At 62.9% G+C, this 113,188-nt stretch carries 101 protein-coding genes, 2 tRNA genes and 1 pseudogene (2 of these 104 running past the window's edge); 50 read left to right on the forward strand and 54 right to left on the reverse strand.

Annotated features, from left to right (window positions below):
• Both GWE18_RS20795 and GWE18_RS20800 read right to left on the reverse strand, forming a co-directional pair.
• Positions 1-53 carry the start of an FMN-binding glutamate synthase family protein gene (locus tag GWE18_RS20795; protein ID WP_275187571.1) on the reverse strand. It extends 1,579 nt beyond the left edge of the window, so only the first 53 of its 1,632 coding nucleotides appear in the window; it begins with the start codon at positions 51-53; the stop codon falls past the left edge of the window.
• 452 nt (positions 54-505) lie between these two features.
• The gene (locus GWE18_RS20800; RefSeq protein ID WP_275187572.1) at positions 506-1,279 is read right to left on the reverse strand and encodes a ferredoxin--NADP reductase; all 774 of its coding nucleotides are present in this window, start codon (positions 1,277-1,279) and stop codon (positions 506-508) included.
• A gap of 289 nt (positions 1,280-1,568) precedes the next feature.
• Here GWE18_RS20800 and GWE18_RS20805 point away from each other — a divergent pair, with 289 nt between their 5' ends.
• From GWE18_RS20805 to GWE18_RS20815, 3 genes are all read left to right on the forward strand, one after another.
• A complete protein-coding gene (locus GWE18_RS20805) occupies positions 1,569-2,567 on the forward strand; it encodes a hypothetical protein (RefSeq protein WP_275187573.1) in 999 nt (332 codons plus the stop codon).
• Positions 2,567-3,883 carry a cyanophycin synthetase gene (locus GWE18_RS20810; protein ID WP_275187574.1) on the forward strand — a complete coding sequence of 439 codons (1,317 nt, stop codon included), beginning with the start codon at positions 2,567-2,569 and terminating at the stop codon, positions 3,881-3,883. The genes GWE18_RS20805 and GWE18_RS20810 overlap by 1 nt, the downstream gene beginning before the upstream one ends.
• Before the next feature lie 92 nt (positions 3,884-3,975).
• Entirely contained in the window at positions 3,976-4,977 is a 1,002-nt protein-coding gene (locus tag GWE18_RS20815) for an NADP-dependent oxidoreductase (protein WP_275187575.1), read from the forward strand.
• A gap of 159 nt (positions 4,978-5,136) precedes the next feature.
• Here GWE18_RS20815 and GWE18_RS20820 read toward each other — a convergent pair whose 3' ends face one another.
• Positions 5,137-8,301, reverse strand: coding sequence for an efflux RND transporter permease subunit (locus tag GWE18_RS20820; protein WP_275187576.1), 3,165 nt, complete (start codon positions 8,299-8,301; stop codon positions 5,137-5,139).
• A 9-nt stretch (positions 8,302-8,310) separates the two neighbouring features.
• A complete protein-coding gene (locus GWE18_RS20825; RefSeq protein WP_275187577.1) occupies positions 8,311-9,417 on the reverse strand; it encodes an efflux RND transporter periplasmic adaptor subunit in 1,107 nt (368 codons plus the stop codon).
• Between GWE18_RS20825 and GWE18_RS20830 the strand changes: the two genes are divergently transcribed.
• Positions 9,410-9,583, forward strand: a complete 174-nt coding sequence (locus GWE18_RS20830; protein ID WP_275187578.1) for a hypothetical protein — start codon at positions 9,410-9,412, stop codon at positions 9,581-9,583. The genes GWE18_RS20825 and GWE18_RS20830 overlap by 8 nt on opposite strands.
• Positions 9,584-9,844: 261 nt before the next feature.
• Here the strand turns inward: GWE18_RS20830 and GWE18_RS20835 are convergent, their stop codons facing one another.
• The gene (locus tag GWE18_RS20835) at positions 9,845-10,051 is read right to left on the reverse strand and encodes a hypothetical protein (protein WP_275187690.1); all 207 of its coding nucleotides are present in this window, start codon (positions 10,049-10,051) and stop codon (positions 9,845-9,847) included.
• Positions 10,052-10,129: 78 nt separating this feature from the next.
• Between GWE18_RS20835 and GWE18_RS20840 the strand changes: the two genes are divergently transcribed.
• The 3 genes from GWE18_RS20840 (at position 10,130) to GWE18_RS20850 (ending at position 13,301) form a co-directional block, all read left to right on the forward strand.
• Complete coding sequence (locus tag GWE18_RS20840; RefSeq protein WP_275187579.1) at positions 10,130-10,339, forward strand: hypothetical protein; 210 nt, start codon at positions 10,130-10,132, stop codon at positions 10,337-10,339.
• A gap of 215 nt (positions 10,340-10,554) precedes the next feature.
• The gene (locus GWE18_RS20845; RefSeq protein WP_275187580.1) at positions 10,555-11,694 is read left to right on the forward strand and encodes an FAD-dependent monooxygenase; all 1,140 of its coding nucleotides are present in this window, start codon (positions 10,555-10,557) and stop codon (positions 11,692-11,694) included.
• Positions 11,691-13,301 carry a benzoate-CoA ligase family protein gene (locus tag GWE18_RS20850; RefSeq protein ID WP_275187581.1) on the forward strand — a complete coding sequence of 537 codons (1,611 nt, stop codon included), beginning with the start codon at positions 11,691-11,693 and terminating at the stop codon, positions 13,299-13,301. The genes GWE18_RS20845 and GWE18_RS20850 overlap by 4 nt, the downstream gene beginning before the upstream one ends.
• Positions 13,302-13,480: 179 nt before the next feature.
• Here GWE18_RS20850 and GWE18_RS20855 read toward each other — a convergent pair whose 3' ends face one another.
• A complete protein-coding gene (locus GWE18_RS20855; RefSeq protein ID WP_275187582.1) occupies positions 13,481-13,990 on the reverse strand; it encodes a MarR family transcriptional regulator in 510 nt (169 codons plus the stop codon).
• A complete protein-coding gene (gene maiA, locus GWE18_RS20860; protein WP_275187583.1) occupies positions 13,980-14,612 on the reverse strand; it encodes a maleylacetoacetate isomerase in 633 nt (210 codons plus the stop codon). The genes GWE18_RS20855 and maiA overlap by 11 nt, the downstream gene beginning before the upstream one ends.
• A gap of 111 nt (positions 14,613-14,723) precedes the next feature.
• Here maiA and gtdA point away from each other — a divergent pair, with 111 nt between their 5' ends.
• Positions 14,724-15,764, forward strand: a complete 1,041-nt coding sequence (gene gtdA, locus GWE18_RS20865; RefSeq protein ID WP_275187584.1) for a gentisate 1,2-dioxygenase — start codon at positions 14,724-14,726, stop codon at positions 15,762-15,764.
• 230 nt (positions 15,765-15,994) lie between these two features.
• On the opposite strand, the gene GWE18_RS20870 is transcribed toward gtdA, so the two are convergent.
• From GWE18_RS20870 to GWE18_RS20885, 4 genes are all read right to left on the reverse strand, one after another.
• A complete protein-coding gene (locus GWE18_RS20870; RefSeq protein ID WP_275187585.1) occupies positions 15,995-16,819 on the reverse strand; it encodes an ABC transporter permease in 825 nt (274 codons plus the stop codon).
• Entirely contained in the window at positions 16,812-17,585 is a 774-nt protein-coding gene (locus GWE18_RS20875) for an ABC transporter ATP-binding protein (RefSeq protein WP_275187586.1), read from the reverse strand. The genes GWE18_RS20870 and GWE18_RS20875 overlap by 8 nt, the downstream gene beginning before the upstream one ends.
• A 186-nt stretch (positions 17,586-17,771) precedes the next feature.
• On the reverse strand, positions 17,772-18,776 hold the full coding sequence (locus GWE18_RS20880) for an ABC transporter substrate-binding protein (RefSeq protein ID WP_275187587.1): 1,005 nt from the start codon (positions 18,774-18,776) through the stop codon (positions 17,772-17,774).
• Between the two features lie 184 nt (positions 18,777-18,960).
• Positions 18,961-20,325: an FAD-dependent oxidoreductase gene (locus GWE18_RS20885; RefSeq protein WP_275187590.1), complete on the reverse strand. Its 1,365-nt coding sequence runs from the start codon at positions 20,323-20,325 to the stop codon at positions 18,961-18,963.
• A gap of 108 nt (positions 20,326-20,433) precedes the next feature.
• On the opposite strand from GWE18_RS20885, the gene GWE18_RS20890 reads away from it, so the two are divergent.
• Positions 20,434-21,318, forward strand: a complete 885-nt coding sequence (locus tag GWE18_RS20890) for a LysR family transcriptional regulator (protein WP_275187591.1) — start codon at positions 20,434-20,436, stop codon at positions 21,316-21,318.
• Between the two features lie 12 nt (positions 21,319-21,330).
• Here GWE18_RS20890 and GWE18_RS20895 read toward each other — a convergent pair whose 3' ends face one another.
• From GWE18_RS20895 to GWE18_RS20910, 4 genes are all read right to left on the reverse strand, one after another.
• Entirely contained in the window at positions 21,331-22,161 is an 831-nt protein-coding gene (locus GWE18_RS20895) for an aspartate dehydrogenase (RefSeq protein WP_275187592.1), read from the reverse strand.
• 25 nt (positions 22,162-22,186) lie between these two features.
• A complete protein-coding gene (locus tag GWE18_RS20900) occupies positions 22,187-22,987 on the reverse strand; it encodes an enoyl-CoA hydratase-related protein (protein ID WP_275187593.1) in 801 nt (266 codons plus the stop codon).
• Between the two features lie 76 nt (positions 22,988-23,063).
• Entirely contained in the window at positions 23,064-24,176 is a 1,113-nt protein-coding gene (locus GWE18_RS20905) for a Spy/CpxP family protein refolding chaperone (protein ID WP_275187594.1), read from the reverse strand.
• Complete coding sequence (locus GWE18_RS20910; protein WP_275187595.1) at positions 24,173-24,355, reverse strand: hypothetical protein; 183 nt, start codon at positions 24,353-24,355, stop codon at positions 24,173-24,175. Before GWE18_RS20910 ends, GWE18_RS20905 begins: the two co-directional genes overlap by 4 nt.
• A gap of 292 nt (positions 24,356-24,647) precedes the next feature.
• Here GWE18_RS20910 and GWE18_RS20915 point away from each other — a divergent pair, with 292 nt between their 5' ends.
• The gene (locus GWE18_RS20915; protein ID WP_275187596.1) at positions 24,648-25,622 is read left to right on the forward strand and encodes a ketopantoate reductase family protein; all 975 of its coding nucleotides are present in this window, start codon (positions 24,648-24,650) and stop codon (positions 25,620-25,622) included.
• Positions 25,623-25,646: 24 nt separating this feature from the next.
• Here GWE18_RS20915 and bioB read toward each other — a convergent pair whose 3' ends face one another.
• The gene (gene bioB / locus GWE18_RS20920; protein ID WP_275187597.1) at positions 25,647-26,627 is read right to left on the reverse strand and encodes a biotin synthase BioB; all 981 of its coding nucleotides are present in this window, start codon (positions 26,625-26,627) and stop codon (positions 25,647-25,649) included.
• Positions 26,628-26,809: 182 nt separating this feature from the next.
• Between bioB and GWE18_RS20925 the strand changes: the two genes are divergently transcribed.
• Positions 26,810-27,592, forward strand: a complete 783-nt coding sequence (locus GWE18_RS20925) for an SDR family oxidoreductase (RefSeq protein WP_275187598.1) — start codon at positions 26,810-26,812, stop codon at positions 27,590-27,592.
• Positions 27,593-27,646: 54 nt separating this feature from the next.
• On the opposite strand, the gene GWE18_RS20930 is transcribed toward GWE18_RS20925, so the two are convergent.
• Positions 27,647-28,405, reverse strand: a complete 759-nt coding sequence (locus GWE18_RS20930; protein WP_275187599.1) for an aspartate/glutamate racemase family protein — start codon at positions 28,403-28,405, stop codon at positions 27,647-27,649.
• 173 nt (positions 28,406-28,578) lie between these two features.
• Entirely contained in the window at positions 28,579-29,262 is a 684-nt protein-coding gene (locus GWE18_RS20935) for an alpha/beta family hydrolase (protein ID WP_275187600.1), read from the reverse strand.
• Positions 29,263-29,500: 238 nt separating this feature from the next.
• Here GWE18_RS20935 and GWE18_RS20940 point away from each other — a divergent pair, with 238 nt between their 5' ends.
• Positions 29,501-31,348 (forward strand): di-heme-cytochrome C peroxidase, encoded by a 1,848-nt coding sequence (locus GWE18_RS20940; RefSeq protein ID WP_275187601.1) that lies wholly within the window; start codon positions 29,501-29,503, stop codon positions 31,346-31,348.
• A 74-nt stretch (positions 31,349-31,422) separates the two neighbouring features.
• On the opposite strand, the gene GWE18_RS20945 is transcribed toward GWE18_RS20940, so the two are convergent.
• Entirely contained in the window at positions 31,423-31,665 is a 243-nt protein-coding gene (locus GWE18_RS20945; RefSeq protein ID WP_275187602.1) for a hypothetical protein, read from the reverse strand.
• 233 nt (positions 31,666-31,898) lie between these two features.
• Between GWE18_RS20945 and GWE18_RS20950 the strand changes: the two genes are divergently transcribed.
• Positions 31,899-32,885: an alpha/beta hydrolase gene (locus GWE18_RS20950; RefSeq protein WP_275187603.1), complete on the forward strand. Its 987-nt coding sequence runs from the start codon at positions 31,899-31,901 to the stop codon at positions 32,883-32,885.
• Between the two features lie 7 nt (positions 32,886-32,892).
• Here GWE18_RS20950 and GWE18_RS20955 read toward each other — a convergent pair.
• Positions 32,893-32,956: transfer RNA gene (locus GWE18_RS20955), tRNA-OTHER, on the reverse strand.
• Positions 32,957-33,408: 452 nt separating this feature from the next.
• Between GWE18_RS20955 and GWE18_RS20960 the strand changes: the two genes are divergently transcribed.
• From GWE18_RS20960 to GWE18_RS20970, 3 genes are read left to right on the forward strand one after another with little or no spacing between them, the layout of a single operon-like run.
• A complete protein-coding gene (locus GWE18_RS20960; RefSeq protein ID WP_275187604.1) occupies positions 33,409-35,313 on the forward strand; it encodes an FUSC family protein in 1,905 nt (634 codons plus the stop codon).
• Positions 35,310-35,513 (forward strand): DUF1656 domain-containing protein, encoded by a 204-nt coding sequence (locus GWE18_RS20965; RefSeq protein ID WP_275187605.1) that lies wholly within the window; start codon positions 35,310-35,312, stop codon positions 35,511-35,513. The genes GWE18_RS20960 and GWE18_RS20965 overlap by 4 nt, the downstream gene beginning before the upstream one ends.
• A gap of 40 nt (positions 35,514-35,553) precedes the next feature.
• A complete protein-coding gene (locus tag GWE18_RS20970) occupies positions 35,554-36,807 on the forward strand; it encodes an HlyD family secretion protein (protein WP_275187606.1) in 1,254 nt (417 codons plus the stop codon).
• A 464-nt stretch (positions 36,808-37,271) separates the two neighbouring features.
• On the opposite strand, the gene GWE18_RS20975 is transcribed toward GWE18_RS20970, so the two are convergent.
• Both GWE18_RS20975 and GWE18_RS20980 read right to left on the reverse strand, forming a co-directional pair.
• Positions 37,272-40,013, reverse strand: coding sequence for an MMPL family transporter (locus tag GWE18_RS20975; RefSeq protein ID WP_275187607.1), 2,742 nt, complete (start codon positions 40,011-40,013; stop codon positions 37,272-37,274).
• 345 nt (positions 40,014-40,358) lie between these two features.
• A tRNA-Arg gene (locus tag GWE18_RS20980) sits at positions 40,359-40,435 on the reverse strand.
• A gap of 381 nt (positions 40,436-40,816) precedes the next feature.
• Between GWE18_RS20980 and GWE18_RS20985 the strand changes: the two genes are divergently transcribed.
• Complete coding sequence (locus GWE18_RS20985; RefSeq protein WP_275187608.1) at positions 40,817-41,329, forward strand: PRC-barrel domain-containing protein; 513 nt, start codon at positions 40,817-40,819, stop codon at positions 41,327-41,329.
• 99 nt (positions 41,330-41,428) lie between these two features.
• Here the strand turns inward: GWE18_RS20985 and GWE18_RS20990 are convergent, their stop codons facing one another.
• The 3 genes from GWE18_RS20990 to GWE18_RS21000 all read right to left on the reverse strand — a co-directional run bounded on the left by GWE18_RS20990 (position 41,429) and on the right by GWE18_RS21000 (position 43,676).
• A complete protein-coding gene (locus GWE18_RS20990; protein ID WP_275187609.1) occupies positions 41,429-42,388 on the reverse strand; it encodes a tripartite tricarboxylate transporter substrate binding protein in 960 nt (319 codons plus the stop codon).
• A gap of 56 nt (positions 42,389-42,444) precedes the next feature.
• Complete coding sequence (locus tag GWE18_RS20995) at positions 42,445-42,813, reverse strand: cupin domain-containing protein (RefSeq protein ID WP_275187611.1); 369 nt, start codon at positions 42,811-42,813, stop codon at positions 42,445-42,447.
• A 224-nt stretch (positions 42,814-43,037) separates the two neighbouring features.
• Positions 43,038-43,676, reverse strand: a complete 639-nt coding sequence (locus GWE18_RS21000; protein ID WP_275187612.1) for an RraA family protein — start codon at positions 43,674-43,676, stop codon at positions 43,038-43,040.
• A 371-nt stretch (positions 43,677-44,047) separates the two neighbouring features.
• Here GWE18_RS21000 and GWE18_RS21005 point away from each other — a divergent pair, with 371 nt between their 5' ends.
• Positions 44,048-45,004 (forward strand): helix-turn-helix domain-containing protein, encoded by a 957-nt coding sequence (locus GWE18_RS21005; protein WP_275187613.1) that lies wholly within the window; start codon positions 44,048-44,050, stop codon positions 45,002-45,004.
• Between the two features lie 265 nt (positions 45,005-45,269).
• Entirely contained in the window at positions 45,270-45,890 is a 621-nt protein-coding gene (locus GWE18_RS21010; protein WP_275187614.1) for a hypothetical protein, read from the forward strand.
• 190 nt (positions 45,891-46,080) lie between these two features.
• Here the strand turns inward: GWE18_RS21010 and GWE18_RS21015 are convergent, their stop codons facing one another.
• Both GWE18_RS21015 and GWE18_RS21020 read right to left on the reverse strand, forming a co-directional pair.
• Positions 46,081-46,287 carry a hypothetical protein gene (locus GWE18_RS21015; RefSeq protein ID WP_275187615.1) on the reverse strand — a complete coding sequence of 69 codons (207 nt, stop codon included), beginning with the start codon at positions 46,285-46,287 and terminating at the stop codon, positions 46,081-46,083.
• Between the two features lie 170 nt (positions 46,288-46,457).
• The gene (locus GWE18_RS21020) at positions 46,458-47,462 is read right to left on the reverse strand and encodes a 2-dehydropantoate 2-reductase (RefSeq protein ID WP_275187616.1); all 1,005 of its coding nucleotides are present in this window, start codon (positions 47,460-47,462) and stop codon (positions 46,458-46,460) included.
• A gap of 143 nt (positions 47,463-47,605) precedes the next feature.
• Here GWE18_RS21020 and GWE18_RS21025 point away from each other — a divergent pair, with 143 nt between their 5' ends.
• Together GWE18_RS21025 and GWE18_RS21030 are read left to right on the forward strand one after the other, a co-directional pair.
• A complete protein-coding gene (locus GWE18_RS21025) occupies positions 47,606-48,175 on the forward strand; it encodes a YidB family protein (protein ID WP_275187617.1) in 570 nt (189 codons plus the stop codon).
• Between the two features lie 67 nt (positions 48,176-48,242).
• Positions 48,243-48,521 (forward strand): GlsB/YeaQ/YmgE family stress response membrane protein, encoded by a 279-nt coding sequence (locus GWE18_RS21030; protein WP_057901440.1) that lies wholly within the window; start codon positions 48,243-48,245, stop codon positions 48,519-48,521.
• A 124-nt stretch (positions 48,522-48,645) separates the two neighbouring features.
• Here the strand turns inward: GWE18_RS21030 and GWE18_RS21035 are convergent, their stop codons facing one another.
• Entirely contained in the window at positions 48,646-49,428 is a 783-nt protein-coding gene (locus GWE18_RS21035; protein WP_275187618.1) for an SDR family NAD(P)-dependent oxidoreductase, read from the reverse strand.
• Between the two features lie 278 nt (positions 49,429-49,706).
• Between GWE18_RS21035 and GWE18_RS21040 the strand changes: the two genes are divergently transcribed.
• From GWE18_RS21040 to GWE18_RS21050, 3 genes are read left to right on the forward strand one after another with little or no spacing between them, the layout of a single operon-like run.
• Positions 49,707-50,777 carry an acyl-CoA dehydrogenase family protein gene (locus GWE18_RS21040; RefSeq protein WP_275187619.1) on the forward strand — a complete coding sequence of 357 codons (1,071 nt, stop codon included), beginning with the start codon at positions 49,707-49,709 and terminating at the stop codon, positions 50,775-50,777.
• A 42-nt stretch (positions 50,778-50,819) separates the two neighbouring features.
• The gene (locus tag GWE18_RS21045; protein ID WP_275187620.1) at positions 50,820-51,980 is read left to right on the forward strand and encodes an acyl-CoA dehydrogenase family protein; all 1,161 of its coding nucleotides are present in this window, start codon (positions 50,820-50,822) and stop codon (positions 51,978-51,980) included.
• A gap of 17 nt (positions 51,981-51,997) precedes the next feature.
• Positions 51,998-52,798 carry an enoyl-CoA hydratase/isomerase family protein gene (locus tag GWE18_RS21050; RefSeq protein WP_275187621.1) on the forward strand — a complete coding sequence of 267 codons (801 nt, stop codon included), beginning with the start codon at positions 51,998-52,000 and terminating at the stop codon, positions 52,796-52,798.
• Positions 52,799-52,991: 193 nt separating this feature from the next.
• Here the strand turns inward: GWE18_RS21050 and GWE18_RS21055 are convergent, their stop codons facing one another.
• From GWE18_RS21055 to GWE18_RS21070, 4 genes are all read right to left on the reverse strand, one after another.
• A complete protein-coding gene (locus tag GWE18_RS21055; protein WP_275187622.1) occupies positions 52,992-53,756 on the reverse strand; it encodes a hypothetical protein in 765 nt (254 codons plus the stop codon).
• 1 nt (position 53,757) lies between these two features.
• Positions 53,758-54,552, reverse strand: a complete 795-nt coding sequence (locus GWE18_RS21060) for an enoyl-CoA hydratase (RefSeq protein WP_275187623.1) — start codon at positions 54,550-54,552, stop codon at positions 53,758-53,760.
• Positions 54,553-54,694: 142 nt separating this feature from the next.
• Entirely contained in the window at positions 54,695-55,903 is a 1,209-nt protein-coding gene (locus tag GWE18_RS21065; protein ID WP_275187624.1) for an ABC transporter substrate-binding protein, read from the reverse strand.
• Between the two features lie 243 nt (positions 55,904-56,146).
• Positions 56,147-59,497, reverse strand: a complete 3,351-nt coding sequence (locus GWE18_RS21070; protein ID WP_275187625.1) for an adenylate/guanylate cyclase domain-containing protein — start codon at positions 59,495-59,497, stop codon at positions 56,147-56,149.
• A 360-nt stretch (positions 59,498-59,857) separates the two neighbouring features.
• Here GWE18_RS21070 and GWE18_RS21075 point away from each other — a divergent pair, with 360 nt between their 5' ends.
• The 3 genes from GWE18_RS21075 to GWE18_RS21085 all read left to right on the forward strand — a co-directional run bounded on the left by GWE18_RS21075 (position 59,858) and on the right by GWE18_RS21085 (position 62,693).
• The gene (locus tag GWE18_RS21075; protein WP_275187626.1) at positions 59,858-60,076 is read left to right on the forward strand and encodes a hypothetical protein; all 219 of its coding nucleotides are present in this window, start codon (positions 59,858-59,860) and stop codon (positions 60,074-60,076) included.
• Positions 60,077-60,391: 315 nt separating this feature from the next.
• Positions 60,392-61,108, forward strand: a complete 717-nt coding sequence (locus GWE18_RS21080; protein ID WP_275187684.1) for a thermonuclease family protein — start codon at positions 60,392-60,394, stop codon at positions 61,106-61,108.
• A 97-nt stretch (positions 61,109-61,205) separates the two neighbouring features.
• Entirely contained in the window at positions 61,206-62,693 is a 1,488-nt protein-coding gene (locus tag GWE18_RS21085) for a M48 family metalloprotease (RefSeq protein ID WP_275187685.1), read from the forward strand.
• Positions 62,694-62,926: 233 nt separating this feature from the next.
• On the opposite strand, the gene GWE18_RS21090 is transcribed toward GWE18_RS21085, so the two are convergent.
• The 6 genes from GWE18_RS21090 to GWE18_RS21115 form a co-directional block, all read right to left on the reverse strand.
• Positions 62,927-63,322 carry a hypothetical protein gene (locus tag GWE18_RS21090; protein WP_275187628.1) on the reverse strand — a complete coding sequence of 132 codons (396 nt, stop codon included), beginning with the start codon at positions 63,320-63,322 and terminating at the stop codon, positions 62,927-62,929.
• A 656-nt stretch (positions 63,323-63,978) separates the two neighbouring features.
• Positions 63,979-64,767, reverse strand: coding sequence for a CarD family transcriptional regulator (locus GWE18_RS21095; RefSeq protein WP_275187629.1), 789 nt, complete (start codon positions 64,765-64,767; stop codon positions 63,979-63,981).
• A gap of 414 nt (positions 64,768-65,181) precedes the next feature.
• The gene (fdxA, locus tag GWE18_RS21100) at positions 65,182-65,520 is read right to left on the reverse strand and encodes a ferredoxin FdxA (RefSeq protein ID WP_275187630.1); all 339 of its coding nucleotides are present in this window, start codon (positions 65,518-65,520) and stop codon (positions 65,182-65,184) included.
• Positions 65,521-65,656: 136 nt separating this feature from the next.
• The gene (locus tag GWE18_RS21105) at positions 65,657-65,926 is read right to left on the reverse strand and encodes an RNA-binding S4 domain-containing protein (protein WP_057855566.1); all 270 of its coding nucleotides are present in this window, start codon (positions 65,924-65,926) and stop codon (positions 65,657-65,659) included.
• A gap of 100 nt (positions 65,927-66,026) precedes the next feature.
• The gene (locus GWE18_RS21110) at positions 66,027-69,467 is read right to left on the reverse strand and encodes a helicase-related protein (RefSeq protein ID WP_275187631.1); all 3,441 of its coding nucleotides are present in this window, start codon (positions 69,465-69,467) and stop codon (positions 66,027-66,029) included.
• Between the two features lie 615 nt (positions 69,468-70,082).
• Positions 70,083-70,862, reverse strand: a complete 780-nt coding sequence (locus GWE18_RS21115; RefSeq protein WP_275187686.1) for a DUF3108 domain-containing protein — start codon at positions 70,860-70,862, stop codon at positions 70,083-70,085.
• A 463-nt stretch (positions 70,863-71,325) separates the two neighbouring features.
• Here GWE18_RS21115 and rpmB point away from each other — a divergent pair, with 463 nt between their 5' ends.
• From rpmB to GWE18_RS21150, 7 genes are all read left to right on the forward strand, one after another.
• The gene (gene rpmB / locus GWE18_RS21120; RefSeq protein ID WP_057855003.1) at positions 71,326-71,634 is read left to right on the forward strand and encodes a 50S ribosomal protein L28; all 309 of its coding nucleotides are present in this window, start codon (positions 71,326-71,328) and stop codon (positions 71,632-71,634) included.
• A 176-nt stretch (positions 71,635-71,810) separates the two neighbouring features.
• Positions 71,811-72,938 (forward strand): ABC-three component system protein, encoded by a 1,128-nt coding sequence (locus GWE18_RS21125; protein WP_275187632.1) that lies wholly within the window; start codon positions 71,811-71,813, stop codon positions 72,936-72,938.
• Positions 72,935-73,450, forward strand: coding sequence for an ABC-three component system middle component 2 (locus GWE18_RS21130; protein WP_275187633.1), 516 nt, complete (start codon positions 72,935-72,937; stop codon positions 73,448-73,450). Before GWE18_RS21125 ends, GWE18_RS21130 begins: the two co-directional genes overlap by 4 nt.
• A gap of 154 nt (positions 73,451-73,604) precedes the next feature.
• Positions 73,605-75,302: a hypothetical protein gene (locus GWE18_RS21135; protein WP_275187634.1), complete on the forward strand. Its 1,698-nt coding sequence runs from the start codon at positions 73,605-73,607 to the stop codon at positions 75,300-75,302.
• 110 nt (positions 75,303-75,412) lie between these two features.
• Positions 75,413-75,709, forward strand: coding sequence for a transcriptional regulator (locus GWE18_RS21140; RefSeq protein ID WP_342804278.1), 297 nt, complete (start codon positions 75,413-75,415; stop codon positions 75,707-75,709).
• A gap of 132 nt (positions 75,710-75,841) precedes the next feature.
• The gene (locus GWE18_RS21145) at positions 75,842-77,116 is read left to right on the forward strand and encodes a DUF2235 domain-containing protein (RefSeq protein ID WP_275187635.1); all 1,275 of its coding nucleotides are present in this window, start codon (positions 75,842-75,844) and stop codon (positions 77,114-77,116) included.
• Positions 77,117-77,587: 471 nt separating this feature from the next.
• Entirely contained in the window at positions 77,588-78,718 is a 1,131-nt protein-coding gene (locus GWE18_RS21150; RefSeq protein WP_275187636.1) for a DUF2336 domain-containing protein, read from the forward strand.
• 185 nt (positions 78,719-78,903) lie between these two features.
• Here the strand turns inward: GWE18_RS21150 and GWE18_RS21155 are convergent, their stop codons facing one another.
• The 4 genes from GWE18_RS21155 to cobS all read right to left on the reverse strand — a co-directional run bounded on the left by GWE18_RS21155 (position 78,904) and on the right by cobS (position 84,256).
• Positions 78,904-80,016: an NADH:flavin oxidoreductase/NADH oxidase gene (locus tag GWE18_RS21155; protein ID WP_275187637.1), complete on the reverse strand. Its 1,113-nt coding sequence runs from the start codon at positions 80,014-80,016 to the stop codon at positions 78,904-78,906.
• Positions 80,017-80,136: 120 nt separating this feature from the next.
• Positions 80,137-81,204 carry an esterase-like activity of phytase family protein gene (locus tag GWE18_RS21160; RefSeq protein WP_275187638.1) on the reverse strand — a complete coding sequence of 356 codons (1,068 nt, stop codon included), beginning with the start codon at positions 81,202-81,204 and terminating at the stop codon, positions 80,137-80,139.
• Between the two features lie 4 nt (positions 81,205-81,208).
• Positions 81,209-83,113, reverse strand: a complete 1,905-nt coding sequence (gene cobT, locus GWE18_RS21165) for a cobaltochelatase subunit CobT (protein ID WP_275187639.1) — start codon at positions 83,111-83,113, stop codon at positions 81,209-81,211.
• A 144-nt stretch (positions 83,114-83,257) separates the two neighbouring features.
• Entirely contained in the window at positions 83,258-84,256 is a 999-nt protein-coding gene (cobS, locus tag GWE18_RS21170) for a cobaltochelatase subunit CobS (protein WP_057854994.1), read from the reverse strand.
• A gap of 290 nt (positions 84,257-84,546) precedes the next feature.
• Between cobS and GWE18_RS21175 the strand changes: the two genes are divergently transcribed.
• On the forward strand, positions 84,547-85,206 hold the full coding sequence (locus GWE18_RS21175; protein ID WP_275187640.1) for a DedA family protein: 660 nt from the start codon (positions 84,547-84,549) through the stop codon (positions 85,204-85,206).
• On the opposite strand, the gene GWE18_RS21180 is transcribed toward GWE18_RS21175, so the two are convergent.
• Positions 85,164-86,381 carry a citrate synthase family protein gene (locus tag GWE18_RS21180; protein WP_275187641.1) on the reverse strand — a complete coding sequence of 406 codons (1,218 nt, stop codon included), beginning with the start codon at positions 86,379-86,381 and terminating at the stop codon, positions 85,164-85,166. The two genes, GWE18_RS21175 and GWE18_RS21180, sit on opposite strands and share 43 nt — an antisense overlap.
• A 74-nt stretch (positions 86,382-86,455) precedes the next feature.
• Between GWE18_RS21180 and GWE18_RS21185 the strand changes: the two genes are divergently transcribed.
• A complete protein-coding gene (locus GWE18_RS21185) occupies positions 86,456-87,547 on the forward strand; it encodes a citrate synthase/methylcitrate synthase (protein ID WP_275187642.1) in 1,092 nt (363 codons plus the stop codon).
• 185 nt (positions 87,548-87,732) lie between these two features.
• Here GWE18_RS21185 and GWE18_RS21190 read toward each other — a convergent pair whose 3' ends face one another.
• Positions 87,733-88,383, reverse strand: a complete 651-nt coding sequence (locus GWE18_RS21190; RefSeq protein WP_057854990.1) for a DnaJ domain-containing protein — start codon at positions 88,381-88,383, stop codon at positions 87,733-87,735.
• 109 nt (positions 88,384-88,492) lie between these two features.
• Here GWE18_RS21190 and GWE18_RS21195 point away from each other — a divergent pair, with 109 nt between their 5' ends.
• A complete protein-coding gene (locus GWE18_RS21195; RefSeq protein ID WP_275187643.1) occupies positions 88,493-88,771 on the forward strand; it encodes a BolA family protein in 279 nt (92 codons plus the stop codon).
• A 174-nt stretch (positions 88,772-88,945) separates the two neighbouring features.
• Positions 88,946-89,386: a hypothetical protein gene (locus tag GWE18_RS21200; protein WP_275187644.1), complete on the forward strand. Its 441-nt coding sequence runs from the start codon at positions 88,946-88,948 to the stop codon at positions 89,384-89,386.
• Between the two features lie 24 nt (positions 89,387-89,410).
• On the opposite strand, the gene GWE18_RS21205 is transcribed toward GWE18_RS21200, so the two are convergent.
• The 3 genes from GWE18_RS21205 to GWE18_RS21215 form a co-directional block, all read right to left on the reverse strand.
• A complete protein-coding gene (locus GWE18_RS21205; protein WP_275187645.1) occupies positions 89,411-90,757 on the reverse strand; it encodes a hemolysin family protein in 1,347 nt (448 codons plus the stop codon).
• A gap of 67 nt (positions 90,758-90,824) precedes the next feature.
• Entirely contained in the window at positions 90,825-91,967 is a 1,143-nt protein-coding gene (gene aroB / locus GWE18_RS21210) for a 3-dehydroquinate synthase (RefSeq protein WP_275187646.1), read from the reverse strand.
• Positions 91,964-92,596 (reverse strand): shikimate kinase, encoded by a 633-nt coding sequence (locus tag GWE18_RS21215; protein ID WP_275187647.1) that lies wholly within the window; start codon positions 92,594-92,596, stop codon positions 91,964-91,966. Before GWE18_RS21215 ends, aroB begins: the two co-directional genes overlap by 4 nt.
• A 144-nt stretch (positions 92,597-92,740) precedes the next feature.
• On the opposite strand from GWE18_RS21215, the gene GWE18_RS21220 reads away from it, so the two are divergent.
• The 4 genes from GWE18_RS21220 (at position 92,741) to GWE18_RS21235 (ending at position 97,018) form a co-directional block, all read left to right on the forward strand.
• Positions 92,741-92,887, forward strand: coding sequence for a histidine kinase (locus GWE18_RS21220; RefSeq protein WP_275187648.1), 147 nt, complete (start codon positions 92,741-92,743; stop codon positions 92,885-92,887).
• A gap of 64 nt (positions 92,888-92,951) precedes the next feature.
• Positions 92,952-93,914: a site-specific tyrosine recombinase XerD gene (gene xerD, locus GWE18_RS21225; protein ID WP_275187687.1), complete on the forward strand. Its 963-nt coding sequence runs from the start codon at positions 92,952-92,954 to the stop codon at positions 93,912-93,914.
• A 367-nt stretch (positions 93,915-94,281) separates the two neighbouring features.
• The gene (locus tag GWE18_RS21230) at positions 94,282-95,244 is read left to right on the forward strand and encodes an acetyl-CoA carboxylase carboxyltransferase subunit alpha (RefSeq protein WP_057854980.1); all 963 of its coding nucleotides are present in this window, start codon (positions 94,282-94,284) and stop codon (positions 95,242-95,244) included.
• 280 nt (positions 95,245-95,524) lie between these two features.
• Positions 95,525-97,018: a L,D-transpeptidase family protein gene (locus GWE18_RS21235; RefSeq protein ID WP_275187649.1), complete on the forward strand. Its 1,494-nt coding sequence runs from the start codon at positions 95,525-95,527 to the stop codon at positions 97,016-97,018.
• Between the two features lie 245 nt (positions 97,019-97,263).
• Here the strand turns inward: GWE18_RS21235 and GWE18_RS21240 are convergent, their stop codons facing one another.
• Both GWE18_RS21240 and secA read right to left on the reverse strand, forming a co-directional pair.
• Positions 97,264-99,675 (reverse strand): hypothetical protein, encoded by a 2,412-nt coding sequence (locus GWE18_RS21240; protein WP_275187650.1) that lies wholly within the window; start codon positions 99,673-99,675, stop codon positions 97,264-97,266.
• Between the two features lie 308 nt (positions 99,676-99,983).
• On the reverse strand, positions 99,984-102,821 hold the full coding sequence (gene secA, locus GWE18_RS21245; protein ID WP_275187651.1) for a preprotein translocase subunit SecA: 2,838 nt from the start codon (positions 102,819-102,821) through the stop codon (positions 99,984-99,986).
• Positions 102,822-103,167: 346 nt separating this feature from the next.
• Between secA and GWE18_RS21250 the strand changes: the two genes are divergently transcribed.
• The 3 genes from GWE18_RS21250 to GWE18_RS21260 all read left to right on the forward strand — a co-directional run bounded on the left by GWE18_RS21250 (position 103,168) and on the right by GWE18_RS21260 (position 105,891).
• Positions 103,168-104,061, forward strand: coding sequence for a peptidylprolyl isomerase (locus GWE18_RS21250; protein ID WP_275187652.1), 894 nt, complete (start codon positions 103,168-103,170; stop codon positions 104,059-104,061).
• A 162-nt stretch (positions 104,062-104,223) separates the two neighbouring features.
• Complete coding sequence (gene argJ, locus GWE18_RS21255) at positions 104,224-105,465, forward strand: bifunctional glutamate N-acetyltransferase/amino-acid acetyltransferase ArgJ (protein ID WP_275187653.1); 1,242 nt, start codon at positions 104,224-104,226, stop codon at positions 105,463-105,465.
• A gap of 15 nt (positions 105,466-105,480) precedes the next feature.
• Positions 105,481-105,891, forward strand: a complete 411-nt coding sequence (locus GWE18_RS21260; protein WP_275187654.1) for a (deoxy)nucleoside triphosphate pyrophosphohydrolase — start codon at positions 105,481-105,483, stop codon at positions 105,889-105,891.
• A gap of 322 nt (positions 105,892-106,213) precedes the next feature.
• Here GWE18_RS21260 and GWE18_RS21265 read toward each other — a convergent pair.
• Positions 106,214-106,376, reverse strand: a pseudogene (locus GWE18_RS21265) (IS5/IS1182 family transposase); the annotation flags it as partial.
• Between the two features lie 415 nt (positions 106,377-106,791).
• Between GWE18_RS21265 and GWE18_RS21270 the strand changes: the two are divergent.
• Complete coding sequence (locus tag GWE18_RS21270) at positions 106,792-107,232, forward strand: GNAT family N-acetyltransferase (RefSeq protein WP_275187655.1); 441 nt, start codon at positions 106,792-106,794, stop codon at positions 107,230-107,232.
• A 109-nt stretch (positions 107,233-107,341) separates the two neighbouring features.
• Here GWE18_RS21270 and GWE18_RS21275 read toward each other — a convergent pair whose 3' ends face one another.
• A complete protein-coding gene (locus tag GWE18_RS21275; RefSeq protein WP_342804279.1) occupies positions 107,342-107,752 on the reverse strand; it encodes a GFA family protein in 411 nt (136 codons plus the stop codon).
• Between the two features lie 315 nt (positions 107,753-108,067).
• Positions 108,068-108,913 carry a methyltransferase domain-containing protein gene (locus GWE18_RS21280; protein WP_275187656.1) on the reverse strand — a complete coding sequence of 282 codons (846 nt, stop codon included), beginning with the start codon at positions 108,911-108,913 and terminating at the stop codon, positions 108,068-108,070.
• Positions 108,914-108,991: 78 nt separating this feature from the next.
• Here GWE18_RS21280 and GWE18_RS21285 point away from each other — a divergent pair, with 78 nt between their 5' ends.
• From GWE18_RS21285 to GWE18_RS21300, 4 genes are read left to right on the forward strand one after another with little or no spacing between them, the layout of a single operon-like run.
• Positions 108,992-109,801 carry a ComF family protein gene (locus GWE18_RS21285; protein WP_275187657.1) on the forward strand — a complete coding sequence of 270 codons (810 nt, stop codon included), beginning with the start codon at positions 108,992-108,994 and terminating at the stop codon, positions 109,799-109,801.
• A 44-nt stretch (positions 109,802-109,845) separates the two neighbouring features.
• A complete protein-coding gene (gene grxC, locus GWE18_RS21290; RefSeq protein ID WP_275187658.1) occupies positions 109,846-110,118 on the forward strand; it encodes a glutaredoxin 3 in 273 nt (90 codons plus the stop codon).
• The gene (locus tag GWE18_RS21295) at positions 110,115-110,993 is read left to right on the forward strand and encodes a carbon-nitrogen hydrolase family protein (RefSeq protein ID WP_275187659.1); all 879 of its coding nucleotides are present in this window, start codon (positions 110,115-110,117) and stop codon (positions 110,991-110,993) included. The genes grxC and GWE18_RS21295 overlap by 4 nt, the downstream gene beginning before the upstream one ends.
• Positions 110,990-111,460, forward strand: coding sequence for a DUF1178 family protein (locus tag GWE18_RS21300; RefSeq protein WP_275187660.1), 471 nt, complete (start codon positions 110,990-110,992; stop codon positions 111,458-111,460). Before GWE18_RS21295 ends, GWE18_RS21300 begins: the two co-directional genes overlap by 4 nt.
• Before the next feature lie 115 nt (positions 111,461-111,575).
• Here GWE18_RS21300 and GWE18_RS21305 read toward each other — a convergent pair whose 3' ends face one another.
• The gene (locus tag GWE18_RS21305; RefSeq protein WP_275187661.1) at positions 111,576-112,475 is read right to left on the reverse strand and encodes a DMT family transporter; all 900 of its coding nucleotides are present in this window, start codon (positions 112,473-112,475) and stop codon (positions 111,576-111,578) included.
• Positions 112,476-112,714: 239 nt separating this feature from the next.
• Positions 112,715-113,188 carry the 3' portion of a bifunctional 2-polyprenyl-6-hydroxyphenol methylase/3-demethylubiquinol 3-O-methyltransferase UbiG gene (gene ubiG / locus GWE18_RS21310; protein WP_275187662.1) on the reverse strand. Its footprint extends 285 nt past the window's final position, so the window shows 474 of its 759 coding nt (coding positions 286-759); the start codon falls outside the window, past its right edge; the stop codon is at positions 112,715-112,717.

The following is a 113,188-nucleotide window of genomic DNA, read 5'->3' on the forward strand; positions in this document are numbered from 1 at the left end:
CAGACCGTTAGAATAATGTAGCGTGGCGAGAACGGAAGCAGCAGCGTATCCATGGAACCCCTCAGCCGGATTGTCGCGTCGCCGGCGCCAGCTTAGTCCAACCGCCGGAACGAACGCTACACGATATACGGAGCGGCATTCAGGCAAGTGACGGCGGCCTGGAAAAATAGTTGGCGGCTTCACCAGGCTAACATAAGCCTGTCGCCTTTTGCAGTGCAGCGTAGCGGTCCGGCGCCCGCCACTCAGTGGCTGTGCAACCGCATCTCGTGCGGAATCTTGCCCTGCAGCCCATGCTGGGCCAGCCACGTGGATATGATCGTCGGTTCGAGAGAAACCTTACGGTGAGCCCACCAGCGGGCATAGCGGCGGGAGAACGGGGCGGGCTACTGGGCGCAATCGGCCCAGCAGCCCGTAGCCCGGATGGAGCGAAGCGCAATCCGGGACAGATTCGTGGCGGATGAAGCGATCCCGGATTTCGCTTCGCTCCATCCGGGCTACAAGACTGTCAGCGCTCGACGAACGCCTTCTCGATCACGAAATGGCCGGGCGTGTTGTGGCTGCCTTCGAGGAAGCCGCCGGACTCGAACATCTGCTTCAGCTCTTCCAGCATCCCCGGGCTGCCGCACATCATGATGCGGTCGGTCTCGATGTTGAGCGGAGGCTGATGGATGTCGTTGAACAACTGCTCGGACGAGATCAGGTCGGTAATGCGGCCGCGGTTGCGGAACGGCTCGCGGGTCACCGTCGGGTAGTACAGCAGCTTCTCAGACAGCAGCGGCCCGAACAGTTCGTCCTCGCGCAGCTTGGCAACCAGCTCCTCGCCATAGGCGAGTTCGGAAACCTGACGGCAGCCATGCACGAGCACGATGGTCTCGAAGCGCTCATAGACATCGGGGTCCTTGATCAGGCTCGCGAACGGCGCGAGACCAGTGCCGGTCGACAGCAGCAGCAGGCGCTTGCCCGGAATCAGATTGTCGGTGATCAGCGTGCCGGTCGCCTTGCGGCCGACCAGGATCTCGTCGCCCTCGCGGATCTTCTGCAGCTTCGAGGTCAGCGGCCCGTCCGCGACCTTGATGGAGAAGAATTCGAGTTCTTCCTCGTGATTGGCGCTCGCCATGCTGTAGGCGCGCAGCAGGGGCCGGCCCTCGACCTCGAGGCCGATCATCGCAAACTGGCCGTTCTGGAAGCGAAAACCGGAATCACGGGTGGCTCGGAAGCTGAAAAGCGTATCGGTCCAGTGCCGGACAGCAAGAACCTTCTCTCTATAGAATGCGCTCATGGGTTTTCGTTTTTCCTGACGTCTCGATGTAGAACGTTTCGGTCTTCGGGCCTCGAAGTGCCAAAAATCAGCGAAATCATTGGCAATTTGGCGCTTCATTTGCGCACGGGACACACATAGTCAATATGACCCACAGCACAATTGAGAACTCGGAATGGCAGTCGGTCTATTTTACAAAAAGGTTCGATTGGCTTCGTTAACGCTTTCTCGCGCAATTAACTTGCTGAATTTGGCACCGATCTGGCAATAAATGACTACATCGAATTAAGAACGTTTCAAAAGAGATCGCATGCGAAGCCCCAGTGAGTTTCGAAAGGGAAAACCGGGCTTCTATCCGGACCAGGCGGTCTATGCCGAATTTGCCTGCGCCGAATTCGGGCTGGCATTTCGCGACCTCGACGGCGGCTCGGGATTGATATTCAGCGTCGCCTCGCGCGACAGGCTGCTTCATTTCGGCGCCGGCCGATGCTCCTGGTATCCGCAGAACAATGCGACGGCTTCGACGCTGGCGTCGGACAAGTTTTTTGCCAGCAGGATTCTCCGAGAGGCCGGTGTGCCGGCGCTCGGCGGCGAATATTTCTTCCTGCACGACCGCCACCGCGCGCATCGCCCGGCGGGCCATGAGCGCGTCGACGCCATCGACTGTTTCAGGAGATTGGGTGGAGCGGCCTTCATCAAGCCGCTCACGGGATCGCGCGGCGATTTCGCGGAGGCTGTTCACGGTGAAGCGGCGCTCGTCCGGTATCTCGATGACGTGATGAAGTACTATGACGCGGTCCTGATCCAGCCGATCGTCGATGCAACAGAGTATCGCATTTTCCTGCTCGACGACGACGCGCTCTATTGCGCGCGAAAGTATCCGCCATTCGTATCGGGCGACGGCGTGCACACCATGCGTGAATTGCTCACCGTCCACAATGATGCCCTGCGCGCACGCGGCCTCTCGCCTGCTTCGCTGCCGAACCAGGATCCGTCGCTCGATACTGTGCCGGCAAAGGGCGAACGCCGCGAGATCCCCGGACGCATGAATCTGAGCGCGGGCGGCACGATGGTGCTGGCGCCGGCGCCATCCGAAACGGCCGTCACCCTGGCGCGGCAGGCCGCCCGCGCGATTGGGCTTCGCGTCGCAGCCATCGACATGTTCGTCGATATCGGCGGCAATCCCGATGCTATCGAGATCATCGAGATCAATTCCAACCCGGCGATCCGGCTGCTGGAAGATTCCAGCCGCGGCGACCTGATCCTGAAGATCTGGCATCACACCTTCTCCGCCGTGGGACTGCTGTAGTGTTCGACCTGCCGAAATACGGCGACGGCGTCTGCCTCGCACGCATGGCCGAGCTGCTCGCGCATCTTTCCATCGATCGCGCGCGGCTGCAGCGCAACGCGGTGGTGGTAGCCGGCTCGAACGGCAAGGGCAGCACGGCGGCGATGTGCGCCGCTATCGGCCGCGCCTACGGCCTGCGCACCGGCCTGTTCACGTCGCCGCATCTCTTTCGCTTCAACGAACGGATTCAGGTCGACGGCATCGAGATCGGCGACGACGCACTCGTGCGCCTGAAGCGGCGGGTCGAAACCGCTGTCGCTACCGTCTCGAAGCGTGTGGACGAGAAGTTCGGCGCTTTCGAAGCACTGTTCGCGCTTGCCTGTTTGCACTTTCAGGAGAGTCAATGCGACTTCGCGGTGTTCGAGGCAGGTATCGGTGGCCGCTACGATCCTGTCCGTCTGGTGGGCGCGCGCGAGACCTGCGTCACCTCTGTTGACTACGAGCATGTCGAACTGCTCGGAAATTCGCTCGAATTGATCGCCTCCGACAAGAGCGACGCCTGCGTCGCCGGCGGCACGATCGTCTATGGCGAGAACTGCCGAGGCCTGCGGCCGCATCTCGTCGAACATAATCGCGGCGCGGGCCGCACCTCGCTGTTTGTCCGCGACGAGATCGGGATCGACAACGAGACTGTGGCGGCCTCAGATCAGCATTTTGATTTCCAGTTCGGATATCATGATTATTGCCGCCTTGAAGTGAACCTGCCCGGCGCATTTCAGTTCAACAATGCAGCCATTGCGGTCACCCTGTTTCTGCTCTGGCTGCAGCGCGAGCAGCCGCGCAAGGCTGCCGACCGGATCGAAGCCGCGATACGCGCCGGACTGCGCGAAGTGCGATGGCCCGGCCGCCTCGAAACCATCCAGCGGGACCCGCTCACCGTGATCGATGTCGGCCATACGCCTGATGGCATCCGGCAATCGCTTACAAGCCTCATGTCGATTCATGGCCGCGACGGCTGGATTCTCGTCACCGGTGCGTCGCGCGACAAAAGGGCCGACGAAATCGTCGGCGCGCTGGCGCCATCCTTTGACACGATCATTTGTACGGCAGCGCATCACAAGGGAGCCGACGCGCAAACCATCGCGGCCGCGGCGCGGCGCGGCAATCCCAAGGCGAACATTCATATCGCCGCGACGATCGCAGACGCGGTGCGGCTTTCGCAGGAGATGGCTCGGCACCAAAAGCGAAGCGTATATGTGGCCGGTGGATTATTCCTGGCGATCGAATACGCGACCGTCGTCAAGGACGGCCGCGCGGAGGATTTGGAGTTTTTCTGAACGTGGCGCACAATCCGCGCAGTCGAACGGCGCGTCTGCGGCCAGTACATTCGGAATAGGCCAAAATAAAACGACACCGAGGGGAGAACATCATGAGCGACACCGTCAATCGTCAGATCCTGCTGGTCGAAAAGCCGAGCGGCAAGCTCGGCCTTGAGCATTTCAACCTGGTCCAGGGTACCGTGCCCGCGCCGAAAGACGGCGAGGCGCTGGTGCGGACACGCTATATCTCGCTCGACGCCGCCAACCGGGCATGGATGCACGGCGCCACCTATCGCGCCGCAGTGGAGGCCAACACGGTGATGGCGGGCGGCAGCATCGCAGAGGTCGTCGCCTCGAAGGCTTCAAGTCTCGCGCCGGGCGATATCGTATTCGGCGACACCGGCTGGCAGGATTATGCCGCAGTATCAGCCAAGCATCTCACCAAGATGCCTGACATGGAGCCGATGACACATCTGCTCAGCGTCTACGGCATCGCGGGTCTCACCGCCTATTTTGGTCTGTTGCATGTCGGCAAGCCGAGGGAAGGCGAGACGGTAGTAGTCTCGGCGGCTGCCGGCTCCGTCGGATCGATCGTCGGACAGATCGCGAAGATCAAGGGCTGCAACGTCATCGGCATCGCCGGCGGCAAGGACAAGTGCCAGTGGCTGACTTCCGAACTCGGCTTCGACGCCGCGGTCGATTACAAGGACGGCGCGACCTTCAAGGCCCTGCGCGCCGCGGCGCCGAAGGGCATCGACGTCTATTTCGATAATGTCGGCGGCGACATTCTCGAGGCCTGCCTTTCGCTGATGAACAACCGCGGCCGCATCGCCTGCTGCGGCGCGATCTCGCAATATGACGGCGTGCCGTCCGCCCATGGCCCGCGCGGCGTGCCCGGCCTGATCGTAGTGAAGCGCCTCATCATGCAGGGCTTCATCGTAATGGATTACATGGACCAGAGCGGTCAGGCGCTCGCCGACCTGCAGTCCTGGGTCGCGTCAGGCAAATTGAAGGTGCAGGAAGACGTGATCGACGGGATCGAGAACACGCCGAAAGCGCTGATCGGCCTGCTCGCCGGCGAAAACCGCGGCAAGAGGATGGTGAGGGTGTAGACTCTCTATCAGCCGTCGTCCCGGCCAAGCGAAGCGCGAGCCGGGACCCATAGCCACCGCATCGAGTTTGGCGACGAGCTGGAGCTCCAGCTCGCCATAACCATGAAAACCTGTGGTTATGGGTCCCTGCGTTCGCAGGGACGACCGATAAATTGTTGCCTAATGCGCTGCGGGCGCTTGCGCCGCCTCCACCCCAGCCTTCTTCGCCTTCCGCTCCTTCAGCCAGTTCTCGAACCGCTGGATCACGACAAAGAACGTCGGCACGAACAGCACGGCGAGACACGTCGAGGCCAGCATGCCCGAAAACACGGTGATGCCGATTGACTTCCGCGCATTGGCGCCGGCGCCGGTAGCGAGCACAAGCGGTACGACGCCGAGGATGAAGGCAAACGACGTCATCAGGATCGGCCGAAAGCGGGCGCGCGCCGCGTTGACAGCGGATTCCAGCAGCGGCTTGCGGTCGCGCACGTGGAGTTCGAGCGCGACCTCCACGATCAGGATCGCATTCTTGGCCGACAGCGCGATCAAGAGGATGATGCCGATCTGGGTATAGAGGTTGTTCTCGATCCTCAATCCCGTCAGCACCGCCATCGGGCCGAGCAACGACAACGGCACCGCCAGAATGACCGAGATGGGCGCGTACCAGCTCTCATATTGCCCGGCCAGTACGAGATAGACCAGCAGCAAAGCAAGACCGAACGCCCAGTAGATTTGGCCGCCGACGACCTTCTCCTGGTACGACATCGCCGTCCATTCGAAGCCGGTGCCCTGCGGCAGTGTCTTGGCGGCGATCTCTTCCATCAGATTCATCGACTGGCCGGAGCTATAGCCCGTGGCCGGCAGACCGATGATGGTTGCCGACGGATAGAGATTGTAGAGACTGATCAGCGACGGGCCGACCGCAGGCGTGATCTTCGCCACCGCGCCGAGCGGGATCATGTCACCCTGGCTGTTGCGCACCGTCAGCCTCTCGATATCGCGCGGCGTCAGGCGGAACTGCGCATCTCCCTGCGCGTAGACCTGGAAGGTGCGGCCGAACTTGTTGAACTGGTTGACGAAGCTCGAACCCATGTAGGACGACAATGTCGAGAATATCTGATCGGTCGTGACATGCATGGTCTGGGCCTTGACCCTGTCAACCTCGACGTCGAACTGCGGCACCATTGAACGGAATGGCGAACTGACCCGCTGCAACGCGCTCTGCGTCGCCGCATTGGAGACCATGGCGCTGGTGATGGCCTGCAGCTTGCCGAAATCGGAATTGCCGTCCCGGAGCTGCACCTGCATCGCAAAGCCGGCAGCGTTGCCGATGCCCTGGATCGGCGGCGGCGGGACCACCAGGATCCGCGCTTCCTCGATCACGGACAGCTTCTCGTTTAGTCCTACGAACAGCGATCGCAGATCCTCGCCCTCACCGCGCGCGCTCCACTCCTTCAGGATCAGATAGGCCACGCCGGCATTGGCGAGGCTGGAAGAATTGTCGAGCGCCGAGATGCCGGCAATGGCGATCACCTGCTCGACGCCCGCCGCCTTGCCCGTTATTTCGCTGACCCGCGTCAGCACACGCTGGGTTCGATCCAGCGACGCGCCGTCGGGCAGTTGCACGGCCACCAGCAGATAGCCCTGATCCTCGATCGGGATAAAGCCGGTCGGCACCCGCGACAGGCCATAACCGCCGATCGCGATCAGGATCAGCGCGCAGATTACCGAAACGTTGCTATGCGCGACCAGCCGGCTGATCAGCCGGCCATACCAGGCTTCGATACGGTTATAGACCGCGTTGAAGCCGCGGTAGAAGAAGTTGCGCTGCTCCGGCGGCGCGGGCGGGCGCAGCCATAGCGCGCACTGCGTCGGCTTCAGCGTCGCCGCGTTGATGGCGCTGAGCAGCGCGGTGGCGGCGATGACCAGCGCGAACTGCGCATACATCCGCCCCGTCAATCCCGGCAGGAACGCCGACGGCAAGAACACCGACACCAGCACCAGCGTGATGCCGACGATCGGCGCAAACAGCGCGTCCATCGCGCTGATCGCGGCGTCATGGCCGGACATGCCTTTCTCGATGTTATGAGCGGCACCTTCGACCACGACGATCGCGTCATCCACGACGATGCCGATCGCGAGCACGATCGCAAACAGCGTCGAGATGTTGACGGTGAAGCCGAGCGCCGCCATCGCCGCAAACGCGCCGATGATCGTGACCGGCACCGTGGTCGCCGGCACCAGCATCGCACGCCAGTCCTGCAGGAAGATCAGGATCACGACGAGAACGAGCAGGCCGGCCTCGATCAGCGTCTTGTAGACCTCGTTGATCGATTCGGAGACGAACTTGGTGGTGTTGAACGGCGTGTCGTACTTGATGTCCTGCGGGAATCCCTTCGCCAGCTCCGCCATTTTTTTCTGAACCGCCTGCTCGACTTCGAGCGCGTTGGCGCCCGGCGACTGGAACACGCCGATGCCGGTGGCTGGCTTATTGTTGAGCGAGAACATCTGGCTGTAGGTCTGGGCGCCGAGCTCGACCCAGCCGACGTCGCGCACGCGCGTGACGTCGCCGCTGCTGCCGGTCTTGACGATCACGTTTTCGAACTCGGTGGTGTCATCGAGCCGCCCGCTGACGTTCAGCGTATACTGAAACGCTTGCCCCGCTGGCGCCGGCGGCGCTCCGATCTGGCCGGCGGTGACCTGCTGACTCTGCTGCTGGATTGCGGAGATGACATCCTGCGGCATCAGGTTGCGCGCCTGCAGCTTGTTCGGATCAAGCCAGACCCGCATCGAATATTGACCGGCGCCGAACACGGTGACATTGCCGACGCCGGGCAAACGCGACAGCTCGTCGCGGATGTTGATGGTGGCGTAGTTGCTCAGGAACAGACTGTCATAGGTCGCTTTCGGCGACGTCAGCGTCACGAACAAGAGGATCGCCGTCGACCTCTTCTGCACGGTGACGCCCTGGTTCTGCACCGATTGCGGCAACTGCGACAGCGCACTCGACACCCGGTTCTGCACCAGCACCTGCGCAAAGTTGAGGTCGGTGCCGATCTTGAACGTAACCGTCAGCGAATAGGAGCCGTCGGCGCCGCTATAGGACTGCATGTAAAGCATGTCCTCGACGCCGTTGACCTGCTGCTCGATCGGCAGCGCCACCGTGTCGATCACGGTTTTCGCGCTGGCGCCGGGATAGCGGGTGGTGACCTGCACCGTCGGCGGCACGACGTCGGGATATTGCGCGACGGCGAGCCGGAACAGGCAGACGCCGCCGATCAGGATCATCAGGATAGCGATGACGTTGGAAAGGACGGGCCGCTCGATGAAGAATTTTGAAATCATGGCCGGCTCCTACTTGGCCGCTGCCGGCTGCGCTTCGACTTTCTTCAGTTGCGGATCGACCTTCTGGCCGGGAATCGCGCGCAACAGCCCGGCGGTAATGACGCGGTCGTCGGCCTTCAGGCCTTCTTCAATGACGCGCAGCTCGCCTTCCAGCGGCCCGACGCGCACCTTGCGCTGTTCGACGATGTTTTCGCCGTTCACGATCAGCACGTAGCGTCCAGACTGATCGCTGCCGAGGGCGACATCAGGCACGAACAGCGCGTTCTGCACCTGATCCAGGGGTACGCGGACCCGGACAAAGAATCCGGGCAACAGGGCACGGTCCGAATTGGGCAGCACGCCGCGCACGGGAAGCGTACCGGTCGACTGGTTGAGCGTTGTGACGGCATAGTCGAGTCTGCCCTTGTGCGGAAAGCCGGTCTCGGTCTGCAGCCCGACCTCGACCGGTAACTGCCTGAGATCGTCCGCCGTCATCCCGCGCCGGCGGGCTTCCTCGCGGATCCGCAGCACGTCTTGTTCATTGACGTTGAAATTCACATAGATGGGATCGAGCGCCACGATGGTGGCGAGTTGCGTCGGCGACGACGCGCCGACGAGTTCGCCGACGGAGACGAGATGCGCGCTGACGACGCCGTCGAACGGCGCGACCACATTGGTGTAACCATAATTGACCGCCGCGATCTTGGTGTTGACCTGCGCCTGCAGCAGGCTCGCCTGCGCGTTGTCGCGCGCCGCCGTGGAATTATCCAGCGTGGCCTGGGAAACGGCCTGCCGCTGCACCAGCTCTTGCTGGCGCTTGAAGTCCGCCTCGGTCTGTCTCACCGATGCCTGCGCGCCGCTTTCCGCAGCCTGCGCTTGTTCGAGCTTGAGCTTGTAAGTGTCAGGCTCGATCGTGAACAGGGATGTGCCCTCCTTCACGAAGGCGCCGTCCTTGTAGTTGATCGATTGCAGAAAGCCCTGCACGCGCGCAACCAGATCGACATTCTTGATCGCGGCGGTATTGCCGGTCGTTTCCAGATAGCGCGTGAAAGGCCGCTGCACCGGCGGCGCGACTTCGACCTTCGGCGGCGGCGGCGGGACAAAAGTATTTTGTTCGCAGGCACTTAAGATGCCCATCGCCGCAATCGCGAAAGCTGACCGGCAGGCGATCGCGCCCCCTTGTCCGGCGATGCCGAATGATCTCAAGCGTGCAGGCGAACGCGAAGCCTTCATTTTCAGTGCCCCAATAGGTTTTGTTCTGGAAAAGGCTTTATTCAAAAACTGGCTTTCCGCCACCCCATGAAAATAGCAACAATCCGCTTGCAGCGGAACCGGAAAGCGAAAATGATGCAGCCCGATTTTTTTCGTAGGCACATTTCACTTCGGTTGACGCGGCGGCTTGCGGCGACGACAAAAGGATTTTTCAAATGATCAACATATTGACGCGCGCGAGAAAACTTGGCCCGCTACTGGCGGCCGCGATATTCGCAACTGCAGCGCCGGCGCTTGCGCAAGCGCCGAGCCAGTCGCAACGCGACGCAATCAAGTCCCAGTGCCGCTCCGATTACATGGCGCGTTGCTCCAGCGTGCTGCCGCCTCCGCGAAAGGCGAGGATCAACTGAACAAGGCGAACCGGGATATGCCAATCAAGCTTGGCGAGCTTGTAGAGACCGTCGAGGAAGTTCAGTAACAGGAGTATGACGCCGAACAACATGACGCTGCCGGCCGGCAACCAAGCGAGATCGGCGTGCGCGCACGCCGCGACAGCCATCCGCAGAACCTTCCAAAAAGGCTTTCAGTAAGAAAATTTCCAGACTGAATACCAACAGTACAAGTCCGGGAGATCAACATGCGTTACTTGCTGATCACTGCATCCGCCCTCTTCGCCTTGGGCACCACCATGACTTTTGAATCGACTGAAGCCAATGCCGCAGTATGCGCCAGGGGCGTCTATCGCGCCGGCTGCGCCGGACCTCGCGGCGCGGTCGTCGTCCGCAAACCAGCCGTGGTTTGCAGGACCGTATGGGTAGACGGCGTGAGGGTCCGCCGCTGCACCTGAGCCCACGCGCTCCGTCAAAGGTCTGGTGAGCCGCCGCAGAGCGGACAACCGTTCGCGGATGGAACCGGGCTAAAGCACGCCATGTGCCCGGTCCTGAAGCATCGGGACCGGCCCCAAACCTGCGCTTCCCGCCAATTTTTCTGTAGCGCAAATTTCCGGCGCGGATTAGTCTCCGGCCCAAATTAATCAGTATACTGTCAAATGGGGAGGAAGACGTGCGTATCGCCGTCATCGGCGGAGGCCCCGGCGGCCTCTACTTCGCTTATCTCTGGAAGCGGCGTCATCCGGACGCGCATATCGACCTGTTCGAACAGAACCCGGAAGGCGCGACCTGGGGTTTCGGTGTGGTGTTTTCCGAGCAGGCGCTGGAATTTCTGCGCGCCGACGATCATGAAACCGTCGACGCCATCACGCCGCGGATGGAGAGCTGGAAGAACATCACGCTCAATCTGCATGGCCAAAGCGTCGAGATCGACGGCATCGGCTTCTCCTCGATCGGCCGGCTCGAACTGCTGACCATCCTGCAGCAACGCGTGCGCGCGGCAGGCGTCACCGCGCGGTATGACACCACGATCCAGTCGATCGACGAGCTCAGGGGATATGACCTCATCGTCGCCGCCGACGGGCTGAACTCGCTGGTGCGCCGCGGCTTTGAGAAGGAATTCGGCGCCACGGTTTCGCACTCGACCAACAAGTTCGCCTGGTATGGCACCAGCAAACGTTTTGCCACCCTGTCGCAGACTTTCGTGAAGACCGCCCTGGGATCGTTCAACGCGCACCACTACCGCTACTCACCCTCGATGAGCACGTTCCTGGTCGAATGCGATGCGGCGACCTGGCAGGCCTACGGCTTCGAGCACAAGTCGATCGAGCAGTCGCAGGCGATCTGCGAGGAGATATTCGCAAGCACGCTCGACGGCCATGCGCTGGTATCGAACAAATCGGTGTGGCGCAATTTTCCCTGGATCTGGAACGAAAACTGGTCGCACGGCAACATGGTGCTGATCGGCGACGCCCTGCATACCGCGCATTTCTCGATCGGCTCGGGAACGCGGCTCGCCATCGAAGACGCGATCGCGCTGACCAAGGCGCTGGAGGCGGAGACGGAGATTCCGGCAGGCCTTGCCCGCTACCAGGCCGAACGCAAGCCGATCGTGCAGAAGCTGGTGACGGCGGCGCGCACCAGCGCCGACTGGTACGAACACTTCCCCGAGCACATGAAGCTCGACCTGATGGATTTCGCCTATAGCTACATCACCCGCTCGGGGCGGATCGCCGACGCCCGGCTGCGTGCGATGTCGCCGGAATTCATGGCGCGCTACGAGGCGGAAAAGAAGACCGGGAGCCAGGCATGACAATGATTTTAGATTTGGTACCCCGCGACAATCCGGGCGCGCGCGAGATCGGCTTTTCGATTCCCGAAAGCTATAACGCCAGCAGCATCCTGTTCGACAATCTCGCCCAGGGCCGTGGCGACCGGTTGGCGCTGACCGGCCCCGGCGGCACGCGCACCTATGCGCAGCTCTGCGCCGAGGCGTCGCAATGGGGGCACGGCTTTCAGTCGCTGGGCTTGAAGCGCGGCGACCGCATCCTGATGTTCCTCGACGACACGCCGGCCTATCCTGCGGCGTTTTTCGGCGCGGTGCGCTCGGGTTTCGTGCCGCTGTTGATCAACACGCTGACGCCGCCGGAACTGCTACAGTTCTATCTCTCGGACGCCGGCGCGGCGGTAGCAGTCGCGGAGGCCGAGTTTGCGTCGCGGTTCAACGCGGAGGCCTGCAAGGACACGCCGCTTAAAACCCTCGTCGTGGTCAATGGCGCAGCGGGCGAACACGTCGTGCCGAAAACTTTCGTTGCGCAACAATGGCTGCAAGGTTTCCCGGCCGATCTAACGGAAGCCGACACCAAGCGCGACGACATGGCGTTCTGGATGTATTCGTCAGGCTCGACCGGACGTCCCAAGGGCATCGTGCATCTACAACACGACATGGCCTATAGCGAGCGGGCGTTCGCACGCAACGTGCTCAAGCTTACGCCCGATGACATCTGCTTCTCGGTGCCGAAGATCTTCTTCGCCTACGGCTTTGGCAATGCCATCACCTTTCCCTTCTCGGTCGGCGCGGCGACCCTGCTGCTGCCCGGCCAGCCGAAACCGGCCGCGATCTTCGAGGCGATCGAAAAATATCGGCCGTCGGTATTCTACGGATTGCCGACGCTCTACACCTCGCTGACCAAGGCCGAGGGCGCGGCCGCCACCGACTTCTCGTCGCTGCGGATGGCGCTGTCGGCCGCCGAGGTGCTGTCGGCGGAAGTCTTCAACGGCTGGAAGGCGCTGACGGGCCTTGAGATCATCGAGGGCCTCGGCTCGACCGAAGTGCTGCACATCTATCTCTCCAACCGCCCCGAGAGGAAAAAGCTCGGCGCCGCGGGCCTGCGCGTCCCCGGCTACGAAATCCTGCTCAGAGACAAGGACGGCCGCGAGGTCGGCGACAATGAGGAAGGCATTTTGTGGGTGCGCGGCGATTCCAACACGCCGCTCTACTGGAATCGGCCCGACAAATCGGCAGAAACCATTCGCGAGGAGGGGTGGATCTACACCGGCGACCGTTTCCAACGCGATGCCGACGGTTTCCATTTCTTCCGCGGCCGCGCCGACGACCTGATCAAGATTTCAGGTCAGTGGGTCTATCCGCTGGAGGTCGAGCTGTGCCTGGCCGAGCACCCGGACATCAGGGAATGCGCGGTGTTCGCGGCCGAACTACCTGATAGACGCATGACGCTGAAGGCGGTTGTGGTGATGAACAAGGGCGAGTTCGACAGCAAGGACGCTACGCGGAAGCTGCAGGATTACGTCAAGGCGAAGCTGCTGCCGTACAAATATCCGCGCGAGATCCGGTTCATTGCGGAATTGCCGAAGACCGGCACGGGCAAGATCGACCGTCAGGCGTTGATCAAGATGTAGCGGAGCTACAAACTCGATGTCGTCCCTGCGAACGCAGGGACCCATAACCACCGGCGCCGGCAATTATGATAGGTGACGACCAGAACGCCTTAACGAGAGATCACGCGGTATGGGTCCCGCCGTTCGCCGGGACGACAGCGGAGTTTTTGGCGCCAACTCCGTGTCGCTCGCACGCCCCTTCACCCCGCCTTCCCCAGATGCTCCAGCGCATCTTCCGCGCGCAGCGGCACGCGCGAGGCTTCGTTGTTGAGATCGACGAGTTGTGTCAATAGCGCCAGCAGGGTCTTGCGGTCGGCCGGCTTCAGCGGCTGCAGCATCCGCAACTGCGCGCGCTCTACCGAGGGCATGATGTCGCGCAGCGCAACTGCGCCCGATTTGCTGAGATAGAGCAACTTGACGCGCTTGTCCTCCCGCGAGGGCTTGCGCTCGATCAGCGCCTTGCTCTCCAGCCGCTCGATCACGTTGCCGAGCGTGGAACGGTCGAAGGCGATCACCGCCGACAGCCGAGTGGCGTCAATGCCGGGATGGGTATGGATTGCCACCAGCGCCGCATATTGCACCGGCGTCAGGTCGAACGCGCTGCATTCCTCGACGAAGATCGAGACCGCGATCTGCTGCATCCGGCGGAACAGGTAGCCGGGCGCGGTGTAGACCGCATCCATCGTGATGGGTGATGGCTTACTCGGCATCGCCCTGCCTGTCCGGTGCGGCGTCGGTGAACGCCTTCATTTCCTTTGCTGCGGCCTCTGCCTCGAGCAGGCGAGGAAAGGCCGCGACATCGACGCCGAACCGCCGCGCGTTCGCAAGCTGCGGCACCAGGCAGAGGTCCGCAATCGTAGGCTTGTCGCCGAAACAGAACGGCCCCTGCTCGCCCCTGACCAGGGCTTCGCAGGCCGACAAGCCCTCGCGATTGGCCCAGGCCGCCCATTCCGTCACCTTCTCTTCCGCCAGGCCGAGCTGCCGCAGCCGGGCCAGAACCTTCAAATTCTGCACCGGATGGATGTCGCAGGCGATCGCCAGGGCGAAGGCGCGCACCTTGGCGCGGCGCAGCGGATCCTCTGGCAGTAGCGGCGGATTGGGATGGGTCTCGTCCAGCCATTCGATAATGGCGAGCGACTGGGTCAGCGCCGTGCCGCTGTCATCCTCCAGCGTCGGCACCAGCCCCTGCGGGTTGATCGCGAGATAGGTGGGCGCGCACTGTTCGCCCTTGCGAAGGTGGTGCGGCAGATGCTCTGCCGTAAGCCCCTTGAGGTTGAGCGCGATCCTGACCCGGTATGCCGCGCTGCTGCGGAAATAGCCATGCAGCTTCATCGGAACCTCCCTGATTCTTCTGACTTGTTGAGGTTTACCACATTGACGCTACCCATATTGTAAGTATACTGTCAATCATCAAACGATCATAAGAACGACGGGAGGCTTGCCATGGAAGCCGTGCAGAAGACGCCGGAACGCGAGGCGTTCTACAAGAAGATCGACGGCGAGAATCTCTCCGCGCTGTGGAACGTGCTGGGCGATCTCGTCACGCCGGAGCCGCGAAGCGCCTGCCGGCCTCACCTATGGAAATTCGATTCGATCCGCGATTACATGACCGAAGCCGGCAAGCTGATCACCGCCAAGGAAGCAGAGCGGCGGGTGCTGGTGCTGGAAAATCCGGGCCTGCGCGGCCAGTCCAAGGTCACGACGTCGCTGTTTGCCGGTGTGCAGATGGTGGTCCCGGGCGACGTCGCCCCGGCGCATCGCCACAGCCAGTCGGCGCTGCGCTTCGTGCTCGAGGGCAAGGGCGCCTATACCACCGTCGACGGCGAGCGCACCGCGATGGAGCCGGGCGATTTCGTCATCACGCCCTCGATGACCTGGCACGATCATTCCAACGAAACATCCGAGCCGATGTTCTGGCTCGACGGGCTCGACATTCCGATGGTGCAGTTCTTCGACGCCTCCTTTGCCGAAGGATCGAACGAGGACCAGCAGAAGATCTCTAAGCCTGTTGGCGATAGCTTTGCGCGCTATGGCCACAACCTGCTGCCGGTCGACGAGAAGCGCAAATCCAAGACCTCGCCGATCTTCAACTATCCCTACAGCTACACCCGCGAGGCGCTGGAGCGGGCCAAGACGCGCGACGAATGGGACGCCTGCCACGGGCTCAAGCTGAAATTCTCCAATCCCGAGACTGGCGACTTCGCGATGCCGACGATCGGCACCTTCATCCAGCTATTGCCGAAGGGTTTTAAGACCGCGCGCTACCGCTCGACCGACGCCACCGTGTTCGCCGCGATCGAAGGCAAGGGCCGCACGCGGATCGGCGACCAGACGTTCGAGTGGGGCGCGCGCGACCTCTTCGTGGTGCCGAGCTGGCACTGGGTCACACACGAGGCCGATACTGACTCGGTGCTGTTCTCGTTCTCCGACCGCCCGGTGCAGCAGAAGCTGGATTTGTTGCGCGAAGATCGCGGAAACGCGTGAATGGTCTATCGTCGTCCCTGCGAAAGCAGGGACCCATAATCACCGGCCTTCGTTGTGCGGAAAGTGTCAGCCACTGTGCTGATCGACAAATCACGCGGTGTGGGTCCCTGCGTTCGCAGGGACGACAGTAGACTCGTAGGGTGGGCAAAGGAGCGTTAGCGACGTGCCCACCATTCTTGCGGCGATCGAAATGGTGGGCACGCTTCGCTTTGCCCACCCTACGCTCCGCATCACCGCCAGTGCAGCAACCGCGCTTCCAGCACGTTGATCGCCTTGCCCACCGCCAGTCCGAACAGCGACAGGATCACGACACCGGCCAATAGCTGATCGGTCTGCATGAGATTGCCGGCCTGCAACACGAAGGCGCCGATGCCGAACTGGGCGCCGATCATTTCCGCGCTGACGACGAGCAGCAGCGCCACCGAAGCGGTGATGCGGAAACCGGCGAGGATCGAAGGCAGCGCGCCCGGCCAGATCACTCTGACAACAATGGCGTGGAACGGCACATTAAAACTCTGCGCCATCCGGATCAGGTTGCGCGGCACCGCGTCGACGCCGCTATAGACCGAGATCGCGGTCGAGAAGAACACGCCGAGCGCAATGGTCGCGATCTTCGGCTCCTCGCCGATCCCGAGCCAGAGGATCAACAGCGGCAGCAGCGCAATCTTCGGAATCGGAAACAGCGCCGAGATGAAGGTGATGCCGACGCCGCGCGCCAGCGTCGACAGCCCGATCGCAAATCCGACGATCACGCCGGCCGCGGTGCCGAGCAGCCAGCCTGAGCCTATGCGAACCACCGAAGCCGCAACGTGCTGCCACAGCGCGCCTGTCATCGCGAGCTTGTAAATCGCAACCGCGATGGCTGAGGGCGCCGGCAGGAACAGCGGGCTAACCCAGCCCGCGCTACCGGCGAACTGCCACAGCGCGATCACCAATACCAGCGCGATCCAGCCCGAAGCGCGCCCATCGCTCGGCATAAAGCCCGCGCCGCGGAAGGCAACCGGCCGCGGCCCGCTCTCATCTCCCAGCGTTTGCTGCGGTGCGCGCTCAAGCATGCTGCACCTCGCGCTCGGCATCGATCGCCTCCTCGCGGATCAGCGACCACAGGTCGTTCTGCAACGCCAGCAACTTGCCACGCGCATCGATCGCACCGCGCTCGGCGCGCGTCATCGGGATTTCGACGATCTCCCTGACGCGACCGGGGCGGCGCGACAGCACCACGATACGATCGGCGAGCCGCACTGCTTCCTCCAGATTATGCGTGACATAAACCGCGCCCATCGCACCGTCGGCGAGCAGGCGGATAAAGTCCTCCATCAGCAGTTCGCGGGTCTGCGAATCCAGCGCCGACAATGGCTCGTCCATCAAGAGAATCGCCGGCCGCACCGCGAGCGCCCGCGCAATGCCGACGCGCTGGCGCATGCCGCCGGAGAGTTGTTTTGGATAAGCGCTCCGAAAATCCGACAGGCCGGTGCGGCGCAGCGCGTCATCGACGACAGCTTTGCGCGCCGCAGCACCGAGCGCGGTGTGAGCCAGCGGAAATTCGACGTTCGCTTCCACCGTGCACCACGGCAGCAGCGCAAAATCCTGAAACACGAAGGTTAGCGGATTGAGGCTGCCGGCCGGCGCTGCGCCGCGCAATTGTGCCTGCCCTTCGCTTGGCCGCAACAGCCCGCCGAGGATCGACAGTAGCGTGCTCTTGCCGCAGCCCGAGGGACCGACGATCGCGACCACCTCACCCGAGGCGACGGTGAACGATACGTTATCGAGCACGTCGAGCCCGCCGAAGCGGTGGCTGATATGGTCGGCGATCAGATCCATTTGGTTCCAGCGTTTTCCGACGAGATTGGGGAACTACTTGGCCTCATGGTTCGGGACGCGCGGCACGCCGCGCTCCTCACCACCATGAGGGGTGAGGCCAGCGCCTTGCGTGGGTAGCCCCTCATGGTGAGGAGCCGCAACGCGGCGTCTCGAACCACGAGGCCCCGACTTTATCAACTCGCCACATCAATCCGCCTTCACATATTCCTTCGCGATGATCGCATCCGCTGCAAATCCCTTGTCGACAAAGCCCTGCTCCTGCAGCCAGCTAATCTGATTGGCGACATTCTTGACGTCGAGCTTGCCGTCAGGATCGATATAGGCGCAGTTGCCGACCACCTGCTCGACCGGCAGGTTGGTGTATTTGGCGATGATCTCGAGCAACGGCTTGGTCTTGTCGTTGATATCGGCTTTGCCGTCCTTCACCGAGGCCAGGATCACGTCATGATACTCGCGATCGGCGTGCGCCAGCGCGGCCAAAAGCTTGGTCACCAGCGCCTTGTTCGTCAGCGTCTTCGGCGAGGCGAACACGGCGCCGAGTTGCCAGGGCGTCTCGTCGCCGACCCAGCCGAGGAGCTTGGCGCCACCGGAATCCACCAGCGACCGCGCGGTCGAGATCGGCAGCAATGCGGCATCGACGGTTTCGCCCTTGAGCGCCGCGGCGGCATTCGACAGCGACTGCAGCGGCAGCACCTTTACGTCCGCCAGCTTGAAGCCGTATTTGTCGGCGAGCAGGCCAAGCGAATAATGGAAGCTGGAGCCGACTTGAGTGACCGCGATGCGCTTGCCGGCAAGATCCTTCGGCGTCTTCAGTCCGGCCGCATAGGCGTTGTTGCTGGCGAAATAGCCGATCAGCGGATAGCCCGCCTTCTCGCGGCTCATGCCGCCGATCACCTTCAGCGTGCCCTTGCCGGCGAGATTGTAGAGCCCGGCGGTAAACGCCGTGATGCCGAAATCGACGTCGCCAGACGTGGTCGCCACCGCGATCGGCTGCGCCGCGTCGAAGAATTTCAGTTCGATATCGAGCCCGGCCTCGCGGAAATAGCCCTTGTCCTGCGCGATGAACACCGGCGCCGAGGACGACAGCCGGAGCACGCCGATTTTGGCCTTCTGCGCATCATCGGCCCGCGCGATTCCGCCCGCCGCCATCGCCAACAGGCCCGCCAGCGCGAGCCGCGCAAATTTCGTCATCCGGTCTCCTCCGCGTCTTGTTATTCGCATGCCATCCACTTGGTCGTCCCTGCGAACGCAGGGACCCATACGCCGCGGCCTTACTTTGGGCACAAGGGCAGACGGCTTTTGCTATTATCAAGTCCTGTGTTTATGGGTCCCTGCGTTCGCAGGGACGACGTAGCATATTTCGGAACTCACCGTTCTATAGCCCCTCGGGCACGCTTTGATCCCGCCCGATGAACGCGCCCTGTTGTTTTAGCATCTGTTGCAACTTTTCAACCGCAATGTCGCGCGGAATCGTATTCCCCGACAGCGCCATTGCCGCGGCGGAGCCTGCCGCCTCCCCCATCGCAAAGCAGGCGCCGGAGACCCGCGCCGCCGACTGGCCGTCATGGGTCATCGAGGCGCAGCGCCCGGCCATCAGGAGGTTGTCGATCCCCTTAGGTACCAGCATGCGATAGGGCAATTCGTTGAAGCCGCGCGATTCCGGGATCGGCGGGAACTTGAAGACGACATCGCCGGCGACATGCTGCTCCATCGGCCAGCCATTGACGCCGATGGAATCCTCGAACGAGGCGCAGCCCAGCACATCCTCGCCCGACAGCATGTAGCCGCCGATCACCCGGCGCGTCTCGCGGATGCCGAGCTGCGGCGGCAGGTCGACGATGTAGGATTTTTCGAAGCCGGGCACCGTGCGCAGGAATTCGAACGCCTGGACGGCCTGCCGCCGCCCCTCGATTTCGCCGTGCGTCATCTGGTCGGGATCGATCCCGCTGACCGCGGTGCCGTCCTCGCGCGCGAGCTGGGTAAAGTTCACCCGCCATTCGATGCCGGAGCGCTGCGGCCGTACGATCGCAGTCTTGCGCGGAAAGCGATGCATGCCCGCGGCTTCCGCCTTTTCCATCAGCGCCGGAATGGTCCGCCAGGCGTCGCCCGCCTTCTCGGGATCGATGCCGTTGAGGCGGAACATCATCGAGGGGTAGAGCATGCTGCCGGCATTGTCGCCGACTTCAAACGGCGCACCCGCCCAGGCCGCAAGATCGCCGTCTCCCGAGCAGTCGATGAAGATGCCGGCGCGCACCGCCTGACGACCCGCTTTGGTCTCCACCATCAGCGCATGGATGCGTTTATTGTCATCCTTCACCACGCCGGCACCCAGCGCATGAAAGAGGATGTCGACCTTGTGCGCCGCCAGCAGGTCATCCGCCGCGATCTTGTAGGCCGCTGTGTCGTAAGCCTGCGCAAAAATCTTGCCGAGGATCAGATGCGGCGCGTTGAGCCCGTCGAGCCGGTCGATTCGCGCCAGCAGATCGGAGGCGATGCCCTGCACCACCCGATGCATCTCGCCATGGACGTTCGCATGCAGCCCGCAGAAATTCGTCACGCCGGCGGCTGTGCCCATGCCGCCAAGAAAGCCGTAACGCTCGATCAGCAGCGTGCGGCGGCCGGTGCGCGCGGCGGCAACCGCCGCCGCAATGCCGGCAGGACCGCCGCCGAGCACAGCGACCTCATATTCGCCGTAGATCGGGATCTGGCGCGCGGGTTCTTCGATTGTCCTGGCCGTCACTGGTCGCTTCCATTCCCTTTGAGTTTGTTGGAGACACTATGAATTGACGCGCAATGCACTACAATCCACCAAATTGCGCGATCAGCTTTCTCGAATCGTGAAAAGTGGATGGATACGCTCACGAACCTTCAGGCCTTTTTGGCCTCCGCCGACGCTGGCGGGTTTTCCGCCGCTGCCCGCAAGCTGAATGTCTCGACGTCGGTGGTTTCCAAGCGGGTCACGCAACTCGAAGCCCAGATTGGTATTGCGCTGTTCCGTCGCTCGACCCGCCAGTTGCGATTGACCGAGGCGGGCCAGCAATATCTGCATCGCGCCCGCGGCGTGGTGGCCGATGTCGGTGACCTTCTCGCACGCATGGGCGAGAAAGACCGCGATCTGGCCGACCATCTTCGCATCAAGGCTCCCACATCGCTCACCATTGCCCGACTTGCCGACGCGTTCAGCGCCTTCCAGACGCAAAACCCCCGGCTGAAACTTGAAATCGTGCTGATCGATCGGCCGGTGGATCCGGTGACGGAAGGATTTGACATCGCCATCGGCGCATTTCCGCATTCATTCGGTGGCGTCGTTGACGAACCGCTGTGCTCGCTCAAGCGGCTACTGTGCGCTTCGCCCGCTTATCTTGCAGCGCATGGCGTGCCGCAGCATCCGCGCGATCTGGTTGAGCATCGTTGCCTGAGCTTTCTTCCCACCGGATCGGAATGGGTGTTCGACGGGCCACGTGGCCGAACCAGCATTCAGGTGCGCCCGCTCCTGAGTTCGAACGAAGGCCACGTGCTCGTGAAGAGCGCGATCGCTGGCAACGGCATTGCCTTCATCTCGCACTATCTAGTGGCCGATGCGCTGAGCAATGGCACGCTGCAGGCGGTGCTGCCGGATTTCCAGATTCCCGAACTATGGGTCAAGGCCACCATTCCGGAGCGACGCGTCAACGCCGCTGCGGTGCAGGCGCTGCTGCAGCAATTGAGACGTTCGCTCACGCCGGCACTGTAGAACGCAGGGGACTTACGTTCCGACCTGCAGCGGCGAGGTGAGCTTGCGCAGCGCCGCGATCACCGAGAGCGCGGTGATGCGGCCCGTCTTCGGGTTTTCCGACGGGACGTTCTCGATCGACATCGCAAACGAGGCGGAGTCGGATTCGACCCTGATCTGGTGACAGTTGCGCGTCACGGTCGGATCGGCCCAGATCTCGATCGTCGTGCGATCGGGCCCGATGCCGGCGAGCGAAAGCGCCGCAACAACATTGACGTTGGCGGGAAAGGCCGCGGCCGCATCCCGCGCCGAGCCCTTGAAAACGCATAGCGCGGACTTCAGGCCTTCCATCGAAATCCCGTTCTCGACGAGATAGGGCGCGCCGGCGAGACCTCCGGGCGGCTTGCGCGTGATCATCTCTACCTTGGTGATGGTGCCTTCGGCGGCGGCCGATACCGCATCGAAACCGATCAGGGCGCCAGTCGGCACGATGATCTGGCCACCATGCGCCCGCGCGAGATCGACGAGATCGGGACGCGGCAGCAGCGCACTGGCGCTGAGCACCATGACTTGCTTGCCGGCGCTCAGCATCGGCCGGCAGATCTGATCGAGGATATCAGCCGGCGCACATTCGACGACGAGGTCGGCGTGATCAGGCAGTTCATCGAGCGAAACCAGCGGGCAGGAGATGCCCTCGCGATCGAGCCAGGCCTGCGCCTTTGCCTGGTCCCTTGCTGTAATCGCGGCCAGCGAGAGGCCCGGCACCCCCTGCGAAAGCTTGCGCGCCACGGTTCGGCCGATCTCGCCCAGCCCGGCAATGGCGATGCGTTTGGATGGCAAATTCGATACTCCTGCAACGGACATCATGTGGCGCAGCAGAGCCTGACGCTTATGCCTCGTGATCCCAATTCGCCGCTCGCTTTTCCGCAAACGAAGCAAGCCCCTCCGACGCTTCTTTCGTCTGCCGTCGCGCCGAGTGCATTTTCACCAGTCGCGCGTAAGCCTCGTCGTCGACACTCAGCCCGCCAAACGAGCTTTCCATCGCCAGCCGCTTGGTCTCGGCCATCGCTTCCGGGCCATTGGCGAGCAGTTGCTCCACCACCTTCGCGCCTGCCGCCTCCAGCTCGGCCAGCGGCACCACCTCATGCACCAGCCCAATACGCCGGGCCTCCTCTGCGCCGAACCGTTCGCCGGTCAGCGCATAGCGGCGCACCTGGCGAACGCCGATGGCGTCGCAGAGTTGCGGGATGATGATCGCGGCTGTGAGGCCCCAGCGCACTTCGGTGATCGAGAACAGCGCATTGGCGGCAGCGATCACGACGTCACATGCCGAGATCACGCCGGTGCCGCCGCCGAAGCAGCCGCCCTGCACCAGCGCGACCGTGGGGATCGGCAGCGTATTGAGCCGCTGCACGGCCTCGAATGTCGCGCGCGACACGGCCTCGTTCTCGTCAGCCGATTTTGGCCGCACGCCGTTGATCCACCTCAGGTCGGCGCCGGCCTGGAAATGCTTGCCATTGCCCTTGAGCACGACGACGCGAAGGCTCGGCTTCTTGCCGAGTTCGTCCATCGCCGCGAGCACGCCGTTGATGAGCCCGGCGTCATAGGCGTTGTTCACCTCGGGACGGTTTAATGTGACCGTGGCGACGCCGCGCCTGTCGAGATTCCACAAAACCGGATTGGCATTCATTCGCGGGCCCTTTTGTTCGGCATCTTGTTATGCCGGACAATAGGCCGGGATCGCAGCTCTTGTCACCGCCGCCGACCTATCGGCGGCCGCGGCGCTGCATCATATCTGACCTGTCGGCAAAGGAGGCCCGCCTTGGGCCGATCGCCTCGAATTGAGCCTTCTGCTCGTCGCTCAACATCACATAGAAATCATCGAGCGCCGTGCGCACGAGTTGGACCGACGCCTGCATGACGTCGAGCCGCTTGCCAACGGCAGCGAGCCGCGCCGGCGGCGTGGCCGCTTCGTCGATCCGGCATGATGTGGCCAGCATGTCGGCCGCCTTTGCGCTGGCGTTCTGCAGGGCGGTAAGACCGGTGCGCTGCGCATCGGTCGGATGCAGCCTTGCCTCGATCTCCTCGGCCGGCCATTGCAAGCTCAAGGATTGCGTGACGTCACAGGGCCGCGCAAATGACCTCGACCTGCTACGGCGCCGCTCGGTCTTCCTCTCCTGATCTTCAGCGATCGCGTTCAGCCGCGCTTTCTGCTCGTCGTTCAGCAGGCCGTAGAACTTGTCCAGCGGCGGCTGCACGGTCGCGACGCCTGATATCATTGCCTCGATGCGCTGCTGCATCGAGGCAAGCCGGCCGGACGCCGTCAGCGCAACCGTGGTCGGGCACGCCGCCTTGATCTTCTGCGCCGCCGTCACCGACGCATTGGCGAGATCGTCAAGGGCCGCGCGCTGCACCTCGGTCGGTTCGATCGTCTGCGCGATCAGGTCGATCGGTAGCCCGGCGATTTCGCGGCTGTCCTCACCGCACAATAGCGCAAGCCGGTCTGGGCCGGTGCTGGAGGAACCGCGCGGCGGCAGGTAGCCCGTAAGACCCTGATAGTCGTAGGGCCCGAACAGGCCGGCATAAATGTCGTCGTAGCCATAGTACCAGAACGGCGCGCCGACATTGGGTCCCCACAGCGTGTAGTCGTAGATGTCGTGATAAGCGAACGGCCAGAACAGTGGGCCGACCCAGCCGTACCCGCCGTTGCCGTGTCGCCACCAGCCGCCGCCTCTGGACCGTCCGTATTGCCATCCCGCAAGCGCGGCGCCCGCGGTGACGCTGGCCCGCATCGCCGGACTATGCAGTGCAGCGGTGTGGCGATAGCTGCGGGCGAGCGCGCGCGAGTTCAGCGCGCGGCCGCTTCCGGCAAAATTCATGCGGTGCGCGGAGAATGAACGATGGGCGGATCTGGCATGAAAACGGTGTGCGGATCTGGCATGAAAATGGCCGCCGCCATGATGCCGGCCGCCGAAATGATGGCCGTGACCATGGCCGCCGCCACGATGGCCGCCACCATGATGACCGCCACCTCGACCGCCGCCGTGGCCGCCTCCATGACCGCCTTTCGCTATCGCAAAGTCCGCCACGGATAACGCCATGGAGAAAACAATAGCGGCAATTCCCAGTGCGATTTTTGACATGGCACGTCCCCTCATCGTCGCACGTCCCATTGTCGCTATGCCGCAAGCCTGACGGCACGCGGATGAACACCGACTGAACGGCACCGGTTCCCACGCCACCAAGGCCGCGCGCTCCGCAACCCGCCCTGTGCGGCGGGCCGGTTGCGTCCGATCAAGGCTTGTGAAAACTAGCAAGCGACCCATCCCTTCCCGGCAGGATTTCCACCCATGCGGATTTGTGTTTTCGGTGCAGGCGCCGTCGGCAGTCATTTTGCCGTGCGGCTCGCACTGGCAGGCCATGACGTCTGCTGCGTGATGCGCGGTCCCCACCTGGACGCCGTGAAATCCAACGGGCTGACGCTGCGTGTCGGAAATGGCGAGTTCAAGGCGAAGGTGCGCGCATCGAGCGATCCCGCCGCGCTCGGCAGGCAGGACGCCGTCATCTGCACGCTGAAGGCAACGGGCCTCTCCAGCCTCGCCGGCGGGCTGCAGCCACTGCTCGGCGACGACACCGCGGTGGTGTTCGCGCAGAACGGCATTCCCTGGTGGTACGATATCGGGCTCTCGCCAAGGCATCCGCCGGTGCCTGATCTGGCCTTCCTCGATCCCGGCGGCCGCCTGCGTGCGGCCGTTCCGAAAGAGCGCATTGTCGGCGGTGTGGTGTTTTCGTCCAACGAAGTCGTAGCCCCCGGCGTGGTCGCGAACCTTTCACCTGAGCGCAACCGGCTCCTGATCGGCGAATGCGACGACCGCCAAAGCGGGCGAGCGGCGAAGCTGCGTGAAGCGCTGAACGAAGCCTCGATCGATTCGCCCGAAGTTACGCAGATCCGGGAAACGATCTGGTCAAAACTCCTGACCAACATGTCGATGTCGGTGCTGTGCCTGTTGACCGGGCAGACCGCGCGCGCCGTGCGCGACGATGCTGATCTCGCCGAAATCGTGCCGCGCCTGCTCGATGAGGCCAACGCCGTCGCGCAAAGCTGCTTTCCCGAAGTCAAGCGCGTCACGCGCTCCGGCCCCGCGCCGGACCACAAGCCCTCGATCCTGCAGGATTACGAACTCGGCCGCGCCATGGAGATCGACGTGCTGGTCCGCGCGCCCGCTGCGTTCGCGCGCGCTGCCGGACTTTCGACGCCGATGCTCGACATGATGGCAGCGCTCGCCATCCGTCAGGCGCGCGACAAGGGGCTCTATCCGGGCTAACCGGCCCGCTTGATGCGGAGCCGATCAGATGGCCTGCAATCCCAGCCGCTGGAACAGCTTCCGGTCGGCCTCGTCCTCCGGATTGCCCGCCGTCAGCAAGGTGTCGCCGACGAAGATCGAATTCGCTCCTGCAAAAAAGCAAAGCGCCTGCATCTCATCGGTCATCGCCGACCGGCCTGCCGACAGGCGGACATATGATTTCGGCATCATGACGCGCGCGAGCGCAACGATCCGGACAAACTCGATCGGCGCGATCGGCGCCGCCTCGGCGAGCGGCGTACCGGCGATCGGAATCAGCATGTTGATCGGAACACTTTCCGGCGGCTCGGCCAGGTTCGCTAGCGTGACCAGCATTTCGACGCGATCGGCTTCTTCCTCGCCCATGCCGAGGATGCCGCCGCAACACACTTTCATGCCGGATTGCCGAACATTCTCCAGCGTGTCGAGACGATCGGCAAAATTGCGCGTCGAGGTCACCTGCGGGTAATAGCGCGCCGACGTATCGATATTGTGGTTGTAGTAGTCGAGCCCCGCCGCACTAAGGCGGTCCGACTGATCGCGATCCAGCATTCCCAGTGTCATGCAGGTTTCGAGCCCGAGCGCTTTTACCGCACCAACCATTTCAACGATGGCATCCATATCTCTCGGCTTCGGATTGCGCCACGCCGCGCCCATGCAGTAGCGCGTTGCGCCGCCGGCTTTGGCTTTGCGCGCCTCGGCGATGACCTTTTCGACGTCCATCAGCTTCGAGGCGGCAAGACCTGTCGAATGATGCGAGGACTGGCTGCAATAGCCGCAGTCTTCCGGGCAGCCGCCGGTCTTGATGTTGAGCAGCTTGCTGAGCTGCACGCGGTTGGGATCGAAATGCCGGCGATGAATCGATTGCGCCTTGAACAAGAGATCGTTGAACGGCAGCCGGTAGAGCGACCAGGCTGCCTCGTTCGTCCACTCCACAGCATCCGCAGGCGGCGCCGTCACAGCCAATTCATCTCGCACTTCGAGCATCCTTCAGTTCTCCCGATCCTGATTGCCGTCTGGCCGTCATCGCACGCTGGCGAAGCTGACACCAGCGGCGCGCGCCGGGCTTGTAAAAAATTGATCGCCGCCGCAAACCGGCATTGACCGCGCAGCGGAGGTTGTATCACTCTCGACCGCGTTCAAGAAAAAGAAACAAACGGGAACCGACCATGGACGTCGAAGGCAAGGTCTGTGTCGTCACAGGAGCTGCGAGCGGCATCGGCGAAGCCGTCGCGCGTGCCTATGCAACGGCCGGTGCGCGCGGTGTCGTCGTCGCCGACCTCAAGACATCGCGCGACAAGCTGGCGAAGGTGGCGGGCGACATCGATGGCTTGCCGATCACGGCCGACGTTGGACTGGAGGAAGACATCAAGGCGCTGATCGCTGCGGCCGAAGCCAAGTATGGACCGGTCGACGTGTTCTTTTCCAACGCCGGCCTCTCGCGCAAGGGACAAGAGACCGCTTCCGATGCCGATTGGGACGTGAGCTGGCGCGTGCATGTCATGAGCCATGTGTTCGCAGCGCGGGCGCTGGTGCCCGGCATGCTTGCGCGCGGATTCGGCTATCTCCTCAACACCGCTTCCGCGGCAGGCCTGCTGGCTTCGCTGAACTCGATGCCTTATGGCGTCACCAAGAACGCCGCAGTAGCACTCGCCGAGCATCTCGCCATCCAGTATGGCGACCGCGGCATCCGCGTCTCCGTGCTGTGCCCGCAATCGGTGCAAACAGGCATGACGACGCCGGGTCCGAGCGCTGCGCGGGTAGACGGCGTGCTGCAGCCGCCGGAAGTGGCGCGCATGGTGATCGAGGCGATGGAGGAAGAGCGCTTCCTCATTTTATCGCACCCGCAGGTCGCCGAATACATGCTGCGCAAGGCTTCGAATCGCGACCGCTGGCTCGCCGGCATGCGCCGGCTGCGCGACAAGATCTACGGCGCGCGGGCGTCGGTGTGACTACCGTCATTGCGAGGAGCGTAGCGACGAAGCAATCCATTCTTCCTTGCGGCGCTATGGATTGCTTCGCTTCGCTCGCAATGACGGCTCAGGCGGCGCGAATTGTTCCAAGAGCCCCGTATAACTCTTCACGCCCGGCGACGCGTACGAACCGCGCCTGGACGTCGTGAGCTTCAGGCCGGCCAACGCCTCGGCCTGCTTCACCGCGGCCGCCACGCCATCGACGACGGGCACGCCGAATTTTTGCGAAAGCTTCTGCACAAGCTCGGCCATGCCGGCACAGCCCAGCACGATCGCTTCCGCGCCCTTGTCGAGCGCGCGGGAAATCTCGCCTTCAAGCTTCGCTTCCGCGCCCGAGCCGGGCTTGTCGAGATCGAGCACCGCGACGTCGCAGGCGGTGACCTGCACCCTTTCGGCATAACCATAGCGGCGTACCAGTTCCTCGAGCGGCACGATCGAGCGCGGCAGCGTGGTCACCACGGCGATGCGCTTTGCGATCTGGCCGGCCGTCACCAGCGCCGCCTCGCAGATGCCGACCACCGGAAAACGCGCGGCGGTGCGAGCGGCGTCGAGCCCGGTGTCGTCGAAACATGCGACAATCGCCGCATCGGCGTCCGGCGCATTCATGAGCGCCTGGATCAGGCCGGGTACGGCGAACGCCTCGTCGTAATATCCCTCGATCGAGACCGGCCCCATCGACGACGTGACCGCCGATATTTCAGTGCCGGGGCTAGCGACGGCGCGCGCGGCGGCGCCGATCGTTGCAGTCATCGAGGCGGTCGTGTTCGGATTGACGATCAGGATTTTTGTCATGGGCGTATCGTAGTGGGTATGACGCGCAGCGCAACTCTATCATCCGTCGTCCCTGCGAACGCAGGGACCCATACGCCGCGGCCCGCGAAAGGGCACAGAGGGAGATGGCTTTCTTCAACAATGCACAGTCGTGGTTATGGGTCCCTGCGTTCGCAGGGACGACCGCAACAAGTTTAGCCTGCGATGCCGTCAACCCACGCTGCAAACGCATCCAGCGCCTCGTCCATCACCTCGCGATCATTTCGTCCCGAACTTTTCAGCACATGGAAGGAATGATCGGCGCCATCAAGCAAATGCAGCGTCGCGCGTGATCCCAGGCTTTTGACGACAGGCTCGAGCAGGCGTAGCTCCGCCAGCGCGTCGCGCGTGCCCTGCAGGAACAGCATCGGGATTTTGACATCGGCGAGATGCTTGGCACGATCGCTGGAAGGCTTTCCGGCCGGATGCAGGGGAAAGCCGAGAAACGCCAGCCCTCGCACGCCGGGCAAGGGTGAAAGCGCCTGCGCCTGCGATGTCATTCGCCCGCCGAACGATCGGCCGCCCGCGATCAGCGGCAGCGAGGCAAAGCTTCGCCCGGCTTTCGCCACCGCAGCACGAACGGCGGCATGCGCAACCGTGGGCGGATCGGGCCGCTTGCTGCCCTTTTCCATATAGGGAAATTGATAGCGCAGCGTCGCGATGCCGCGCTTGGCGAGATCAGCCGCAACCATTTCCATCGAGGCATGGGTCATACCCGCGCCTGCCCCGTGCGCGAATACGTAACACGCGCGCGCCTGCGGCGGCTGGATCAGCAGGGCCGAAACCGCCACACCGGGCCCGATTTCAATTCGGAGCGATTGCGCCTCGGATTCCTTCATGTGATCTGACTGACATTCAACTGCATGATCGAGACGTTATACTGGAAAAACCCTGCGAGAGATGAACCGGCCAAAATCATACCCCATCCTGAGGAATCGGATTTATGGACAGACCTTTAGCGCCACTATAGGATGGCATCATATTCAACCGCACGCCGAGGGTGATTCGCCTTCCGGCGTTTTTTGATAACAGACGGATATTGCGCGCCACTGGCGCGGTTTTGACAAGGGGCAAGTCATGCGGGGCAAGAGGATTGCGACAATTGTGATCGTGCTGGCGATCGTCGGCATCGGTTATTTCGCTGTCAAGGACGACATCGCCAAGCTCTGGCAAGATTTGCACGTGAAGATCGTGGAGCGTCCCGCGCCGAAGAAAACCGTCTGGCTCGACCAGGGCATCGCCAAGGACAAACTGAGCTGGTTCTATCATGCCGACCAGGGAACGCGGACTTTCGGTTTCCCCTATGAGTGGTTCATGGCGCTGGAGCAGCCGACGATTTCGTGGCTGCCGTTCACCAAGGTCGGTCTCTTCAGCGACACCGCCTATCTCGACCGCTATGGCTTCATCCCGGATACCATCATTCCCGGCAAGGAGGAGCTTCCGATCGGGTTCGCGAAAGGCACCCCGATGCTCGACCCGACGGGCGCGGTATGGCGCAACCCGCGCACCAAGAAGGAGATGATCGGTGTCGGTCTGACCTGCGCGGCCTGCCACACCGGCAGCTTCACCTACAAAGACACTGCCGTCGTCATCGACGGCGGACCGGCGCTCACCAATCTTTTGGCCATGAAGCAGGGCATGGGCATCTCGCTCCTGCTGACGCGCTACTGGCCCGGCCGGTTCGACCGCTTCGCCGAGCGCATCCTGGGGCCGGACTCCACCATCGACGACCGCGAAACGCTGAAGAACCAGCTCGACCAGGTTCTCAATCAATACAAGCAGGTCAAGAACCTGGAAGAGCGCGTCGCCTCGCAGAGCATCCTGGAAGGTTACGGACGGCTCGACGCGCTCAACCGGATCGGCAACCAGGTGTTTTCAATCGACCTGAAGAAGCCGGAAAACTACGCCGGCTCCTCCGCGCCGGTGCACTTCCCGCGGATCTGGAACACGCCGTGGTTCGACTGGGTGCAGTATAACGGCTCCATCATGCAGCCGATGGTGCGCAACGCCGGCGAGTCGCTTGGCGTGTCGGCGGAGCTCAATCTGACCGAGCCCTCGAAGGGCCTGTATAAATCGAGCGTGGACGTGGATAAGCTGTTCGAGATGGAGCAGATGATCAAGGGTGATACGCAGCCGAACGCCAAGACTGGTTTTCCGGGCCTGAGATCTCCGCGATGGCCGGCCGATATTCTCCCGGCGTACGATCAGAAACTGGCCGACAAGGGCGCCGAACTCTACAAGACCCATTGCCAGGAATGTCACCGCCCGCCGGTGACGAGCGAGGCGTTCTACGATTTCAACAACAAGGATTGGTGGACCAGGAACGAGGCCGGCGAGCCGATCCTCAAGGTCGAGAATGTTCCGATCTCGCACGTCGGAACCGATCCCGCGCAGGCGGCAGACATGCGGGCCCGAACGGTCGCGGTGCCGGAAAATCTCGGAATCAAGAGCAGCAGTTTCGCGTTCGCGCTGGGCGAGTTGGTCGAGAAGACCGTCAACACCATCTTCGACGGGAAGAAACCGCCCGTCAGCCCCGAGGAGCGGAAGCGGATCGACGGATATATGCCGAACGAGCTCCGGGGTGAGCTTGCCTACAAGGTGCGCCCGCTCAACGGAGTCTGGGCGACGCCGCCCTATCTGCACAACGGTTCGGTTCCGACGATCGAAGATCTGCTCGGGGACCCCGACAAAAGACCGCCGACATTCTATCTCGGCAGCCGCGAATACGACCCCGTGAAGCTCGGCTACAAGACCGATCCGATCACTGGCGGGTTCAAATTCGACACCTCCATTCGCGGAAACTCGAACCGGGGCCACGAATTCAGGAAGGACTACAACAAGGACAAGGAAATCCCCGGCGTGATCGGGCCGGAGCTATCGACGGACGATCGAAAGGCGCTGATCGAATATCTCAAGACGCTTTGAAGTCGTTCCGCACGCACCCGCCACGGCCGGGCTTGGCCCGGCCGCCTTTCCGATGCATCAGGGATGGCGCGCGCCTATCGGCTCGCTACCACTCGCAAATGCGGCTTGATCGTCTCTTCGAGTTCGACCTTGAGCTGGTGCACGCGTGGATCGCCCGACCGCGCCGCGCACACCGAATATTGGTTGACCGAACGCGCCAGCGCGTGACGCTCTTCGGCGGTCCGCGTCACGTCCGGGCTGGACAGCCGCAGCACCATCCCGCCCAGTTGCACCAGCATTTCGTCGAGCGCCCGATCCACTCCGGCAATTTGATCCATCGCACCACTCCCTCTGCAAGGAGTAATGAGCGACGCGCCAGCCCGTTCCCCGCGCGCGCCTGGTTACGGATAATGAGAAGTTAACGAGGCGCTACTCTGTCAGAGCGCCGCGCGTCCATCTGAGGGAATCCTTATCAATTAAAGGAAATCGGCTGGTCTGCCCCGGCCCCATGCCGCGATTGCGGCAGCCGCGCCCGTTACCTATGCTGCCGCCTTTCCACGCGAGGCCCCGTATGACTACCCCGCTCGATCCCGTCGTCGCCCAGATCATTCCGCTGCTGCCGCTGCGCGATCCCACGACGATGACACCGCAGAGCGCACGTGATGCGCTGCGCGCACTGGCGGCCTCGCGCGCGGCGGTTCCGCCGCCGCCGGTGATGAGCGCGGAAGACATCAAGGTGAAAGGTGCAGCCGGATTTCTCGGCGCGCGGGCCTATCGGAATTCGAACGACAAGGCGCCGACGGTGGTGTTCTTCCACGGCGGCGGCTGGGTGGCCGGCGATCTCGAGACCCATGACCGCCAGGCGCGCTGGCTCGCGATCGAGACCGGCGCGGTCGTCATCTCCATCGACTATCGCCGCCCGCCCGAGGTGCGGTTTCCCGGCGCGTTCGAGGATGCCTTCGCGGCCACCAAAGATGTCATCGCTCGCATTGCAGAGTTCGGCGGCGATGCGGCACGCGTCGGCGTCGCCGGTGACAGCGCCGGCGGCAATCTGGCGGCCACGACCGCGATCGCCTGCCGCGACGCCGGCATCAAGCTGTCGGCGCAACTGCTGGTCTATCCCGTCACCGACGTCGCCGGAAATTTCGCCGATACGACAGAGAACGCGCGTTTTCCCTCGCGCAGCGAGAACGCGGAAGGCTATTTCCTCACCCGCGCCACCATGGAATGGTTTTGCGGCCACTACCTCGAAGACAGCGCCCACGGCACCGACTGGCGCGTGTCGCCGCTGCGCGCCAAAAACCTCGCCGGCGTAGCACCAGCGATCGTCTGCACCGCCTGGTTCGATCCGCTGCGCGACGAGGGCAAAGCCTACGCCGACGCGCTAAAGGCCGCCGGCGTGCCTACCAAATATTATGATGGCTTGGGCCTGATCCACGGCTATTTCGGCCTCGGCGAAGCGTCGGAGACCGCCAAGCGCGAAGCGCAACGCGCGCGGGCGGATTTCAAAGCGCTGCTGGAAAAAAAGGCGCGTAACGAGCCGTCGTGTCCCAAGTGAGCCCGACTGGCGATCCCGGGAAGACTCGAACTTCCGACCCACGGTTTAGGAAACCGTTTCAGCGCCAGTACGAACAATGACTTACAACCCTCGTGTTGCAATTCTGTTGCGTCTCGAACGAAGTCGACTTCCGCCGCTTTCGAAGAGAACCGCAGAAAGGTGGACCAGAAGGCCCGGAAAGCCTCTACAATGGCCCAGAAGCCCCGTTCAAGTTCCCCATCATCTTCATGACGGCTTTTCCGACCGATGCCCTCAGTCAGCGGGTATTGGCGGCAGGCGCTCATTGCTGTCTCAGCAACCCGACCGGCGGCGATGAGATCATCCGCCGGCTCGAAGAGGCTATCGGGCCACATGGCCCGATAGCCCGGTCCTGGCGCAAAACGTCTCCCCGTGATCCGACGTGCGTTCTTGTAAGCCGGTTAGTGGACCGGAAATACCGGGTACAGCAACGACTTCATAGTGCAGTGGGTTTCGAGAAATCGGCAGGCCGCTACTCAGCGCTGCCGCAATGGACCACGCACCAATGCCAGTGAACGCCGCCAATACTGTCGAAACGCGTCCGCCGGTCTTCGCCGGCTTTCCCGCGAGTTCCTGGGCCTTCGCGGTGCGTATATGGCTGGCGTGCCTTTTGGCGCTCTATGCGAGCTTCTGGCTGCAACTTGAGGTACCGTCGTCGGCCGCCATCACGGTGGCAATTCTAGCCTTGCCGACGCGCGGGCAAGGCCTGGAAAAGGCCGGTTTCCGGCTGTTTGCGACGGCGATCGGGGTGGCCGCATCAATCGTCATCGCGGGATTCTTTTCTCAAACTGACGGCCTTCTTTTAGCGGTGCTGGGCGCATGGGTTGGTCTGTGCGTCTATGTCGCTGGAATGCTGGACGGTAACCGGGCCTATGCCGCGGCGCTCTCTTGCATCACCGTTGCGCTGATCACCATCCAGCAGATCGATAGTCCGCAACAAGTGTTCCCGACGGGCGTGGCACGCGGCGCCGCGCTCGTCATTGGCGTTCTCGCGATCGCGCTAATCAACGATGTCCTGGCTGCGCCCGACTATCACCCGGTTGTCGCCTACCGCCTTGAAGCGCTGCATCGGCAGATCATGAGCTATGCAGCGACCGTGCTCCGCGGCGAAACGACATCCGTATCCATGACGGCGAGCATGCTGAGAGACGTCACCGCCTTGCGTCCGGAAATAGCGAGCCTGCGCACGGAATCGAGCAGTGGAACGGCAAGAAGCGCCGCTGCACGTTCTGCGATGGTAGACCTCCTGACTACCTTATTCCTGGCCCGCGCGCTTGCGACATTGCCTGCCGCAGCCAAGCAGACCTCGGGCTCCATCGATCGAGATGAAGGCCGATCCGACCTGTTGGAAATGTGCCAAGGCTGGCTCAAAAGCGAACTTCTTCGGAAAGACGCCGAGGTGCATAGCAGCCTCGATGCCCTGCGCAACGGAACGCATCCCGCCGTCAGTCGCCGTGCGCCCCTGTATCGTTCTCGCCGCATCGCCGCCGAAGGCGGCTTAAGGGCGGCGATTTGTTTCACGTTGATTGCGGCACTCTTTGTGATGGCCGGCTGGCCGACAACCGAGGTCGCTCTCTCGCTTGTTGCCGTCATTATCGGCCTGGGTGCTACGGCCCCCGACCCGCGCAAGTTCACCGCGATCGCCATCCTGGCTACGCCGATCTCGTGCCTGCTCGCCGGCATCCTGAAGTACTTCGTCTTCAACGGCGTGTCGGAGTTTCCGTTGCTGGCGATTGGCCTGGCGCCCGTAGTGATCGGCTTGGCTCTCCTGATCTCCCTGCCAAATCCTTTGTTGTCATCGCTCGGCCGGCTCTCGCTGGTCTTCACCTTGGCTATCCTCGCTCCGACCAACCCGCAGAGCTACGATCCGCAAGTCTTCATAGTCACCTGCATGCTGGCGTGCCTTGCTGCAGTTCTCACGTTTGCGGCGCAAGTCATCATCCCACCTCTGTCGGGCAATCGGCGGCTCCAGCTGCTGCTCACGGAGGCCCGCAACGAGCGGAACGGTCTCCATGTTCAGCGACTTCGGCGTCTCTCGCTTGAGGAAGCTGCGTTTCGCGACGCCACGCGGGTCCAGCAGATCGTCGCGGCAAGCGGCGCTCCCGCGCCGGACCAATGGACCGTAGACGAAGCCATGCGCTGCTTCGACCGGTCTATAGCACTTAGACGGTGCAGCGCTGAACTGGACAGGCTGAAAGGCGGCCCGCTGGCAGAGGCGGCGGACATCGCCCGAGCCGCGCTCGCTCGGCGCGATGCTGGCGTGATCCTGACCGCCGCCGGGGAGCTGCGTGAAGCCGCAGCGCAACGCAATCTATCCGCCGATGCGGCTTGCGCCGCGCTCGTTCTGTCGAGCGTCGCCTTTGGGCTGTCGCCGTCCACGGCCGGATCAATCGGAGGGAGGCAACCATGATGCACACCTATCGGGAACTCATCATCGGTGGCGTCCTGGTCGCGCCGATCGTCTCCTACGCGGCCACGGCGCTGGTGTTGTTCCTGTTGTTACGCCCGCTGCTTCATCTCGCGGGATTTACGAGATTCTTCAGCAATCCGTCTCTGGCCGAACTGAGTCTCTACGTAACGATGTTCGGACTGCTCGCACTGTTTTTCTAGGGGAACAATCATGGAAGCTGTCTTGCATCGAAACCTACACGTGTTGCGCGATGAACCGCAGGCCGGCGCTGATAACGCCGGCGACCGCTCCGCCCCGGCGGAACCAACGGCGCGCGAAAACATCAATCGCTCTCCACCCGGCGAACAACCGCCGGTGCAGGAGGCGCCACCTCCGACAGCGAGGTGCAATGCGATCCGACGTCTTGCTGTCGCGGCGAGCAAGTACCTTTCGACGATCTCCATCGCGCTGGTCGCCATCCTGATCTCGCTTCTGACCTGGCAACACTACGTAACCTCGCCCTGGACCCGGAACGGCAGCGTTCGCGTCCAGGTCGCCAATATCGCGCCGCAGGTACCGGGCAAGATCGTCGAACTCCGGGTGGCCGACAACCAGTTCGTCCACAAGGGCGATGTTCTCTACATGATCGATCCCTTCGACTTCGAAGTGGCCGTTCGCGTCGGCAAGGCGCTGCTCGACCAGCGGGCCGCCGATCTCGAAGTCAAGCAGGCCGAGTCCGCACGGCGCCAGCATTTGTCCGACCTGGCAACGACGCCGGAACAACAGCAGATCTTTGCCGGCAACGCGGCGCAGGCGAAGGCGGCTTATGAGGCCGCCGCGCACCAACTTGCCCAGGCTGACTTGAACCTCAAACGGACGAATGTCGTCAGCCCGGTCGACGGCTATGTCACCAACCTTCTGCTGCGGGTCGGCGACTATGCAGTGACGGGCATCCCAAACATTTCCGTCATTGACTCCGATAGTTTCTGGATCGACGGCTATTTCGAAGAGACGAAAATGGGGCGCGTATGTGTCGGCGACCGGGCCGAGGCTCAACTGATGGGCTACACACAGCCGATCCTCGGGCATGTGAAGACCGTTACTCGCGGTGTCAGTGTGTCGAATGCTGCGGCCGGCACCCAAGGGCTGCCCAACGTCGACCCGATCTACACATGGGTTCGTCTTGCGCAGCGCGTTCCCGTGCGCCTTGCCATCGACACGGTACCGGCCGGCGTTCCGCTTGTCTCCGGCATGACGGCAACGGTGACAATCCGGCAACCGGCCACGAGCGATCGTGGGACGTGGTCCGATCGGATACGCGCGGGCGTCGTAGACCCAATATCCGAACTGTTCGGCGGTGGGAGCCCGCCACGTCCGAACTGCTTGCAGGACGCATCCCGAGACCGCAGTGAAGCGGAACGGATCCCCTATTCAAGGGAGCCTGCGGCTCCTCCACCGGCAGAAATAGAACCCGGGCTCACCCCGGGCATCAACACCTCTCCGCGCAACCGTTGATCGCGGCGACCGCCCGCGGCCTCGCCAAGGCCGCGGGCCTTTCCAGCCTCCGCTTTGCGCATCGAGCGCGCGACATCGCTATTCGCGGCCTGAAATGTCGCCGGCCGGAGGCGCGTTGGCAGTTGGGTTCTTGACGGGAGCGTATTTCTCGACCGTTCAAGTGTATCGCCGCGAAACCCCCGTTCGCGCCGGCGCTGCAGCGATGTAGCCGGCAGCGGCCACCGCGCGCCCCGCCGGCCGCTACGAGCAGAGCGATCGGCAACATCTTGGAGCACTCATCTCGCTCGGCCGCGTCAGAGCCCGAGGTCCGAAAGCTCCGGGTGATCTGCACAGGCAACCACTACACAGTGCCACGAACAAATCGTTCGGCAAGCTAAACCATTTTTTCGCAATGGTCCGAAAGTATGTATATTGCGCTTTGAGGTGAGCCGAGCAAAAGACGGTAGCTGTAAGTTCGATGCGGCCTATTCCGCGGCGTCCCGCACGAAATCACCCCCTTTCGGGGCGGCGGCGCCTACCTGGCGCGGCAGCCCCATCAAAACCGGCTGGAACAGCACGGCGGCCGCCATCGTGCACATGAGCGCGAGCGCCATCATTTTTCCCATGCTCGAGATGCCGGGATAGCTCGACGACCACATGCTGCCAAACGCGACCGCATTGGTCATGGCACTGAAGATCACAGCCCGGGTCAGACTGGATTCCAGCAATCCGGTTTTGCCCTGGCGCCAAGCCAGGATGTAGTAAACCTTGAACGCGACGCCGACACCAAGCAGCAGCGGCAAAGCGATGATGTTGGCGAAGTTGAGCACCGTGCCCGTCAACGCGCAGATTTCCAGCGTGACGACACCGGCCAGCAGCAACGGTATCAAGGTCAGCATCACGTCCGTGACCTGCCGCAGGACAATCAACAACAGCAGCGCGATGGCGGCAAGCGCGACAATCCCCGCTTCGGCGAACGCATCGATGACGGTCTTTCCTGACTCATAAAGGCTGATCGCAGGGCCAGTCGCCAGGGGCTCCACGGCCATCACCGAAGTCGCGAAGTTTCTCAGCACGTTGACATCGCCAGGATCGCCCTTCGGCAAGGCCTGGACCCGCGCCCGCCCGTCAGGCAGTAGCCAGTTGCGAACCAGATCGGCGGGAAGATTGTCGATCGTCACAAGCTGCGGATCCAGGCTGTTCCGAAGCCAGCCCAGATCATGGTTCAGCGACGGAACGACGGCCGCTTCGGCCCGTTGGCGCGTCGCCTCGTCGGACTGCGCCAGACGATTCAGTAGGCCGGAAACGCTTCGCACGGCATCGGCGCCCGGTCCGGTTGCAGTGCCGGCGACCTTCGAGAGATTCTCCGCGGTCGAACGGATGGCGACGACGGTGTCCTTGTCCGAAGGCGCCGATCCACTTTTCGGATCGAGGGCCGCGCGGAGACGCAAAGCAGCGGCCTTGATCACGGCAAACTTCTGTTCCTGGTCGTCAGGGACGAAGCTGTTGAGCGTAAGGGTTCGCAACACTTGAGGCAGTGCAGCCAGACGCTTCGCGATGTCGTCGGCCTCGGCAAGGGATTTTGCCACGAGGTCTGCATCGCTGCCGCTGGTCAGCGGATTTCCCTGCAACTCGCGATAGGCCACCACTGACGGAGCTTTAGGGTCCTGCAGGTTGATCGGGTTGAAATCGAACGAAAGCTTGAACAGCAGTGGCGTTCCGGCGAGCACCACGAGGAAGGTGCCGGCGATGACAGCAATACGATGACGCTGCAGGAAGCCGTCAAGCGACGCCAGTCTGCCGAAACCCACCGGGGCCGCCTCCCCCGGAGGAGAGAGCAGTGCCAACACCGCCGGTACCAAAGTGATGCTGCAAAGAAACGCAACCAGCATCCCGCATCCGGCGATCAGGCCCAGCTCGGAGAGGCCCTTGTAGCTAGTCGGCAGAAACGAGAAGAAAGCAACCGCGGTTGCTCCCGCGGCCAGTGTAAGAGGGGCTGCGATCTCTCGAGCGGCCCTTCTCAGCGCCTCGTGCAGATCGCCACACTCATAGCGTTCGGAGCGGTAACGCACGCTGAACTGAATGCCGAAATCGACGCCGAGCCCGACAAACAGGACGAAGAACGCGATGGAGAGCAGATTAAAGGCTCCCACGAACGCAAGGCCCAGGGCCGCAGCGGTGGCAAGCCCGACTACCACACTAAAGGCGACGGCGGCCACAATCTTCCACGAGCGCAGTGCCAGCCACAGGATGATCAGCGTCCCGAACAAGGCAATCAACGTGTCACGCAGCGCGCTCCGCTGAATGACCGAAAACTGATCGTCGTTCATCGGCGCCGTGCCGGTCAACTGCACGGATGCCCCAAACTTCTCAGCCAGCTTGAGGTCAGCGGCCGCACGATGAATGCTGTCGGCCGCCTTGCGGCCCGGCTGTAGCGCGGAAAAGTCCAGCACCGGCTGCACCTCGATGAAATGGCGCAATTGTACCGCTTGCGGCGGCTCTCCCCGCACCAGGGCCTGCCACGAAAACGTTGTCGGCTTGCCGGCCAGCACATCATTCAGGGTTTTTCCGGCGATCGAGAGCGGCCACACCAACTGGTCGAGCTTGATTTCGCCGCCCTGGACACCGTCAGCCGCAAAGTCGAGCGTCTTCATGACACCGCGCAGGCTCGGATCGGCCGCCAGGGTACCGACGAGAATGTCGGCGCTCGACAACCCGGCCATCGAGTCCTTGACGCTCGGCAGGGGTTCGAACAGGAGGCCGTTCTGCTCAAAAAACTTTCCGCCGTCCGGCTGGACCACGGAGCGGAACAGATTCTGGCTTTTGACAAGTTCCTTTTGCAGAGCGCTCGTCGCCTGCTCGGCGTCCTCCGGCGTCGGCGCCGTCACGATGACCAGGATTTCCTCCTGCGGAAAGGCTCTGGCAAGATCAGCCTGGCGCTGGCGCCAGGGTAAATCCTCGGCAATGAGATTTTCCGTATCGGTCGTGATCGAGAAGCGCGCGACGTCATAGCCGGTAGCGGCTGCCGCGAGCAAAATCCCGAAGATGAAAACTCGCCAGGGGTGACGCGCACAGAAATCGACGACTCTAATGATCGTTGAGTTCACCATGATGACTGTCTCTCTCGATGCGCGCATGAACTTCACGCCGTCGGCATCATGCTGCGCTGGCTGTCTTCGCCAGATATGCGCGTCGACCGGCGTGGCGTCTTCCGACGTTCGCCGCAATGTTTCGAATTCGAACGAGGCTCAAGGATGGCCCGGTGAGAGCGTCACCGGCTCGTATCCGCGTTCGTCCCAGTCCGCTGCGTGCGCGCCGGCGTGGATGTACTCCGGCGGCCATGCCGGATAGATCGCAATCCACTGTCTTCGGACGAACCACGAACAAATGGATTGGCGCGTGTTTGCGTCGGTGTCGCATGGAGCAGGCGGTACGCTGCGTAACCCCTTGTAACTACACGGAGCCAGCGGAGCATACGGAATCAGCGATACAACGCGAATTTTTCGATTAAGAACAAATTGAGGGCCGACAAGAAGCTGTTGATTTTATTGCATTAAGCGCAGCACGAGCGCTGGCGATCCCGGGAAGACTCGAACTTCCGACCTACGGTTTAGGAAACCGTCGCTCTATCCGGCTGAGCTACGGGACCGCGAACCTGTGTGGCAAGACAGGTGCTGGGCGCTTCATAGCAAAGCGGGCCTGGCATCGCCAGCCCTACAGAGCGGTCCATTGGGTCGCATGATTGGGACGCACGATAGAACTCCGGCCATGTCCAAAGACGCCGGGATCGGCAGTCCCGCCAATTTTAGCAAAACGCCCCCGGCGATCGTCCCCGGAACCAAATGGCCGTTCGCCCATCGGGCGACAGATATAGCGGCTGGCAAAAAACATAGCGCCCAGCAATGGGGGCTTTGTCTGCGGCCATCTCCGCCGCTGCTCGGCCTGTGCCGATAGTCCCCAAGATGCTTAGGAACATTCATTGGCGGGTCCTGTTCTAGAAGCACCGGATCAACCTTCCGAGGAGGATACAATGCAGAAACTTTTAGCTGCGGCGCTTTTGAGTGCTGTCGTCTTCAGTGCTCCCGCCTATGCGCAGACCGCGCAGACGGCCCAACCCAGCGAACAGGCCGCCCCTGCCGCCGGCTCGCAGGAAAAGATGATGCTCAAGGACAACTGGCGTGCGTCCAAGCTCATGGGCCTCGACGTCTATAACGACGCCAATGAGAAACTCGGCGACATCAATGAACTGATCCTGGACAAGAACGGCAAAGTCGCTGCCGTGGTCATCGGTGTCGGCGGCTTCCTGGGCATGGGCGAGCATGACATCGCCGTTTCCATGGACAAGCTCAAATTCATGGAAGAGCCGGTCCGCACCAGCGCGACAGCGACGACAACGCGCGGCGAGACAACGACCGGCGCGGCCACGAGCACGACCGGACGTAGCGCTGATACCAACGACTGGATGCCCGATCACGCCGTGATGAGCGGCACCAAGGAGCAGCTCAAGGCGATGCCGCAGTTCAAGTATTCAGACCACAACTGAGGCGTCTGGCGCCTTGCATGATAAAGGCCCCACCCCGGTGGGGCCTTTATCATGAGCGATCACAAAACTACGCACGCGGCTCGGGCGTATCCTGCAGCCCTACGCCTTGATATTGTTCTCGCGCACGACCTGGCCCCAGATACTCACCTGCTTGGCGAAGAACGTCGAGAACTCCTTGCCGTCGGCAAGCAGCAGCGTCATCTGCTGCGTCTCGCGCAATTGGGCGGCCACGGCCGGCTCGCTCAAAATCTCCTTCACCGATTTCCCCATGTCGGCGATGACATCGGGCGGCGTTCCCTTGGGCGCGAAAATACCCCACCAGGCCAGCGTCTCGAAATCGGGGAAGCCTGCCTCGATCGCGGTCTGCGTGTCCTTCAGCGCGGGCATCCGTTCGCGGCCCATCTGCAGGATCGGCCGCAGCCTGTTGGTGCCGAGTTGCGCCGTGATCAGCGCCGCCGATCCGATGATCAGATCGACATGGCCGCCGAGCACGTCGTTCATGGCGGGACCGCCGCCGCGATAAGGCACATGCGTGATCTCGACGCCGGCCTTCTTGGCGAGCACGGTCATCGCGAGATGGCCAAGCGTGCCGATGCCGACGGAGGCGTATTTCACCGCGCCGGGATTTGCCTTGCAGGCCGCGATCACGTCGGCAAAGGTCTTGTACGGCCGCTCGGCATTCGCGGCGACGACGTAGGGCGCGGTGCCGACCAGGAACACCGGTACCAGATCCTTCTCGACGTCCAGCCCCGGCTTTTCCAGAATCGAGGGGATGACCGCGTGCGAATCGAACGTCACCAGAAACGTCGCGCCGTCAGGAGCGCTCTTGGCGACCTGTACGGCGCCGAGCGAGCCGGCCGCACCCGACTTGTTTTCCACCAGCACGGTCCGGCCGAGTTTGGTCTGCAAATGAGACTGCAGCAATCGCGCCAGCGCGTCGGTGGAGCCACCCGGCGGAAACGGCACCACCAGCGTCATGTTCTTGGCCGGCTGTGCCAGCGCCGGCGTCACCACGAACGCGGCCGATGCCGCCAGCAAATTGCGTCTGGTAATCTTCACCACGTCTCTCCTCCCGTTTGTCGCTGCGCTTTTTTGTTTTTGTTCGCAGACTTGTCTTAAGTGCCGAAGCCGGACCCGGCTTTCTTGTATTCGGGCCGCGGCGGGCTGAAGATGTCAAGCACGCGCGCGCCCTCTGGTCCAGCCCGCATCGTGTGCGGCACGTTACCTGGCGTGCGCCAGAAATCGCCCTTCTTGACTGGAATTTCCTCATCCCCCTGAACGCGGATGGCCGAGCCATCGAGCAGCACGCCCCATTGCTCCTCGGGATGATGATGCAGGGTGCCTTGCGCGTGCGGCGCCAGCGTCACCACCGACAGCATCGCGTGCTCGCCGGAGAAGATTTGCGTCGTGACCCCGGACGCGAGTTCGCGAAACAGGCCGTCATGCGGGTTGTCCAGATTGTGAAATTCGTCCTTCTGACTCATCGTTCCTCCCTCAAGCGCGCAATTGGGTTACTCAGCGACAGTTTGATCCAGGCGACTCGTACCGGCTCCGTTCCCCGGATGCTGCGCAGCGCGAAGCGGTGCGCTGCTGATCCGGGGTCCCACGCGCCGCCACGGGGTCCCGGCTCTGCAGTGCAGCGCTATGCGCTGCACTGCGTCCGGTACACGGGTGTGCGGCCTCGGATCATTGCGCATCGATCAAAATCTCAAGACTTGCCGTAGCTGCCCTGGTAACGGCCTTCCCGGATCGCAAGGAGCGTATCCTCCTCGCGCGCGACCTGGGCGCGGACCGCCTCCAGCAATGCGGCAGCCGTTGAGGCGGGAAACGACACCACGCCGTCTTCGTCGCCGACCACGATGTCGCCGGGCGCGATCACCGAGCCGCCGATCGAAACCGGTACGTTGATCTCGCCGGGGCCGTTCTTGTAGGGCCCACGGTGGATCGCCGTGCGGGCAAAGCACGGAAAGTCCGATGCGGCAAACGCCGCGACGTCGCGGATGGCGCCGTCGATCACATAACCCGCAGCGCCCCTGTACTCGGCAATGTTCTTCATGATCTCGCCGACCAGAGCCCTCGTCTCGTCGCCGCCGCCATCGACCACGATGACGTCGCCCGGCCCGACCAGCTCCAGCGCCCGGTGGATCGCAAGATTATCGCCGGGCCGCGTGCGCACCGTGAAGGCGGCCCCGACCAGCCGGCCGGCGCGGTGAAACGGCCGCAGGCCGACGGCGCCCGGCAGCCGGGCGAGATTGTCGCTGATGATGGAGGTCGGCGCATGCCTGAACGCCTCGATCAGGTCAGGTGCGGGCTTCGGCACGCTCGTCATGGCCGTGGTGATGCTCATGCAGACTGTTTCCCTTGATGCTAGGCCGGACTTTTCTGCCATTCCGACCGTCGGCGCAACGTCGGCAGCTGGCGCCACGTAAGTTGCGCGCTGAACCGGTAGCCCCGGGGTCACCGCATGGCGCGGCAAACATGAAGCCTTCGGTTGCGGCAAAACAAATAGCATTCCGCATGAGCTGCTATAATGGATTTGCAAGACTTCGCGCCGCGCCGGACCCGCGGCCAGCCGCGCGTCCCCGACTAGGCCCTTCGAATCCCTCGACAGTCGTTCGCGGTATGAAATCGCGCCTCCCGCCACATTTGTTAACACGAAGTTAACCAGACCCGTTCGAAGTTAGAGACCGGATTCGATTTGGACCCGGTCACTTCAAGATGCTGTTCCAGAACCTTTCGCCTTCACCGGCGCTTGCGATCACGCAATTTTCCGACATCGACGCCTTCCGGCCGGTCGAGTTTGTCGCCGACGCGCGCAGCGTCCCGCTGAACCTCGCGAATTTCCACACCGCGCGTGCGACGGTGCAGTTGCCGGGATGCCAGATCAACCTGCTCACCTCGTTTCCCCGCATTCTCGATGTCAGCTACCGCGCGGCGCACGGCGTCGTCATATTCCAGATCGAGGACGCCTACGAAGTCTCCGTCAACGGACTGTCCGTGAATCGTCCGGCCTTTGTCGGCATGCGCGGCAATGCGGATCTGCAGTTCGTCGAACCCCGCGGATCGCTGCACGTGATCATCACGCTTGGAGGCGGCCTGCGGGATCGGGAATGGTTCGATAGGCCGGACGAGCTATGCCCGTTCACGCCGGACGCGGATGCGCTGGCGACGGTCAGATCGGTCACGTCTGGTATTCTGCAGACGGCTTCCGCCAGACCGGATCTATTGCAGGAGCCGTGCTCGGCGCTTGCCATCCAGGAAAACCTGTTGCTCGCCATCGACGAGATGTTCCGCCGCAGCAGGACGCCGGAACTGACGTTCCGGCTTGCAAACCGGAACTATTGCCGCCTCGTTCGCATGGTCGACGAATATGTCGCCTTTCATCCCGCCTCGGCGATCTACAGCGCCGACCTCGCCGAACAATGCGGCGTGTCGGTCAGAACGCTAGGCACGGCAATGGCGAGCGTTCGCGGCATGAGCCTGCATCGCTATTTGCGTCTCAAGCAGCTTTGGTCGACCCGCGCACAACTCGTGAAGGGGTCAGATGCCATCACCGTGACGTCATGCGCCCGGGCCAACGGGTTCCATCACATGGGCGAATTTGCCAAGCTTTATCGCGCAACGTTCCAGGAAACGGCGTCACGCACATTGGCCCGCGCGCGAGGGACTGACTGATTCTTGCCACAATGTGGCGTGCTTATCCGCTCGCCTTCGGAAGGTGCACTTAGAATCGCTCCAGCATGGTGCGCGCATGCGAACTTTGGCGTTGAATTTCTTCAATAATTTCGACGACATAGCGTTGTGTTCCATCGGTCACATCCATCGGATAAGCTCACAACGCCAGCGGGAACATCGAGCAATTTCGGCGTGACAGCGCTGCCAAAATGATGACAATCGACTCAATCAAAGTTCCCAAGAATTCGACTGGAGAGTAACGTCCGTGATCGCCTCACGTGCATCTTCGTTTGTTGTTGCCGCCATCGGGGGCCTCGTCGTGCTGGCGCCCGTGCGCAGCGACGCGCAGTGGTGGCGTAGCGCACCTGTCGATTTCGAATCCTGCGCCGATGTCGCCGAGAAGGCGAGCACCAAGGAAGAAAAGACGGCGAAACTCGCCGAGTGCAACGCGAAATTCGCCGGCCGACGCAAGCCCGGTGGCGGCTACACCTACTATGATTTCATGCAGGACCGGACCTTCGACATCGCAGGCCCCAACCCGACGCCGGAAGAGCAGAAGAAAATCGACGAGCAATATACCGCCTATCTCGAGCGCGAGCGGCGCAATCACCTCGCCGCGGCACAGGCGGCCAAGCAGGAACAGGCGCAGGGAATACAGCAGGTCTCGCTCCGCACCGAGCAGCCCCCTCCTCCGCCGGTGGAAACCGAAAAGGTGCCGATACCGGTGGCAAGCCCGGTCAAGCAGGCGGCGCGCATCAAGGCTGCCCACTGCGCCAAGAACCAATTCTCGTGTGAATGGCCGCGGCTTTCAGAGAGCATCAACGGACTGAAAAGGCTGCTCAACCCACAACAGCAGCAGGCGCAAACCAAGCAGAAGAAGGGCTAGATATTTCTGTCGTCCCTGCGAACGCAGGGACCCATAGCCACTGGCTTCAATTGTCTTGAGATGACGTCTGCCGTTTTGCCCTATCGATAGATCACGCGGTATGGGTCCGTGCGCAATTGCGCACTAGGCAGGGACGACGTGGGGGAGACTTCGCATCAATCCGTGATCACCATCGTCCAGAACTTCCGGATCAATGCGAAGGCACCTTCTTGCCGCGGCGCTTTAGGGCAGGTTTGAGCGCAGGCGCGAGAGGCGTGCGCTGCGCCGCCCGCTGCTCCTGCAGCCTCGCTTCATAGCCCGGCGACGGCGTCGCCGTCGGCGGCACGGCGTGGGCGGGGGTCGGCGACGCCCACCCGGCAAGGGCAACCGCAATCAGCGCCAGACAAGTCCGTTTCATTCGCATCTCCCTCGCGTCCATTCTAGAGCGTTTTCCAGCGAAGTGGGCACCGGTTCGCGTCAAGAAAACGCGTCAAACCAAAAATCTAGAGCCCCGTTCCGATTCCATCGGAACGGAATAGGCTCTAGGGGCCCGCCAGACCGGCGGCAATTCAAGGCACGCGCGTCCGCTCAGCCCGCGCGAATCTGCTCGGGTGTCAGGCCGGGCGAACCCTTGGCGTCGCGCTCGGCCTGCCGAATCAATTCCACGATCCGGCGCGACAGCGGCACCTGTAGCCCGCGACGCTCGGCGATTTCGGTGATGACGCCCTGCAGATAATCGATCTCGGTGCGGCGGCCGCGCTGCAGATCTTCCCACATCGACGAGCGCGCCTCGGGATCGATCTTCATGGTCCGCCCCAGCAACGCTTCGAAGATCGGGTCCGGCAGGCGCAACAGCGACGGCATCCAGGCGGGCGGAATCGGCGTCGGCGAGACCGGCTTGATGCCCTCGGCCCGGATCGCCGCCAGACCCTCGGCGACCTGGTCGGCGAACAATCGTCGCCATGGCCGTGAGCTGAGTTGCCGGCGTAGCGGCAGATCGGCCAGTGCATTGAGCGCGTTGTTGAGATTGAGCAGCAACTTGCCCCATTGCACGCCGTCGATGTTGCCGGTCGGCCGCATTTTCAGGCCCGGCACCGACACCTTCTCCGCCGTGCGCGCCTCATCCTGCTCGATGACGATGTCGCCGGAAGTGGCGCGATGAAACCGCCCCGCGCCGAGCGCAATCACGTTGAACGGCACCATGCCGCCAAGCACGCGCCGTCCCGGCAGGCGCTGGCGAAGGACGGCTGTATTGCCGACGCCGTTTTGCAGGCTGACGATGACGGCATCCGATGGTGCGTGCCGCGCGATGACATCCGCCATGGCGGCCGTATCCGCACTCTTGACCGTGACCAGCACAACGCCGGCGTCCTCAAAAACGGAAGGATTTTCCGACAATGCGAGCTGATCGCGCGTGATGGTCTGGTCAAAACCTTCAAAACTCGTCGGCCGCAGCCCGTCTGCTTCGATTTCGGCTATCACGCGCGGACGCGCCAGCAGCGCAATGCGGCGGCCGCCTGCCGCCAGCATGCCGCCGACGAAACAGCCGATGCTGCCCGCCCCTGCAATCCCGATCGTCCGGCCCGAAACCATTTCGCACTCACCGCGTTGCACCCGGCTTCGAATAGCAGAGCGCGCGGACCGCGCCTACCAGAGGTGGTAGTGACCGGGCCGCGCCTTGTAACCGTCATGGGCCACCGCTATCTTCTGCGCGGGGCGACGCGGAGGAAACGATCATGGGCTTACTCGACGTACTCAACGGCATGATGAACGGCCCGCGCGGTCCCAGCGGCCGCGGCGAGCAGCGCGACAGCGGCGGCGGAATGTCGCCGCTGACCATGGCGATCCTGGCGCTGCTGGCCTGGAAAGGCATCAAGCATTTCGGCGGCAGTCAGACCGGCTCCGCCCCGCAACCGGCGCCCGCGCCCGGTAATGTCAATGCCGGTCTGCCCGGCGGCGGCGGACTGAGCGACATGCTCAAGGGCGGATTGGGCGGGCTGCTCGCAGGCGGCGCAGCCGGCACTATCCTGAGCGGCGGCCTCGGCGACCTCCTGAATCAGTTGCAGCAGAAGGGCCTTGGCGATCAGGCCGACTCCTGGGTCAGCAACGGTCCCAACAAGCAGGTCTCGCCCGGCGATCTCGCCAACGCGCTCGGCGCCGACGAGATCGATCAGCTATCGTCGCAAAGCGGACTATCGCGCGACGATTTGCTGCAAGGCCTCAGCCAGTATCTACCCGACGTCGTCAATCATTTGACGCCAGACGGACGACTGCCGAACGATAACGAATTGTCGGAACGGATTTGACGCCGTTTAAGCGGCGCGGTCCGCGCCGCTCTCTGCTTCATCATCCACGCATCGGAGAGCGACAGCCATGAGCGGCATTATCTGGATCATCGTCGTCGGCTTCGTCGCCGGCATTATCGCGCGGATCCTTTCGCCGGGACAGAACAACCCGACCGGTTTCATCCTGACCACGGTGCTCGGCATCGCCGGCGCGTTTCTGGCGACCTTCATCGGCCAGGCGATCGGCCATTACGGCCCCGAACAGGGCGCCGGGTTCATCACCGCCACCATCGGCGCGCTGGTGGTGCTGTTCATCTGGAACAGGCTGGTGGCGCGCGGCGTGATATCGGATCCGGGGAATAGGTGACGGCGTAGCCGTCATCCCGGGGCGATGCGAAGCATCGAACTATGGTGCGCAATTGCGCACCTGAGGATCTCGAGATTCCGGGTCTGGTGCTAGCGCACCATCCCGGAATGACGGCCTCCAATCATCACAACACCAGATGCATCCCCGCATCCATCCGCACGAACTCGCCGGTCATGTTGCTCGACGCGGGCGACGCCAGGAAGCACACGAGCTGCGCGATATCCTCCGCCGTCGATGCGACCTTCAGCGGCACTTTCGCGATCACGGCGTCGCGCACCGCCTTGGCGCCGGCCTCGCCGCGGCCCTTGGTGAACCAGGGCGTATCGATATAGCCGGGACACACCGTATTGACGCGGATCAACGGCGCCAGCGCGCGCGCCAGTGATTGCGTCATGGTGTTGAGCGCGCCCTTGCTCGCGGCATAGGCGACGGAAGAACCGCCGCCGGAAATGCCGGCGACCGACGACACGTTGACCACGGCGGACGGCAGGCCGGATGCTTTTGCGCCGGCCTCGAGCAGCGCGCGCGCAGCGCGGATCATCTGGAACGGGCCGATCGTGTTGACGGCGTAGATGCGCTGGAAGTCTTCGGCCGAAAGCCCGTCGAGATCATGATGCGGCACATGCTTGGTGGTGCCGGCATTGTTGACCAGCACATCGATACGGCCCCAGGGTGCTGCGGCAGCCGCGATCTTCCTGCAGTCTTCATCGCGCGACACGTCGCCCTGCACGACCACGATTTCGGCGCCGGCGCTGCGGCAGAGATCGGCCGTGGCTTCAGCTTCCGCCTTGCTGCTGGAATAATTGACGACGATGCGCGCGCCGCCCTTTGCCAGCATGCCGGCGGTTGCGGCCCCAAGACCCGAGGCAGACCCGGTGACAATCGCGCACAAACCATCCTTCGACATCCGCATTTCCTTCTGTATCTTTTGGCTGGGTTTCGAACCGCCCGTTCTTAGGTCGAGGGCCTACCATATCGCGCGACAAATGGCGTGCAAACTCGGGAAGTCCGCTCAGCGGAATTTATTCTTTGCCGCACGATCATCATGCCGCCGTCGCAGGCCGCCCTGCGGACAGCGCTTGTCACGGCTATGGCTTTTGCCCATCATAAAGCGCAAGAAAAGACCGCAGCCGACCCGGCAATATCAGTTGGGATTGGCATGCCAATTTCAAATCGAGGAACGCTGTGGCGGAGAGTGAGAACATCGTTGCCGAGACTGCGGAGAAAATCTTCGCCGATCTCGCCGACGCCCAAACCATCAACCGCGACAAGAGGGGCGAGTGGAAAGCGCCGCTCTGGCAGGCGCTAACGGACTCCGGCCTGCCTTTGTCCTGGGTGCCGGAAGATTGCGGCGGCTCTGGCGCTTCGCTCGCTGAAGGTTTCAGCGTGCTCAGCGCGGCCGGACGCTTCGCGGTCGCGGTGCCGCTCACTGAGACCATGCTGGCAGGCTGGCTGCTGGCGCAGGTCAGGATTTCTTCACCCGGCGGCGAGATGACGGTGGTGCCCGCCAGCCCAAAGGACCGGATTACCATCAACGCCGACGGCAGCCTGTCGGGCAGGGCCCGCGGCGTGCCGTTTGCCAAGGCCGCAAAGCACTTCGCGGTGCTCGCAAGCGATGCGAACGGTGGCAGCCTCTCGATGGCGCTGGTCGATGCAGCCAAGTGCCGGATCGAGACCGGGCTCAATCTCGGCGGCGACCCGTCGGATGTCGTGACGCTGGACAAGGTACAGCCGGTCGCGATCAAGCCCGCGCCCAAAGGCTTCGACCAGACCCGGCTGATGCTGATGGGCGGCGTCGCGCGATCCCTGCAGATCGCGGGCGCGCTGGAATCGATGCTGGAAATTTCCGTGCGCTATTCCAACGAGCGCGTCGCCTTCGAAAAGAAGATTTCGAAATTCCAGGCGGTGCAGCACAATCTGGCGCGGCTCGCCGGCGAGTCGGCGGCGGCGCTCGCTGCCGCCACCTCGGCAGCAGACGCCATCGCCAACGCAACTTCGTTCGACGACGAAGTATTTCTTGAGGCGGTGGCGGCAAAAATCCGCTGCGCGGAAGCGGCGGAAAAAGGCGGCGGCATCGCCCATCAGGTGCATGGCGCGATCGGCTTCACCGTCGAGCACATCCTGCATCGCTATTCGCTGCGCGCGCTGGCCTGGCGCGACGATTTCGGTTCCGAAAGCTATTGGGCGGTCGAACTCGGCAAGCTCGTAGCCGTCCGCGGTGCCGATGAATTGTGGCCGCTGGTCGCCTCGCGCTGACATCAACACCGATTTGCCTGGCTTTAGAAGTCGAGACCAACAATGACCGCAGCCCTTCGTTTCGATCCGATCCGCCTGCCGAGCGAATGCGAGCAGTTGCGCAAGGAAGTTCGCGCCTTCCTTGCCGAGGAAATCGCTGCCGGCACCTTCGATCCGCACCAGCCGAACCGCGAAGACACCGACGTGCCGGAATTTTCCCGAAAAGTCGGCGCGCGCGGCTGGCTCGGCATGACCTGGCCGAAGAAATATGGCGGCCACGAGCGCTCATTCCTGGAGCGCTATGTGGTGACCGAGGAGATGCGCGTCGCGAACGCGCCGACGCGGCGCTTCTTCGTCGCCGACCGGCAGAGCGGCCCGGTGCTTTTGAAATACGCACCGGAGAATATCAAGATGGACATCCTGCCGCGGATCTGCCGCGGCGAGATCTGCTTTGCGATCGGCATGAGCGAGCCGAATTCCGGCTCCGACTTGTTTGCGGCCAAGACGCGCGCGACCAAAACCGATGGCGGCTATCTGATCAACGGCACGAAGATCTGGACATCCTCGGCCCATATCGCCGACTACATGATCGCGATCTTCCGCACCTCGCCGCCGACCAAGGAGAACCGCCGCCACGGCCTGACGCAGTTCCTGGTCAAGATGAAGCAGCCGGGCATCCAGGTGAATCCGATCGGCCAGATCACCGGACAATATGAATTCAACGAGGTTGTTTTCACCGACCATTTCCTTCCCGACGATCACGTGCTCGGCGAAGTCGATGGCGCCTGGAAGCAGGCGACCTCGGAGCTCGCCTATGAGCGTTCCGGCCCCGAACGCTTCCTCGAAACCTATTACGTGCTGACCGAACTGGTTCGCGCCGTCGGCAACAACCCGGACACCCGCAGCGCCGAGGGCATCGGCCGCCTGGTGGCGCAGGTCCACACCATGCGGCGCATGTCGGTGTCGGTGGCGGGCATGCTGCAGGCCGGCAAGGAGCCGGTGGTCGAGGCGTCGATCGTCAAAGACATCGGCACCATCTGGGAGCAGCAATTGCCCCATCGCGTGCGCGAGCTTGCCGCCTTTGTCGAGGAAACCGCCACCAACCGCGAGACGCTGGAGAAGCAGCTGTCATTCGCGATCAAGACCGCGCCCAAGCTGACGATCCAGGGCGGCACCACCGAAGTGCTGCGCGGCATCATCGCCCGCGGGCTTGGTCTGCGCTAATTCAATGAGGAAACCTGATGACCAAATACACTGATATCGGCGTCGAGAAGCACGGCCATGTCGGCCTGATCGAAATCCGAAAGCCGCCCCTGAACTTCTTCGACGTCTCGCTGATCAACCAGATCGCGGACGCGCTGGAAGAGTTCGACAACGACATCGAAATCCGCGCCTCGGTGCTGGCAGCCCAGGGCAAGGCGTTCTGCGCCGGCGCCGACTTCTCCGATCCGAAGCGGCAGGAGCAGGAAGCGAGTGCGCAGAACGATCCGGCGGCCAATCTGCCGATCAACCATCTCTACGTTCAGGCGGTGCGCATCTTCCGCAACAAGAAGCCGATCGTCGCGGCCGTGCACGGCGCCGCCATCGGCGGCGGTCTCGGGCTGGCGGTTTCAGCAGATTTCCGCGTCACCTGCCCCGAAGCGCGCTTCGCCGCCAACTTCACCAAGCTTGGTTTCCATCCGGGCTTTGGCCTGACCGCGACGCTTCCCGAGCTGGTCGGCAAGAACAATGCAGAACTGATCTTCTACACCAGCCGCCGCGTCACCGGCGAGGAAGCCACCAAAATGGGCCTCGCCAATGTCTGCGTGCCGCAGGATCAGGTGCGTGCGGAAGCCATGAAGCTCGCCGCAGAGATCGCCGAGTGCTCGCCGCTCGGCCTGATCTCGACCCGCGCCACCATGCGCGCCGGCCTCGCCGACCGCGTGATGGCCGCCACCAACCACGAACTCGCCGAACAGACCAAGCTGCGCGCGACGGAGGATTTCAAGGAAGGCGTCAAGGCCACGGCCGAACGCCGCGCCGCGAATTTCAAGGGGCGGTGATTTTTACTCAACTCTCTCAACGTGTCGTCCCTGCGAAAGCGGGGACCCACACGCCGCGGCCCGCGTAAAGGGCACGCGGGTGGACACCTTCCTTCATCACGTAATCCGGTGATTGTGGGTCCCCGCGTTCGCGGGGACGACTCGTGGCGAGATCACGGCCGCGTTCGCAGGGACGACGTGTTGATAGATCTCGCTACGCCACAAGCCTAAACGTCACCCCGCAAAGATCGAACGTATCGCCGGACACCTTGCAGCCCTTCGCCTTCGCGGCATCGCGCACTTTGGCGATATCGGCGACCCTGAACGTCACCCCGCTCATCAGATCGCTGTCGCCCTTGACGAAGCGGAGGCTGGCGTTGGGCAGCTTCAATTCGGGCTCACCGCTCGCCCCCTTGCTGACGGCTACACCCAAAATCTTCCCCCAATGCTCCGCGAGCCCTTGCGGATCGGGGCTGTGCATCTCGACTTCCGTCAGCGCCAGCGTCACGTCTTTCCGGATCGCCGTCTGCCAGTCCGGCCCCGCCGGCGGATAGGGCCCCAGCACATCGTCGCTGCCGTCGGTGTGGTTGAATTCGATGAACGCGGCGCGGCAATCGCGCGGGTGCAGTTGCACGCCGTGGTAGGGCGCGTGCGTGATCACGTTGGCGGTGCGCACGCCCAACCCGTTGGCGCGCTTGCCACGTGCGTCGGGATCGTCGCAGCAGAAGATCGCCATGTAGCCGCCGCGGCCGCCGGTCTTGTCGAGAAAACGCCCCGCCGCAGTGCCCGGCTGGGTCGGCGCCACCACCTCCAGCAAAATGGTGTCGACCGGCAGCAGCGCATTCTCCAGCCCGTATTTGGCGACGTTGCCGTCGCGGTAACAGACGTTGAGGCCCATGATCGCGGAAATGTCCGAGATCACCGGTGCCAGATGCGGCGCCACCAGGCAGATCTGCCGCAGCCTGAGATATTCGGCCATATCAATGTCCCTGAAAGACGGGCTTGCGCTTCTCGACAAAGGCTTTTGCCGCTTCCTTGTGGTCGGCGGTGTCGCCGGAGCGCGAGTGGTGGATGGCTTCAGCGTCGAAACAGGCTTCCAGCGACATCGTCTCGGCATTGTTGATGTTGCGCTTGATGTAGCCCAGCGTCACCGACGGTCCTTGCGCCAGCGACATCGCAAGATCGTGCGCCTCGGCGTCGATATCGGCGTCGGGCACTACCTTGGTCACCATGCCGAGATTGTAGGCCTCCTGCGCCGACAGCACCGGCGACATCAGATAAAGCTCACGCGCCTTGGCGCTGCCGAGCATCTGGGTCAGGAAATAGGTGCCGCCGTAATCGCCGGACAATCCGACCTTCGCGAAAGCTGTGGTGATCTTGCAGGAGGCGCTGGCGATGCGCATGTCGCAAGACAGCGCGATCGAGAGCCCGGCGCCCGCGGCGGCGCCATCGAGCTGCGCCACCACCGGCTTCGGCATCTGGTGCAGGATGCGCGAGACTTCCATGCCGCGGCGCAGATTGGCCATCTTGGCCTCGAAGCCGAGCGGCGCCCTGCCCTCCGCCATCGATTTGACGTCGCCGCCGACACAGAACGTCCCGCCGGCGCCCTTCAGCAGCACCGCCCGCACCTCGTGATCCTCAGCCGCGCGCCGCGCCGCCTCGACCAGCCCGCGCGTCATGTCCGGATTGAGCGCATTGCGCCGGTCGGGGCGGTTCATGGTGATGGTGAGTAAGCCCTGCTCGAGTTTTTGGAGGACCATTTCATTTACGCTCATGGGATGGTGCTTTCGTTGTAGTTGCGTTTTGGATTCTGACCGTCCCGTCATTGCGAGCGAAGCGAAGCAATCCATACTTTCTTTGCCGCGCGATGGATTGCTTCGTCGCTTCCGCTCCTCGCAATGACGAGGAAACAGCGCGCTATTTTTTAACCAAGGGGCAGCGCGAGGCTTCCAGCGGCTGGAACGACTCGCTACCTGGGATGGTGGCCAGGAGCTTGTAATAGTCCCAGCGCGCCTTCGATTCAGACGGCTTTTTGACCTCGAACAGATACATGTCGTGCACCATGCGGCCGTCCTCGCGGATCTTGCCGTTCCTGGCGAACATGTCGTTGACCGGCGTCTCCTTCATGACCTTCATGACCGCCGCCGCATCCGTGGTGCCCGCGGCCTTCACGGCTTTCAGGTAGTGGCCGACGGAAGAGTAGACGCTGGCCTGTGCCGCGGTCGGCGGCCGCTTGACGCGCTCCTGGAAGCGCTTGGAGAACGCACGGGTCTCGTCGTTGAGATCCCAGTAGAAGGCCTCCGCAAGTAGCAGCCCCTGCGCCGTCTCCAAGCCGACGCTGTCGATGTCGGTCACGAAGATGAGCAGCGGCGAGAGTTTTTGACCACCGCTCTTGGTCAACCCGAATTCCGCGGCCTGCTTGATCGCGTTGATGGTGTCGCCGCCGGCATTGGCAAGGCCCACCACCTTCGCCTTCGAACTCTGCGCCTGCAGCAGGAACGAGGAGAAGTCCGAGGTGTTGAGCGGATGCTTGACGCTGCCGAGCACCTTGCCGCCGGCCTTGACCACCACGTTGGTGGTATCCTTTTCCAGGTCCTGGCCGAAGGCATAGTCGGCGGTGAGGAAGAACCAGGTCTCAAACCCTGACTTGACGGTGGCGAGCCCGGTGACGTTGGCCTGCGCAAAGGTGTCGTAGGAGTAATGCACGGTATAGGGGCCGCAGGCCTCGTTGCTGAGGCGGATCGAGGCCGGGCCGCTATACATCACGATCTTGTTGCGCGCTTTCGCAATCTCGCCGGCGGCCAAGGCGGTCGCGGAAGCCGCCACGTCGTAGAGCATCTCGACACCCTGATTGTCGAGCATGTCGCGCGCGATGCTGGCGGCAAGGTCGGCCTTGTTGAGATGATCCGCCGCAACGATCTCGACCTTGCGTCCCAGCACCTCGCCGCCGAAATCCTCCACCGCCATCTTCGCCGCGGTCTCGCTGCCCGGTCCGGTGATATCTGCGTAAAGCCCGGACATGTCGAGGATGCCGCCAAGCTTGAGCGGCGGCTTGCCCTGCGCCAATGCCGCACTCGCCGACATCGCCAGCGCGGCGGCGAAAATACCTGTCATTGCTCTCTTCACGGAGGCCTCCCTGCTCACGCGCCGCATTGACTGCAGCTTTGAAAATTTTGCTCGCCGCGATCATGCCGCATGGGTTCAACAGCGGCAAGGCATAGACGTTTTCCGTTAAACGGAATGATCCTGTAGGATGGGTAGAGCGCAGGCAGTCCATAGGATGGGTGGAGCGCAGCGATACCCATCAATCCCTTTGTAGAGACATGATGGGTATCGCTTCGCTCCACCCATCCTACGCGACAGGAACACTCACCCGTTGCCGTGCCGTGTCACTTGTCCACGCTCGAGCAAGGTTTCCGCCTCTTCGATTTCGGGCAGACCTCGCTCCGTGTCGAAATCAACAAGAACTGGTGCGAGCACCTCGGGTATTGCCTCGGCTCGCCCGTTTGCACGGTAAAGGCGTGCAAGTCCAACTGCGCTGCGCAGCTCAAAAGTCTTCGTCCGTTGGGTTCGGGCGATTTCCAGGGCTCTGCGGAAGGCGTCTTCGGCCATGGAGACGCTCGGTGGGTCGAGACGCAACAGGAGCTCACCCTGGCTGCGATGGAGTTCAGCATCAAGCCAATGCTGGCCGGATTGCTCCGTCCAGGAGATCAGCTCCTGCAAAATTTCCAAGCCGGTTTCAGCTTGCCCGGCCTCCGCATTCGCCACCGCAACCTGCATCCCCCAAAACGGTTCACAGAGGTAGCAGTCGTTCTCGTGAAGCAGTGTCCAGCCCCGTTGCATTTCCGAAAGCCCGCCCATCCGGTCGCCGGCGCGCCACTTTGCCAGGCCGTTCAGGTAGCTGCCGGCGGCTATATACAACGGCATCGTGTGCTCGCGCGCGAGGCCGAGAGCCAGTATAGTCTCTGTTTCCTGCAACATGCCCCCGCATAGTCCATCGAAGACCGCCTTGTGAACGAGCGCGTTGGCTTGAGAAAGCGCCGGCCTGTTTGCGGTGGCGCGTACCGCTTCGGCGGCGAGCCGGCGCGATCGATCAATCGTGCCGAGCGGCCAAAGCACCAGGGCAAGAAACCTCTTGATGACGAAAGGCAGGTCCAGCGCAGACGCCTTGAAGGTCGCCGGATCAGGCTCAGCCTCATAGATCGCAAGCGCGCGCTCGAGATGCAGTCGCGCGTTTGGGTAGTCGCCGCCGAACCAGCAGGTTACCCCGGCTGTAGAGTGTGCGACGACCGCAGCTACCGGCGATTCCGGTCGCTGCCTGGCGACGCCCATGACTGCCTCCGTCAACTCCCGCATCGGCGCGATCTCGCCATGCGTCAGGCAGGCGTTGAACAGACCCGCATGGATCGGCGCCAGTTCGACCGGATCATTGATGTCGGCCGCGAATTGTCGGGCGCGCGTCCATGCGGCAACCGTCTCGGGAGCGCTGTGACCAAGGCTGCCCCGCAGCGCGCGGCCATAGGCGATTTGAAGATGGAGCCGGTTCATGGTCCGGCCCGGCTCATCGGGCAAGCCATCGGCGAGCGCAACCGCCTTGCCGAGATGTGCGATTGCTTCTGTATATGCCGAGCGCTTCAGCGCCTGCTGACCCGCCTTGCGCCACCACTCGAGGGCTATTCTGCTCAGCCCCGCTTCCGTGAAGTGATATGCCAGCAGTTCCGGCTCGGTCTCAGCGATGCTCGGGAACGTCTCACGCAGGACATCGCCGATTTGCCGATGGAGCAGTTGCCGGCGGCTCTTGAGTAGACTCTCGTAGGCTGCTTCCTGAACGAGCGCATGCTTGAAGCTGTAGTTCGCTTCCGGCGGCGTCCCGCGGCGCAATAGCAATTCCGCTTCTTCGAGCTGCGTCAGCGCTGCGCGCAGTGTTAGATCATCGCGCCCCGCTACACATCGCAGCAGCGTGTACGAGAAGTCGCGGCCGATGGCAGCGCCTATCTGTGCCACTTCCTTGACCGGCGCCAGCCGGTCAAGCCGCGCCATCAGTGAGTCCTGCAGCGTCGCGGGAATGGCGAGCGGCGGCAGCGGACTATCGAGGCGATGGCGCACGGCGTCTTCCACCAGCAACCCGGACTCCAGCACCATCTTGGTCAATTCTTCCACGAATAGCGGGACACCATCCGTCCTGTCGATGATCTGCGCCATCATTTCGCGAGATAGTTGTCGACCGGCGGTCACCTGCTCGACCAACGCGCGCGTGTCCTGCCGGTCAAGCCGATCGAGCTGCAGCAGACTGACGTTGGCAAGACCCGCCCAGGGCGGCTCGAACTCGGGCCGGAAGGTCATGAGCACGAGTATCGGCAATCCCCTGATCCGGTCGACGGTAAGATCGAACAGCTCAAGCGACGTGGCATCAGCCCAATGCATGTCCTCGCAGACAATCAACACAGGTTGCTGCCGCGCCAAACCCTCAAGCTGGTCGAGAAGGGTAGCGAATGTCTGTCGCCGCTGTTGCACCGGACTGAGGCCGAGCGGCGGATAGCGCTCGCCGGTTGGAATCGAAAGCAGCGCGGCGATGAGCGGTGCCGCGTTAGCGACCTGGTCCGTTCCAAGCGCGAGCATTGCCTCAAGCTTGTCGAGCTTTTGCTCGGATGTATCCTGTGACCCGATGCCGGCAGCGCGCTCGAGCTGGGCGACAAAGGGATGGAGCGCGCTGTTGGTGTGGTAGGGCGAGCACTGATATCGAATCCGGCGATGCGTCCCCAATGCGAGGCTATCGGAGAGCGTTGCAACAATGCGCGATTTGCCAATCCCGGCCTCGCCGGAAATCAGCACCAATTGGCCCTGGCCCTGCCACGCCAGTTGCTGGCGCGAGAGCGCGAATTCGATCTCTGCCTTGCGGCCGACAAAGCCCATCGAGCGCGCGGCACGCACCGCCTCGAAGCGGCTCTCCGATGCAACTCCACCTTCGACCGCCCAGACCGCGATGGGTTCGGAGATGCCCTTGACCTCTCGGAGGCCGAGACTGCGGAAAATGAATAGATCGCCAAGCAACTCGCGCGTCGAAGCAGCAACGACGACCGCCCCCGGCTCCGCGAGGCCCTGGAGCCGCGCAGCGACGTTCGGTGTATCGCCGACCATTGCCTGTTGCTCTGACGCGCCTCCGCTGATGAGGTCGCCTACCACCACCAGCCCGGTCGCGATCGCGATCCGCACCTTGACCCGTTCCGAGCGCGTTTCAAGCGGTCCTACTGCGGCAATGATGTCGAGCCCCGCTCGCACGGCGCGCTCTGCGTCATCCTCGTGGGCGCGGGGATAGCCGAAATAGGCGAGTATCCCGTCGCCCACAAACCTGGCGATACTACCGTCGTAAGTGGCAATCACCCTCGCGCAGGCGGCCCGATAGGCGCGGATCACCTCCCACATGTCCTCGGGATCGAGGCGAGCCGAGAGCGCAGTCGAGCCTACCAGATCGCAGAACATGACGGTGAGGTGGCGTCGCTCGGCATTACGCTGAAGCGCCGGCTCGGCGACCAGTTCGCCTTGATTGAGTTCGGCGATCGCGCGCAGCATTTTACGTCGATGGCCGAGCAGGACGCCGAGCCTATCGAAGTCCTGGTCCGTCAGATCGGGAAGGACACCAAGATCGATCCCGTTCTCGGCAAAACGCAGCGCGTATTGTCCAAGCCCAAGCTTCTCGAGCCAATCTGAAATCTGCTGCATTGGCTCCACCGGAATATGTGGTTGACAGCAGGCCGCATGTTGGGGCCACGGCGACGAAAACTTATCCCAATGTCCCTCAGATGGCACGCCTTGATGCAGCAATTCGACTGCGATTGGCTCTCTATTTCTTACGCGAGCGGTGCTCGGCTACAGTGCTCGCTACCAAGCAGCGCATGACATGATGACGACAACTGGATCTCGATGCGCGCGCGATTTGCAGCAAGCAGCGTTGCACAACCAGTGCGTAGGATGGGTGGAGCGAAGCGATACCCATCAATTGCCGTTTGTGAGAGCGATGGGTATCGCTTCGCTCCACACATCCTACAGGCGCCGCTACCCCAACAGTCCCTTCCCCGGCACATGATTGAGCTCGAGCCGGATGCCATCGGGATCCTCGAACAGGATCGAGTAATGTCCCGGCGCCCACTGGTCCTCGCGCGGTGCGCGGATGATCTTGGCGCCGAGCGTCTGGAGAAAGCCGTGCAGCTCATCGACGTCGGCGCGCTCGCGGGCGCGGAAGCAGAGGTGATGCAGGCCGACGCGCTTCTGCTCGAACGCCGCACCTTCATGCTCGGCTGACGGCGCGCTGATACCGACCGCGGTGCGGCCGCCGACGCAGTCGTGTCTGTATCGATGACCGGCTTCAGGCCGAGAAACGGCAGCAGCTTGCGATAAAAATCGCGGGAGCGTTCGTAATTCGAGGCGGTGAGAAAAATATGTGCAATGCCGTTGACATCCATGGCCTCCCCCTGCGCGGCAATCTCTGGTAGCAATGGCGTTGCTATCGAGCATACAGGAACAAGCAGGGCAGAGAGCAGCGTTATGACCCGTCCGGCATGGCGTTGCCGCACTTCGCTTCCGGCATGCGCCGCATCACTGCTGGTGCTGGCCTCCATGGGGTGGGCCGACGCCGCCGATTGCGCGCTTGAGCCGCAGGGCGAAGGGCGTGTCGCGGCGGTCGTCGATGCGCGCAGCTTTCGCCTCGAAGACGGCCGCGAAGTCCGCCTCGCCGGCATCGAGCGCGCTGGAACCGACGGGGCAAGAGGCAGAGCAGCATTGTCCGCCATCGCCGGCGGGCGCGACGTGACGCTGCATGGCGAAGACGACACGCCGGATCGCTACGGCCGCCAGCCGGCCTTTGTGTTCGTGACGGGTTCGGAACACTCGGTGCAAAGCGAGTTGCTGCGCCGCGGCGAAGCGTTGGTTTCGACCGATATAGCCGACAAAAATTGCGCTGCGTCACTGGCAGCGGCCGAGGCGATCGCACGGCAGGGCAAATTGGGCATTTGGGGTGAAGCCGCCGCCATAAAAAACGCGGAAAGTCCGGGCGATATTCTGGCCGCGATTGGGCAGTTTACGGTGGTCGAGTGCAGAGTGCTGTCCGTTCGGCAGGCTGGGGCAACTACTTACCTGAATTTCGGACGGAACTGGACACAGGACTTTGCTGCGACTATTTCAAGGCGCGCCATACCGGCGTTCGAGAATGCCGGCCTTGGACCTAAGTCGCTCGAAAATCGACGGATTCTTGTCCGCGGCGTCGTCTCGTCGCGGGGCGGACCACGGATCGAGCTGTTCCGGGTGGGACAGATCGAGGTGCTGGGCGGGAAATAGTGCTTGATCCGAAGACTGGGCACCGGTTTTCGCTGGATCATGTGCAAAAAGAGGGATGAGATCACGGTCCCAATCGGATCGTGGTCCAGTGGCTGATTTGACGCATCGTGCACAACGGCGCGAGGGGAACACGGGCTGCCGCCTTCTGGCTGCGCCGGCGCTTTTGTGTGCCGCGCTTACACTTTCTTCCTGTGGAAATCTCGGAAAGCTTGAGACCGCCGCGCCGACGGTTGCGGCGCCGAAGCCGAGCCGCATCGTCGCGCAGACCCCTGCGAGCGAACGCGAGCACGAGCGCATTCTCGCCTCTTATGGCGGCGCCTATGACGACCCCAAGCTCGCCACCCTGATCGGCAAGACCGTCGACCGGCTGGTCGCGGCCTCCGACCGGCCTGACCAGGCCTACCGGGTGACCATCCTCAATTCCGGCGCGGTGAACGCCTTCGCGCTGCCGACCGGCCAGCTCTATGTGACGCGCGGGCTGGTGGCGCTTGCCAGCGACACTTCCGAATTGTCCTCGGTGCTGAGCCATGAAATGGCGCATGTGCTGGCCAAGCATGCCTCGATCCGGGAGGACCAGGCGCGGCAGGCGGCAGTGGTGACCCGTGTCGTCACCGACATGAGCAACGACCCTGATCTGACGGCGCTGGCGCTGGCGAAAACGAAGCTGACGATGGCGAGCTTCTCGCGCGCGCAGGAATTCGAGGCCGACGGCATCGGCGTCGGCATTGCGGCCCGCGCGCGTTTCGATCCCTATGGCGCGGCGCGCTTCCTCGCCGCGATGGAACGCAACGCGGCGCTGAAGGCCGGCAAAACGTCGCTCGATCCGCGCGCGCAGGATTTCCTGTCCTCTCATCCGGCAACGCCCGAACGCGTGCAGAACGCGCAGGCCAGCGCCCGGCAATACACCTCTCCGCAGAACGGCGAGCGCGACCGCGAGACCTACCTCGCCGCGATCGACAACATTGTCTATGGCGAGGACCCCAGCGAAGGTTTCGTGCGCGGCCGGCGGTTCCTGCATCCCAAGCTCGGTTTCACCTTTGCAGCGCCCGAAACGTTCACGCTGGATAACACCGCGCAGGCCGTGATCGGCGTGCGCGAGGGCGGCACGCAGGCCATGCGCTTCGACGTGGTGCGTGTGCCGGCCGAACAGTCGCTTGCCGATTATCTCAATTCCGGCTGGATGGAAGGCGTCGACAAGGGCTCGACCGAAGACTTCATGATCAACGGTTTCCCGGTGGCTTCGGCTTCCGCGAACGGCGACCAGTGGCAGTTCAAGGTCTTTGCGTTGCGTTACGGCAGCGACGTCTACCGCTTCATCTTCGCCGCCAAGCAGCGCAACACCGAAAGCGAGCGCAATGCGCGCGAGACCGTGAACTCGTTCCGCCGCCTGACGCTCGACGAAATCCAGGCCGCGCGCCCGCTGCGCATCAAGGTCATCACCGTGCAGCCCGGCGACACCGTGGAATCGCTCTCCCATCGCATGACCGGCGTCGACCGCCCCGCCGAGCGCTTCCGCATCCTCAACGGGCTGGACCAGCACGCCCAGGTCAAGCCGCGCGATCGCGTGAAGATCGTGGTGGATTGAGGCGCGGGCACTCGCTACCTCGTCATTGCGAGCGCAAGCAATCCAGGGCCGAGCAAACGGCGTGGATTGCTTCGTCGCTTCAGCGCAAAATTGCTTTGCAATTTTGTCGCGAGCTCCCTTGCGCAAACGCTTCGCGTTTGTCGCAGGCAATGACGTGGAGAGCGCGACATAGTCACCGCGTTGTCCTGGCCTAAGCAGGGACGACGTGTTGGGAAAGTTCGTACAATCCAAATCTACTCGGTAATCACACGCGCGCGCCAACGCGCCTCGAAACTATTGGCCTCGAAACTATTGGCATCGTCGAGCAGCCGCGCCTGTGCATCCATAGGATCGCTACGTATCTCCGTGGCGGCGACGACGGGTACCGCGACGACTTTGGCTTGCGCGGGCACCACATCGGCTTTCGCTTGCGCCGGGGCCACTGCAGGCCACTGCAACAATGATTTCGAGATCACGGTCTTGCCGGCGTACCAGCATTTTCGGCCGTCGATCAGCCGCCAGGACCAATGCCCTTGCGCCTTCGCTGGCCGCGCGACACTGCATTCCATGGCCTTTGCGTTTGCAGCGCCAACCGGCGCGAAAGCAGCCATGCAAGCGACGACAAGGACTGGCAGAATTTGTCTCTTCATTGAACACCCCTGCGGTTCAATTAGACGCGGACGGGAGCCTCTCTTTTAAATTTGGTCGCAAATGGCCGAAAATTTGGCCACATTCCGGGCGAACGGCGGCACGGTGGGTTGAGGCAAGGCGCGTTACCACCATTCGTGTGCGAGCGACTTGCCAGCTTCGCGAAGGCGGAAGCAATCCAAGGTCCCGCAAACCATGGTGGATGGCTTCGTCGCGGAGCCGTTTATCGGAGGCGCAATCGCGCGACCGAATGGCGTAAAGCGACACGGTGATCAGGAACAGATCCAGATGATCGCGGCCGCAATCGGGACGCCCAAGCCAATTGCGCCGACAATTGCCAGGGCGAACTCGGAAAGCAGATTTGCTTGGGGTCGTGCATCAGGTAACGACATGGCGTTACTCCCTGGGCCCCTGCGAGCCTTGGCTCGCCCCCGGATGAACCATCAGCCGTCTTCGGGCCAAGGCCCTGGCGACTCATCCGAGATGCTGAGCCGTTATGGTTAATGAAAGGCTAACAGGCGGCGTGAACTGTCTGCGGCCTCTTTGCAGGTTATGGCGCGTCCGAAGGAAAGTGACGGCTTGCGCGGGGGCGCAACCCAGCAAAAAGCCCGGTCTTGCGACCGGGCTTTTCGTTTCAATCCCTGGAATTGGGATCCTTTCAGGCAGCCTCATCCGCCACGGCAGCGTCGTCACCGTCGGCTTCGACATCAGCCTCGTCGGCTTCGCCGTCAGCCCCGGTTGCCTCGGCCTTGGCGCCGCGGCGCGGGCTCTTGGCGAGCTGGCTCTCGATTTCCTTGACCGCTTCGGTCTCCGTCGAATGCTGGACGACGGCGATTTCGCGCGACAGCCGATCGAGCGCGGCTTCATAGAGCTGGCGTTCGCTGTAGGACTGTTCAGGCTGCGATTCCGAACGGTAGAGATCGCGAACCACTTCGGCGATCGCGACGATGTCGCCCGAATTAATCTTCGCTTCGTATTCCTGCGCCCGGCGCGACCACATCGTGCGCTTGACGCGTGCGCGGCCCTTGAGGGTTTCCAGCGCCCTCTTGACCAGCGCCGGCTCGGACAGCTTGCGCATGCCGACATTGGCGACCTTGGCGGTCGGCACGCGGAGCGTCATCTTGTCCTTCATGAAATTGATCACGAACAACTCGAGCTTGGCGCCCGCGATCTCCTGCTCCTCGATGGCCAGGATCTGGCCAACGCCGTGAGCGGGATAGACCACGAATTCATTGGCCTTAAAGCCCTGACGCTGGGTCACGACCTTCTTCGGCTCCTCGACACGCGGCGCGGCAGCGGCCGGCTTGACGGGAGCCTTCGGCGCAACGGCGGCTTTCGGGGGCGCAGCCTTCACCGCGGCCTTCACGGGAGCTTTGGCGGTAACTTTCGACGCAGTGGTCTTCGAACCCGCCGCTTTCGCGGCAGTCTTGGCAGTCTTTTCTGGCATTGCGCTTCTTTTGTTCTTTGAGGACTTTGTGGCCGCAACCTTCCTGGCGACCTTTACGGTTGCCTTGGCACGGCCTTTGGTTGCGCTGCGGCTGGCCGGAGCGGCTTTTTTCGTGGTCTTGGAAGCACTCTTTTTACGCGTTTTCTGTGACACAGCCTGCGCGCGGAACTGCCACGCCCCTGTTCGATGTTTTTACGGGTAACCCACCGGGGCCAAATGGTACGCATGGCCAGGTTCGGCTTATAATGTGCTCAATATAGCACATTTTCCGCAAAAATCAATGATTTACGCCCGGTTCCGGACCTTTACGGGCCGTTTCCGTCATAAGACCGCTAACAGGGTTAAATCCGCCAGGCTGGTTCGGTTCAGATTGGGGCAGAAAACAGGCTCTACGAGCCGAGCTTATCCACAGGCTTAATCGCCAGCGCCGGGTTCCTTGGAAAAATATTTCTCGAACTTGCCTTCCACGCCTTCAAATTCTTTCGCGTCGGCCGGTGCATCCTTCTTCTGGGTGATGTTGGGCCAGCTCTTGGCGTACTCGGTGTTGACCTCGAGCCATTTCTCCAGGCCGGGCTCGGTGTCCGGCTTGATGGCGTCGGCGGGGCATTCGGGTTCGCAGACGCCGCAGTCGATGCATTCGTCGGGATGGATGACCAGCATGTTCTCGCCCTCGTAGAAGCAGTCGACGGGGCAGACTTCAACGCAGTCGGTATATTTGCATTTGATGCAGGCTTCAGTGACGACGTAAGTCATCCAGGGCTCCGAACAAGGCTCCGAAACGGATCAGTTTTCCGGGGTTGGCGTAGCGCATGCGGTGCGCTGCCGCAAGGGAAGCGGCGGCCCTCTGGCGGCCGTTTTTCAGGCGTCCCTGCGAGCCCAATCCAGATAGTTATTGTTTGACGTTCTGCAAATCATCGTAGAGCACGCGCGCGGCCGCAGCATCGCCCCGCCGCTCGGAAAATCCCACCACTTTGAGAATGCGCACGCTGCGATCGAGCCCGATCGTCAAGACGTCGCCGATCTTCACCGAGTGGCCGGGCGCTGTTTCGCGCACGCCGTTGATGCGCACATGACCGGCTTCGACGAGGGCGGCAGCCGAGGTGCGGGCCTTCACCACCCGCGCGTGCCACAGCCATTTATCGAGACGCTGCCGCTCCAACGACCTTCCCGTAGTCTATTTTTGACGCGTTTTCTTGAACGCGAACCGGTACCCACCCCGGATCAAGTCCAGGGCAGGCTTTCGCTCGAAAACGCTACGGTTACTCCTTGCGGTTGCCCGCAAGCTGTTCCTTCAGCGCCGCCAGTTTTGCAAATGGCGAATTGGGATCAACCGGACGATCGCGATCGCGTGGGCTCGCACTGGTCGCCCATTGGCGATGCGAGGGGCCGCTCTCGCGTTTGTCGCGGCCACCCTTGTCGCGGCCGCCGAAATCACGGCCGCCACGCTCGCCCTTGTCGCGACCACCACCCTTGTTGCGGTCGCCCTTGTTGCGATCGAACTTGTCGCGGCGGTTGTCATTGTCGCGGCCTTTGCCCGCGAAGCGCTCGCGGCCGGGACGATCCTGACGCGTCTCCTGGCGCGCCTCAGCCGCCGGTGCGCCCTCTGCCGCCGGCGCCGCGGTGGCGTCCGCCGGCGCGCCCTCGCGCGGCTTGCGGAAATCATTGCGGCGGCCGCGGCGATGACGCTGCTCGCGCGGTGCGCCCTCGCTGCCTTCGGTGCCAGCTGCTTGCGCGCCTTCCGCCGCGCGGCCGTGGTGGCGCTGGCGACCGCGATCATGATGCGGGCGGCGCTCGTCAGAACGGCCGCCGGGCCGCCAGACTTCGACGAGTTGCGGCTCAGCCGGCGCATCAGGCTTGGCTTCTGCGGCAGCGGCTTCAGCGGGAGCGGCTTCAGTGGGAGCTTCGCTCGCCGTTGCAGGCTCAGCCGCAGCTTCCGCGGCGCTGATCGCTTCCGGCGCTTCCTGTTCCGGCGGCGCGTCCGCGATTGCGGCTTCCGCCGGCGTGGTCTCGACGGGCGCCGGCTCGACCTCAGAAGCAGGCTCTTCGCTGGCGGGCGGAGCCAGCGAGACCTCCGGCAGCAGTGAGGCCGACGACGCGGGCTTGCTCTCCACCGGCAGTTCGGCGGCGACTTCTTCCGCCGGCGTCTCGGATGTTGCTTCGGCGGTTGCCTCCACCGGCGGGGTCTCCGCGGAGACGGTCTCGACCACCTCGACCGGTGCGGCGGGCTTCGGCGGCAATGGCGGACGGCGGTCCATGCGATAGCCGAGCGCGCGCAGGATCGAGGCAAAGTCCTCGCCTGCCGAACCGGTGAGCGAGGTCATCGCCTGCGTCACCACAAAGCCGCGGCCGTCGAATGCGCCGGTCGGCTTTTCGCCCGGCGAACTCTCGCGCCAGGCCAGCGCGGGACGAATGAGATCGGCGAGACGCTCCAAAATATCGACGCGCACCGCGCGCTCGCCGCACTGGCGATAGCCGAGCACGCGATAGGCATCGCGCGGCAACGCCTTGTCGACCGGGAACGAGGTGCGCCCCGAACTCGCCAGATGCTGCGCGCCTGAGAGCGCGGACATGTCGACATTGTCCTGCTTCTCGGCCCACAGCAGCGAGGCCAGCGCCCGCGCCGCGGGTTTCAAGAGCCCAGGGAAATAGATGTGATAGGCGCCGAAGCGCACGCCGTATTTGCGCAGCGTCGCGCGCGAGGCCTGGTCGAGATCCTTCATCTCGGCGGAAATCTTCGAGCGCTCCAGCACGCCGAGCGCCTCGACGAGCTGGAACGCGATACCGCGCCCGATGCCCGCGATGTCCTCGGCCTTGGAGAGGCCGAACAGCGGGCCGAGCAGCTTTTCGATATGCGTCTTCAGCCATAGATCGAGCCGCGTCTGCACGGCTTCGCGCGATGCGCCGGAGAGCCGATCGTCGGCAATGATGCGCAAGCGCGGATGCAGCGCGTCGTCGGCCGCGACGAGCTTTGCGACCGCATCGCCGGTCCAGCGAATGGTGCCGTCGGATGTCAGCACGAACTGGTCGTCGGGGGCCGCGGCAAGCTTTGTGGCGCGCGCGTCGATCTCGCTTGCGAGCACCTGCTGCGCAGCGGCCTGCAACGCCTTGGCATCCGAGCCGGCTTCCGCCGCATCGGGCGCAAAGGTAAATCCATCGAGCCGGCCGATCGCGTGGCCCTCAACAATCACTTCGCCGGTCTTGCCAATTTCCGTATTCAAAACTGAGTTCTCCCGCAGGCGGCGCATCAATACACTGGTACGGCGGTCAACGAAACGCTCCGTAAGCCGTTCATGTAGCGCATCGGATAATTTATTTTCGACCTCCCGCGTGATCCCCTGCCAGTGGTCGGGGTCGGACAGCCAGTCCGGGCGGTTGGCGACGAAGGTCCAGGTGCGGATTTGCGCGATCCGGCCCGACAGCGTGTCGATATCGCCGGTCACGCGGTCGGCCTGGTCGACCTGGGCGGCAAACCATGCGTCAGGTATGCGACCCCTTTTCATCAGGAAACCATAGAGCGTGGTCACAAGTTCGGCATGGGCAGCCGGCGCGATCTTGCGGTAATCCGGGATCTGGCAGGCGTCCCACAGCCGTTCCACGGCTTGAGCGCCGTGGGCCATGTCCCTCACCTCGCCGTCGCGCGCGGCGTGATCGAGCACGCGCAGATCTTCGGCAATCGGCGCGCGGGTCAAGGCCTCGTGTCCCGGCGGCAGCGCCAGCGACACCTGCAGGGCGCCGAGCGAGGAGAAATCCAGCTTCGAATTCCGCCACTGCAGCATTTTGACGCTGTCAAACGTGTGGTTCTGCAGCGCGTTCACCAGTTCCGGCTCGAACGGCGCGCAGCGCCCCGTGGTGCCGAAGGTGCCGTTGCGCGTGGCGCGCCCCGCACGGCCCGCGATCTGCGCAAACTCGGCCGGATTGAGCCTTCGGAACTGATAGCCGTCATACTTGCGGTCGGAAGCAAACGCGACGTGATCGACGTCGAGATTGAGCCCCATGCCGACCGCGTCGGTCGCAACGAGATAATCGACATCGCCGTTCTGGAACATTGCGACCTGCGCATTGCGCGTGCGCGGTGAGAGCGAGCCGAGCACGACCGCGGCGCCGCCATGCTGCCTGCGGATCAATTCGGCGATGGCGTAGACTTCATCGGCCGAGAACGCGACGATCGCGGTGCGGCGCGCCTGGCGCGTGATCTTGCGGTCACCGGCGAATTCGAGCTGCGACAATCGCGGCCGCGTGATGATGGAAGCGCCGGGCAACAGCCGCTCGACGATGGGCCGCATCGTCGCAGCGCCGAGCAGCAGCGTCTCGTCGCGGCCGCGGCGATGCAGGATGCGGTCGGTGAAGACATGCCCGCGCTCGAGATCGGCTGCGATCTGGATTTCATCGACGGCGAGAAACGAGACGTCGATATCCCGCGGCATCGCCTCCACCGTCGAGACCCAGTAGCGCGGATTCTTCGGCTTGATCTTCTCTTCACCGGTGACGAGCGCAACCGCCTCAGTCCCAGCGCGAGCGGCGATCTTGTTGTAGACCTCCCGCGCGAGCAGCCGCAGCGGCAGGCCGATCACGCCGGACGAATGCGCCAGCATCCGCTCGATCGCCAGATGCGTCTTGCCTGTGTTGGTCGGCCCGAGCACGGCGGTGACGCCCGCGCCGGGCGCGCGATCGTTCGCGAACTTGGAAGGAGAGAAAGCCATTATGTGCAGGTGTTTCTTTTTAAATGCCGCCGCTCAAATCGCAGGTGCCAGACCTCATCCTGAGGAGCCGCGTTAGCGGCGTCTCGAAGGATGAATGGCACCGGTCGGGCCACATGGTTCGAGACGGCGCTTTCGCGCCTCCTCACCATGAGGGGATGTTCTTGCGAGGAGCGAAGCCTTTCTGCTCGCTCGGCGTCAATTCCGCCGATTCTGTTTCACTTTGCGACGGCGATGCGGTCGCGGCTTAAGCTCTGGAACGAGTCTGGAACGAATCGCGTCCGAATCGCTGACTCCTCCCGAAACCCGATACGTTCACCGCAACATCTCGCGCTGACACGCCCGGGGCGGCACTAGATCAAGTTTGCGCGGGCTCCACAAGCGACGGTTTTCGGGTGCAATGCTTAAGACGCCGAGTCGAATCAGAACCGGGCAAGAGTCAATATGATTCATGCGGGCTCGGTGTCCCCCTCTCCCCTTGTGGGAGAGGGTGGCGCCGAACGTAGTTCGGCGACGGGTGAGGGGTTCTCTCCACCAGCACAGACCTCTCCCGCGGAGACAGACCCCTCATCCGGCGCTTCGCGCCACCTTCTCCCACAAGGGGAGAAGGGAAGAGGCTCAATTCGTCTTCGCCACCCTTGGCGGCATCGCTGATGTCACGAACGACGTCGCTTCCAGCATTGCCAGCCCGAACGGGGTCGGGATGGTCATGCGGAAGGGAACCAGGACGCGTGTTCCCGCGATCGGCACGAACGCGATCTCGATCCGGCGCTCGGTGGCGAGATATTTGATCACGGGGCGATCGGGGATGTAGCCCGCGACCGGCGTAAAATAGATCGCGCAGACGATCGCCGGGCCATGATAGCCCTTGTCGGCCTTGACCGTTTCCATGCGCTTGTAGTCGAGCTTGAGGTCGTAGCGCATGCGCCCGTCGAAAATCCCGGCGCCGGTGCGGCAGGCGTCCGGCGTCAACACCTCGCCATTCCCAGGCACGCGCAGCATCGAGCCGGTCATGGGATCGAGCACATTCTTCCGATGCGCGTCGGTGACGACGATTCTATCCGGATCGACCGGCGGCGCCGGATCGATCGAAAAATCCTTCACGGCGCCGCCTGCCAGCACCAGGCGGATGGTCTCGGACTTCTTCTGCGTGGTGGTGGTCGCGGTATAGGCATTGGCGACAAGCGCGCCGCCTACGACGCGGCCCTGGCTGGCGCCCGAGCCCGTGCCGCCGGAAAACGCCTTCAGCAGCCCGGCGGTACCGCCCTGGGCTGAGGCCGAAAACGTGTCGTCGCCGATTTCGATGGTCCAGGCCCCCTTGCCGACCGGGATGCCCGCCAGCGTCGCCTCATATTGCGCGTCGAGCCGACCCTGCGCGGATGCGGCTGGCGGCGCCAGCGCGATAAATGCTGTGGCGCACAGGCCGAAACCGAGCCTGGTTAGGAGCGAAACGGCGCGTTTTGCAGTCACGAATGGATAGTCCCGGGATCGGCGCGATTGGGTGTTCATTTAGGCAGAAATATCCGGCAAACAACGCGCAGCTTCGCGAAAACCACGCTGAAATCAGACCTCTCATCGCCTTCAGCCGCTTTGCGGAAGGCCAAGGCCCTACTAACAAGGCCCTACTAAAACGAAAGCCATGGTGTCGGTGGGGATTGCGCCCTTTATATGATGGCTTAAGTGGCTGGAACCCCTTAGAAACCGGCCAAATCTGCGCCCCACGCCGCCCCAAGAACCTTGACCGCGCGGCCGTCTCCCCCTATACGTCCGCGGTTCCTGGAAATGGACGCGATTTTGGACCCCCGCAGGCGCCTGCGAGAAGCGGCTCGGCTATGGCGGGGATGGAAGAGGATTTTTCGGAATGTCCCGGCGCTGCGAACTGACGGCCAAGGGCCCCCAGGTGGGCCACAAGGTGAGCCACTCGAACATCAAGACCAAGCGGCGCTTCCTGCCGAACCTGGTCAACGTCACCTTCATCTCGGACGCCCTCGCCCGCAACGTGCGCCTGCGCGTCTCGACCAACGCGCTCAAGAGCGTCGACCACAATGGCGGCTTGGACGCGTATTTGATCAAGGCCAAGGCCGACGTGCTCTCCCCCCGCGCACTCGATCTGAAGCGCGCGATCGAGAAGAAGGTCGGCAAGCCGGTGTTCGTGAAAAAGGCGAGCTGAGATTTAAGCGACAATCGGCGGATCGGAGTTTTGAGCGGCCGGGTCGGAAGACCCGGCCGTTTTTGTTTGTAAAGCTTTAGCTGAAGGAGGTGACGCAGGGACCATACGAGAGGTTGTATTATAGCAGCATTGCCACGCAGCCAAAAATCAATAGATTTCGCTCTCGGGGGTGGGGCGTGCAGATAAACAAGACCATAGCGATTTCGACCGAGAAGCTGTCTGCGCCCACACTGTGGCCGAACGCCAACTCTCGCTTGTTGGGCCTAGGTATGGGCCTCCCAGTCAAACCTCTCGATCGCCTCGCGCAGTTTAGTCCTTTGGACTTCGAACGCTTCACCCTCGAATGGGCCTCTGGATATCTCGCCTCAAAACTCCCAAGTGTTTACGAGGTGCAGCAGCGAGGTGGTGCCGGAGATAAGGGGCGAGACATTATCGTTTGGTTCGACCCACCTGCGTCCAAACCTCGTCGTTGGTCGCTGTACCAGTGCAAACATTATGGCAGCAAATTGGGCGCCGGTGTCGCAGCTGCTGAAATCGGAAAGGTTCTCTACTACACCTTCATTGGCGACTACACCGCACCTGACGAATACTGGTTCGTGACCCATCTTGGCGTCACATCTGATCTTCAAGACATGCTTGATCAGCCTGACAAGTTGCAAGCTTACCTTTTGTCGAACTGGGCCGAGCGCTGCTCTGGAAAGATTACGTCGAAATCGAAAATCACACTTACAAACGAACTGAGGGCCCATATCGGAGGGTTCAATTTTTCGATTTTCCGCGCGAAGCAACCGCTAGCGCTCATCGAAGAGCATGCGCAGACTGGCTATCACTTAGCCGTGTTCGGTCTACCGTTGATTGATCGCCCACCTCCGCCGACCCCACCATCATTGGTCTCACCCGCGGAAGCGGGGTATGTCCGCCAACTATATAACGTCATAGGTGAGGATATCGGCAAGAAAGTATCGGACCTGTCAGATTTTGCTGACCACAACTCGCACACCCGCTTGTTCGATCGCTCTCGCATTACATTTTACTGCGCCGAAGGACTTAAGGAACTTGCGAGAGATCAGATGGCTGACGCAAGCTACTTCGATACGTTGCTGGAAGAGTTCAGTGGAGGCCTCTATCATAACTATTCCGCGCCAAACCTGACCGGCATGCAACGCTTAGCCAACACAGTTATGGCGTCGCAAGCCCTGCAGTTAGGCGGTCACGTTCTGAGTTCCCATGTTCGCGCGAACGACCGCGAGGGAATGTGCCACCAGATGGCCAATGAAAATCTCGTTAATTGGTGTAAGCCATGAGCACAGTTTTGGCTCCAAGAGCATCGCGGCACGTACGGCCCTTCAATTCGGCGATGGAATGCGGCTTGAGGATGCTATTTGTACTTAATGCAGCCAATGGAAGAGCATCTGATTTGCAGCGGCTAGTGTCGTACGACTACCTCCTGCTGCATTCGGGTGACGTGTCCGAGGGACCATCAAGCCTACACCCACCCGTTCCATTTCGTGGCACCGAAATGCTCGTTAAACGAGAAGTGCTAAGTGCTGGCCTCAATCAGATGTTTTCACGCGAATTGCTGGAAAAGACATTTGATCTATCTGGCATCCTCTATCGGGCGACAAATTTGACGACGGCATTCATCGCTCTTCTAAAGTCCGACTATGCCAACGCCGTCCGCACTCGTTCCGAGTGGGTCATCGACCGTTTCGGAGCGATGGATGATGCGCACTTGTCCGACTACATGACAGAGAACATCGGCCGTTGGGGGGCGGAATTTGAACGCCTCACTGCAATTGATGATTTGGAGCTGTAAGATGCTTCAAATAAGATCAATTCTATTGCGAGGGAGAGGTGTAAAAGACGCTCTCATTTCATTCGAGGACGGCGCAAATATCCTAGCTGGAGAATCAGATACCGGGAAAAGCTACCTCGTTCATTGCCTAGACTATGTTTTTGGTGGAGATGCAATGGACAAGCGCATTCCAGAAGCTGAGCCGTACGCTCAGCTTTTTGTGGAATTTCAGAACTCAGAGAAGAAATTTCTAACACTCGAGCGGAGTCTTGCTGGTGGCGACCTTGCGGCGCATCAGGTCAGAATTGCGTCTATCAAAGGAACGGGGAAAAAGATCGTCCCGAGCCGTTCTGGCAAAAGCCAAGCAAAGGACGTCACCGCGATCTTGTTCGAGTTCGCTGGAATTGGTGAAGCCAAGCTGCGGAAGAACAATCGAGGCGAAGTCCAACGCCTGACAATACGAACCATGCTACCCGTTATTTTGGTAGATGAGATTTCAGTGATCGACGAGCGCTCGCCCGTCTTGGGAGATAGCAGTTTTGACACCACCGCTCGCAAGCGAGCATTCGCGTATATGCTTTCAGGAAAGGATGACACCGGCATCGTCACAGTCGAAAGAAAGGATATCGCAAACGCCAGGCGAAACGCGCAGCTGGGAATTATCTCGGACCTATTGTCACCCATCGAAGAACGGCTACAGAAACAATTCGCCAAGGAAAGTGATGAATCGATTGATAAAATCGAAGAAGCCATCGGTGCACTTTCTGAGTCGCTTGCTGACCGTTCGCAAGAAAGAGAAGATATTGAGGCTGGACGCCGCGCAGCGATTGCCAATCAGCGGAAAGCAGAATCACAGATTGTCGCGATCGACGAACTTCTCACGCAGTATAGGTTGTTAGACGACAGGTACCGCACTGATCTCGCGCGGCTCGACTTCATCGCTGAAGGCGCGCATTTTTTTGACGGGTTACAGGAGGTCAAATGCCCCCTGTGCGATCAGCTAATGTCGCCCGACCACGCACACAGAGCCTCGGAAAGCAGTCAATCTATTTATCAAGCGGCAAGAGCAGAAGCCGCGAAGATACTAGCGCATCGCGCCGATTTGATAGCGGCGACCGAAAGTCTCAATAGAAGGCGCGTGGCTCGCGAGACCGAAGCGAGTGATAGCCTCGCTGCGATAGAATACGCTGACTCTCGTATCAAGGAGGTGCTTGCTCCCACTATGCAGGTAGATACGCAGCGCCTCGAGAGTTTAATTAATCGCCGCGTCGAATTGGAAGCCATCCGCAGCGACGAAACGCAAGCATCGAGCTTGCGCCAGATGAAGGATCAGATTGAGAATGCCACGGGGGATGGTAAGGCTCCATCGAAGGAATGGGAGCCTCTTCCCTCTAAAGCTCTCAGAGCGTTTTGCGCGGAGGTCGAAAGGATCTTGGCGGAGTGGAAATGGAAGGGCGACGGCAGAGTAGAGTTTGATCAATCAGCTTACGATATCATTGTTGATGGACAGTCACGACGATCGCACGGAAAAGGCGTACGAGCAGTTCTCTATTCAGCGTTCGTCATAGGCCTTCTGAAGTACTGTAAAGCTAACCAGCGCCCGCATCTTGGAACAATCATCATCGATTCACCGCTCACCAGCTACAAGAAAGGGAAATCCGGCGGAGCGCCAGATTCTCCGATTGATGCCGGGATCGAAGCAGCCTTTTGGCGATCCTTAGCCAAATTTGGAGTGGGCGCTCAATTGATAATAATTGAGAATAAGGAGCCGCCTAGCGACGTCGCTACGGCTGTTCACTACGAATGGTTTGCGGGCGAAAATGCCCAGTCGGGTGAGCGAGTAGGATTCATTCCGACTGCAAGCCGGCTTTGAGCAAGGGCTCTTCCCAAGTTGAGACGGTAAGCGAAGGCAGCAGAACGACATCGAGGCCGCGCTGCGCCGCTGGCGCGATTACAAGAAGCGCAAGCGCGAAGGATGACGCCATGCCACTGACTCGGAATTTTCGCGATACGGTGCGGGTGCGGGCGGAGCGCGAGCCCGCCTTTCGCCGCGCGCTGTTTCAGGAGGCGGTGCAGGCCCTGCTGCAGGGCGAGACCGATCAGGGCCGCGCGGCGCTGCGGGCCTATATCAACGCGACTGTCGGATTCGACCGGCTGGGCGAGGTGCTTGGGCGTTCGCCGAAAAGCCTGATGCGGATGTTCGGGCCGGACGGCAACCCCACCGCCGAAATCTGCTCGGGGTCATCGGCGCGTTGCAGGAAGAGACCGGGGTGCACCTGAAGATTCGCGCGGTCACCGAGGCGGCCTGACAAGGGGTGCTCCGTGGACGGGGCGCGTCCGGTGCTCACCGTGTCATCCAAAAATCCCCAAATCGCGTTATACTCGCTCCGGTAGCACCGGGGGAGCATCACCATGCGCAACATCATCATCTGCTGCGACGGCACCGGCAACGAGATTTCCGAGAACATCTCCAATGTGCTCAAGCTCTATCGCTGCCTGCGCAAGACGGAGAAGACGCAGCCGCGGCAGCTCGTGTTTTACGATCCGGGGGTCGGCACGCTGGAGCGGCCGGACCCGTGGCACAAGCTGAAGCAGGATTTCAACGCCATTCTCGGCCTCGCCACCGGCTATGGGCTCGATGACAACGTGCTCGCGGCCTATTCCTTCCTGGTGCACCATTATCAGGCAGGCGATGCGATCTATCTGTTCGGCTTTTCCCGCGGCGCCTATACCGTGCGGGTGCTGGCGGGGCTGATCCACAAGGTGGGGCTGATCTCGCCGGAGCAGGTCAATCTCGCAGGCTCGGGCCTGATCGCCTACAAGCAGTTCTCCAGCGATGAAGCGCCAAAGCTGCGCCTCAGCCCGAAGGCGCTGATTGACACCGGCGACGAGGACGGGCCGCTGCCGGAAGGGCCGTTCGACAACGCGGCGCAGTTCGCGCGCATCACCTCGGCGCGCTGGCCGACCATCCGCTTCGTCGGCGTCTGGGATACGGTCGCCAGCGTGATCGTGCCGCGGCCCGATCGCTTCTATTGGCCGAGCCTGGAGGAGCTGGCCTACACGATTTCTAACCCGAGCGTGCAGACGTTCCGGCAGGCGATCTCGATCGACGAGCGGCGCTGCATGTTCCGCCTCAAGAAGTGGGACGATCCGCAGACCTACAAGCACAACCGCTTCAACGATGCGCATGCCGAGCCGCAGGATATTTTGCAGGTGTGGTTCTCAGGCGTGCATGGCGATATCGGCGGCGGCTATCCGGAAAAGGAAAGCGGGCTTTCCAAATATCCGCTGCTTTGGATGATCGACGAGGCGGTTAAATGCGGGCTGCAGGTCAACCAGGCCAATGTCAACCAGCTCGCCTGGGGCATCCAGCGCAAGGGCAGCCCGTTCTCCTACGTCGCGCCTGATGTCCGCGGCGAGGTGCACACCTCGCTCAGGAGCGCGTGGTGGATTCTCGAATACATTCCGAAGAGCGCGACCTACAGGGAATGGCCGGCGCGCAAGACCTATTTCGGCTACTACATCCCCGACGCCGAGCCGCGGCTGATCCCGGAAGGCGCCGTGATCCACGAATCCGTAGTGAAGCGGATGGACGCGATGCCGAGCTACCGGCCGGTGAATTTTCCGAACAAGTATGAAACGTGGCCGATGCCAACGCCGCCGGTGCATGCGGCGGCGGAATCGTAGGGTGGGCAAAGCGCAAGCGTGCCCACCATTTCGCGACGTCGCTCTATCCATTCGTCATTGCGAGCGAAGCGAAGCAATCCATCGCGCCACAAGCGGAAACATTGCTTCGTCCGCTTCGCTCCTCGCAATGACGGAGCAACATCATCGCGCCCCTTCCCTTCTCCCCTTGTGGGAGAAGGTGGATCGCTGACGCGAAGCGGCAGCGAGACGGATGAGGGGTCTTTCGCCGGAGAGAACCCCTCATCCGGCGCTTCGCGCCACCTTCTCCCACAAGGGGAGAAGGAAAAGCGCCGCCGAATGCTCGCAGGGGCGACAGCGAAGCCGCGCCACTCGGCCATTGGCCGACCCCCCGCAACCCTGCGGCCGCAATCCCGCCGCCTGGCGACCGAAATGGTTTACGAATCGTTCAACTCTGCTCCCTATTCTCACCCATCTGCTGCCAGAACCGGCTTGAAACGCTCAGGACGAGCGATGTTGGAACGATCGATCACCGACGAGGTCGAGGCGGCCATAAAGGCCGGCTCGACGGACAAACATCTGGATGCGCTGCGGCAGGTCACCGATCTGTTCTTGCAGTCCGCCGAAGGCTATTCCGGCGAGCAGATCGAGCTGTTCGGCGACGTGCTGGAGCGGCTGATCCGGACCATCGAGCTGCGCGCGCTGGCGGATGTTTCCGCGCGCATCGCGCTTGCCGAAATGAGCACGCAGCTCGCCTCCATCAAGCAGGCGCCGCCGGCCGTGATCCGGCGCCTGGCGCACAATGACGAGATTTCGATCGCCCGTCCCGTACTGACCGAATCGGCGCGGCTGACGGCCGAGGATCTGATCGAGCTGGCAGGGACCAAAAGCGAGCAGCATCTGCTCGCGATCTCCGGGCGCTGGTGGCTGACCGAGATCGTCACCGATGCGCTTCTGAAGCGGCATTATCCCTCCGTCAGCCGGCGGCTGGTCAGCAATCCCGGCGCGCGGATGTCGGCCAGCGGCTATGCCATCGTGCTGAAGCAGGCGGAGGGAGATCCTGATTTGGCAGTCGAGACCGGCATTCGTATCGACCTTCCCGCCGAGCAGCGCCAGCAACTGTTGAAGAGCGCCACTGAAGCCGTGCGCACGCGGCTGTTGTCGCGGGCGCCGCCGCATCTGTTCGAGGAAATCAGGAACGCGATCGCGGTCGCGGTCACCGGCGCCAACCGCGAAATGTCGCGCACGCGCGATTTCAACGCGGCCCGCCGCTTCGTCGCGGCGCTCGCCAAGCACGGCAAGCTCAACGAGCCGGCGCTGCTGGCGTTTGCGAAAGAGCGGAAATACGCTGAGACGATCGCGGCGCTTGCTGTCTTGTCGGGCTCGGGCATCGACGTGATCCGCCCGGTGATGCAGAGCCTGCGCAACGACGGCGTGCTGATCCCCTGCCGCGTCGCCGGCTTGAACTGGGAAACCGTTGCCGCCGTGCTCGACAGCCGCTTCTCCGCCGGCTCGATGGGCCGCCATGAGCTCGCGAAAGCGAAAGAGCAATACGGCAAGCTGACGGTCGAAAACGCCCGCCGCCTGCTGCGATTCTGGCAAGTCCGCGCCGCGGATGCCCCGCCGAGGCCGAATTTGAGTTGAGTTGATTGCGTCACTGCGAGCGAAGCGACTCTTACTTCCCTTCTCCCCTTGTGGGAGAAGGTGGATCGCTGACGCGCAGCGGCAGCGAGACGGATGAGGGGTCTGTCTCCGCGGAGAGAACCCCTCATCCGCCTTCGCTGTCGCGAAGGCACCTTCTCCCACAAGGGGAGAAGGAAGAAAAAGAACTACCTTGTCCCGAACGTCGTCGCGCCAAACAGCGCCTTCTGCGTCGAGGGTTGCGAGCGCCAGTATTGCGGCGGGGCGAAAACTTCGCCGCCGAGTTCGGCCGCGGCGTGCCAGCCCCAGCGCGGGTCGTAGAGCATGGCGCGCGCGAGCGCGACCATGTCGGCCTTGCCCGAGGCCACGATCTCCTCGGCCTGCCTGGCTTCGGTGATCAGGCCGACGGCGATGGTGGGAAGGCCGGTGGCTTCCCGGATCGCCTGCGCGAACGGCACCTGGTAGCCGGGGCCGAGCGGGATCTTCTGCAGCGGCGACACGCCGCCCGAGGACGCGTCGATCCAGTCGACGCCGTGCTTCTTCAGTTCACCTGCGAATTCGATGGTCTGCGCGATATCCCAGCCACCCTCGACCCAGTCGGTGCAGGAGACGCGCAATCCCACCGGCTTGTCGTGCGGAAACGCGTCGCGCACCGCGTCGAACACTTCGAGCGGAAAGCGCATGCGATTCTCCAAGGATCCGCCATACTGGTCGGTGCGCCGGTTGGCGATCGGCGACAGGAACTGATGCAGGAGATAGCCGTGCGCCGAGTGCACCTCGATCGCGTCGATGCCGAGCCGCTCGGCGCGCTGCGCGGCGGCCACGAAAGCGTCGCGCACGCGCTGAAGTCCCGCCGCGTCGAACGCCAGCGGCGGCGGCTCGCCGTCCTTGTGCGGGATGGCGGAAGGACCCTCCGCGCGCCAGCCGCCCTCAGTCACCGGAATCAACTGCCCGCCCTCCCATGGCGTGTGGCTCGACGCCTTGCGACCGGCATGGGCGAGCTGCATCATCACGGCGGCCTTCGAGCGCTTGCGCACCGAGGCGAGGATCGGCCTCAGCGCAGCTTCGGTGGCGTCGTTGTAGAGGCCGAGGCAGCCGGGCGTGATGCGGCCGGTCGCCTCCACCGCGGTCGCCTCGATGCAGAAGACGGCCGCCCCCGACAGCGCCAGCGAATTGATGTGGGTGAAGTGCCAGTCGCTGGCCTCGCCATCGACAGCGGAATACTGGCACATCGGCGCCACCATGATGCGGTTGGCAAGGTTAAGGCCGCGCAGCTTGATCGGGGTAAACAAAGCGCTCATGGGGGATCCGCACCGGGAGGAAAGCGACCCGCAATATCTAGCGAGCCGCTCGGCGCTCCTCAACCCGCTCCGGCTGCAACCCTGCCGGGCGATTCATCGCAGGCGACGCCACCGGCAACGTCACTCCACCAGCGTGAATTGCAGCAGCAGATTGCGCTGGATCATCGAGAAATTGTCGTCGGAGATCAGCGTCAGCACCGTGTCGCCCTCCGGCGTGACATGGGCGTCGATGCCTTCCATGTTGTCGATCTCGCTGCCGAGGTCGGCCTCGAAGATCGCGGGGCCGTCGACCACCGCGCCGGGCACGATGGATGCAAGCGCAATGCGCCTGATGCGGATGCCGACCCCGCCGAGCCAGGAGAATTTGCGCTCCAGCAGCAACAGCCCGCCGGACGGCAGCAGCACCGCGTCGCTGACGTCGAAATTGTCGGTGCGGCGAATGCTGAACAGCCCCAGCGTCTTGCCGATCAGGAAGGCCGTGATGTTGCCCTGCGCGTCGAGCCCGCGTTCGGAGATCGCGATCAGCGTTCCCGCCAGCGGCAAGCCCTTCGGCACCACGACAAGCGCCTCGATTCCCTTGTTGTAGGGCAGCTTGCGCACGCCCAGCGGCAACTGAATCAACTCGCCATGCGCGCGCGTAAACCCCTTGGCGAAGTCGAAGCGCAGTATCTGATTGACGCGCTCGAGCCCGACATAGACCAGCGAACCGTCGAGCGCGATCGCCTCGGTATCGTACCAGCCGCGCGAGGTGATCGGCTTGCCGTCGGGACCAAGCACCGGCGACGCCTCGACATCGTCGAGCCCGGTCATCTCGCGGCCCTTGTAGACGATGCGCCCGGTGAACCAGCCTCCCTTGTCGCTGATCGCGATAAAGCGCTCGCCCTTGGCGTCGAGCCGCAGGCCCGACAATCCGCCGAAGCCGCGAAACCGCGAGGTCAGAATGAGCCCGCTGCGATATTCGAGCTCGCCAAACCGCACATGCAAGCGGTCGCGGGTGTCGAACGAGGGCAGCGGCCGGGCATTGACGTCGATCGAAACCGGTGAACTGACCGAAAATTCGTCGGGAACGCTCTGCTTCGGCGGCCGCTGCACCGCCGTTTGCGCCAGCGCCGCCGCGGGCAGGGCTGCCGCCCAAAGCCCCGCCGCTGCATATTTCAGAAGGCGGCGGCGGCCTATGGGCGTGCGCATGCTCTCACGAATGCAGACGGCGCGGCCGGCGGTGGCCGGTGACGGGCGCGGCGCCCTGGGTCTCGCTGAACAGCTCGGCGAGCTTTTCGGTGATGGCGCCGCCGAGCTCTTCGGCGTCGACGATGGTGACCGCGCGGCGGTAGTAGCGCGTGACGTCGTGACCGATGCCGATCGCGATCAGTTCGACCGGCGAACGGGTCTCGATCTCCTCGATGATGTGGCGCAGATGCCGCTCGAGGTAATTGCCGGGATTGACCGACAACGTGGAATCGTCGACCGGCGCGCCATCCGAGATCATCATCAGGATCTTGCGCTGCTCGGCCCGGCCGAGCAGCCGCTTGTGCGCCCAGTCCAGCGCCTCGCCGTCGATGTTCTCCTTCAGGAGACCCTCGCGCATCATCAAGCCGAGATTTTTGCGCGAACGCCGCCACGGCGCATCGGCGGATTTGTAGATGATATGCCTGAGATCGTTGAGCCGGCCGGGATTGGCCGGCTTGCCGGCGGCAAGCCACGCCTCGCGGGATTGCCCGCCCTTCCAGGCGCGGGTGGTGAAGCCCAAAATCTCGACCTTGACGCCGCAGCGCTCCAGCGTACGCGCGAGAATGTCGGCGCAGGTCGCCGCCACCGTGATCGGGCGGCCGCGCATCGAACCGGAATTGTCCAAAAGCAGCGTCACCACGGTGTCGCGGAAGGTCGCCTCCTTCTCGTGCATGAAGGACAGCGGATGATAGGGATCGGTGACCACCCGCGACAGCCGCGCCGGATCGAGGATGCCTTCCTCGAGGTCGAACTCCCAGGCGCGGTTCTGCTGCGCCATCAGGCGGCGCTGCAGCCGGTTGGCGAGCCGCGCCACGATGCCCTGCAGATGCGCGAGCTGCTTGTCGAGATAGGAGCGCAAGCGCTCCAGCTCGTCATGATCGCAGAGATCTTCGGCGGCGATGACCTCGTCGAACTTCGGCGCAAACGCGTGGTATTCCGGCCCGCGCGGCTCGTTGGCGCCGCGCGTATTCGGCCGCGTCGCCTCGCCCGGCGTCTCGTCGTCGCCGAGCTCGCCGTCGTCGAAGGTGTCTGATGTGGAGGCCTGCGCGCTCTCCATCGCGCTCTCAGACATTTCGTCGGTGGACGCCTGCGCCTGGTCGGCGCTCATTTCCTGCGCGGCGTCGGAATCGGGCGAACCGTCGGCGCCGGACTGGTCGCTCTCGCCGTCCTGATTCTCGTCGTCGTTTTCGTCGTCATCGGCGTCGGCATCGCGGTCGTCACCAAGGTCGAGCGCCGACAGCAGATCATGCACGAGATCGCCGAACTTGGCCTGGTCCTCGGTGACGCGGCTGAGCTTGTCGAGCCGGGTCCCGATCTTGTCTTCCAGCGCCGGGCGCCAGAGATCGACCATCTTCCTGGCAGCCGCGGGCGGCGCCAGCCCCGTCAGCCGCTCGCGCACCAGCATCGCCAGCGCATCCGACAGCGGCGCATCGGCGCGATCGGTGATCTCGTCGTATTTGCCGCGATGAAAATGATCGTCGAGCATCGCGGTGAGGTTTTTCGCAACACCCGACATCCGGCGCGAACCGATCGCCTCGACGCGCGCCTGCTCCACCGCCTCGAACACGCCGCGCGCCTGCGGATTGCCCGGCATCAGCTTGCGATGCACCTTGGGATCGTGACAGGCGAGCTTCAGCGCGATCGAATCGGCGTGGCCGCGCACGATCGCCGCATCCCGCTTGGTCATCTTGCGGGCGGGCTCCGGCAGCCGCGCCTTGCCGGGCGCCAGACCGGGACGCTCGGCCGCGAACGTCACGTCCAGCTCCGGCGCCTTCGCGATCGCGCGCAGGCAAGAGGTCACCGCGCGCTTGAACGGCTCGGTCGGTGCTTCCTTGGATCCGGTACGGAATTTGGAGTTCGACGTCGTCATTGCCACCTCACCGCCGTCGTCCCTGCGAAAGCAGGGACCCATAACCACCGGCGATCATTGTCTTCCAAACTCTGGCTCCGTCGCGCTACTGAAACGTCACGGCGTATGGGTCCCTGCGTTCGCAGGGACAACGACTACGGACGCCTACGAGAGCGCCACGTTCACCGAACTCTCGGGCAGTTCCGCATTGAAGCAGCGCTGATAGAATTCCGCCACCAGCGGCCGCTCCAGTTCGTCACACTTGTTGAGGAAGGTGACGCGGAAGGCAAAGCCGATGTCGCCGAAGATCTCGGAGTTCTCGGCCCAGGTGATCACCGTGCGCGGGCTCATCACCGTCGACAGATCGCCATTGGCGAACGCGTTGCGGGTGAGATCGGCAAGGCGCACCATCTTGTTGACGATGTCGCGGCCTTCCTGCGTGCGATAGTGATGCGCCTTCGCCAGCACGATTTCGACTTCTTCGTCATGCGCCAGATAGTTCAGCGTGGTGACGATCGACCAGCGGTCCATCTGGCCCTGGTTGATCTGCTGGGTGCCGTGATAGAGGCCCGAGGTGTCGCCGAGGCCGACCGTGTTGGCGGTCGAGAACAGGCGGAACGACGGGTGCGGCTTGATCACCTTGTTCTGGTCGAGCAGCGTCAGGCGGCCGGAGACTTCCAGCACGCGCTGGATCACGAACATCACGTCAGGACGGCCGGCGTCGTATTCGTCGAACACCAGCGCGATATTGTGCTGCAGCGCCCAGGGCAGGATGCCGTCGCGGAACTCGGTCACCTGCTTGCCGTCCTTGATGACGATCGAGTCCTTGCCGACGAGATCGATACGGCTGATGTGGCTGTCGAGATTGACGCGCACGCAGGGCCAGTTCAGCCTTGCTGCGACCTGCTCGATGTGGGTCGATTTGCCGGTGCCGTGATAGCCGGTGACCATGACGCGGCGGTTCTTGGCGAAACCGGCGAGAATCGCCAGCGTGGTGGCGCGGTCGAAGCGATAGTCCGAATCGACTTCCGGAACATGCGGGTCGACTTCGGAATAGGCCGGCACTTCGAGATCGCTGTCGATACCGAAGACCTGGCGGACCGACACCTTCATATCGGGCAAGCCGGCAGGCTCCGTAACTTTGGTCATGGCGGCGGTCGTCATCAATCCTCCGAGGTCCCGGGCGTTCCCGAAACCAGATCTGTTGAATGGCTGCGGATGGGGGCTAATGCAAACCTAGCAGAGAGCAACGGCCGGCAGAAGCCCGAGGCACAATCAAAGTTCCGTTGCCTTATCATTGAGATAGGCCGTGTATCAGGTTTTTGGAGGGCTGCCCTGCGAATCACGCCGCACTTTTGCCGCCTTGGCCACCCGCCAGGCACAAAACCGGCACTTTCAGCCCCTGTCCGGGCTTGGTAGCTCTGAGTTCAGCCCACCTATCGGACAGCAATGTTGTGACTTCATTCCTCGATCCCGTGATTGCATTCATTTCGGCCCATCCTTGGCTGGCCTATCTGACGCTATTTCTTGCAGCCCTGTTGGAGGCGATCCCGGTGGTGGGAGCGCTGGTGCCGGGCTCGACCATCATCCTTGCCCTGAGCGCGCTCGTGCCGGGCGGCGAACTGAAGCTGTGGGGCGTGCTGACGGCAGCGATCGCCGGCGCCGTACTCGGCGACGGCTCGGCGTTCTGGGCCGGCCATCGCGCACAACGCGAAATTCTCGGCGCCTGGCCGATGTCGAGATATCCAGGCGTGATGGCGCAGAGCGAGGCGTTCTTCCACCGCTGGGGAACGCTGGCCGTCTTTTTCGCGCGCTTTGTGCCGCCAATCCGCGCCTTCGTACCGGTCACGGCGGGTGCGCTCGGGATGTCGCCGATGCTTTTCTTCGGCGTCAATATTCCCGCGGTACTCGGCTGGGCGGCGGCGCATGTGCTGCCGGGCGTGCTTGCGGTTTCGGCATTGCATGAATATGCCGGCCTGCCGCACCACCAGCACACCGGCAAACATCTGTGGATGCTGGCCGTGTTCGTAGCGTCGATCGTCGCGCTCGGCGTTTGGGCGCTGCGCCGCCGTCAGGCCCGGGCCGGGCTCCGCCCCGGTGCAGGACCGACATAGCGGGCGCGGGGCCGGATCAGCCCGCCATGGCGCAACTGCTCGCAAGCATGTGCAATCCACCCCACCGTTCGCGCCATCGAAAACAGCACCAGTTCATGGCCGGGCGGCAGGCCCAGCGTATGCACGAGCACCGCGAGGGCATAGTCGATGTTGACGAACTCGCCGGTCGCCTCCGCGATGCGCTCCGGGATTTCGTGGGTGAGTTTGCGGTCGGCGCCGGAACGCGCCAGCGCTTCCAACAGCGCTCGCGCGCGTGGATCGCCATGCTTGTAGACGCCGTGGCCGAAGCCCGCGAAGCGTTCGCCGAGCGCGACGCGCTCGCGGATGACGGGCGCGACCTCGCCATTGGCAAGCGTCTTCAGAAGCTGCGCCGCCAGCACGCCGGCACCGCCGTGCTTCGGGCCTTTCAGCGCGACGAGACCGGCGATCACAGCGTCATAGAGATTCAAGCCGGTCGAGGCCGCGCAGCGCACGGTGAAGGTCGAGGCATTCAATTCATGATCCGCCAGCAGCACCAGCGCGCGGCGGATCAAATCGGCGGCGTGCTTGTGCTCCGGCGCCCAGACCCGCGCGATCTGCAGATGAAGCTGATTTGCCGAGGATCTGGCGTTCAGCATGGTCGCGACCACCAGCCGCATGATGCGGCCGCCGAGCATCGCGCGCCCTTCGGGGGCCCGGGTGAATGCGCGCGGATCGGCGCTCGCCGCCAGCGCCAGCACAGCGATCGTCCGATCGATCGCGTTGACCCCGCGCGCAGCCTCAGCCACGGCGCGCATTTCGTCCGACACAACCGGGCAATTATCCTGTTCGAAGGGATCGACGCCGGTGACATCCCATAGCAGCGTGGCGGCATGTTCGAGCGTGTCGCGCTCGGCGAGGTCGACGCAATTGACGCCGCGGTAGATCGGCCCGTCCTCGGTAATGGTCGCGACCGCCGAATCCATCACCGGCAGATCGGCATCGAAGCTGCGCAGGCCCCGCGGCTCCGGCGACGGCGCGCGCCGCTCCTTCAGCGTGCGGATGTCCTCGGCCCGGTAGCGGTGGCTGCGCGAATCCTGCGACGGCTCGGAGCGGATCAAGCCGCGGCTGACATAGGCATAGAGCGTTGCCTGCGAGATCGCGAGTTCGGCGGAGGCCTCGCGGGCCGAGAGATAAAGGCCGGCGGACTTTTTCATATTGATTTACATAATCAAGATTGATCAATCTGTCGAGGGGCCCGATCTTTGACAGCAGGCAAAGGAGAGCCCTCATGAACATGCAGATTTCCAAGACCCCGATCGGGCTCGACGGCATTCCGGCCGCCGAAACCGTCCTCAGCCATGTCGATGGCGAGCGGGGCGAGCTGATCATCGCAGGCGAACGGGTCGGCGACCTCGCGGGCAAGTCGAGTTTTGAAGGAGTCACCGCGCGGCTGTGGAACGCCGCAATGGGAACCTCGCTTAACGAAGCCAATGTGCGTTCGAGGCTAGGCGCTGCGCGGGAACGCGCATTCGCACGGCTACCCGAATTGCTGCCGGCAACGCGTGGCATGTCGATTGTCGACGGCTTTCGCGCAGCCGTTGCCGGCCTGCGTGGCGAGAACGGACTTGAGCAAGAGGCGACCATCGTCGGCGCGTTGCCTGTGATCGCGGGCGCGCTGCTGCAGCGGGCCAAAGGCGAGGACCCGATCGCGCCCGACCCGACCCTTGGCCATGCCGCCGACACGCTGTCGATGCTGCGCGGCCGCAAAGCCGAACCGCGCGAGATCACCGCGCTGGACACCTACTTCGTCACTGTCTGCGACCACGGCATGAATGCCTCGACCTTCGCGACGCGCGTGGTAGCCTCGACGCAAGCGGATTTGTTCGCAGCCGTCACCGCCGGCTATTGCGCCCTGACCGGGCCGCTGCATGGCGGCGCCCCTGAGCCGGTGCTGGAGATGCTGGATGCGATCGGCTCGACCGAGCGCATCAAACCGTGGATCGACAGTGCACTGGCTCGCGGCGAGCGGCTGATGGGATTCGGCCACCGCATCTATCGCGTCCGCGATCCACGCGCAGATGTGCTCAAGCGCGCGATCGGGCGGCTCGCAGGAGGCGGCACCGAGCTGCCGTTCGCGGGCGAGGTCGAGGCCTATATCCGCGACGCATTGCGACGGAAAAATCCCGACCGCCCGCTCGAAACCAATGTGGAGTTCTTCACCGCAATCCTGCTCGACGCGCTGAAGATTCCGCGGCAGGCGTTTACGCCGATCTTTGCGGTGGCGCGCGCCGCAGGCTGGACCGCGCATGCCCGCGAGCAGCAGCGCGGCGGCAGGTTGATCCGGCCGAGTTCGGCGTATATCGGGGCGATGCCTGGGTGAGAGGGGGCGATTGACAGCGGAGCTAATACTCCGCTGTCGTCCCTGCGGACGCATGCGGACGCAGGGACCCATAACCACAGGTGTTTGTTAGTGAGCGAAAGTCGACGGCCAGCGGGATAAATCGAGAGGCCGCGGCGTATGGGTCCCTGCATTCGCAGGGACGACGCTAGATTTGCGCTTGCGGCTCAGGCGCCGCGCACGACCGTTTTCAAATAATTATACGCCTTGATGATCTCGATCAGACGGTCCTCGGTGGAGCGGTCGCCGCCATTGGCGTCGGGATGGTGCTGCTTGACCAGCGCCTTGTACTTGGCCTTGACGTCCTCGAGGGTGGCTTCGGCGGTCAGCCCCATCACCTGCAGCGCCTTGCGCTCGGCATTCATCACCTTCCGCGTTTCGACCTTGGCCTCGGCGCCCGGGCCGGGCCGCCAGCGGCCGCGGCCGTTGAGTTCGGAGAACATGCTGAACGGATCGGCAGCGCCGTCAAAGTCCTCGGCGCCTGGCTGCTTGCCCTTCTTGCCGGCGGTGTTGGCGCCCATCTTCCAGGTCGGGCGATGGCCGGTCAGCGCGTCCTTCTGGTAGCGCGCGACGGCATCGGCATTCATGCCCTGGAAGAAATTGTAGGACTGGTTGTACTCGCGCACATGGTTCAGACAGAAGTGCCAATACTCCCGGGAATTCTCCCGGCCCTTGGGCGCGCGGTGCGGGCCCTTGTTCTGGCAGCCCGCCCATTCGCACATGGCGGCTTCTTCGCGCGCCTGCGCCTGCTGCTTCGCGCTCAGCTTGTTGGGCTTGATGCGAATGGAATCGAAGAATTTGGATGAATCAATTGCCATGGCTGACTTTGACTACGCAATGCCCGAGGCTTCAAGTCTTGACATTGCGAATACCTCCATTCGGATGTGCCATTGACGGAAAGCCGATACAGAATTATCTGCCGCCATCATGAACACCAGGGACGCTATCATACACAAGTTGCGTGAAGCTTTCTTGCCGGAAAGCCTCGACGTTACGGACGAATCTCATCTGCATGAGGGCCATGCGGGCCACCGGCCGGGCGGCGAGACGCATTTCAGGGTTTATATTGTGTCTCCGGCCTTCGAAGGGAAGAGCCGGATTGAACGCCACCGCATGGTAAACACCATACTGGAGGCGGAACTCATCGGCTCCGTCCATGCGCTCGCCATCAAGGCGCAGGCGCCGGGAGAAACCGCCGGCCGATAATCTGGCAAACCTGCCGCAACGACAAGGTGTCCGCCAGCTTCCTGTGAAGATCGGCAGGGACGGTAGAACCGTTTTCGCAATTGTGAGACAATTGCCGCAGCGATGGATGAGGTTCCGCTCGGACGCGGGGTCGGGCTGACCCCGACGCCCATCGCAGGTCGATGGGGTCGTCCGATGCGATATTGGGCACGCTTCAGATGGGCCGCCGTAGCGCTGCTGGTTGCGGCCTCCACAATCAGGGCGCACGCGCTTGATATGCCGAGCCCCTTTGTCCAGGAAGTGCTGATCAAGAGCATTCTGGTGACGCTCAACGATGCGGTGGCATCGGATAATTTCGCGGTGCTCCACGCCAAGATTTCAAAGCCGTTCCGCGATCAGTTTCCGCCCGAGAAGCTACGGGCCGTCTTCAAGGACCTGGTCGAGAAGCACGCAGTGTTCGACGCGATCGTCGCCAGCCCGGTCATTCCCGAGGAGGAAGCCAAAATCGACGAGAAGGGCGTGCTGCGCCTGAAGGGCCGTTTCGACACGAGCCCTAAGAAGGTGAAGTACCAGCTCGGGTTCATCCCCTCTGACGGCCAATGGAAGCTCTCTGGCGTCACCATCGATATTGAATAGCTGACGCCGTTACGGCGCGGACGTTCAGAACGCCGTCCCTGCCCGCTTCGGCTTCGGATCTTCGGCTTCGCGCGGCAGCGGCGTGATCTTCAGCGCTGTGATGCGGTTACGCTCACGCCGCAGCACGCGGAAGCGGCAACCGTGGAAAGTAAAACTCTGGCCGCGCTCGGGAATCGAACGCGCCTCGTGAATCACGAGCCCGGCAACGGTGGTTGCCTCCTCGTCGGGCAGGTGCCAGTTCATGGCGCGGTTGAGATCGCGGATCGGCACCGAGCCGTCGACCACCACGGAGCCGTCGGCCTGAATGCGGACACCGGCCACCACCACGTCATGCTCGTCGGAAATATCGCCGACGATTTCCTCCAGCACGTCTTCCAACGTTACCATGCCTTCGACCTCGCCATATTCGTCGACGACGAGGGCGAAGTGGGTCTTGCGGCGGCGAAACGCCTTCAACTGTTCGGACAAGGGCCGCATCTCCGGCACGAACCAGGGCGGCAGCATGATCGCCGAAACGTCGATGTGCGAGGTGTCGCCTTCGGACGCGCGGATCGCGCGCAGCAAATCCTTGGCGTGCAGCACGCCGATGATGTTTTCCGGCTTGTCGCGCCACAACGGGATGCGCGTGTATTCGGTGGCCAGCACCTCGCTCACCAGTTCGTCTGGCGGCAGATCGGCATTGATCATCACCATCGCGGTGCGATGAACCATGACGTCGGACACGGCCAGGTCGCCAAAGCGGAAGACATTTTGAATGTATTCGGCCTCGCCGCTTTCGATCCCGCCGTGCTCAGCCGATTCTTCCACCAGCCCCTCGATCTCGGAGTCGGTAAGGATTTCGTGCTGCGAGGATTCCTGCACGCCGAGCAGGCGCAGAATCCCGCGCGATGCGGCATTGAGCAGCCAGTTCAGCGGATAGAACACCAGATAGGACAGATAGAGCGGATACGCGATCCATTGCGAGACCGGCATCGGCTCGCGGATCGCGAGCGTCTTCGGCACCTGCTCGCCGATGACGATGTGCAGCGAGGAGAACACCAAAAAGCCCGCCATGAACGACACGAAGTGCAGGGTGCGTTCCGACATGCCGAGCGGAACGAGCAACGGCTCGAGCAGCGCGGAAACGGTCGGCTCACCGACCCAGCCGAGGCCGAGCGAGGCCATGGTGATGCCGAGTTGGCAACAGGCGAGATAGGCCTCGATGTTGCCCATCATGCCTTGCAGCAGGCGCGCGCCGAACCGGTCCTGCTCGACCATCGCCCTGATGCGAAACCCGCGACTCTTGACCAGCGCAAACTCGGCGGCCACGTAAAACGCGTTGGCGGCGAGCAGCAGGATCGCGAGCAGCAGATTGAACGCGGTCGAACTCATGTATGCCTCGTGACGGGCCCACCCCCGCGCGACGCTTGCATCAAGCTGCGTCCCGAAAATCCCGTTCTCATCCCGACAACTTCTGTTGCAGGAAATCGCGAACCAGCGCCGGCTCGACGTCGTTTGCGACCACCGCGCGGCCAATCGCCTCCAGCAGGATGAAGGTCAGCTTGCCGCGCTTGACCTTCTTGTCCTGCGCCATCAGCGCCATCAGGGCGTCGGCATCCGCCAGCCCTTCCTGCGCGAAGCCCGCGATGTCCTGCAAACGGGTCGGCAGGCCCACGGAAACAAGATGGCGCTCCACGCGGCCAGCGTCGGCCTCGGAGATCATGCCGAGCCTGGCTGAAAATTCCGCCGCCAGCACCATGCCGACGGAGACGCCTTCGCCGTGGAACAGGCGATCGGAAAAGCCGGTCGCGGCCTCCAGCGCGTGGCCGAAAGTGTGGCCGAGATTAAGCAGCGCCCGCTCGCCGGTTTCGCGCTCGTCGCGCGAGACGATCGCGGCTTTGGCGCGGCAGGAGGTTGCGATCGCGTGCTCACGCGCCGCGCCGCCGGAGAAGATGTCGGCGTGGTTGGCTTCGAGCCAGGTGAAAAAGGCCTGGTCGCCGAGCACACCATATTTTGCGACTTCGGCGTAGCCGGCGCGGAACTGACGCGGCGACAGCGTATCCAATACCGACGTATCGGCGATAACCAGCACCGGCTGATGAAACGCGCCGAGCAGGTTCTTGCCCTGCGGCGAGTTGATGCCGGTCTTGCCGCCGACCGAGGAATCCACCTGGGCCAAAAGCGAGGTCGGCACCTGCACGAAATCGACGCCGCGGCGCAGGATCGCCGCCGCGAAACCGGCGAGATCGCCGACCACGCCGCCACCAAGCGCGATCACCAGATCGTTGCGCTCGATCTTCGCTGCGATCAGCGCTTCGGAGACCTTTTCGAGACCGGCATAGGTTTTCGATACTTCGCCTTCCTCGACGATGATTCGCGAAGTCGGAATCCCGGCTTCGGCAAGCGAGGCCTCGGTTTGCTCCAGCCAGTTTCGGGCGACGGTCCGGTCGGTGACGATGGCCGTGCGGACGCCCGGCCGCAAGGAAGCCACGCGCGCGCCGAGCGAGGCCAGCACGCCGCGGCCGATGACGATGTCATAGGCGCGCTCGCCGAGGGCGACGTCGACGGTGATGGCGGCGGAATGTTTCAGTGGCGCAGTCATGGCGTAACGCTGATCCCGTCGGTTGTCGGCTGGGCAGAAGGAGCGCCGGCGCACAGCCGGGCGCGCAGGGCATCGATACATTCGTCGACGATACGGTCGTGCGGTACGTCGCGCGAGGGGATCGTCAGGTCGGCGGTCCGATAGACCGGCTCGCGTGCTTCGAGCAGGCGGCTGACGGTCGCAACCGGATCCTCGGTCTGCAGCAGCGGCCGGTCGGCGCGGCGCCTGACGCGCTTCATGATGATGTCGACATCCGCCTTGAGCCAGATCGAGACCGCCTTGTCGCGGATGCGGTTGCGGGTCTCCTCGCGCATGAAGGCGCCCCCGCCGGTGGCAAGCACGGCCGGGCCGCTGTCGAGCAGTCGCGCGATCACCCGCGCCTCCCCGTCCCGGAAATGCGGTTCGCCATGGGTTTCGAAAATGTCCGGGATCGACATGCCGGCCGCGGCCTCGATCTCGATATCGGCGTCGAGAAACGGCAGTTGCAGCCGCGCCGCCAGCCGCCGGCCGATGGTGGACTTGCCGGCACCCATCATGCCGACCAGCACGATCGAACGCCTTCCCAGAGCCAACGTGATGTCGGCGTCCTGGGTGGGGTTCGTCTGCGCCGCTGCGGCGGTCTCGGACATCAGAAAACTCTGCGGTTCCTCGGGATTTGCTCCGCGCTGCGACACCTATACTACCCCCATTAACGCCCCCGCCAGAGACTCTTGCCACGGGGACGGGAACATGTTGGATGATTTCATTGGTTAATTCGCCGCCCTGAGCCCCCTATGCCCAGTTTGTTCCGCTTTCTGACGGTCGTCGGCATCATTGCCGGGGTAATCTATGGCGCCATTTTCGCGCTGGCGAATTTCGTCAACCCAAAGCCCCGGGAAATGACCGTCACCATCCCCGCAGACAAGTTCCTCAAGAAATAGCCGCTATCGTCTGATTTGTGGACGAGACGAACTCGGGGAGAGGCATTGCGAGATGTCGGGGGCAATGCGTTCCAGCAAGACAGCCACAGACGCGAAACTGACCAACCTGTTCCTCGATATGCTCGCGGCGGAACAGGGAGCGGGCGACAACACGCTCGACGCCTATCGCCGTGACCTCACGGATTTTTCCGAATTTCTCGGCCGCGCCGGCCAGAACTTCACCGGCGCGGGAACCGACGTGCTGCGGGATTATCTCGCCGACCTCGACACCCGCGGCTTCAAATCCGCCAGCGTGGCGCGCCGGCTGTCGGCGATGCGGCATCTGTTCCGCTTTCTCCTGAGCGAGCGCATCCGTAGCGACGATCCGGCGGCGATCCTGTCCGGCCCGAAACGGGGCCGCGGGCTGCCGAAGGTGCTGTCGATATCGGACGTCGACCGCATGCTGACGCGGGCCAAGGAATTGACCGAGGCCGAGAACGCTTCGCCGCAGCAGCGGCTGCGCGCGATGCGGCTGTATTGCCTTCTGGAAGTGCTCTACGCCACGGGCTTACGCGTCTCGGAGCTGGTGGCGCTGCCGCTGTCGGCGGCGCGCCGCGATATCCGCATGATCGTGGTGCGCGGCAAGGGCAACAAGGAACGGCTGGTGCCGCTCAACGAAGCGTCGCGGCAGGCGATGGCCGACTATCTCGCCGCGATGGAAGCGCTCAGGCCCGAGAAGAAGAAAAGCGCCGCCCGTTCGAAATGGCTGTTTCCTTCCTTCGGCGAGAGCGGCCATCTGACGCGGCAGCACTTTGCGCGCGACCTGAAGGAACTGGCCGCGGCATCGGGTCTGGCGCCGCGGCTGGTCTCGCCGCACGTGCTGCGCCACGCCTTTGCCAGCCACTTGCTGCACAACGGCGCGGACCTGCGCATCGTGCAGACGTTGCTCGGCCACACCGACATCTCGACGACGCAGATCTATACCCATGTGGTCGAGGAGCGGCTGAAGAGCCTGGTGCGCGACCTGCATCCGCTGGCGGAGAAGTAGGGGCTCTTGCCCCGGACGCTGCGCAGCACGCAGTGATGCGCTGCTGATCCGGGGCCTACATCGGCGGTTAACAATGGGTCCCGGCTCTGCGGCGCGGCACCATAGCGCGTCGAAGACGCGCGTAAACGCGCTTATGGCGCCGCACCGCGTCCGGGACACTGAGATTGTCCCCGCGTGCTTGATCCGCCTTGACTTCCGTGCCGTCTCCCCCGAAAGAGCCGTTTCCCGCCGCGGCTTGTTTGGCGCGCTTTTGGCAAACCGGGTCATCCGGACCGAGATGCGCGCTAAATCATTGAAGATGCGTGCTTTCCTGGAGCGAGTCGAAAACTGCTTCGCCTCAGAGCGCGTTGTTACCTATATTGTCTTGATGCCGGATCAGATGCGCAGTTATCTCGACTTCGAAAAACCAGTCGCCGAACTAGAGGCCAAGGTCGATGAATTGCGCGCGCTGGCGGCGTCCGGCAGCGACATCGGCGATGAGATTTCGCGCATAGAGGACAAGGCGCAGCAGGCGCTGGCCGACCTCTATGCCAATTTGACGCCGTGGCAGAAGACGCTGGTGGCGCGCCATCCGCAGCGCCCGCACTTCACCGATTTCGTCAACACGCTGATCACGGAATTCACGCCGATGGCGGGCGACCGCAAGTTCGGCGAGGACGAGGCGCTGATGGGCGGCTTCGGCCGCTTCCGCGGCGAGAGCATCTGCGTGGTCGGCCAGGAAAAGGGCGCCTCTACCGAGGGCCGCATCAAGCATAATTTCGGCATGGCCCGCCCCGAAGGCTATCGCAAGGCCGTCCGCCTGATGGAGATGGCAGATCGCTTCGGCATTCCCGTGCTGTCGATCGTCGATTCCGCCGGCGCCTATCCCGGCATCGGCGCCGAGGAACGCGGCCAGGCGGAAGCGATCGCGCGCTCCACTGATGCCTGCCTGTCGCTCGGCGTTCCCAACGTCGCGATCATCACCGGCGAAGGCATGTCGGGCGGCGCCATCGCCATCACCACCGCGAACAAGGTGCTGATGTTCGAACACGCGATCTACAGCGTGATCTCGCCGGAAGCGGCCTCCTCGATCCTGTGGCGCGACGGCACCAAGGCGCAGGAAGCCGCGACCAGCATGAAAATCACGGCGCAGGACATGCTGCGGTTTGGCGTCATCGACCAGATCCTGAACGAGCCCGCCGGCGGCGCCCACCGCGATCCGGCCGCGATGATTTCGGCCACGGGCGATGCCATCGCCGAGGCCTTCAACGACCTCCGCAATCTGGACTCGGATAGCATCCGCCGGCAGCGGCGGCAGAAATTCCTCGATATCGGCCGCAAGCTCGGCTGATAAGCCGACGCCTCCCCGGCGAGGTCAGCCGGCTCGGCATCCCAATCGTTAACGCCGCCTTAATGGTGCTTTATTTCGCCGAATCACCTGATTCGGCCCTAATTAGGCCCAGACCCCGGTCTTTAAACTCTGTTGACCATGCCTGCCGTGGAAGCGGCTGGCTCATCGCGTTCGGGTTGCGGCGCGGAAGGTCAAAGGATACTATTTTATGCAATGGCTTCAGGGCATGTTCGCTGTGATTTGGGGTGCGAAAATGCCCGGTGGGTGTGGAGCTTAGCCTTTGATTAACCGCTCGCTGGTTCGCGCGCTTCTCACGTCGGCTGTCCTCGCGGGCACAGGCGTGCTGATGGCCGGCTGCAACACCGACGACATCTCACTTGCCAACAACGCCAAGGCCAATCAGCCGGTTCCGCCAAAACTGATCGCCGACATGGCGGCGAAGGACATGGACCTGCAGTCGCCGATCCTGGTCCGGCTGTTCAAGCAGGAAGCCGAACTCGAAATCTGGAAGCAAGACCGCTCCGGCCGCTTCGCGCTGCTTAAGACCTATCCGATCTGCCGCTGGTCGGGCGATCTCGGCCCCAAGGTCCGCGAGGGCGACCGCCAGGCGCCGGAAGGTTTCTATTCGATTTCGCCGGCGCAGATGAACCCGCAGTCGGCCTATTATCTCTCCTTCAACACCGGCTATCCCAACGCGTTTGACAAGGCGCTCGGCCGTACCGGCTCGCAGTTGATGGTACATGGCGACTGCTCCTCGCGCGGCTGCTACGCGATGACCGACGAGCAGATCGCGGAAATCTATTCGCTGGGCCGCGAATCCTTCTTCGGCGGCCAGAAGTCGTTCCAGTTGCAGGCCTATCCGTTCAAGATGACGCCGGCCAACATGGCCAAGCACCGCAACAACCCGAACATGCCGTTCTGGAAGATGATCAAGGAAGGCAATGATCATTTCGAGGTGACGCGGCAGGAGCCGAAGGTCGATTTCTGCGAAAAGAAATACGTGTTCGATGCCGCCAAGCCGCCGAACGCGACGCGCGAGCTGGTGTTCGATGCCTCTGCCAAGTGCCCGGCCTACGTGATCCCACAAGAAGTCGCCGACGCCGTGCGCGAAAAACAGGCCACCGACCTCGCCGAGACCGCACGGCTGATTGCCAAGGGAACGCCGGTGGCGCGGACCAACACGGGTATCGACGGCGGCATGCACCGGGTATTCGCGGCGCGCGTACCCGAGGGCAATACCGGCCTTTCGGAGCCCGGCGACGGCTCCTTGTCGCTGATGGCGCGGGCTCCCGGCACCATTCCTTCCCACGTCAACCCGCCCAAGGCGCCCGCCGAGAGCCGCACGCCTTCGGAGAATCTGCTGACGGGCGCGCCGGAACAGCCGAAACTTGTTGCGGCGCCGGCTCCCGCTTCCGCCCCGACGCGGGTCGCCAATGCGGCGCCGGCGGCGCAGGATGACGGATTCTTCTCCAATCTTGCCCGCAAGGTCGGCCTCGGCAGCGCAGCCGACGCCACCGCCAGCACGCCGCCGTCGAAGCCGAAGGCGCCCGAGGCCAAGCGAAACGAGCTGCCGCGGCCGGAAGCTGCAGCGCCCAAGACCACGGCGCCGAAGCCCGACGCCAAGCACGATGCAAAGCACGCCGCCGCCAGCCGACCGCCGCTGAAGCCGTCGGTGTCCGACACCCCGGCCCCCGCCAAGGACAGCCAGGTCTCTGGCTCCGCGCCGATCGTGTCGTCGAACTCGTTCGACAGCCGCTTCGGGGCGGTGAAGTAGGATACGCCGGCGCGCCTTCGCGAACTACCCAACAGCAAAAAGCAGCCGTCATGCTTCGCGAAAGCGAGGCAGTATCGAGACTACTGACATTTACGGTGGCAGCGCGGCGTACTGGGGTCACCCGCTTTCGCGGATGATGGCCCAACAGCACGGGCTGCTGCTCTTCCGGCGGCACGATCTCGGCGCGTATCAACTGCGCCGTCCGCACCCTCTTGCCGCCGAACACGCTGTGTTCGGCTTTCCCTTTATTGATGTGGCCGCCGAATCGGGGCGCTGTCGTTTCCTGCGACACGAGCCGCGGGGCTAACGGCCCCCTTCGCGGCTGACATGTCGATGGACGGCGCCCGGCGGCTTGCAACGATCACGATGGCGCAGACCGCATAAGAGCACACCCCCAGCGCATAGGTCTTGGCGATGCCAAACTGGATCGACAAGGCCATGCCCAGCACCGACGCGAGCATCGACGTAATTCCGTTGGTGCTCCAGAAAAACGGCAGCAGTTCATGATGACGTCGCCAGACACCGAGTCCGAGCGGGAACATCATCCCCATGCAGAATGCAGGAGGAGCCAGCAACAGAACGGAGACCAGAATACGCATGTCGGTTGACAGCGACCGCGCCCAGGTGGTGATCAGCGGCGTCAGCAGCCCTGCCACCACGAGCGTGGTGAAGAGGGCGGCAATCCTGAAGGCGGTGACGCGTGATCGGGAGGAGGTATCCGCACCGACCGTGGCGCTGCCAATCCCGCTGAAGAGAAGAATTGTGAATAGCACGACACTCAGGCCGTAGACGGGATGTCCGAGAAAGACCATCAGGCGCTGCATCTGCGATATCTCGATCAGCATGAAGCCCATCCCGATCGCACTGAAATAGGCCACGGGCGGCGTCAGCGTCGCCATCGGCATCCGCCTCGCCAGACGGAGGAAGGGCAGCACGATGTAGTATCCGCAAGCGCAAAGCGCCACGATGATGAGCAAGCCGGTGATGCCGATCGCGGCATTGTTGCTCATGATCTCCCAACCATGCGTGCTCACGAAATCGCTGAAACGCGACGTATAGAAGAAGAACGGATTGTCGTCCGTCGAAGCAGCGATGTTTTCCGGCAGCGAATCGAAGAAAGCCTGGTCCGCCTTGTCGGACAGCAATGTCGAGGTGACGGCATCGAAGGTGACGTCCGGCCCCAACAATATCTTGAAGCCCTGCGCCTGAAGTCTCTCTCGCGCGCCTTGCCATTCTGCGTCGCTGAGCGCGTCAGGCCGGGTAATCACCGTCACGATGCCGCCGACGTTGACCGCGACGACGTGATGCCGCAGCTCCCCGGCCGACACTCCTTTGCGCTGCAGCGCGCTCGCGCCAATTGCGATCAGTCGGTATAGCTCGCCACGGTGCTTCTCGGCATCGTACCAGCGTGATACCGACAACAGCCCGCCGGGCTTGAGCGCGCGGTAAAAATCATCCCACGCCTCCACGGTATAGAGACGATTTTCGGTGAGCGTCAGGCCACCGGCCGCCGTCGCCGCCCAGGTGTCGATGAGTGAAATCTGCACCAGGTCGTACCGCTCGGGCGAGTGGTTGATGTAGCTTCGCGCCTCGGCATTGACCAAGGATACGCCGGGCTGGCGATCGAGATGGCCGGAGAAATCGGCAAATTTTTCGGTGAGCACCTCGAAGATCGCCGGGTTGATCTCAATTCCGCGAATCCGGCTGGCGCCGAAGAGCAGACCGGAAAGGATGTCACGACCGCCGCCTACGCCGACGACAGCGACGTCGGCCGCCGGCTGCACAAGGTAGGCTGCATTGATGACGTCATCTTTCAGGTAGGCGAGCTTTCCGATATCGCCATCGTACCTGGTGATGACGGTGCCGGCGTCGGCATCGATGTCGAGGTAGTGTTGGTCGACCCGGGCATCAGGAGTGCGGGCCAGACCCCAGCCAAACGGGACCTTCCCGGCCAATTCGCGCACCCTTACCCGCGAATAGGTATTCCAGCGTTCGAACAGCGTGCCGGTCTGTTCAGCGCCCTTGGCCCAGAACACACCGAGATGGCTTCGACCGGTCAGGTCAAGGCCGGAGTGCACGGTGGCCGCGACGGCCAGCGTCAGCGCGACAGCCCCGCTCAAACGTACACTGCGGACGTCTTCGCTGCGCCTCACGACGATCCAGCCAACGCCGGCAGCGATGGCTCCGATCCATAGAGTGGCGCTTACGGGATCGATCACCAGCAGTACGAAGATCACCCCGAGGCACCCAACTGCGGCGCCCAGGAGATCGGCTGCATAGAGCCACCCGCCGCCATATGGCAAACGCGTCAGCAGCAGCGTGATGCAAACCCCGCCTTCCGTGAACGGAGCCACGAAGGCGATGAGCGCCAGTCCCAGAGCGAGGGGTACATTTTCTGCGGATACAACGAGCGGCACGCACAGGAAGACGATCATTGCGCCAACGCTGCTGAGTGCGAACCATGATGCATGGCGGGCGAATTCGATTCCGACCCGCTCGGCGTCATAACGGGCGGGTTTGCCGTACACCTCCATCGCTCCGCGCGTAAGCCCGAGCATGGCAAGTGAAATGGCGGCAAATGCGAAATGATGATGGAGCATAACGCTGAAGAAGCGCGTTATCAGTATCTGGTAGGAAAGCGTCGCGGACGCCAGCACAAAGATTGCCAGATAGTAGCGACCGGGAATCTTGGATATGGATTGCAAGTCGCTGCCCTCTTGGTGGAGCCCTGATGGGTTCTATTGGGTGCGCTTTGACCAACTCGCGCTACACACGATCGCCGGACAACTCCTAATAACCCGTTGATACGCCCGCACAGACTGAATTCTGCGAGCATTCCTCCTATATTCAGGCTCCGATTGTAGCAGCGGGCGGCAACCGGCTTGCAGGAGTGGGCTCCACTGTCAGATGAAAACGTAAAGGAGCCGGCGCAAAGCGCCGGGCCCGCCTATGCGTCAGCGCAAGCTCAGGCGTACTTGCCGTGGCAGTGCTTGTACTTCTTGCCGGAGCCGCAGGGACAATCCTCGTTGCGGCCGACCTTGCCCCAGCTTGCGGGGTTTTTCGGATCGCGATCGGCGGCAATGGCCTCGGGCACCAGCGAGACGTTGGCAAAGGCCATCTCGTCTTCGCCGGTATTCGGATCGAACTTGTGCGCTTCCATCGCCGGCAGCACGGGCTGTTGCTCTTCCGGCGGCACGATCTCGACGCGCATCAGTTGCGCCGTCACCGCCTCGCGCAGATGCGCGGTCATCGCCTCATACAGCCCGAAGGCTTCCGACTTGTATTCCTGCAACGGATCGCGCTGACCGTAGCCGCGCAAGCCGATCACCTGGCGCAGATGATCGAGCATGATCAGGTGCTCGCGCCAGAGGTGATCCAGCGTCTGCAGCAGGATCGTCTTCTCGACGTAGCGCATCACGTCGGGACCCCATTGCGCGACCTTGGCCGCCATGTGCTCGTCGACGCGCTGCTCGATCCGTGTCAGCAATTCCTCGTCGGCAATGCCCTCTTCCTTGGCCCATTCGTCGACCGGCAGGTCGACGTCGAGCACGCGCTTCAGTTCTTCCTTGAGGCCCGCGACATCCCACTGCTCGGCATAAGCGTGTTCCGGCACATGCTTGACGACGATGTCGTCGATGAAGTCATGACGCATGTCCGCAACCATTTCGGCCACGCTGTCGCTCTTCATCAGCTCGACGCGTTGGTCGAAGATGACCTTGCGCTGGTCGTTCTGAACGTTGTCGAACTTGAGCAGGTTCTTGCGGATGTCGAAGTTGCGGGCTTCGACTTTCTGCTGCGCCTTTTCCAGCGCCTTGTTGATCCAGGGATGGATGATGGCCTCGCCCTCTTTCAGGCCGAGCCGCTGCAGCATGGTGTCGAGCCGGTCGGACCCGAAGATCCGCATCAGATCGTCTTCCAGCGACAGGAAGAACTTCGAGCGTCCGGGGTCGCCCTGACGGCCGGAACGGCCGCGGAGCTGGTTGTCGATGCGGCGGGATTCATGCCGCTCCGAGCCCATGATGTAGAGCCCGCCCGGCCTGGTGATGGTCTTGGCCGGCTTGTTGCCCTTGGCAGGCTCGACTTCGATGACGTCCTCGGATTTCAGCACGATCTCGCGGAAGCGTTCGATGTCGGCCTTGATCTGTTCGATCTTTTTGGCCTTCTCGGCCTCGTCGGTAATATCAGCGGTCTCCTGCTGGATCCGCATCTCGAGCGAGCCGCCGAGCTTGATGTCGGTACCGCGACCGGCCATGTTGGTTGCGATCGTGATCGCGCCGGGGACGCCGGCTTCGGCGACGATATAGGCTTCCTGTTCGTGGAAGCGCGCGTTCAAGACCGCAAACAGCTTTGCAGGCTTGCCGGCACGCGCCGCGGCGTAGAGCTTCTCCATGCTGGATTGCGAACCGAAATCGATCTGCTTGTAGCCGTGCTTCTTCAGGTATTCGGCCAGCACTTCCGACTTTTCGATCGAGGCGGTGCCGACCAGTACCGGCTGCAGCCGCTTGTTGGCACGTTCGATCTCGGCCAGGATCGCGGCGTATTTCTCGTTCTGGGTGCGGTAGACTTCATCGTCCTCGTCGAGACGCGCGACCGGCACGTTGGTCGGGATTTCCACGACCTCGAGCTTGTAGATGTCGAACAGTTCGTCGGCTTCGGTCAGCGCCGTACCGGTCATGCCCGCGAGCTTTTCGTACATACGGAAATAGTTCTGGAACGTAATCGAGGCCAGCGTCTGGTTTTCCGGCTGGACCTGAACGTGCTCCTTGGCCTCCAGCGCCTGGTGCAGGCCCTCGGAATAGCGGCGCCCCTGCATCATGCGGCCAGTGAATTCGTCGATGATGATGACTTCGCCGTCGCGGACGATGTAGTCCTTGTCGCGGTTGAACAGCGTATGCGCGCGCAGGGCCTGGTTGACGTGGTGGACCACGGAGACGTTCTCGACGTCGTAGAGCGATTCGCCCTTGAGCTGGCCGGCATCGCGAAGCAGGTTTTCGAGCTTCTCCATGCCGCCTTCGGTCAGCGTCACCGTGCGCTGCTTCTCGTCGACCTCGTAATCGGTCTTGTCGAGCTTGGGGAAGAAGGTGTCGATGGTGTTGTAGAAATCCGAGCGGTCGTCGAGCGGGCCGGAGATGATCAGCGGCGTGCGCGCCTCGTCGATCAGGATCGAGTCGACTTCGTCGACGATGGCGTAGGAATGGCCGCGCTGGACCATGTCCTCCAGCCGGTACTTCATGTTGTCGCGCAGATAGTCGAAGCCGTATTCGTTGTTGGTCCCGTAGGTGATGTCGCGCGAATAGGCTTCCTTGCGCTCGGCGTCGTCGAGACCGTGCACGATGACGCCGACCGTCAAGCCGAGGAAATTATAGATCTGGCCCATCCATTCGCTATCGCGGCGGGCGAGGTAGTCGTTGACGGTGACGACATGGACGCCCTTGCCGGCGAGCGCGTTGAGATAGACCGCAAGCGTGGCCACCAGCGTCTTGCCTTCGCCGGTCTTCATCTCGGCGATGTCGCCCTCATGCAGCACCATGCCGCCAATCAACTGGACGTCGAAATGGCGTTGGCCGAGGGTGCGCTTGGCAGCCTCGCGCACGGTGGCGAAGGCCGGAACCAGGATATCGTCGAGCGTCTTGCCGTCGGCGAGCTGCTGGCGGAACTCGGCGGTGCGGGCCTTCAGCGCCTCGTCGGAGAGCGCAGCGAGCTCGGGCTCAAGCGCGTTGATGGCGTTGACGCGGGACTGATATCCCTTCACCCGCCGGTCGTTGGCGGAGCCGAAAAACTTGCGGGCGAGCGCGCCGATCATGCCAATTCCTGCCTTTGCCGTTACTTGCGTTGCAAGCCGTGACGTGGTCCACCAAGTTGCCTATCAACTCACCGTGACGCGTCGCGGCAAATACCCCGTTCCGGGGCCACATCCGCCTAATGAGTGGGAATTAAGCAATCCAAGGTTCAACGGCAAAAAGCGCAGTAAAATAAGCGCTATCGCCGCCGTACGATCCGGCACAGATATGGCTGGGTTGGGGCCTTGTCAACGTGGGTCCATCTGTCAAGGAATTCATCATTTTGACAGACTTTTCGCGTTGCCAAGGCCGCATGATTGGGCGAGTGTCCCGCCGCTTTGCCGCCCCTCTTCAAGACAAGGATTTTCCATGACCACCTCGTTCCCGGAAACGAAGACCGGCCTGCGCTTCGGCGTGGCCTCCCTGGCCGTAACGGCCTGCCTGGCCGCGGTTCTTGCCGCCGGCCTGCCGGTTCGCGCCCAGGACAACCCCGTTCTCGCCAAGGTCAACGGTGCGGAGATCCGCCAGAGCGATGTGGCGCTCGCGGAAGAGGAACTCGGCCCCAGCCTCGCGCAAATGGACCCGGCGACCAAGAAGGACAATGTGCTGGCCTTCCTGATCGACCTGAAAATCGTCGCCAAGGCCGCCGAGGACAAGAAGGTCGAGAATTCCGAAGACTTCAAGAAGCGTCTGGCGTTCACGCGCAGCCGCCTTTTGATGGACAACCTGCTGGCTACCGAGGGCAAGGCCGCGACCACCGATGAGGCCATGAAGAAGGTCTATGAGGAGGCCTCCAAGCAGATCACCGGCGAAATGGAAGTCCACGCCCGCCATATCCTGGTCGAGACCGAGGACGAGGCCAAGGCGATCGCGGAAGAGCTGAAGAAGGGCGGCGACTTCGCCGAACTGGCGAAGAAGAAGTCCAAGGACCCCGGCGCCTCCGATGGCGGCGATCTCGGCTTCTTCACCAAGGAACAGATGGTGCCGGAATTCTCCGCCGTCGCGTTCACACTCGAACCCGGCAAGATCTCCGATCCCGTCAAGTCGCAGTTCGGCTGGCACCTCATCAAGGTCGAGGAAAAGCGCGCCCGCAAGGCGCCCGACTTCGAGCAGGTCAAGGCCCAGATCGAGACCTATGTGACGCGCAAGGCGCAAGCCGAATACGTCGCCAAGCTGCGCGAAGCCGCCAAGGTCGAGCGCATGGACAAGCCGGCCGAGGCCGCCAAGCCCGCGGACTCCAAGATGGCGCCGCCGAAGAAGTAAAAAATCGCTGTCACTTCTGCGAGACCGATAGTATCTACCATCGTCATGGCCGGGCCGAAGCGCCCGGCCGTTCCATGTCCGGGGACCGCTTATCTGGCCCTGAAGACGTCGATGCCGGCGCAGGTCCGGCGATGGTTGATCTGGCCCGAAGAAGGTGCTCGCATGTCCGCTTCCGTCTCCCCCCTCGCCCCGACCGATGTCCCCGAGATGCCCGCGATTGCGGGTGTGAAGCTCGCGACGGCCGCCGCCGGCATCCGCTACAAGGGGCGAACCGACGTGCTGCTCGCCGTCATGGACAAGGGCACCACGGTCGCCGGCGTGTTCACCAAATCGAAATGCCCGTCCGCTCCGGTTGAATGGTGCCGCGCCAAGCTCGGCCGGGGACAAGCCCGCGCGCTGGTGGTGAATTCCGGCAATGCCAACGCATTCACCGGCAAGACCGGCAAGCAGTCGACGGCGCTGACCGCGCAAACCGCCGCGAAGGCGGTTGGCTGCAGCACCGGCGACGTGTTCCTCGCCTCCACCGGCGTGATCGGCGAACCGCTCGACGCCACCAAATTCGACGGTGTGCTGGCGACGCTGGCCGAAGCTGCGACGCCCGACCACTGGATGGACGCTGCCAAGGCCATCATGACCACCGATACCTTCCCGAAGGTCGCAACCGCCACGGTGAAGCTCGGCAAGGCCAAGGTGACCATCAACGGCATGGCCAAGGGCGCCGGCATGATCATGCCTGACATGGCGACCATGCTCTCGTTCGTGTTCACCGACGCGCCGCTGTCGTCCGCCGTGCTGCAGTCGCTGCTCAAGAGCGGCGTCGAGGATACTTTCAACGCCATCACGATCGACAGCGACACCTCGACATCGGATACGCTGCTGGCCTTCGCCACCGGCGCGGCCGCCGACGATGGCGCGCCAAAGATCAACCGCGCCAGCGATCCGCGGCTGAAGGCGTTCGCCAAGGCTTTCCAGGGGGTGCTCGCCGACCTTGCCGAACAGGTGGCCCGCGACGGCGAAGGCGCGCGCAAGCTGGTCGAGGTTATCGTCGAAGGCGCGACCACCAAGAACTCCGCGCGCAAGATCGCGATGTCGATCGCAAATTCGCCGCTGGTGAAGACGGCGATCGCCGGCGAAGACGCCAATTGGGGACGCGTGGTGATGGCAGTCGGCAAGGCCGGCGAGCCCGCAAACCGCGACAAGCTTTCGATCTCGTTCAACGGCATTCGCGTCGCCAAGAGCGGCGCGCGCGATCCGTCCTACAGCGAGGCTGAGGTTTCCGAGGTGATGAAAAATCCGAAGATCCAGATCAAGGTCGCGCTTGGCCTCGGCAAGGGCCGCGACCGCGTGCTGACCTGCGACCTCACCAAGGAATATGTTGCGATCAACGGCGACTACCGCTCGTAGGCGAGAAAGCGGCGCATGGCTGACATCAAGCTCACTCTCGTGGTCGCCTGCGCTCTCGTCGATGCCGACAAGCGCGTGCTGATCGCGCAGCGGCCGGTAGGAAAGGCGCTCGCCGGCTTGTGGGAATTTCCCGGCGGCAAGGTCGAGCCCGGCGAACGGCCGGAGCAGACCTTGATCCGCGAACTGCATGAAGAGCTCGGGATCGAGGTCAGCGAGCCATGTCTCGCGCCGCTGACGTTCGCGAGCTACGCCTATGACAGCTTCCATTTGCTGATGCCGCTCTACATCTGCCGGCGCTGGGAAGGCATGGTGATCGCCCGCGAGGGCCAGCAACTGGCGTGGGTCCGCGCCAACAAACTGCGCGACTACCCGATGCCGCCCGCGGACATTCCGCTGATCCCGCATCTGATTGATTTGTTGATGTAGCGGGAGGGCGTTCCCCGGATGCTGCGCAGCACGAAGTGATGCGCTGCTGTTCCGGGGTCCATCGTGGGTCCCGGCTCTGCGGTGCATCGCTTCGCGCTGCACCGCGTCCGGGACACGATCACTCCCCCTTCACCTTCTTCACCGCCGCCTCCAAACTCGCTTTCGCCGAGCCCGGCCGCAGCGCCTCTTCGGCGGCACGCAGAGCCCAGACACAAAAACGCGAAAACAACCCCATGCAAAGAAGAATGGGGCCGGCTCGCCGCACGCGTGCTGCTTGCGTCCGGGGCACGAGAAGAAAAATGGTCCGTCGTCACGACCCAACCTACGGTGTGGACTCATAACGCGCAGCAAACCACAGCCGAATGGATGAAAGCTGGACGAAGGCAAGGTAATTGGCGGCGAGCTTGTCGTGGCGTGTCGCGACCCGATGACATTCGCTTGGTCCGATCGAAGAACCGCTCGACTCTGTTAGGAGCGCGGTAGAGATAAGGGGCTGAAGCAGATTGCTCACGCGGCTTGTTGGGCAGCACCGGCTATGGCAACCCATTCACAATCGGCGAGTTCATAGCGCATGATCAGAGCCTCCCATATTTCGGAGTTTGGATCACAGGCGTCCGGCCAAACGCAACGCGCCTGGTCCTGGCTCGGCTTCGGCGCTTTCGGGGTAAAGCCGACATCGACTAGTCCACACGCGCCGGCGAATCTGCCGAAAATGACCCAAAACGGAAGTACGATGATCGGCGAGACGCGTCACGTAGCCAAGGGCATCCTGGAAATGCTGCCCACCGATATCGTCAATCCAAAAAGGCGATTACCGTAAGCAGGGGAGATCTCAGAGCAAGGAATTCAGGACTGTGGTTTTCGCTTTCAGGCTGGTTGGCGAACTGGTTTACTAACGCGATGTCCGTCATAACCCTCCGCGAGATCACCGCTGCAACCGTGCGGGTGATTTGCGCATTGGAAACAAGAGAGGAGCAGAAAAGCTTTGTCGCCCCCAATGCACTCTCAATAGCGCAAGCGTATTTCGAGCCGCGAGCCATCTTCAGGGCAGTATACGCAGATGAGGTACCGGTTGGCTTTGTGATGTGGAAGCCAACCGATGAGGCGGAAGTTGCCTATCTTTGGCGGTTCATGATCGACCATAACCACCAAAAGATGGGACACGCAAAACAAGCCATTACGCAGCTGATCGATCTTCTCCGCGATGCTGGCTACCGACGAATGCAGACGAGCGTCGTGCTCGGCGATGGCGGTCCGCTAGACTTCTATCGTTCGATCGGATTCGTTGAGACTGATGCGACGCCAGCAAACGGAGAACGGGTTCTAACGCGCAGGTTGTAGAATTCTGTATGATTCAGCTGCTGGCCTGAATTGTTAGTTGGCGGCCTCTTTCAAATACTGGAGCGCATTTCGCCTTTTGACCCAAGGCGGACCTCAGATGGTGATGTGGTCACCCCTGCTTCGCCATTCGCTTGGGCGGAGTGTCTGGCGGCAATGAGACCCAGGGGTGGCGTGACTCCTCCCACACCGAGACGGTCGGCGCGGGAAAATTCGGGTCGGCGAAGTTTCCGATGGCGACAATGACGTACCCAGGAAAGCTTTCGCTCTCCCAGTAGACCGTGGAGCCGCATATCGGACAGAAGTGAAAGGTCACCACGTTCCCGCTTTCGGCTGTCCGATTCCACGTCGTAGCCTTACCGGTGAAGGTGACCTGCTCGCGCCGGAAGCGCGCTTGGTTGCTAAATGCGGCGCCAGTACGGCGCTGGCACGCCAGACAGTAACACATGGAGATACGCGCCGATTCGCGTTCGACCGTAAGGTGAAGCTGCCCACAGCTGCAGGCGGCGTGTCGGGTGGTCATGGCTCAAATCCTCGGCTGTTGATAGGGGCAGAGTGTAGGCTGGACTTGAGAACAACGCACCAGACGCAGCGGGGTCGCGCCCGCTCTCCTCTTGATGCCTCGGGTCACTTATCGCGCAGCCGAGAAGGGTGCTGCGACAACGAGCGTTCTTAGGGAGACGGCGAGCAGCTAGGATGTGTCAGCAATTGGCCCTTCGCGACATATTGCGCCGCGGCGCGAGCCTGGTCGCAAACTGGGCAAAGCGGACATAGTCTTCGTCGCGTCACGCCGACGGGTTGTGGGTACACGGCCTAATCTCATCCCGCCTTGGGTTGTCTACTTGGGAGCAGTTTTCTTCACCGCCGCTTCCAGGCTTGCCTTCGCCGACCCCGGCCGCAACGGCTTTTGCTGGCTCTCATGCGGCGCCCAGCCTGACAGCCAGATCACGTCGAAGGTTGCGCGGATGCGGCCATCAGGATCAGCGAAACGTTCGCTGTAAATCTGCGCCATCCGCAGCATGGTGGCGCGGCGGGTCGGCGTTCGCCGCCGCTCGATCAGAATATTGCTCGCGCCCATCCGCCTGAGATCGGCCATCAGCGCGAATGCGCTGTCGTAACGCACCACGACACGATCGACGTCGGTGACCGGCAGCGCAAAGCCGGCGCGCTGCAGCAGGCCGCCGATATCGCGCAAATCCGCAAACGGGGCGACGCGCGGCGAGACCCCGCCTTCGCACTCGGCCTCCGCCGCGGCAAAGGATTGCCGGAGCTCGGTCAGCGTATCGCCGCCGATCATCGCCGCCAGCAACAGCCCGTCCGGCTTCAACGCGCGGCGGATCTGCGCCAGCACGCCCGGCAAATCGTTGACGAACTGGAACGCCAGCGCGGAAACGGCAAGATCGAGGGATTCCGGTTGCAGCGGAAGGATCTCCGACTGACCCCATTCAATTCGCGCGATCGACTGGAAACGATCGGCCAGCGGCTTTTGCAGCAATTCGCCTGGCGTCCAGATTTCGGCCACATTGGCAAACCTCCGCGTCACCGCCTGCAGTCGCTCTTCGAAATCTTCCCGGATACGATCGAGCAAAAACGTCACCGGCCCGCCACGCCGCGCGCGGTCAAGTCGCGCGCGCAGCAGCGCACGGTCGAACAGGATGGGCGCAGCGGTCGGGTTCGAAACCATGCGCGGTTGGTACGCCGGCCGCCCATATCTGGCAATGCCGCGCTTGAGCCGTACGCGGCACAGCGCTAGCCTCACCCCATGGACGCCGAGGCATCACCACCACGCTCCATCTCCAGCCATCTGCGCGGCGCGCTCGGCGCCTGCCGCGACGCATTCGCGCATCTTCCGAAGCTCGCGCTCGACATCGCGCTGCCGACGCTGTGCGTTTCCTGCCGTGAGCCGGTCGATGGCGAGGGCGTCTGCGCGGCGTGCTGGGCCAAACTGTCGTTCATCGCGCCGCCGTTCTGTCCGCGGCTCGGCATTCCCTTTGTGTACGATCCCGGTCCGGAATTGCTGTCGATGGAAGCGATCGCGAGCCCGCCGGCGTACCAGCGCGCCCGCGCCGCGGTGCGCTATGACGACGTCGCCCGCACGCTGGTGCATTCGCTGAAATATCAGGACCGCACGGATCTGGCGCCCGCGATGGGCCGCTGGATGGCCCGCGCGGGGCAGGAATTGCTCGCCGAGGCCGACGTGCTGGTGCCGGTTCCCCTGCACTGGCGACGCGGCTGGAGCCGCCGCTACAACCAGTCCGGCGCTTTGGCGCGGGTGATTTCGCGCCAAAGCGGCGTGAAACTGGTCACCGAGGCGCTTCGGCGCATCCGGGCGACCGAGCAGCAGATCGGGCTGTCCCGGCCGCAGCGCGCCAGCAATGTGCAGGGCGCCTTCAAAGTTGCCGCCGACCGCATGGCCGATATCCAGGGCCGCCGCATCATCCTCATCGACGACGTGCTGACGTCAGGCGCCACGACCGACGCTTGCGCCCGGGCGCTGCTGCGCGCCAAGGCCGCGCAGGTTGACGTACTGGTATTCGCGCGGGTTGTGGACAGCCACCGGGCTCCCATATAATTCAAAGACTTGTAATTCAAGAACTTGCCAAATCAGAGCGCGCCATGACTGCCATTGAAATCTACACCCGCCCGGGCTGCGGCTATTGCACCGCCGCCAAATCGCTGCTGACGCGCAAGAATGCCGCGTTCATCGAATTGAGCGTGGCGACCGACCCCGCCTATCGCGCGCAGATGTACGACCGCGCCGGCGATGGTTCGACCTTTCCGCAGATTTTCATCGGCACAACCCATGTCGGCGGCTGTGACGAGCTTTATGCGCTGGACCGCGCGGGCAAGCTGGATGGCTTGCTGGCGGGAGAAGAGGCCTCCTCATGAACGCTGGCTCGACCTTTACCGCTGCCATGGTGCAGATGCGCACCGGGCTGTTGCCCGAGCCGAGCCTCGAGCAGGGCATCGGGCTGATCCGTGAGGCCGCCGCGCAAGGCGCCGACTACGTGCTCACTCCCGAGGTGAGCAACATGATGCAACTGAACCGCAAGGCGCTGTTCGAGCATCTCGCCACGGAGCAGGACGACCTCTCGCTGAAAGCCTATCGCGCGCTGGCCGCGGAACTGAAGATCCATCTCCATATCGGCTCGCTGGCGCTGCGCTTCTCGCCGGAACGCGCCGTCAATCGTTCGTTCCTGATCGGACCTGACGGCAATTTGCTCGCCAGCTACGACAAGATCCATATGTTCGACATCGACCTGCCCGGCGGCGAGAGCTATCGCGAATCCGCCAATTACCAGCCGGGCGAGACGGCCGTGATCTCGGATCTGCCGTGGGGCCGCATCGGACTGACGATCTGCTACGACGTGCGTTTTCCGGCGCTCTATCGCGCGCTTGCCGAAGCCGGCGCGTCGTTCCTCACGGTGCCGTCTGCGTTCACGAAAAAGACCGGCGAGGCGCACTGGCACACGCTGCTTCGCGCCCGCGCCATCGAGAACGGCTGCTTCGTGTTCGCCGCAGCGCAGGCCGGCATGCACGAAAACAAGCGCGAGACCTACGGCCATTCGCTGATCATCGCCCCCTGGGGCGAAATTCTCGCCGAGGGCGGCGCCGAGCCCGGCGTGTTCCTCGCCGCGATCGATACATCCAAGGTCGAGACGGCGCGGAGAGCCGTGCCGTCGCTGCAGCATGGCAGGCGCTTCGGCATTGCCGACCCCAAGGCCGGCCCGGAGCATCTGCACCTCGTCCGGGGCTCGGCATGATCCGCTACAACCTTCGCTGCGAGCGGGGCCATGCTTTCGAAAGCTGGTTTCAGAGCTCGGCGGCCTACGAGACCCAGGAAAAGCGCAAGCTGGTGAGCTGCCCGGCCTGTGGCTCGGTGAAGGTCGAGCGCGCCATCATGGCTCCGCAGATCGTCACCCGTAAAGGTCGCGAGGCGGCCGTGCCCGCGCCGGCCGCGCCCGCGGATGCGCCGGCATCGGAATCGACGCCACTGTTGATGGCGCAGGAGCGCGAGCTGCGCGCGAAGCTGAAGGAATTGCGCGACCACATCATCAAGAACGCCGACAATGTCGGCGAGCGCTTCCCCAACGAGGCGCGCAAGATGCACTACGGCGATATCGAACATCGCCCGATCTACGGCGAGGCCTCGCCAGATGAAGCGCGCGCGTTGATTGAAGAAGGCGTCGAGGTCTCCCCACTGCCGGTGCTGCCGGACGATCGGAATTGACGCGTAAAGCGGTTTCGTAGGGTGGGCAAAGCGAAGCGTGCCCACCATTGTCTCACGCGATTAAGAATGGTGGGCACGGCGCAAATGCGCCTTTGCCCACCCTACGGCCCCCGAATTACACCGCCACCAATAACGCCACGCCGGCCACGATCAGGACGATGCCGGATAGTTCACGCGCCGATAATGGCTGCTTGAACGAGTAGTACGACACCGCTTGCGCGAACAGCACCTCGACCAGCGCCAACGTGCGCACATTGGCGGCCGCCGTCAGTGCAAATGCCAGGAACCAGAACTGCGAGGCGAACGCACCCATGAAGCCCGCAAGCATCGAGGGTTTCCATAGCCCCAGGATTTTCTTGAGCACGTCGGGCGCGCGGACCAAGAGATAGACCGTCAGCACCAACGTCTGCACGAACAGTCCGAACACCAGCGTGAACGACGCCGCCGTCACAAAGGAGACGCCGGGCACCGTGATGATTGCGCCGCGAAAGCCGATCGCCGAGAGCGCGAAGCAACCGGCGGCGACCAGGCCGATGATGGTCGGCTTCAACTCGGCAAAGCCCTTTCCTCCACCCGGCCGCAGCGCGGTGATGACCACGCCGATGGTCGCAATCATGATTGCGACCACTTTCAACAACGTCAGGTGATCGCCGAGGAAAATGAATCCGAAGATCGCGGTCTGGATCGCCTCTGTCTTCAGATAAGCCGTGGTCACGACGAAGGAGCGGTCGTTCATAGCGAGCAGCATCAGACCGGTGGCGACGATCTGACTGAGCGCGCCCAGCAGCAGCCACGGCCAGAATATAGCTGTCGGCCACGGCACGCTGTCGCCAGTAAAGGCAATCACTACGGCAAAGAAGACCAGCGAGAACGGAAAGCCGAACAGGAAGCGGATATTGGTCGCGCCCCAGGTCCCGAGCGGCGCTGTCAGCGACCGCTGCATCGCATTGCGCGCGACCTGCCCAAGCGCAGCGATGATGGTGAAGGGAATCCAGAGGGAGGCGACGGAGAGCATGGGAAATACCGGCGGGAGGCTATCGTACCGTGCCGGTCGGGATGCGTTAGGTCAACGGGAGCAGCGTCATGACAGGATTGCGCGCACGCCACAAACCCGCTGTCGTCCCTGCGAACGCAGGGACCCATACGCCGCGGCTTCTCAATCTTATTCCGCGGGTCGACGGCTTTCGCGCAACAACAAACAGATGTGGTTATGGGTCCCTGCGTTCGCAGGGACGACGATAGATATGGGGCTAACTACACCCCCTCCGCCACCACCATGTAGTTCACGTCCATGTCGGACGAGATGCTCCATCGGTCGGCGAGCGGGTTGTAGATCACGCCGGCCTGCTCGGTGATGGTGAGGCGGTTGTGGGCGAGATGCTGCGCGAGTTCGTCCGGGGTGACGAATTTGTCCCATTGATGGGTGCCACGCGGCAGCCAGCGCAGCACATATTCCGCGCCGACGATCGCAAGCGCAAAACTCTTCCAGTTGCGGTTCAGCGTCGAGACCACCATCATGCCGCCCGGCTTGACCATTGCCGCGCAGCGCGCAAGGAACGCGCCGACGTCGGTGACGTGCTCGATCACCTCCATCGCCAGCACGATGTCGAAGCGCTCGCGCACATCCATCGCCTCGACAGTGGTGCAGCGGTAGTCGATCGACAAATGCCCCTTGTCGGCATGCAGCTTGGCGGCGGCGATGTTGGTGGGAGACGGATCGATCCCGAT

The sequence above is a fragment of the Bradyrhizobium sp. CSA112 genome (assembly GCF_029051645.1).
In the GTDB taxonomy this organism is placed as follows: domain Bacteria; phylum Pseudomonadota; class Alphaproteobacteria; order Rhizobiales; family Xanthobacteraceae; genus Bradyrhizobium.

Excerpts from the sequence above, each read along its gene's own strand:
- GWE18_RS20800 (WP_275187572.1), bottom strand. The coding sequence starts at position 1,279 with ATGAGCGCATTCTATAGAGAGAAGGTTCTTGCTGTCCGGCACTGGACC.
- GWE18_RS20805 (WP_275187573.1), top strand. The coding sequence starts at position 1,569 with ATGCGAAGCCCCAGTGAGTTTCGAAAGGGAAAACCGGGCTTCTATCCG.
- GWE18_RS20815 (WP_275187575.1), top strand. The coding sequence starts at position 3,976 with ATGAGCGACACCGTCAATCGTCAGATCCTGCTGGTCGAAAAGCCGAGC.
- GWE18_RS20820 (WP_275187576.1), bottom strand. The coding sequence starts at position 8,301 with ATGATTTCAAAATTCTTCATCGAGCGGCCCGTCCTTTCCAACGTCATC.
- GWE18_RS20830 (WP_275187578.1), top strand. The coding sequence starts at position 9,410 with ATGCCCATCGCCGCAATCGCGAAAGCTGACCGGCAGGCGATCGCGCCC.
- GWE18_RS20825 (WP_275187577.1), bottom strand. The coding sequence starts at position 9,417 with ATGGGCATCTTAAGTGCCTGCGAACAAAATACTTTTGTCCCGCCGCCG.
- GWE18_RS20835 (WP_275187690.1), bottom strand. The coding sequence starts at position 10,051 with ATGGCTGTCGCGGCGTGCGCGCACGCCGATCTCGCTTGGTTGCCGGCC.
- GWE18_RS20840 (WP_275187579.1), top strand. The coding sequence starts at position 10,130 with ATGCGTTACTTGCTGATCACTGCATCCGCCCTCTTCGCCTTGGGCACC.
- GWE18_RS20850 (WP_275187581.1), top strand. The coding sequence starts at position 11,691 with ATGACAATGATTTTAGATTTGGTACCCCGCGACAATCCGGGCGCGCGC.
- GWE18_RS20855 (WP_275187582.1), bottom strand. The coding sequence starts at position 13,990 with ATGCCGAGTAAGCCATCACCCATCACGATGGATGCGGTCTACACCGCG.
- maiA (WP_275187583.1), bottom strand. The coding sequence starts at position 14,612 with ATGAAGCTGCATGGCTATTTCCGCAGCAGCGCGGCATACCGGGTCAGG.
- gtdA (WP_275187584.1), top strand. The coding sequence starts at position 14,724 with ATGGAAGCCGTGCAGAAGACGCCGGAACGCGAGGCGTTCTACAAGAAG.
- GWE18_RS20870 (WP_275187585.1), bottom strand. The coding sequence starts at position 16,819 with ATGCTTGAGCGCGCACCGCAGCAAACGCTGGGAGATGAGAGCGGGCCG.
- GWE18_RS20875 (WP_275187586.1), bottom strand. The coding sequence starts at position 17,585 with ATGGATCTGATCGCCGACCATATCAGCCACCGCTTCGGCGGGCTCGAC.
- GWE18_RS20880 (WP_275187587.1), bottom strand. The coding sequence starts at position 18,776 with ATGACGAAATTTGCGCGGCTCGCGCTGGCGGGCCTGTTGGCGATGGCG.
- GWE18_RS20890 (WP_275187591.1), top strand. The coding sequence starts at position 20,434 with ATGGATACGCTCACGAACCTTCAGGCCTTTTTGGCCTCCGCCGACGCT.
- GWE18_RS20895 (WP_275187592.1), bottom strand. The coding sequence starts at position 22,161 with ATGTCCGTTGCAGGAGTATCGAATTTGCCATCCAAACGCATCGCCATT.
- GWE18_RS20900 (WP_275187593.1), bottom strand. The coding sequence starts at position 22,987 with ATGAATGCCAATCCGGTTTTGTGGAATCTCGACAGGCGCGGCGTCGCC.
- GWE18_RS20905 (WP_275187594.1), bottom strand. The coding sequence starts at position 24,176 with ATGAATTTTGCCGGAAGCGGCCGCGCGCTGAACTCGCGCGCGCTCGCC.
- GWE18_RS20910 (WP_275187595.1), bottom strand. The coding sequence starts at position 24,355 with ATGGAGGCGGCCACGGCGGCGGTCGAGGTGGCGGTCATCATGGTGGCG.
- GWE18_RS20915 (WP_275187596.1), top strand. The coding sequence starts at position 24,648 with ATGCGGATTTGTGTTTTCGGTGCAGGCGCCGTCGGCAGTCATTTTGCC.
- bioB (WP_275187597.1), bottom strand. The coding sequence starts at position 26,627 with ATGCTCGAAGTGCGAGATGAATTGGCTGTGACGGCGCCGCCTGCGGAT.
- GWE18_RS20925 (WP_275187598.1), top strand. The coding sequence starts at position 26,810 with ATGGACGTCGAAGGCAAGGTCTGTGTCGTCACAGGAGCTGCGAGCGGC.
- GWE18_RS20930 (WP_275187599.1), bottom strand. The coding sequence starts at position 28,405 with ATGACAAAAATCCTGATCGTCAATCCGAACACGACCGCCTCGATGACT.
- GWE18_RS20935 (WP_275187600.1), bottom strand. The coding sequence starts at position 29,262 with ATGAAGGAATCCGAGGCGCAATCGCTCCGAATTGAAATCGGGCCCGGT.
- GWE18_RS20940 (WP_275187601.1), top strand. The coding sequence starts at position 29,501 with ATGCGGGGCAAGAGGATTGCGACAATTGTGATCGTGCTGGCGATCGTC.
- GWE18_RS20945 (WP_275187602.1), bottom strand. The coding sequence starts at position 31,665 with ATGGATCAAATTGCCGGAGTGGATCGGGCGCTCGACGAAATGCTGGTG.
- GWE18_RS20950 (WP_275187603.1), top strand. The coding sequence starts at position 31,899 with ATGACTACCCCGCTCGATCCCGTCGTCGCCCAGATCATTCCGCTGCTG.
- GWE18_RS20960 (WP_275187604.1), top strand. The coding sequence starts at position 33,409 with ATGCCAGTGAACGCCGCCAATACTGTCGAAACGCGTCCGCCGGTCTTC.
- GWE18_RS20965 (WP_275187605.1), top strand. The coding sequence starts at position 35,310 with ATGATGCACACCTATCGGGAACTCATCATCGGTGGCGTCCTGGTCGCG.
- GWE18_RS20985 (WP_275187608.1), top strand. The coding sequence starts at position 40,817 with ATGCAGAAACTTTTAGCTGCGGCGCTTTTGAGTGCTGTCGTCTTCAGT.
- GWE18_RS20995 (WP_275187611.1), bottom strand. The coding sequence starts at position 42,813 with ATGAGTCAGAAGGACGAATTTCACAATCTGGACAACCCGCATGACGGC.
- GWE18_RS21000 (WP_275187612.1), bottom strand. The coding sequence starts at position 43,676 with ATGAGCATCACCACGGCCATGACGAGCGTGCCGAAGCCCGCACCTGAC.
- GWE18_RS21005 (WP_275187613.1), top strand. The coding sequence starts at position 44,048 with ATGCTGTTCCAGAACCTTTCGCCTTCACCGGCGCTTGCGATCACGCAA.
- GWE18_RS21015 (WP_275187615.1), bottom strand. The coding sequence starts at position 46,287 with ATGAAACGGACTTGTCTGGCGCTGATTGCGGTTGCCCTTGCCGGGTGG.
- GWE18_RS21020 (WP_275187616.1), bottom strand. The coding sequence starts at position 47,462 with ATGGTTTCGGGCCGGACGATCGGGATTGCAGGGGCGGGCAGCATCGGC.
- GWE18_RS21025 (WP_275187617.1), top strand. The coding sequence starts at position 47,606 with ATGGGCTTACTCGACGTACTCAACGGCATGATGAACGGCCCGCGCGGT.
- GWE18_RS21030 (WP_057901440.1), top strand. The coding sequence starts at position 48,243 with ATGAGCGGCATTATCTGGATCATCGTCGTCGGCTTCGTCGCCGGCATT.
- GWE18_RS21035 (WP_275187618.1), bottom strand. The coding sequence starts at position 49,428 with ATGTCGAAGGATGGTTTGTGCGCGATTGTCACCGGGTCTGCCTCGGGT.
- GWE18_RS21045 (WP_275187620.1), top strand. The coding sequence starts at position 50,820 with ATGACCGCAGCCCTTCGTTTCGATCCGATCCGCCTGCCGAGCGAATGC.
- GWE18_RS21050 (WP_275187621.1), top strand. The coding sequence starts at position 51,998 with ATGACCAAATACACTGATATCGGCGTCGAGAAGCACGGCCATGTCGGC.
- GWE18_RS21055 (WP_275187622.1), bottom strand. The coding sequence starts at position 53,756 with ATGGCCGAATATCTCAGGCTGCGGCAGATCTGCCTGGTGGCGCCGCAT.
- GWE18_RS21060 (WP_275187623.1), bottom strand. The coding sequence starts at position 54,552 with ATGAGCGTAAATGAAATGGTCCTCCAAAAACTCGAGCAGGGCTTACTC.
- GWE18_RS21070 (WP_275187625.1), bottom strand. The coding sequence starts at position 59,497 with ATGCAGCAGATTTCAGATTGGCTCGAGAAGCTTGGGCTTGGACAATAC.
- GWE18_RS21075 (WP_275187626.1), top strand. The coding sequence starts at position 59,858 with ATGATTGAGCTCGAGCCGGATGCCATCGGGATCCTCGAACAGGATCGA.
- GWE18_RS21080 (WP_275187684.1), top strand. The coding sequence starts at position 60,392 with ATGGGGTGGGCCGACGCCGCCGATTGCGCGCTTGAGCCGCAGGGCGAA.
- GWE18_RS21090 (WP_275187628.1), bottom strand. The coding sequence starts at position 63,322 with ATGAAGAGACAAATTCTGCCAGTCCTTGTCGTCGCTTGCATGGCTGCT.
- GWE18_RS21095 (WP_275187629.1), bottom strand. The coding sequence starts at position 64,767 with ATGCCAGAAAAGACTGCCAAGACTGCCGCGAAAGCGGCGGGTTCGAAG.
- fdxA (WP_275187630.1), bottom strand. The coding sequence starts at position 65,520 with ATGACTTACGTCGTCACTGAAGCCTGCATCAAATGCAAATATACCGAC.
- GWE18_RS21110 (WP_275187631.1), bottom strand. The coding sequence starts at position 69,467 with ATGGCTTTCTCTCCTTCCAAGTTCGCGAACGATCGCGCGCCCGGCGCG.
- rpmB (WP_057855003.1), top strand. The coding sequence starts at position 71,326 with ATGTCCCGGCGCTGCGAACTGACGGCCAAGGGCCCCCAGGTGGGCCAC.
- GWE18_RS21130 (WP_275187633.1), top strand. The coding sequence starts at position 72,935 with ATGAGCACAGTTTTGGCTCCAAGAGCATCGCGGCACGTACGGCCCTTC.
- GWE18_RS21135 (WP_275187634.1), top strand. The coding sequence starts at position 73,605 with ATGGACAAGCGCATTCCAGAAGCTGAGCCGTACGCTCAGCTTTTTGTG.
- GWE18_RS21140 (WP_342804278.1), top strand. The coding sequence starts at position 75,413 with ATGCCACTGACTCGGAATTTTCGCGATACGGTGCGGGTGCGGGCGGAG.
- GWE18_RS21145 (WP_275187635.1), top strand. The coding sequence starts at position 75,842 with ATGCGCAACATCATCATCTGCTGCGACGGCACCGGCAACGAGATTTCC.
- GWE18_RS21150 (WP_275187636.1), top strand. The coding sequence starts at position 77,588 with ATGTTGGAACGATCGATCACCGACGAGGTCGAGGCGGCCATAAAGGCC.
- GWE18_RS21155 (WP_275187637.1), bottom strand. The coding sequence starts at position 80,016 with ATGAGCGCTTTGTTTACCCCGATCAAGCTGCGCGGCCTTAACCTTGCC.
- GWE18_RS21160 (WP_275187638.1), bottom strand. The coding sequence starts at position 81,204 with ATGCGCACGCCCATAGGCCGCCGCCGCCTTCTGAAATATGCAGCGGCG.
- cobT (WP_275187639.1), bottom strand. The coding sequence starts at position 83,113 with ATGACGACGTCGAACTCCAAATTCCGTACCGGATCCAAGGAAGCACCG.
- cobS (WP_057854994.1), bottom strand. The coding sequence starts at position 84,256 with ATGACGACCGCCGCCATGACCAAAGTTACGGAGCCTGCCGGCTTGCCC.
- GWE18_RS21180 (WP_275187641.1), bottom strand. The coding sequence starts at position 86,381 with ATGAAAAAGTCCGCCGGCCTTTATCTCTCGGCCCGCGAGGCCTCCGCC.
- GWE18_RS21185 (WP_275187642.1), top strand. The coding sequence starts at position 86,456 with ATGAACATGCAGATTTCCAAGACCCCGATCGGGCTCGACGGCATTCCG.
- GWE18_RS21190 (WP_057854990.1), bottom strand. The coding sequence starts at position 88,383 with ATGGCAATTGATTCATCCAAATTCTTCGATTCCATTCGCATCAAGCCC.
- GWE18_RS21195 (WP_275187643.1), top strand. The coding sequence starts at position 88,493 with ATGAACACCAGGGACGCTATCATACACAAGTTGCGTGAAGCTTTCTTG.
- GWE18_RS21200 (WP_275187644.1), top strand. The coding sequence starts at position 88,946 with ATGCGATATTGGGCACGCTTCAGATGGGCCGCCGTAGCGCTGCTGGTT.
- GWE18_RS21205 (WP_275187645.1), bottom strand. The coding sequence starts at position 90,757 with ATGAGTTCGACCGCGTTCAATCTGCTGCTCGCGATCCTGCTGCTCGCC.
- aroB (WP_275187646.1), bottom strand. The coding sequence starts at position 91,967 with ATGACTGCGCCACTGAAACATTCCGCCGCCATCACCGTCGACGTCGCC.
- GWE18_RS21215 (WP_275187647.1), bottom strand. The coding sequence starts at position 92,596 with ATGTCCGAGACCGCCGCAGCGGCGCAGACGAACCCCACCCAGGACGCC.
- GWE18_RS21220 (WP_275187648.1), top strand. The coding sequence starts at position 92,741 with ATGCCCAGTTTGTTCCGCTTTCTGACGGTCGTCGGCATCATTGCCGGG.
- xerD (WP_275187687.1), top strand. The coding sequence starts at position 92,952 with ATGCGTTCCAGCAAGACAGCCACAGACGCGAAACTGACCAACCTGTTC.
- GWE18_RS21230 (WP_057854980.1), top strand. The coding sequence starts at position 94,282 with ATGCCGGATCAGATGCGCAGTTATCTCGACTTCGAAAAACCAGTCGCC.
- secA (WP_275187651.1), bottom strand. The coding sequence starts at position 102,821 with ATGATCGGCGCGCTCGCCCGCAAGTTTTTCGGCTCCGCCAACGACCGG.
- GWE18_RS21250 (WP_275187652.1), top strand. The coding sequence starts at position 103,168 with ATGACCACCTCGTTCCCGGAAACGAAGACCGGCCTGCGCTTCGGCGTG.
- argJ (WP_275187653.1), top strand. The coding sequence starts at position 104,224 with ATGTCCGCTTCCGTCTCCCCCCTCGCCCCGACCGATGTCCCCGAGATG.
- GWE18_RS21260 (WP_275187654.1), top strand. The coding sequence starts at position 105,481 with ATGGCTGACATCAAGCTCACTCTCGTGGTCGCCTGCGCTCTCGTCGAT.
- GWE18_RS21270 (WP_275187655.1), top strand. The coding sequence starts at position 106,792 with ATGTCCGTCATAACCCTCCGCGAGATCACCGCTGCAACCGTGCGGGTG.
- GWE18_RS21275 (WP_342804279.1), bottom strand. The coding sequence starts at position 107,752 with ATGACCACCCGACACGCCGCCTGCAGCTGTGGGCAGCTTCACCTTACG.
- GWE18_RS21280 (WP_275187656.1), bottom strand. The coding sequence starts at position 108,913 with ATGGTTTCGAACCCGACCGCTGCGCCCATCCTGTTCGACCGTGCGCTG.
- GWE18_RS21285 (WP_275187657.1), top strand. The coding sequence starts at position 108,992 with ATGGACGCCGAGGCATCACCACCACGCTCCATCTCCAGCCATCTGCGC.
- grxC (WP_275187658.1), top strand. The coding sequence starts at position 109,846 with ATGACTGCCATTGAAATCTACACCCGCCCGGGCTGCGGCTATTGCACC.
- GWE18_RS21295 (WP_275187659.1), top strand. The coding sequence starts at position 110,115 with ATGAACGCTGGCTCGACCTTTACCGCTGCCATGGTGCAGATGCGCACC.
- GWE18_RS21300 (WP_275187660.1), top strand. The coding sequence starts at position 110,990 with ATGATCCGCTACAACCTTCGCTGCGAGCGGGGCCATGCTTTCGAAAGC.
- GWE18_RS21305 (WP_275187661.1), bottom strand. The coding sequence starts at position 112,475 with ATGCTCTCCGTCGCCTCCCTCTGGATTCCCTTCACCATCATCGCTGCG.